At 59.7% G+C, this 113,350-nt stretch carries 108 protein-coding genes and 2 tRNA genes (2 of these 110 running past the window's edge); 67 read left to right on the top strand and 43 right to left on the bottom strand.

The genetic code is table 11. The features are described from left to right. A protein-coding gene (locus GKN89_RS05885; protein ID WP_019453602.1) for an APC family permease crosses the window boundary here: on the top strand, positions 1–554 show its 3' portion. The gene continues 814 nt to the left of window position 1, outside the view; only the last 554 of its 1,368 coding nucleotides appear in the window; the start codon falls outside the window, past its left edge; the stop codon is at positions 552–554. Positions 555–623: 69 nt separating this feature from the next. On the opposite strand, the gene sbcB is transcribed toward GKN89_RS05885, so the two are convergent. The 3 genes from sbcB to GKN89_RS05870 all read right to left on the bottom strand — a co-directional run bounded on the left by sbcB (position 624) and on the right by GKN89_RS05870 (position 2,591). Next, complete coding sequence (gene sbcB / locus GKN89_RS05880; RefSeq protein WP_063919726.1) at positions 624–2,051, bottom strand: exodeoxyribonuclease I; 1,428 nt, start codon at positions 2,049–2,051, stop codon at positions 624–626. A gap of 90 nt (positions 2,052–2,141) precedes the next feature. Then, positions 2,142–2,330 carry a DNA polymerase III subunit theta gene (locus tag GKN89_RS05875; protein WP_019453600.1) on the bottom strand — a complete coding sequence of 63 codons (189 nt, stop codon included), beginning with the start codon at positions 2,328–2,330 and terminating at the stop codon, positions 2,142–2,144. Positions 2,331–2,384: 54 nt separating this feature from the next. After that, complete coding sequence (locus GKN89_RS05870) at positions 2,385–2,591, bottom strand: hypothetical protein (RefSeq protein ID WP_019453599.1); 207 nt, start codon at positions 2,589–2,591, stop codon at positions 2,385–2,387. A 258-nt stretch (positions 2,592–2,849) separates the two neighbouring features. Between GKN89_RS05870 and GKN89_RS05865 the strand changes: the two genes are divergently transcribed. After that, complete coding sequence (locus GKN89_RS05865) at positions 2,850–3,959, top strand: SDR family oxidoreductase (RefSeq protein WP_025160190.1); 1,110 nt, start codon at positions 2,850–2,852, stop codon at positions 3,957–3,959. A gap of 36 nt (positions 3,960–3,995) precedes the next feature. On the opposite strand, the gene GKN89_RS05860 is transcribed toward GKN89_RS05865, so the two are convergent. Beyond that, complete coding sequence (locus GKN89_RS05860) at positions 3,996–4,742, bottom strand: helix-turn-helix transcriptional regulator (RefSeq protein ID WP_019453597.1); 747 nt, start codon at positions 4,740–4,742, stop codon at positions 3,996–3,998. A gap of 176 nt (positions 4,743–4,918) precedes the next feature. Between GKN89_RS05860 and GKN89_RS05855 the strand changes: the two genes are divergently transcribed. The 3 genes from GKN89_RS05855 to tmaR all read left to right on the top strand — a co-directional run bounded on the left by GKN89_RS05855 (position 4,919) and on the right by tmaR (position 7,326). After that, positions 4,919–5,686, top strand: a complete 768-nt coding sequence (locus tag GKN89_RS05855; RefSeq protein ID WP_019453596.1) for an N-acetylmuramoyl-L-alanine amidase — start codon at positions 4,919–4,921, stop codon at positions 5,684–5,686. A 94-nt stretch (positions 5,687–5,780) separates the two neighbouring features. Then, a complete protein-coding gene (locus GKN89_RS05850) occupies positions 5,781–6,848 on the top strand; it encodes an FUSC family protein (protein ID WP_019453595.1) in 1,068 nt (355 codons plus the stop codon). A gap of 160 nt (positions 6,849–7,008) precedes the next feature. Then, the gene (gene tmaR / locus GKN89_RS05845; RefSeq protein WP_004935612.1) at positions 7,009–7,326 is read left to right on the top strand and encodes a PTS system regulator TmaR; all 318 of its coding nucleotides are present in this window, start codon (positions 7,009–7,011) and stop codon (positions 7,324–7,326) included. A gap of 144 nt (positions 7,327–7,470) precedes the next feature. On the opposite strand, the gene GKN89_RS05840 is transcribed toward tmaR, so the two are convergent. Both GKN89_RS05840 and GKN89_RS05835 read right to left on the bottom strand, forming a co-directional pair. Continuing rightward, positions 7,471–8,259, bottom strand: a complete 789-nt coding sequence (locus GKN89_RS05840) for an ABC transporter substrate-binding protein (RefSeq protein WP_154746527.1) — start codon at positions 8,257–8,259, stop codon at positions 7,471–7,473. 22 nt (positions 8,260–8,281) lie between these two features. Beyond that, a complete protein-coding gene (locus tag GKN89_RS05835) occupies positions 8,282–9,463 on the bottom strand; it encodes a M20 aminoacylase family protein (RefSeq protein WP_154746526.1) in 1,182 nt (393 codons plus the stop codon). A gap of 138 nt (positions 9,464–9,601) precedes the next feature. Between GKN89_RS05835 and GKN89_RS05830 the strand changes: the two genes are divergently transcribed. The 8 genes from GKN89_RS05830 (at position 9,602) to araD (ending at position 18,530) form a co-directional block, all read left to right on the top strand. Further along, positions 9,602–10,555, top strand: coding sequence for a LysR family transcriptional regulator (locus GKN89_RS05830; RefSeq protein ID WP_154746525.1), 954 nt, complete (start codon positions 9,602–9,604; stop codon positions 10,553–10,555). A 285-nt stretch (positions 10,556–10,840) separates the two neighbouring features. Continuing rightward, positions 10,841–11,908 carry an erythritol/L-threitol dehydrogenase gene (locus GKN89_RS05825; RefSeq protein ID WP_016927009.1) on the top strand — a complete coding sequence of 356 codons (1,068 nt, stop codon included), beginning with the start codon at positions 10,841–10,843 and terminating at the stop codon, positions 11,906–11,908. A 135-nt stretch (positions 11,909–12,043) separates the two neighbouring features. Next, complete coding sequence (locus GKN89_RS05820) at positions 12,044–12,961, top strand: ABC transporter substrate-binding protein (protein ID WP_019453590.1); 918 nt, start codon at positions 12,044–12,046, stop codon at positions 12,959–12,961. 54 nt (positions 12,962–13,015) lie between these two features. Next, entirely contained in the window at positions 13,016–14,506 is a 1,491-nt protein-coding gene (locus GKN89_RS05815) for a sugar ABC transporter ATP-binding protein (protein WP_370520166.1), read from the top strand. Beyond that, positions 14,503–15,492: an ABC transporter permease gene (locus GKN89_RS05810; RefSeq protein ID WP_015378500.1), complete on the top strand. Its 990-nt coding sequence runs from the start codon at positions 14,503–14,505 to the stop codon at positions 15,490–15,492. Before GKN89_RS05815 ends, GKN89_RS05810 begins: the two co-directional genes overlap by 4 nt. Positions 15,493–15,500: 8 nt before the next feature. Beyond that, positions 15,501–16,988, top strand: a complete 1,488-nt coding sequence (locus GKN89_RS05805) for an FGGY-family carbohydrate kinase (RefSeq protein ID WP_154746524.1) — start codon at positions 15,501–15,503, stop codon at positions 16,986–16,988. After that, positions 16,975–17,844 (top strand): L-ribulose-5-phosphate 3-epimerase, encoded by an 870-nt coding sequence (locus GKN89_RS05800; RefSeq protein ID WP_094142121.1) that lies wholly within the window; start codon positions 16,975–16,977, stop codon positions 17,842–17,844. Before GKN89_RS05805 ends, GKN89_RS05800 begins: the two co-directional genes overlap by 14 nt. Beyond that, positions 17,838–18,530: an L-ribulose-5-phosphate 4-epimerase gene (gene araD, locus GKN89_RS05795; protein WP_033632583.1), complete on the top strand. Its 693-nt coding sequence runs from the start codon at positions 17,838–17,840 to the stop codon at positions 18,528–18,530. Before GKN89_RS05800 ends, araD begins: the two co-directional genes overlap by 7 nt. A gap of 6 nt (positions 18,531–18,536) precedes the next feature. Here araD and GKN89_RS05790 read toward each other — a convergent pair whose 3' ends face one another. Further along, the gene (locus tag GKN89_RS05790) at positions 18,537–19,541 is read right to left on the bottom strand and encodes a LacI family DNA-binding transcriptional regulator (RefSeq protein ID WP_370520165.1); all 1,005 of its coding nucleotides are present in this window, start codon (positions 19,539–19,541) and stop codon (positions 18,537–18,539) included. Between the two features lie 311 nt (positions 19,542–19,852). On the opposite strand from GKN89_RS05790, the gene GKN89_RS05785 reads away from it, so the two are divergent. From GKN89_RS05785 to GKN89_RS05775, 3 genes are read left to right on the top strand one after another with little or no spacing between them, the layout of a single operon-like run. Then, positions 19,853–21,229, top strand: coding sequence for a hypothetical protein (locus GKN89_RS05785; RefSeq protein WP_154746523.1), 1,377 nt, complete (start codon positions 19,853–19,855; stop codon positions 21,227–21,229). Positions 21,230–21,239: 10 nt separating this feature from the next. Beyond that, positions 21,240–21,644 carry a hypothetical protein gene (locus GKN89_RS05780; RefSeq protein WP_154746522.1) on the top strand — a complete coding sequence of 135 codons (405 nt, stop codon included), beginning with the start codon at positions 21,240–21,242 and terminating at the stop codon, positions 21,642–21,644. 2 nt (positions 21,645–21,646) lie between these two features. After that, positions 21,647–21,994, top strand: a complete 348-nt coding sequence (locus GKN89_RS05775; protein WP_154746521.1) for a hypothetical protein — start codon at positions 21,647–21,649, stop codon at positions 21,992–21,994. 157 nt (positions 21,995–22,151) lie between these two features. Here the strand turns inward: GKN89_RS05775 and GKN89_RS05770 are convergent, their stop codons facing one another. Then, entirely contained in the window at positions 22,152–23,063 is a 912-nt protein-coding gene (locus tag GKN89_RS05770) for a LysR family transcriptional regulator (RefSeq protein ID WP_370520164.1), read from the bottom strand. A gap of 107 nt (positions 23,064–23,170) precedes the next feature. Between GKN89_RS05770 and GKN89_RS05765 the strand changes: the two genes are divergently transcribed. From GKN89_RS05765 to GKN89_RS05755, 3 genes are all read left to right on the top strand, one after another. Next, positions 23,171–24,478: a serine hydrolase gene (locus GKN89_RS05765; RefSeq protein WP_154746519.1), complete on the top strand. Its 1,308-nt coding sequence runs from the start codon at positions 23,171–23,173 to the stop codon at positions 24,476–24,478. A gap of 210 nt (positions 24,479–24,688) precedes the next feature. Continuing rightward, a complete protein-coding gene (locus tag GKN89_RS24515; protein ID WP_154746672.1) occupies positions 24,689–24,895 on the top strand; it encodes a DUF6434 domain-containing protein in 207 nt (68 codons plus the stop codon). Positions 24,896–25,302: 407 nt separating this feature from the next. Continuing rightward, the gene (locus GKN89_RS05755) at positions 25,303–26,295 is read left to right on the top strand and encodes a hypothetical protein (protein ID WP_141967758.1); all 993 of its coding nucleotides are present in this window, start codon (positions 25,303–25,305) and stop codon (positions 26,293–26,295) included. Positions 26,296–26,429: 134 nt separating this feature from the next. Here GKN89_RS05755 and lptG read toward each other — a convergent pair whose 3' ends face one another. The 7 genes from lptG to GKN89_RS05720 all read right to left on the bottom strand — a co-directional run bounded on the left by lptG (position 26,430) and on the right by GKN89_RS05720 (position 33,018). Beyond that, complete coding sequence (gene lptG, locus GKN89_RS05750; RefSeq protein WP_154746518.1) at positions 26,430–27,509, bottom strand: LPS export ABC transporter permease LptG; 1,080 nt, start codon at positions 27,507–27,509, stop codon at positions 26,430–26,432. Further along, a complete protein-coding gene (gene lptF, locus GKN89_RS05745) occupies positions 27,506–28,576 on the bottom strand; it encodes an LPS export ABC transporter permease LptF (RefSeq protein ID WP_063919714.1) in 1,071 nt (356 codons plus the stop codon). Before lptF ends, lptG begins: the two co-directional genes overlap by 4 nt. 28 nt (positions 28,577–28,604) lie before the next feature. After that, positions 28,605–29,171, bottom strand: a complete 567-nt coding sequence (locus GKN89_RS05740) for a YtfJ family protein (protein WP_154746517.1) — start codon at positions 29,169–29,171, stop codon at positions 28,605–28,607. Between the two features lie 20 nt (positions 29,172–29,191). Then, the gene (locus GKN89_RS05735; RefSeq protein WP_154746516.1) at positions 29,192–30,061 is read right to left on the bottom strand and encodes a hypothetical protein; all 870 of its coding nucleotides are present in this window, start codon (positions 30,059–30,061) and stop codon (positions 29,192–29,194) included. After that, positions 30,058–31,395 (bottom strand): lipopolysaccharide biosynthesis protein, encoded by a 1,338-nt coding sequence (locus tag GKN89_RS05730; RefSeq protein ID WP_019453576.1) that lies wholly within the window; start codon positions 31,393–31,395, stop codon positions 30,058–30,060. Before GKN89_RS05730 ends, GKN89_RS05735 begins: the two co-directional genes overlap by 4 nt. 72 nt (positions 31,396–31,467) lie before the next feature. Continuing rightward, positions 31,468–32,262: a hypothetical protein gene (locus GKN89_RS05725; protein ID WP_074053684.1), complete on the bottom strand. Its 795-nt coding sequence runs from the start codon at positions 32,260–32,262 to the stop codon at positions 31,468–31,470. A gap of 30 nt (positions 32,263–32,292) precedes the next feature. Further along, positions 32,293–33,018, bottom strand: a complete 726-nt coding sequence (locus GKN89_RS05720; RefSeq protein WP_074053685.1) for a hypothetical protein — start codon at positions 33,016–33,018, stop codon at positions 32,293–32,295. A 368-nt stretch (positions 33,019–33,386) separates the two neighbouring features. Between GKN89_RS05720 and GKN89_RS05715 the strand changes: the two genes are divergently transcribed. Next, on the top strand, positions 33,387–34,118 hold the full coding sequence (locus tag GKN89_RS05715) for a hypothetical protein (protein ID WP_063919709.1): 732 nt from the start codon (positions 33,387–33,389) through the stop codon (positions 34,116–34,118). 70 nt (positions 34,119–34,188) lie between these two features. Here GKN89_RS05715 and GKN89_RS05710 read toward each other — a convergent pair whose 3' ends face one another. The 4 genes from GKN89_RS05710 to GKN89_RS05695 are packed head-to-tail and all read right to left on the bottom strand — an operon-like array spanning position 34,189 to position 38,290. Then, entirely contained in the window at positions 34,189–35,361 is a 1,173-nt protein-coding gene (locus tag GKN89_RS05710; protein ID WP_063919708.1) for an aminotransferase class I/II-fold pyridoxal phosphate-dependent enzyme, read from the bottom strand. Further along, positions 35,348–35,608: an acyl carrier protein gene (locus tag GKN89_RS05705; RefSeq protein ID WP_019453571.1), complete on the bottom strand. Its 261-nt coding sequence runs from the start codon at positions 35,606–35,608 to the stop codon at positions 35,348–35,350. The genes GKN89_RS05710 and GKN89_RS05705 overlap by 14 nt, the downstream gene beginning before the upstream one ends. Before the next feature lie 31 nt (positions 35,609–35,639). Further along, entirely contained in the window at positions 35,640–36,554 is a 915-nt protein-coding gene (locus GKN89_RS05700; RefSeq protein WP_154746514.1) for an NAD(P)-dependent oxidoreductase, read from the bottom strand. Next, on the bottom strand, positions 36,551–38,290 hold the full coding sequence (locus tag GKN89_RS05695; RefSeq protein WP_071892015.1) for a fatty acyl-AMP ligase: 1,740 nt from the start codon (positions 38,288–38,290) through the stop codon (positions 36,551–36,553). Before GKN89_RS05695 ends, GKN89_RS05700 begins: the two co-directional genes overlap by 4 nt. Positions 38,291–39,031: 741 nt before the next feature. Between GKN89_RS05695 and GKN89_RS05690 the strand changes: the two genes are divergently transcribed. From GKN89_RS05690 to GKN89_RS05675, 4 genes are all read left to right on the top strand, one after another. Continuing rightward, positions 39,032–40,156, top strand: coding sequence for a GNAT family N-acetyltransferase (locus tag GKN89_RS05690; RefSeq protein WP_063919705.1), 1,125 nt, complete (start codon positions 39,032–39,034; stop codon positions 40,154–40,156). 218 nt (positions 40,157–40,374) lie between these two features. Next, entirely contained in the window at positions 40,375–40,740 is a 366-nt protein-coding gene (locus GKN89_RS05685; protein WP_063919704.1) for a diacylglycerol kinase, read from the top strand. Positions 40,741–41,050: 310 nt separating this feature from the next. Further along, on the top strand, positions 41,051–41,404 hold the full coding sequence (locus tag GKN89_RS05680; protein WP_197667756.1) for a type II toxin-antitoxin system RelE/ParE family toxin: 354 nt from the start codon (positions 41,051–41,053) through the stop codon (positions 41,402–41,404). Between the two features lie 4 nt (positions 41,405–41,408). Continuing rightward, a complete protein-coding gene (locus tag GKN89_RS05675) occupies positions 41,409–41,711 on the top strand; it encodes an XRE family transcriptional regulator (RefSeq protein ID WP_063919702.1) in 303 nt (100 codons plus the stop codon). Between the two features lie 27 nt (positions 41,712–41,738). Here the strand turns inward: GKN89_RS05675 and GKN89_RS05670 are convergent, their stop codons facing one another. Further along, entirely contained in the window at positions 41,739–42,647 is a 909-nt protein-coding gene (locus GKN89_RS05670; protein ID WP_154746512.1) for a LysR family transcriptional regulator, read from the bottom strand. A 138-nt stretch (positions 42,648–42,785) separates the two neighbouring features. Between GKN89_RS05670 and GKN89_RS05665 the strand changes: the two genes are divergently transcribed. From GKN89_RS05665 to GKN89_RS05635, 7 genes are all read left to right on the top strand, one after another. Further along, the gene (locus GKN89_RS05665; RefSeq protein ID WP_025160200.1) at positions 42,786–43,706 is read left to right on the top strand and encodes an alpha/beta hydrolase; all 921 of its coding nucleotides are present in this window, start codon (positions 42,786–42,788) and stop codon (positions 43,704–43,706) included. Then, entirely contained in the window at positions 43,706–44,641 is a 936-nt protein-coding gene (locus tag GKN89_RS05660) for an alpha/beta hydrolase (RefSeq protein ID WP_154746511.1), read from the top strand. The genes GKN89_RS05665 and GKN89_RS05660 overlap by 1 nt, the downstream gene beginning before the upstream one ends. A 15-nt stretch (positions 44,642–44,656) precedes the next feature. Beyond that, positions 44,657–45,292: an SDR family oxidoreductase gene (locus GKN89_RS05655; protein ID WP_063919699.1), complete on the top strand. Its 636-nt coding sequence runs from the start codon at positions 44,657–44,659 to the stop codon at positions 45,290–45,292. A 42-nt stretch (positions 45,293–45,334) separates the two neighbouring features. Then, complete coding sequence (locus tag GKN89_RS05650) at positions 45,335–46,063, top strand: SDR family oxidoreductase (protein WP_230328922.1); 729 nt, start codon at positions 45,335–45,337, stop codon at positions 46,061–46,063. A 64-nt stretch (positions 46,064–46,127) separates the two neighbouring features. Continuing rightward, positions 46,128–46,961 carry an SDR family NAD(P)-dependent oxidoreductase gene (locus tag GKN89_RS05645; RefSeq protein WP_154746509.1) on the top strand — a complete coding sequence of 278 codons (834 nt, stop codon included), beginning with the start codon at positions 46,128–46,130 and terminating at the stop codon, positions 46,959–46,961. Between the two features lie 20 nt (positions 46,962–46,981). After that, complete coding sequence (locus GKN89_RS05640; protein WP_154746508.1) at positions 46,982–47,632, top strand: flavodoxin; 651 nt, start codon at positions 46,982–46,984, stop codon at positions 47,630–47,632. A gap of 50 nt (positions 47,633–47,682) precedes the next feature. After that, positions 47,683–48,810, top strand: a complete 1,128-nt coding sequence (locus GKN89_RS05635) for an NADH-dependent flavin oxidoreductase (protein WP_063919696.1) — start codon at positions 47,683–47,685, stop codon at positions 48,808–48,810. 193 nt (positions 48,811–49,003) lie between these two features. Here GKN89_RS05635 and GKN89_RS05630 read toward each other — a convergent pair. Next, positions 49,004–49,079: transfer RNA gene (locus tag GKN89_RS05630), tRNA-Asn, on the bottom strand. A 433-nt stretch (positions 49,080–49,512) separates the two neighbouring features. Here GKN89_RS05630 and GKN89_RS05625 point away from each other — a divergent pair. From GKN89_RS05625 to GKN89_RS05605, 5 genes are all read left to right on the top strand, one after another. Further along, entirely contained in the window at positions 49,513–50,631 is a 1,119-nt protein-coding gene (locus GKN89_RS05625) for a branched-chain amino acid ABC transporter substrate-binding protein (RefSeq protein ID WP_019452435.1), read from the top strand. Positions 50,632–50,756: 125 nt separating this feature from the next. Next, positions 50,757–51,671, top strand: a complete 915-nt coding sequence (locus tag GKN89_RS05620; RefSeq protein ID WP_019452436.1) for a branched-chain amino acid ABC transporter permease — start codon at positions 50,757–50,759, stop codon at positions 51,669–51,671. Positions 51,672–51,681: 10 nt separating this feature from the next. Then, positions 51,682–52,968, top strand: coding sequence for a high-affinity branched-chain amino acid ABC transporter permease LivM (livM, locus tag GKN89_RS05615; RefSeq protein ID WP_063919653.1), 1,287 nt, complete (start codon positions 51,682–51,684; stop codon positions 52,966–52,968). Further along, on the top strand, positions 52,965–53,840 hold the full coding sequence (locus tag GKN89_RS05610; protein ID WP_019452438.1) for an ABC transporter ATP-binding protein: 876 nt from the start codon (positions 52,965–52,967) through the stop codon (positions 53,838–53,840). The genes livM and GKN89_RS05610 overlap by 4 nt, the downstream gene beginning before the upstream one ends. Beyond that, positions 53,837–54,553, top strand: coding sequence for an ABC transporter ATP-binding protein (locus GKN89_RS05605; RefSeq protein ID WP_019452439.1), 717 nt, complete (start codon positions 53,837–53,839; stop codon positions 54,551–54,553). Before GKN89_RS05610 ends, GKN89_RS05605 begins: the two co-directional genes overlap by 4 nt. Before the next feature lie 29 nt (positions 54,554–54,582). On the opposite strand, the gene GKN89_RS05600 is transcribed toward GKN89_RS05605, so the two are convergent. Beyond that, on the bottom strand, positions 54,583–55,005 hold the full coding sequence (locus GKN89_RS05600; protein ID WP_019452440.1) for a helix-turn-helix domain-containing protein: 423 nt from the start codon (positions 55,003–55,005) through the stop codon (positions 54,583–54,585). Between the two features lie 86 nt (positions 55,006–55,091). On the opposite strand from GKN89_RS05600, the gene GKN89_RS05595 reads away from it, so the two are divergent. Next, positions 55,092–56,039: an aromatic alcohol reductase gene (locus GKN89_RS05595; RefSeq protein ID WP_154746507.1), complete on the top strand. Its 948-nt coding sequence runs from the start codon at positions 55,092–55,094 to the stop codon at positions 56,037–56,039. 13 nt (positions 56,040–56,052) lie between these two features. Here the strand turns inward: GKN89_RS05595 and GKN89_RS05590 are convergent, their stop codons facing one another. Next, positions 56,053–56,739, bottom strand: coding sequence for an aspartyl/asparaginyl beta-hydroxylase domain-containing protein (locus tag GKN89_RS05590; protein WP_154746506.1), 687 nt, complete (start codon positions 56,737–56,739; stop codon positions 56,053–56,055). Between the two features lie 266 nt (positions 56,740–57,005). Here GKN89_RS05590 and GKN89_RS05585 point away from each other — a divergent pair, with 266 nt between their 5' ends. The 6 genes from GKN89_RS05585 to GKN89_RS05560 all read left to right on the top strand — a co-directional run bounded on the left by GKN89_RS05585 (position 57,006) and on the right by GKN89_RS05560 (position 63,924). Continuing rightward, positions 57,006–58,196: a sugar transporter gene (locus GKN89_RS05585; protein ID WP_019452444.1), complete on the top strand. Its 1,191-nt coding sequence runs from the start codon at positions 57,006–57,008 to the stop codon at positions 58,194–58,196. Between the two features lie 173 nt (positions 58,197–58,369). Beyond that, the gene (locus tag GKN89_RS05580) at positions 58,370–59,764 is read left to right on the top strand and encodes an MFS transporter (protein WP_370520163.1); all 1,395 of its coding nucleotides are present in this window, start codon (positions 58,370–58,372) and stop codon (positions 59,762–59,764) included. 142 nt (positions 59,765–59,906) lie between these two features. Further along, positions 59,907–60,737, top strand: a complete 831-nt coding sequence (locus GKN89_RS05575; RefSeq protein ID WP_154746505.1) for an alpha/beta fold hydrolase — start codon at positions 59,907–59,909, stop codon at positions 60,735–60,737. 9 nt (positions 60,738–60,746) lie between these two features. Beyond that, entirely contained in the window at positions 60,747–61,172 is a 426-nt protein-coding gene (locus GKN89_RS05570; protein WP_019452447.1) for a DoxX family protein, read from the top strand. Then, a complete protein-coding gene (locus tag GKN89_RS05565) occupies positions 61,165–62,775 on the top strand; it encodes an MFS transporter (RefSeq protein WP_019452448.1) in 1,611 nt (536 codons plus the stop codon). The genes GKN89_RS05570 and GKN89_RS05565 overlap by 8 nt, the downstream gene beginning before the upstream one ends. A gap of 96 nt (positions 62,776–62,871) precedes the next feature. After that, positions 62,872–63,924, top strand: a complete 1,053-nt coding sequence (locus GKN89_RS05560; protein WP_154746504.1) for a nitronate monooxygenase family protein — start codon at positions 62,872–62,874, stop codon at positions 63,922–63,924. Between the two features lie 40 nt (positions 63,925–63,964). Here GKN89_RS05560 and GKN89_RS05555 read toward each other — a convergent pair whose 3' ends face one another. From GKN89_RS05555 to GKN89_RS05540, 4 genes are all read right to left on the bottom strand, one after another. Then, positions 63,965–65,254, bottom strand: coding sequence for an alginate export family protein (locus GKN89_RS05555; protein WP_154746503.1), 1,290 nt, complete (start codon positions 65,252–65,254; stop codon positions 63,965–63,967). A 41-nt stretch (positions 65,255–65,295) separates the two neighbouring features. Beyond that, positions 65,296–66,195 carry a VOC family protein gene (locus tag GKN89_RS05550; protein WP_195933987.1) on the bottom strand — a complete coding sequence of 300 codons (900 nt, stop codon included), beginning with the start codon at positions 66,193–66,195 and terminating at the stop codon, positions 65,296–65,298. 524 nt (positions 66,196–66,719) lie between these two features. Beyond that, positions 66,720–68,915: a catalase/peroxidase HPI gene (gene katG / locus GKN89_RS05545; protein WP_154746502.1), complete on the bottom strand. Its 2,196-nt coding sequence runs from the start codon at positions 68,913–68,915 to the stop codon at positions 66,720–66,722. Between the two features lie 251 nt (positions 68,916–69,166). Continuing rightward, positions 69,167–70,591 (bottom strand): coniferyl aldehyde dehydrogenase, encoded by a 1,425-nt coding sequence (locus GKN89_RS05540; RefSeq protein WP_370520162.1) that lies wholly within the window; start codon positions 70,589–70,591, stop codon positions 69,167–69,169. A gap of 203 nt (positions 70,592–70,794) precedes the next feature. Here GKN89_RS05540 and GKN89_RS05535 point away from each other — a divergent pair, with 203 nt between their 5' ends. The 3 genes from GKN89_RS05535 (at position 70,795) to GKN89_RS05525 (ending at position 73,347) form a co-directional block, all read left to right on the top strand. Continuing rightward, a complete protein-coding gene (locus GKN89_RS05535) occupies positions 70,795–71,625 on the top strand; it encodes an alpha/beta fold hydrolase (protein WP_019452454.1) in 831 nt (276 codons plus the stop codon). Positions 71,626–71,746: 121 nt separating this feature from the next. After that, positions 71,747–72,622, top strand: coding sequence for a glyoxalase III HchA (gene hchA / locus GKN89_RS05530; RefSeq protein ID WP_154746501.1), 876 nt, complete (start codon positions 71,747–71,749; stop codon positions 72,620–72,622). Next, positions 72,619–73,347, top strand: coding sequence for a PA1136 family autoinducer-binding transcriptional regulator (locus GKN89_RS05525; protein WP_019452456.1), 729 nt, complete (start codon positions 72,619–72,621; stop codon positions 73,345–73,347). The genes hchA and GKN89_RS05525 overlap by 4 nt, the downstream gene beginning before the upstream one ends. Here the strand turns inward: GKN89_RS05525 and GKN89_RS05520 are convergent. Beyond that, positions 73,344–74,234 carry a LysR substrate-binding domain-containing protein gene (locus tag GKN89_RS05520; protein WP_154746500.1) on the bottom strand — a complete coding sequence of 297 codons (891 nt, stop codon included), beginning with the start codon at positions 74,232–74,234 and terminating at the stop codon, positions 73,344–73,346. The genes GKN89_RS05525 and GKN89_RS05520 overlap by 4 nt on opposite strands. Before the next feature lie 129 nt (positions 74,235–74,363). Between GKN89_RS05520 and GKN89_RS05515 the strand changes: the two genes are divergently transcribed. Continuing rightward, positions 74,364–74,936 (top strand): hypothetical protein, encoded by a 573-nt coding sequence (locus GKN89_RS05515; protein WP_154746499.1) that lies wholly within the window; start codon positions 74,364–74,366, stop codon positions 74,934–74,936. Between the two features lie 51 nt (positions 74,937–74,987). On the opposite strand, the gene GKN89_RS05510 is transcribed toward GKN89_RS05515, so the two are convergent. From GKN89_RS05510 to GKN89_RS05500, 3 genes are all read right to left on the bottom strand, one after another. Continuing rightward, positions 74,988–76,694, bottom strand: coding sequence for a hemolysin (locus GKN89_RS05510; RefSeq protein ID WP_154746498.1), 1,707 nt, complete (start codon positions 76,692–76,694; stop codon positions 74,988–74,990). A gap of 566 nt (positions 76,695–77,260) precedes the next feature. After that, positions 77,261–77,749: an N-acetyltransferase gene (locus GKN89_RS05505; protein WP_063919635.1), complete on the bottom strand. Its 489-nt coding sequence runs from the start codon at positions 77,747–77,749 to the stop codon at positions 77,261–77,263. Positions 77,750–77,928: 179 nt separating this feature from the next. Beyond that, positions 77,929–78,849: an AraC family transcriptional regulator gene (locus tag GKN89_RS05500; protein WP_154746497.1), complete on the bottom strand. Its 921-nt coding sequence runs from the start codon at positions 78,847–78,849 to the stop codon at positions 77,929–77,931. 105 nt (positions 78,850–78,954) lie between these two features. Between GKN89_RS05500 and GKN89_RS05495 the strand changes: the two genes are divergently transcribed. After that, complete coding sequence (locus GKN89_RS05495) at positions 78,955–79,788, top strand: oxidoreductase (protein WP_154746668.1); 834 nt, start codon at positions 78,955–78,957, stop codon at positions 79,786–79,788. A 96-nt stretch (positions 79,789–79,884) separates the two neighbouring features. On the opposite strand, the gene GKN89_RS05490 is transcribed toward GKN89_RS05495, so the two are convergent. The 3 genes from GKN89_RS05490 to dpiA form a co-directional block, all read right to left on the bottom strand. Next, a tRNA-Asn gene (locus GKN89_RS05490) sits at positions 79,885–79,960 on the bottom strand. Between the two features lie 114 nt (positions 79,961–80,074). Continuing rightward, positions 80,075–83,164, bottom strand: coding sequence for a beta-galactosidase (locus tag GKN89_RS05485; protein WP_154746496.1), 3,090 nt, complete (start codon positions 83,162–83,164; stop codon positions 80,075–80,077). A gap of 102 nt (positions 83,165–83,266) precedes the next feature. Then, positions 83,267–83,953, bottom strand: a complete 687-nt coding sequence (gene dpiA / locus GKN89_RS05480; protein ID WP_004940807.1) for a two-component response regulator DpiA — start codon at positions 83,951–83,953, stop codon at positions 83,267–83,269. Positions 83,954–84,266: 313 nt separating this feature from the next. Between dpiA and citC the strand changes: the two genes are divergently transcribed. The 11 genes from citC to dhbA all read left to right on the top strand — a co-directional run bounded on the left by citC (position 84,267) and on the right by dhbA (position 95,431). Then, positions 84,267–85,337: a [citrate (pro-3S)-lyase] ligase gene (gene citC / locus GKN89_RS05475; protein ID WP_154746495.1), complete on the top strand. Its 1,071-nt coding sequence runs from the start codon at positions 84,267–84,269 to the stop codon at positions 85,335–85,337. Next, positions 85,337–85,645, top strand: coding sequence for a citrate lyase acyl carrier protein (gene citD, locus GKN89_RS05470; protein ID WP_019452464.1), 309 nt, complete (start codon positions 85,337–85,339; stop codon positions 85,643–85,645). Before citC ends, citD begins: the two co-directional genes overlap by 1 nt. Further along, positions 85,629–86,549, top strand: a complete 921-nt coding sequence (citE, locus tag GKN89_RS05465; protein ID WP_154746494.1) for a citrate (pro-3S)-lyase subunit beta — start codon at positions 85,629–85,631, stop codon at positions 86,547–86,549. Before citD ends, citE begins: the two co-directional genes overlap by 17 nt. Beyond that, positions 86,549–88,054, top strand: a complete 1,506-nt coding sequence (citF, locus tag GKN89_RS05460; RefSeq protein WP_004940815.1) for a citrate lyase subunit alpha — start codon at positions 86,549–86,551, stop codon at positions 88,052–88,054. The genes citE and citF overlap by 1 nt, the downstream gene beginning before the upstream one ends. 3 nt (positions 88,055–88,057) lie before the next feature. Then, positions 88,058–88,606, top strand: coding sequence for a citrate lyase holo-[acyl-carrier protein] synthase (gene citX / locus GKN89_RS05455; RefSeq protein ID WP_033654921.1), 549 nt, complete (start codon positions 88,058–88,060; stop codon positions 88,604–88,606). After that, positions 88,587–89,471 (top strand): triphosphoribosyl-dephospho-CoA synthase CitG, encoded by an 885-nt coding sequence (gene citG, locus GKN89_RS05450; RefSeq protein WP_154746493.1) that lies wholly within the window; start codon positions 88,587–88,589, stop codon positions 89,469–89,471. The genes citX and citG overlap by 20 nt, the downstream gene beginning before the upstream one ends. 25 nt (positions 89,472–89,496) lie before the next feature. After that, positions 89,497–90,960, top strand: a complete 1,464-nt coding sequence (locus GKN89_RS05445) for an anion permease (RefSeq protein WP_004940821.1) — start codon at positions 89,497–89,499, stop codon at positions 90,958–90,960. A 146-nt stretch (positions 90,961–91,106) separates the two neighbouring features. After that, complete coding sequence (gene agp / locus GKN89_RS05440) at positions 91,107–92,336, top strand: bifunctional glucose-1-phosphatase/inositol phosphatase (protein WP_154746492.1); 1,230 nt, start codon at positions 91,107–91,109, stop codon at positions 92,334–92,336. A gap of 161 nt (positions 92,337–92,497) precedes the next feature. Then, positions 92,498–93,190 (top strand): 4'-phosphopantetheinyl transferase, encoded by a 693-nt coding sequence (locus GKN89_RS05435; RefSeq protein ID WP_019452470.1) that lies wholly within the window; start codon positions 92,498–92,500, stop codon positions 93,188–93,190. Between the two features lie 190 nt (positions 93,191–93,380). Then, on the top strand, positions 93,381–94,571 hold the full coding sequence (locus GKN89_RS05430; protein ID WP_063917888.1) for an isochorismate synthase MenF: 1,191 nt from the start codon (positions 93,381–93,383) through the stop codon (positions 94,569–94,571). A gap of 101 nt (positions 94,572–94,672) precedes the next feature. Further along, positions 94,673–95,431: a 2,3-dihydro-2,3-dihydroxybenzoate dehydrogenase gene (gene dhbA, locus GKN89_RS05425; RefSeq protein ID WP_019452472.1), complete on the top strand. Its 759-nt coding sequence runs from the start codon at positions 94,673–94,675 to the stop codon at positions 95,429–95,431. 1 nt (position 95,432) lies between these two features. Here dhbA and rarD read toward each other — a convergent pair whose 3' ends face one another. Then, complete coding sequence (gene rarD, locus GKN89_RS05420) at positions 95,433–96,311, bottom strand: EamA family transporter RarD (protein WP_211130268.1); 879 nt, start codon at positions 96,309–96,311, stop codon at positions 95,433–95,435. A gap of 139 nt (positions 96,312–96,450) precedes the next feature. On the opposite strand from rarD, the gene alkB reads away from it, so the two are divergent. Further along, positions 96,451–97,098: a DNA oxidative demethylase AlkB gene (alkB, locus tag GKN89_RS05415; RefSeq protein ID WP_019452474.1), complete on the top strand. Its 648-nt coding sequence runs from the start codon at positions 96,451–96,453 to the stop codon at positions 97,096–97,098. Here alkB and GKN89_RS05410 read toward each other — a convergent pair. Further along, the gene (locus tag GKN89_RS05410) at positions 97,081–98,016 is read right to left on the bottom strand and encodes a LysR family transcriptional regulator (RefSeq protein ID WP_154746489.1); all 936 of its coding nucleotides are present in this window, start codon (positions 98,014–98,016) and stop codon (positions 97,081–97,083) included. The genes alkB and GKN89_RS05410 overlap by 18 nt on opposite strands. A gap of 85 nt (positions 98,017–98,101) precedes the next feature. Here GKN89_RS05410 and GKN89_RS05405 point away from each other — a divergent pair, with 85 nt between their 5' ends. The 3 genes from GKN89_RS05405 (at position 98,102) to nadS (ending at position 99,453) form a co-directional block, all read left to right on the top strand. After that, a complete protein-coding gene (locus tag GKN89_RS05405; RefSeq protein ID WP_063917890.1) occupies positions 98,102–98,731 on the top strand; it encodes a hypothetical protein in 630 nt (209 codons plus the stop codon). Positions 98,732–98,795: 64 nt separating this feature from the next. Then, positions 98,796–99,119 (top strand): type II toxin-antitoxin system RelE/ParE family toxin, encoded by a 324-nt coding sequence (locus GKN89_RS05400; RefSeq protein ID WP_074053737.1) that lies wholly within the window; start codon positions 98,796–98,798, stop codon positions 99,117–99,119. Between the two features lie 37 nt (positions 99,120–99,156). Further along, entirely contained in the window at positions 99,157–99,453 is a 297-nt protein-coding gene (gene nadS, locus GKN89_RS05395; RefSeq protein WP_154746488.1) for a NadS family protein, read from the top strand. Between the two features lie 7 nt (positions 99,454–99,460). On the opposite strand, the gene GKN89_RS05390 is transcribed toward nadS, so the two are convergent. The 5 genes from GKN89_RS05390 to GKN89_RS05370 all read right to left on the bottom strand — a co-directional run bounded on the left by GKN89_RS05390 (position 99,461) and on the right by GKN89_RS05370 (position 106,123). Next, complete coding sequence (locus tag GKN89_RS05390; protein WP_154746487.1) at positions 99,461–99,703, bottom strand: hypothetical protein; 243 nt, start codon at positions 99,701–99,703, stop codon at positions 99,461–99,463. Positions 99,704–99,955: 252 nt separating this feature from the next. Continuing rightward, positions 99,956–101,596 (bottom strand): Na+/H+ antiporter, encoded by a 1,641-nt coding sequence (locus GKN89_RS05385; protein WP_154746486.1) that lies wholly within the window; start codon positions 101,594–101,596, stop codon positions 99,956–99,958. A gap of 188 nt (positions 101,597–101,784) precedes the next feature. Further along, positions 101,785–104,130, bottom strand: a complete 2,346-nt coding sequence (locus tag GKN89_RS05380; protein ID WP_154746485.1) for a membrane-bound PQQ-dependent dehydrogenase, glucose/quinate/shikimate family — start codon at positions 104,128–104,130, stop codon at positions 101,785–101,787. Between the two features lie 447 nt (positions 104,131–104,577). Continuing rightward, positions 104,578–104,751, bottom strand: coding sequence for a hypothetical protein (locus GKN89_RS05375; protein WP_154746484.1), 174 nt, complete (start codon positions 104,749–104,751; stop codon positions 104,578–104,580). Positions 104,752–105,238: 487 nt separating this feature from the next. Beyond that, the gene (locus tag GKN89_RS05370; RefSeq protein ID WP_154746483.1) at positions 105,239–106,123 is read right to left on the bottom strand and encodes a helix-turn-helix domain-containing protein; all 885 of its coding nucleotides are present in this window, start codon (positions 106,121–106,123) and stop codon (positions 105,239–105,241) included. 619 nt (positions 106,124–106,742) lie between these two features. Between GKN89_RS05370 and GKN89_RS05365 the strand changes: the two genes are divergently transcribed. The 3 genes from GKN89_RS05365 to GKN89_RS05355 all read left to right on the top strand — a co-directional run bounded on the left by GKN89_RS05365 (position 106,743) and on the right by GKN89_RS05355 (position 110,692). Continuing rightward, complete coding sequence (locus GKN89_RS05365; RefSeq protein WP_230328921.1) at positions 106,743–107,591, top strand: helix-turn-helix domain-containing protein; 849 nt, start codon at positions 106,743–106,745, stop codon at positions 107,589–107,591. Between the two features lie 991 nt (positions 107,592–108,582). Continuing rightward, complete coding sequence (locus GKN89_RS05360; RefSeq protein WP_154746482.1) at positions 108,583–109,491, top strand: sugar glycosyltransferase; 909 nt, start codon at positions 108,583–108,585, stop codon at positions 109,489–109,491. Next, the gene (locus GKN89_RS05355) at positions 109,469–110,692 is read left to right on the top strand and encodes an O-antigen ligase (RefSeq protein ID WP_019452486.1); all 1,224 of its coding nucleotides are present in this window, start codon (positions 109,469–109,471) and stop codon (positions 110,690–110,692) included. The genes GKN89_RS05360 and GKN89_RS05355 overlap by 23 nt, the downstream gene beginning before the upstream one ends. Here the strand turns inward: GKN89_RS05355 and GKN89_RS05350 are convergent. Both GKN89_RS05350 and GKN89_RS05345 read right to left on the bottom strand, forming a co-directional pair. Further along, on the bottom strand, positions 110,631–111,731 hold the full coding sequence (locus tag GKN89_RS05350) for a glycosyltransferase family 9 protein (RefSeq protein ID WP_154746481.1): 1,101 nt from the start codon (positions 111,729–111,731) through the stop codon (positions 110,631–110,633). The two genes, GKN89_RS05355 and GKN89_RS05350, sit on opposite strands and share 62 nt — an antisense overlap. Before the next feature lie 138 nt (positions 111,732–111,869). Further along, positions 111,870–112,505 carry a flavodoxin family protein gene (locus GKN89_RS05345; protein WP_019452488.1) on the bottom strand — a complete coding sequence of 212 codons (636 nt, stop codon included), beginning with the start codon at positions 112,503–112,505 and terminating at the stop codon, positions 111,870–111,872. 115 nt (positions 112,506–112,620) lie between these two features. Here GKN89_RS05345 and GKN89_RS05340 point away from each other — a divergent pair, with 115 nt between their 5' ends. Beyond that, positions 112,621–113,350, top strand: partial view of a LysR substrate-binding domain-containing protein gene (locus tag GKN89_RS05340; RefSeq protein WP_154746480.1) — the 5' portion only. 167 nt of this gene lie beyond the right edge of the window; only the first 730 of its 897 coding nucleotides appear in the window; its start codon is at positions 112,621–112,623; its stop codon lies off the right edge, out of view.

Here is a 113,350-nt window from a genome sequence, read left to right as displayed (position 1 = left end):
ACGCGTCGCAGCCTGAAATCATGCTGTACGTGGCGGGCAAGTTCTTCCAGTCGGTGATCCTGGTGTTCTCCTGCGTGACGGTATTGGCGTCAGGCATGGCGGCGCACGCGGGCGTTTCGCGTCTGATGTACGTGATGGGCCGCGACGGCGTGTTCCCGACCCGCTTCTTCGGCTATGTGCATCCGAAGTGGCGTACCCCGGCGCTGAACGTGCTGCTGGTTGGCGCCATCGCGCTGTCCGCGGTGTCGTTTGACCTGGTGACCGCGACCGCGCTGATCAACTTCGGTGCGCTGGTGGCCTTCACCTTCGTCAACCTGTCGGTGATCTCGCAGTTCTATATTCGCGACAAGATGAACCGCACCGTGAAGGACACGTTCAACTACCTGATCCTGCCGGTGATGGGCGCACTGACCGTCGGCGCGCTGTGGATCAACCTGGAAGCCAGCTCGATGACGCTGGGCCTGGTTTGGGCGACCATCGGTCTGATCTACCTGGCCGTCGTTACCCGCAGCTTCCGTCTGCCGGTACCGCAAGCGAGCGAAGACGCCGCCTAAGCGCGAGCCGTTTCCTCAGCCACAAAAAAGGCCGCATTCGCGGCCTTTTTCTTTTCTGCTGCTGCGGGGTTACCCCACCAATTCTTTGCCGTAATCGAACAGCGCTTTCAGCAGGGCGGTTTTCTCTTTGTCGCCTTCGTGCAGGTTATACAGCGATTCCAACTGCAGCAGGTAACTTTGCACGCGCTCCGCGCTCAAGGCTTCCTGACGGTGCTGTAGCCAGCGGCGCTGCTCGGTGTCGTCCAGCGTATTCGGGTAGTTGCGCGCGCGGAAACGGAACAGCAGCTCTTTCATGCGGCCGTCGTTGAAGGCCAGATCCAGAGCCGGCAGGTTTTGCGGTTTGGTCTGCTGGATAATCTTCATCGCCGCCTTGTCGGCGTCGCTGAAGAAGCCGTCATACAACCGGGCGTCGACGTCGTCGGAGCCCTTGAACGGCTCGGCTTCGGCGAACAGCGCCACCACTTTCTCGCGCACTTCCGGGTGCTGTTTCAGCAGCTGCAGGTTTTGCAGGCAGGCCTGGCGATCGATACCCAGCCGCTCGGCGTTCTCCGGCAGCAGGGTTTTGGCCGGCGCCAGCACCGGGCATTTGTTGATGTGCACCAGCTTGATCGGCACCGGCGCCTGATCCGGCGCCAGGTCGTCGCGGCGGGTGTACAGCCTTTCCCGCAGTTGCTCGGCGCTCAGCGTCAGCAGCGGCGTCATATCGCCGGCGAGATCGCACATGATCACCGCGTTCTTGTTGTCCGGGTGCCAGGCCAGCGGCGACACCCAGCTGGTGTTGCCGCGCGCCGCGCCGAACATACCGGAGACATGCACCAGCGGCGTCATGTCGGCAACGTCGATCAGAGCGTTCAGCTTGTGCTTGTTGCGGTGCTGCAACAGGAAATCGAACAGCCGCGGCTGCGCCTGCTTGACCAGCTTGGCCATGGCGATGGTGGCGTAAACGTCCGACATCGCGTCGTGAGCCTGCGTGTGCTCGACGCCGTTGGCGCGCGTCAGGTGTTCTAGGCGGAAGCTGGGGAAGCCGTCTTCATTTTCTGGCCAGACGATGCCGTCCGGGCGCAGGGCATAGCAGGCGCGCATCACATCCAGCAGATCCCAGCGCGAGTTGCCGTTTTGCCAGCTGTAGGCATAGGGATCGTAGAAGTTGCGGTAGAAGATATTGCGGCTGACTTCGTCATCGAAGCGGATGTTGTTGTAACCGAGAATACAGGTGCCGGCCACGCTGAAGGCCTGATGAATTTGACGGGTGAACTCGGCCTCGTTAACGCCTTTGGCGCGCGCCACCTGCGGGGTGATGCCGGTGATCATCACCGCCTCGGGTTCCGGCAGGTAGTCGTCGGCCGGGGCGCAGTAGATGACCAGCGGCTCTTCGATAATGTTGAAATCCATATCGGTGCGCACGCCGGCGAACTGCGCCGGGCGGTCCAGCGACGGGCTCTTGCCGAAGGTTTCGTAATCGTGAATGTAAAATGTGGCCGTTGCCTTGCTGCTCAAAATCGCGTCTCTTCAGTGGCGGATACAATATGCTCCTATTGTAACGGCGTGGGGAGCGATGCCAAGCGGCGGTTAGCGAAATGCGCGCAATTACGCACGACGATAGTAATCCAGCCGTTGATGAAAGTAGGGGAGCAGGTGGTCGGGGATTTGTTGTTCGGTTTCCGCCTGGGTCGAAGCGATGCCGTAGCGTTCGTTGTAGATCACGCTGATGGCCAGCAAATCGGTTTCTATCTGTTCACGTTGCGCTTGCGGTAAGCTATCCAGCTTTCGAGCCATCGTTATCTCCCTGTTAACCTTAGGGCATAATAGGATCGTTAGCGCATATTGTCCCTACCCATTCCGGGGGGCGGTCAGCGCCTGGGCGTTGGGTTGCTGGCAAGGGGCCACGCTGTGGCGAGCGGCGAACTCGCTCTCCGGGTGGTGCGCGCCGAGCCGCTCAGTCCGGTTATACAGCGAACAGGCGCCGCCGATCACCGCCACCCAAAACAGGGTGCACAGCAGTAAAACCCCCAACCAGGCTTTTTGGTTATAGGTCATAAGTCCTCCACGGACGAGAAGAGAAATAACATTGACCGTTAAATTAAATCAGGGGCTGCATCAATGGTATTTAAACAGTAGGGATTAATCGCAATGGTTGCCCGACTCTTTTGTTACTAAATCCATGACGGATGTTTCAAAAGATTCCTTAAGATAATATTAAGAAGAGTGAGTCAGGGTGCCGTAATTCTATTTAATATTTGTTTAATTATCCGCAGATACAATCTTCCACATTCAATACCAATGTGGGTGACAATTATGAAAACGCTACTGTTGACCGGCGCTACCGGCTTTCTCGGTGGTGCAGTTCTCGAAAAATTATTGATTGAAAATCAGTCTATTAATTATCTTTTACTGGTGCGCGCCGAGGATGCGCAGCAAGGGCTGGCCCGTATTCGCGCGAATATGGAAAAGTTTAATATCGACGCGAACCTGCTTTCTAAAATCACGATAGAAAATATATTGTTGGGCGATCTTTCCGAGCCGGCCGAGTTTTTAACTGACGCACGCATTAACAATGTCACGCACGTTATTAACTGTGCTGCCGTTGCATCATTTGGTAATAACCCGCTCATTTGGAAGGTAAACGTGGAAGGCACCCTGGCCTTTGCCGAAAGAATGGCGCAGGTGCCGGGGTTAAAACGTTTCCTGCATGTCGGCACCGCCATGTCCTGTTCGCCGGAACCGGGTTCGCTGGTGGCGGAGAGCGGCGAGTTTGAGGAAGACGCCGAGCACCTGGTGGAATATACGCGTTCCAAATCCACCATCGAACAGCTGATGCGCCAACGCTGCCCGCAAATGCCGCTGACCATCGCGCGTCCGTCGATCGTGGTGGGGCACACTCGCCTGGGCTGTCAGCCTTCCAGCAGCATTTTCTGGGTATTCGGCATGGCGCTGATGCTGCGCAAGTTCATGTGCTCGCTGCAGGACAATATCGACGTGATCCCGGCGGACTACTGTGCGGATGCGCTGGTGATGCTGATGAACAGCGAAACGCTGGAGAACGATGTTTATCACATCTCCGCCGGCGTAGAGAGCAGCGTCAGCTTTGCCGAAATTGACAACGCCATGGCGGCGGCGCTGGAAAAAGCGCCGGTGGGCGATGAGTATGCGCAAGTAACCTACGACGCGCTGGTGAAAATGCGCCGGCAGTTGAAAGACATTTTCGGCCCGTGCAACGAGCGGCTGATGCTGAAGGCGATGCGCCTGTACGGATCGTTCGCCATGCTCAACGTGCGTTTCAGCAACGAGAAGATCCTCAAGCTGGGCATGCCGAAACCGCCGCGTTTCACCGACTACATCGCCGGTTGCGTGCAGTCGACCCGCGGGTTGTCTATCCAGCAGCAGATGGTGGTGGACTTCAAGTAACCGCCGGGCGCAACGGGCGCCCGACGTTGTCGTCCGTTACCAGGACGAAGACGACCAGAAGACGCGGCCGAGCACCACCAGTTGCTCTTTGCGCTGCTGATAGCTGAGATGCTCGTCCTGGTACTCTTCCCGGTTGAGGGAGCGGATGATGACGCCGCCGTCCGGCTGTTCGATCAGCACCTTCACCCGCAGCAAATTGCCGTGGCGGATGGCGTAGGTCTTGCCTTCGCGAATGCGCGTGTCGTCGGTGTTGATGCCGACCACGTCGCCATCCTGCAGGCGCGGCTCCATGCTGGAGCCGGAGATGCGGATGATGCGCGCGGCGTTGACCGCCACCCCCATCTTGTGCAGATAGTAACGGCGAAAGATCAGCGAAAACTCCTCGCGATCGACGATTTCGTAGCAGCCGTCGCCGGCGGAAAAATCGATATCCAGCAGCGGGATCTCCACAAACTCTTCCTTGTCTTGTTCGGTATCTTCCCATACCACCGGTTTCAAACGGGCGGGTTGGAAGTCCGACTCCGCCGCCACGTTGTCAAACGGGCGCACCAGCTGCTTTTCATGAAATACGTCGAACCAGCCTTTAGGCAAATTCAGCCTGGCCTCGATCCGCCTGGCCAGATTGTCGCCAAGATTGCGGGAGGATTTTTCCCCGATGATTTGGCTCAGCGTTGGCGCGGAAGATTCAACCAGCGTGGCGAACTCATTCTGGTTGACACCTTGCCGGGCGTAGCGGGCCATCAATTCGCGCAGATTGTTGCGCCTGATTTCTTTAGTTTCCATCGTTTGATGATCGCACTCTTTAGCAAAAAGGTAAATAACGGTTTTGCTAAAAAACACTTGCGCATGATTTAGCAATTAGCTAAAACAGAAAAGGTGAGCCGAAGGTTCACCTGTGCGGGGCGGCCTGTCATGATGAGGGGCCGCTCAGTGAAATCAAACGAGAGAGGGACTTTACGATGTACAAGATTGATTACAATAGCTACCGATCGGTCGCCAGCTTCGGCCACCGCGTGCGCTTTCTGGTGCTGCACTACACGGCGCAAAACTTCGCCGACTCGGTGAAGTCATTGACCGGAAAATCGGTCAGCGCGCACTATCTGGTGCCGGATCCGACCGAGGCCACCTATCAGGCCGCCGGCTTCAACGGCGTGCGCATTTTCAACCTGGTGGACGAGAACGAACGCGCCTGGCATGCCGGTACCAGCCAGTGGGGCACCCGCAGCAACATCAACGACACCTCGATCGGCATCGAGATCGTTAACCTGGCGAGCGGCGACGGTGAGAACATCACCTTCCCGCCGTTCAACCCGCAGCAGATCGAGGCGGTCACCCAGCTGGCGCAGAACATCCTGCAGCGTTATCCGGACATCTCGCCGGTGAACGTGGTGGCGCACTCCGACATCGCGCCGGGCCGCAAGAGCGATCCGGGCCCGCAGTTCCCGTGGCAGCAGCTGTATCAGGCCGGCGTCGGCGCCTGGTATGACGAAGCGACCAAGCAGCAGCGCCAGCAGGAATATTGCAGCCAGGGGCTGCCGGCGCAGGCCGAGCTGTTGAAACTGTTCGCCCAATACGGCTACGACACCTCGGCGGCGAACACCGCAGAAGGCTATCGCCAGCTGGTGCGCGCGTTCCAGCTGCACTTCCGTCAGCAGAAGTATGACGGCGTGATGGATGTTGAGACCGCCGCCGTTCTGCGCGCGCTGGTCGACAAATACGTCGCCTGAGCCTGAGTGCGAATGAGGGACGCCTCATTCGCCTTTTCCTTGTCGCGCTTCCTCCGTTAAAATAGCGGCCTGGCTGGTACTTATCGGAGGCATCGTGCGCCTCGATCGAAAAATCTCTTCCCTTGAGCTGCTGACCTATCGCCATTATCGCGTCGTCCACGGCGTGCGCATCGGGCTGGCGTTTATCCTGACTTTTCTGCTGATCCGCCTGCTGGCGGTGCCTGAAGGCACCTGGCCGTTGATCACCCTGGTGGTGGTGATGGGGCCGATCTCGTTTTGGGGCAACGTGCTGCAGCGGGCGCTGCAACGCATCGCCGGCACGGTGTTCGGCGCTGTTTCCGGCCTGATCGCCCTGTACCTCGAGCTCTATTCGCTGCCGCTGATGCTGGCATGGTGCGGCGTGGTGATGTTCGTCTGCGGTTACCTGACGCTCGGCAAACGGCCCTATATGGCGCTGCTGGTGGGGATCACTCTGGCGGTGGTGTGCGGCGCGGGCGCCGGCGACATGCACACCGCGCTGTGGCGCAGCGGCGATGTTATTTTCGGTTCGCTGCTGGCGCTGCTGTTTACCAGCATCTACCCGCAACGCGCCTACATTCTGTGGCGCATGCAAATGGCGGACTGCCTGCAAACCGCCGCCCGCATCTACGGCGCCTATTTTTCACCGAACGTCATTGAGCGGCCGCGGCTGGAGCCGCAGCTCAAGGATTTGTTGAATCAGGTGGTGAAGCTGCGCAGCCTGATCGTGCCCGCCAGTAAGGAAACCCGCATTCCCAAAACGGTGTTCGAAGCGGTGCAAACCCTCAGCCGCAATCTGGTGTGCACGCTGGAGCTGATGGCCGACGCCTACTGGGCCTCGCGCGAAACGCACTTCATCATGCTGAACGCTCGCACGCTGCGCAGCACCCAATTGCTGACGTTGAGCTCGCTGGAATCGCTGGCGCTGCTGATGCGCGAAGGGCCTCAGGCGCAGCGGCAGGCGGCGGCGGGGCAGTTGGCGGAGATCGCCGGCGAGCTGAAAACGCTGATGCAGGAGGTTAGCCTCGGCCAGCACGGCGAAGCGCCGATTTACGGCTATGTCTGGCTCAGCATGGAGCTGGCGCAACAGCTGGAAGAGTTAGGGGATCTGCTCCAGGTTTGCACCGCCGCCGGGCGTGAATAAGGGGTCAGATCATGAAGGTGGCGCTTTGGGTTTTGGCCGCCGGGGCAAAGTGGGTAAGATAAGGCAATCACTGTTGTGCCGGACCGCCACAAACCTGTATCTTGGTGCCATGTGGCCGTAAGCAAATGAATCTGTGTATTACTAAAGCAAGGGTATAAAGATGGATAATGCAAATAAGCCGAGTTTCCAGGACGTGCTGGAGTTTGTGCGTATGTTCCGCCGCAAAAACAAACTGCAACGCGAGATCGTCGACAACGAAAAGAAAATTCGTGATAACCAGAAGCGCGTGCTGCTGCTCGACAACCTGAGTGAGTACATCAAGCCCGGCATGAGCATTGAAGACATTCAGGGCATCATCGCCAACATGCGCAGCGACTACGAAGATCGCGTTGATGACTACATCATCAAAAATGCCGATCTGTCCAAAGAACGCCGCGAGCTGTCCAAAAAGCTGAAGGCAATGGGTGAAGTGAAGTAAATCGCCTTATCGGGCCGGGCGTCCTGCCTGGCCCGTATTGCTATCCCACCTGCTAACACTGCCGTTTTCGTTGGGGCGTTCCCCGGCGGCCGAAGGCGCCTCCCCATCCTGCCCGATCGGCAGGTGACCGCGGGGGAACGCTTGTTACTGCTCCGCGCCGTACATGTCGAAGTCGAAATACTTGTCGTTGATTTTCTTGTAAGTGCCGTTGGCGCGGATCGCTTGCAGCGCGTCGTTGAAGGCGTTAAGCAGCGCGGTATCCTCTTTGCGCACCCCGATGCCGTCGCCGACGCCGAAGTATTTGCTGTCGGTCAGCTCGGCGCCGATGAAGGCGAAGTCTTTGCCGCCGGGCGTTTTGAAGAATTCGCTGGCGCTGACGCTGGCCAGCAGCGACGCATCCAGGCGGCCGTTGGCCAGATCTTCGTTCACCTCCTGCTGGCTTTGGTAGGCGACCACGTTAACGCCGGCCGGGCGCCACAGCGCGTTGGCGTAGGCCTCCTGGCTGGAGCCTTGCTGCACGCCGACGGATTTGCCCTTCAGCGAGGCGGCGGTAGGCTGCAGGTCGCTGCCCTTATGCGCCACCAGCCGCGCCGGGGCGTTCGAGACTTTGCTGGAGAATGCGATCTGCTGCCGGCGCTGCGGCGTGATGGTCATCGACGAGGCGATAGCGTCGAACTTCTTTGCCTGCAGGCCGGGGATCATGCCGTCCCAGCTGCTTTCCACCCACACGCACCTGGCTTGCATCTGGTCGCACAGCGCCTGGGCGATATCGACGCCGAAGCCGGTCAGCTTGCCCTGCGGGTTTTTATATTCCAGCGGCGGAAAGGTGGGATCGATGCCCAACTTGATCACTTTGCCGCTGAATTCACCGCTCAGCGCGGGAAAACTCGCGGCCAGCGGCAGCAACAACAACAGCCCTTTGATGGTTTTCATGTCATTTCCTCAGCGTTGGCGATTAAACCGCAGGGCGAGCCAAAAAGCGCTCGACCAATTTGACCCAGTAGGTGGCGCCCAGCGACAGACTGTCGTCGTTGAAGTCATAGCCGGGGTTGTGCAGGGCATTGCCCGGCGTGGCGGGGCCGTTGCCGATTGAGATGTAACTGCCCGGGCACTTCTCCAGCATAAAGGCGAAATCTTCGCTGGCGGTGAACGGCCGCAGCGTGGGGATCACCCGGCCCTCTCCGGCCCACTCCAGCGCCACGGCGCGCGCCAGCTCGGTTTCTGCCGGGTGGTTCACCAGCACCGGATAGCCGTGTTGGTAGTCGATCTCCGCGCGGGCGCCGAAGCTGGCGGCCTGCGCCGTGACCAGCTCGGTGATGCGCTGCTCCAGCCGCGCGCGCACCGCCGCCGTCAGCGCGCGCACGCTGAGCGTCAGGGTGGCGGTCGCCGGGATCACGTTGGCGGCCTGACCGGCCTGCATCGCCCCCACGGTGACGATCGCCGTTTCCTGCGGATCGATATTGCGCGCCACGATGGTTTGCAGGCTCATGACGATGGCCGCGCAGGCCACCACTGGATCGACGGTGCTCTGCGGCACCGCGCCGTGGCCGCCGTGGCCGTGCAGGCTGATGTGCACCGTGTCGGCCGAGCACATCAAGGGGCCGCTGGCGAAGCCCAGGTGACCGGTGGGGAAGCCGGGCACGTTGTGCATGGCGAACACCGCGTCGCAGGGGAAGCGCTCAAACAGGCCGTCTTCGATCATCACTCTGGCGCCGCCGCCGCCTTCTTCCGCCGGCTGGAAAATCAGGTGCAGGGTGCCGCAAAAGTTCGGCTGCTGCGCCAGATAGCGCGCCGCCGCCAGCAGCATGGCGGTGTGCCCGTCGTGGCCGCAGGCGTGCATCACCCCGGAATGGGTGCTGGCGTAAGGCAGCTCGGTGGTTTCGGCGATCGGCAGGGCGTCCATGTCGGCGCGAATGCCGAGCGATTTTCCCGGCCCGCGCTGCAGTGTGGCGACAACGCCGGTTTGTCCTACACCTCGCGTGACGCGGTAACCCCATTCCGCCAGCCGCCGTGCCACCAGATCCGAAGTGGCGAACTCCTGGAATCCCAATTCCGGGTGGGCGTGAAGGTGGTGGCGAAGGGCGACCATCTCATCATGAACGGCGGCGATATCAGGCAGTACCAGTGAATGCATCATCACGATCTCCGGCAAAGGGCCCCGGCTAACGGGCGGTGAACGGGGCAGAGAGGTTGGTATCGAGACTAGCAAACTCCGTTTTTGTCGGGTAGCCGCCGTTCGGTTATGCTGACAACCTGTGATTGTCAGGAGGTGAACATGAAACTGCATCAACTGCAGGCGCTGGTGGCCAGCGCCGACAGCGGCAGCATTCGCGCGGCGGCGCGGCATCTGGGGCTGTCGCAGGCGGCGGTGACCCGCGCGCTGCGCGAACTGGAACAGGAGCAGGCGCTGCCGCTGCTGATCCGCACGCCGACCGGGCTGGGCTTCACCCCTTACGGCAAAACCTTGCTGGCGCACGCGCGGCTGGTGCTCAACCAACTGGAGCAGGCGCAGGGCGAAATGGCGGCGCTGCGCGGGAGTGCGGCGGATCTGGTCAAGGCGGCGATCACTCCCTGGCTGATGCTGACGGTGCTGCCGCCGGCGGTGATGGCGTTTCGCGGCAAGGTGCCGGCGGTGCGGCTGGAACTGTCGGAAAGCCTGATGGCCAACGCTCAGTCGCAGCTGCGCGAGGGCACGATGGATTTCGCCATCACGCCGCTGCCGGCGTCGTCGGCGCCGCAGGAGTTTCATTGCGAGCCGCTGCTGGAGTATGAAACGGCGTACATGGTGCGGCGCGGCCACCCGCTGGCGCACAGCACCTCGCTGCTTCAGCTGCTGGAGCAGGATTGGGTGATGAGCTATACCCAGGAAAGTTTCGATGCGCTGCTCGACGAAGTGTTCCACCGCCACGGCGTGCGCCTGCCGCGCCAGCGCATTATCCAGGCGCATTCGTTCGGCATGCTGCAGGCGCTGGTGGAGTCCGCCGAGATGTGTACCTGGTGCCCGCGGCCGATCGCCGCGCTGCCGCAGTTTGCCTCACGCGTGCAGCCGCTGGCGCTGCGGGAGAGCTGCCAACCGGCGCAGCTGAATATCGTCACCCGGCGCAACAGCATTCTGAGCGCCGCCGCCCACGCGTTTATCGACACGCTGGTACGCACCCTGCGCCAGCAGGTGCGATCGTCGCGGCCGGAGGATCGCCAGATCTACGATCGCGTGCGCCTGCTGATTTAGCGGATCTGCCTGGATCGCCGATCCTGTAAATGGGATCGCGATCCGCATTTGTAGCATTTTTAGCCGCAATGTTAACGATATGTGATTTTGCTCAAATAATTATTTTTGCAGCTTTGGTTATATGTCGCTCTATGTTCACGTTGTCATTTTGAGTTTTCCTGGGTATTTGATGATTAATCAATTGAAATTTATCACTTTATAGCGTTTTTTGTTTTTTGTTAGATAAAAATGACAACGTCAACATTTATATTTTTCAAGCATTTAATGAGTGTATTGGAGGAGTGGATGAGTCAGTTGCCGGAAAAAATGCGCGCGGTCGTTTGCCACGGCCCGCAGGATTATCGTTTCGAACAGGTGCCCACGCCGCTTCCGAAGGCGCGTGAGCTGGTGATCAAGGTGGAAGGCTGCGGCATCTGCGCCGGCGACTGCAAGTGCAAGAACGGCGCGCAGATGTTTTGGGGAGAGAACCCGTGGGTCAAACCGCCGGTGGTGCCGGGGCACGAGTTCTACGGCCGCATCGCCGCGCTGGGCGAGGGCGCGGAAGGCAAATACCGGATCGGCGAGCGGGTGATCGCTGAGCAGATCGTACCGTGCTGGGAGTGCCGTTACTGCAAATCCGGCAGCTACTGGATGTGTGAGACGCACAACATTTACGGCTTCCAGAAAGACGTGGCGGAAGGCGGTATGGCGGAATACATGCGCTTTTCCGAGAACGCCATCGTGCACAAGATCCCGGAAAGCCTGAGCCATGAAGACGCGGTATTGATCGAACCGATGGCCTGCGCCATCCACACCGTGGCGCGCGGCGACATTCAGCTGGACGACGTGGTGGTGCTGGCCGGCGCCGGGCCGCTTGGGCTGTGCATGGTGCAGGTGGCACGCCTGAAGACGCCGAAGAAACTGATCGTGATCGACGCCATCGACGAGCGGCTGGCGCTGGCGAAGGAGTTTGGCGCCGACGTGGTGATCAACCCGTTGAAAGAAGACGCCGACCAGATCGTCAAATCGCTGACCGGTGGCTACGGCTGCGACGTCTACATCGAGGCCACCGGCGCGCCGATCGGCGTCACCCAGGGGCTGCAGATGATCCGCAAGCTGGGCCGCTTCGTGGAGTTCAGCGTGTTCGGCAAGGAAACCACCGTCGACTGGTCCATCATCGGCGATCGCAAGGAGCTGGACATTCGCGGTGCGCACCTGGCGCCCTACAGCTATGAAATCGCCATCGATCTGTTCGAGCGCGGGCTGGTGACCTCCAACGGCGTGGTCACCCACAGCTATTCATTGAACGACTGGGACGAAGCCTTCGCCCTGGCGGACTCGACCGACTCCATCAAGGTGATCCTGGTTCCCTGACCCTCCCGCCGTACCGCTGTTGCAGTCACGATCGCCGGCCCGCTCGCAATGGGGGGCCGGCCGGTCGGCCAAACGTAAAGACATGCTGTTGCTCTGATAACCACAACAAGAAGCTTCCCTACAGGAGAATTGGCTATGTTTTCATTTTTCAAAAAGACCCTGCCTTTTATCGTCGCCGGTGGAATGTTGGCGGCCAGCCATGGGGCGCTGGCCAAGCAAATCACTATCGGTATGTCGTTCCAGGAAATGAACAACGACTACTTCGTCACCATGAAACAGGCGCTGGATCAGGCGGCGGCCGATATCGGCGCCAAGGTTTACGTGGCCGATGCGCGCCATGACGTCGCCAAACAGATCGGCGACGTGGAAGACATGCTGCAGAAGAAGGTGGATATCCTGCTGATCAACCCGACCGATTCGGTGGGGGTGCAGTCGGCGGTGATCTCCGCCCATAAGGCCGGCGCGGTGGTGGTGGCGATCGACGCCCAGGCGGAAGGGCCGCTCGACTCGTTCGTCGGCTCGGAAAACTACGACGCCGGCTTCCAGGCGGGTGAATACCTGGCGAAAGCGCTGGGCGGCAAAGGCAAGGTGGCGATCCTCGACGGCATCCCGGTGGTGCCGATCCTGGAGCGCGTGCGCGGCTTTGAGGCGGCGATGAAGAAATACCCCGACATCAAGATCGTCACCAAGCAAAACGGCAAGCAGGAGCGCGACACCGCGTTGACCGTCACCGAAAACATGCTGCAGTCGGCGCCGGATCTGGCGGGCATCTTCAGCGTCAACGACGTCGGCGCGCTCGGCGCCCTGGCGGCGATCGAAAGCAACGGCGCCAAGGTCAAGCTGGTGAGCGTCGACGGCCAGCCGGAAGCCATCAAAGAGATCCTCAAGCCGAATTCGCCGTTTATCGCCACCTCGGCGCAGTTCCCGCGTGACCAGCTGCGCATTGCGCTCGGCATTGCGCTGGCCCGCTACTGGGGCGCCACGGTGCCGAAAACCGTGCCGGTCAAAGTGAAGCTGATCGACCGCAGCAATGCGGCCGGCTTTAGCTGGTAACAGCGGCCGGGTTCGCCCCGCTGCTGCGGGGCGTTCGGCGCGGAGGGCAATGCGGTGACACCTTTACTGGAACTGAAGCGAATAAAAAAGAGCTTTCCCGGCGTGAAGGCGCTGGACGGCATCGACCTGGCCATTCAACGCGGCGAGGTGCACGCCCTGCTGGGCGAAAACGGCGCCGGCAAATCGACGCTGGTGAAAATCATGTGCGGCATCCATCAGCCGGACGAGGGCGATATTTTTATCGACGGCGAGCAGCGCCGCTTTAACAACTATCGCCAGGCGATCGAGGCCGGGGTCGGCATTATTTTTCAGGAATTCTCGTTGATTCCCTACATGAGCGCCATCGACAACATCTTCCTCAACCGGGAGATCAGGAACCGCTGGGGCCTGCTGGATCGGCGGGCGATGCGGCGCAAGGCCGAGGCCATTTTCAAGCGGCTGACGGTGGCTATCGATCTCGATTGCCCGGTGGAGCAGCTGAGCGTGGCGCAGCAGCAGTTCGTTGAGATCGCCAAGGCGCTGTCGCTGGAGGCGCGGGTGCTGGTGCTGGACGAACCGACCGCCACGCTGACGCCGGGCGAGGCCGAGCACCTGTTCAGCGTGATGAACGATCTGCGGCTGCTGGGCGTCGGCATGGTGTTTATCTCGCACCACCTGGACGAGATCTTCACCATCTGCGATCGCATCACCGTGCTGCGCGATGGCACCTACATCGAAACGCTGGCCACCGGCGACACCAACGTGGAGGAGCTGGTGCGACTGATGGTCGGGCGCAAAATCGAAAACGCCTTCCCGGTGAAACAGCACCCGGTCGATACCGTGACGGTGTTGCTGGAGGCGGAGATCCAGCGCGAGAAGCACGGCGCGACCGACCGCTTCCACCTGCACAAGGGCGAGATCCTCGGCTTCGCCGGGCTGGTGGGCTCCGGGCGCACCGAGACCGTCTCGGCGCTGATCGGCGCCAGCCGCTGTCACCGCAAACGCGTCAGCCTCGGCGGCCAACCGGCGGCGCTGCGTTCCCCGGCGCAGGCGCTGGCGCAGGGCATCGGCCTGCTGCCGGAGAGCCGCAAAACCGAGGGCCTGGTGCTGCCGTTCTCGGTGGCGCAGAACATCACCCTCAACCGGCACCACCGGCGCGGCAAGATCTTCGTCAGCGCCCGCAAGGATCGCGACGTGGTGCAGCGGCTGATCCGCGCCGTAGGCGTGAAAACCCCGGACGCCGAGACCGCCGTCAGCACCCTGAGCGGCGGCAACCAGCAGAAGGTGGTGATCGCCCGCTGGCTCAACAACGACTGCAACATCCTGATCTTCGACGAGCCGACACGCGGCATCGACGTGGGCGCCAAGGCCGAGATTTACCAGCTGATGCAGCAACTGACCCAGCAGGGCATCTCCATCATCATGATTTCCTCCGAACTGCCGGAGATCATCGGCGTGTGCGATCGCGTGCTGGTGTTTCGCGGCGGCCACATCGTTGCCGAGCTGACCGGCGACGACATCGAATCCAACCACATCATGCTTCACGCGACCGGGAGTGCCTTATGATCGGAATTGAACAACCCGCCGTGGCGCGCCGCGCCGCCGGCCCCAGCCTCGGCAAGCGCTGGGAAAAACTGCTGCATCACCCGGCGGTCTTGCCGTTTATCGGCTTCGCTGTCCTGTTCGTGCTGATGAGCCTGTTGAACGACAGCTTCCTCAGCGTCAACAACCTGACCAACGTGGCGCGCCAGGTGTCGATCAATGCCATCATCGCGGTGGGCATGACCTGCGCCATCCTGACCGGCGGCATCGATCTCTCGGTGGGGCCGGTGATGGCGCTGGCCGGCTCGGTCGCCGCCGGGCTGATGCTGGCGGCGGTGCCCATCCCGCTGGCGATGGTGGCCGCGCTGGCGCTCGGCGCGCTGTTCGGCCTGGCCAACGGCGCCTGCATCGCCTACCTGCGCATGCCGCCGATCATCGTCACTCTGGCGTCGATGGGCATCGCCCGCGGCCTGGCGCTGCTCTATACCGGCGGCTACCCGATCTCCGGCCTGCCCGACGTCTTCTCCTTCTTCGGCCGCGGCACGGTGCTGGGCATTCAGGTGCCGATCCTGATCATGCTCGGCGTGTACCTGCTGGCCTGGCTGATGCTCAACCAGCTGCCGTTCGGCCGCTACGTCTACGCGATGGGCGGCAACGAAGAGGCGGCGCGCCTGAGCGGCATCCGCGTGCCGCGCTACAAGATGCTGGTCTACGTGATCAGCGGCCTGACCGCCGCGCTGGCCGGGCTGGTGCTGACCTCGCGCCTGATGAGCGGGCAGCCCAACGCCGGCGAAGGCTTCGAGCTGGACGCCATCGCTGCCGTAGTGCTGGGCGGGGCGGCGATCTCCGGCGGGCGCGGCGCCATCGTCGGCACGCTGGTGGGGGCGATGATGCTCGGGGTGCTCAACAACGGCCTCAATCTGATGAACGTATCGCCGTATATCCAGAACGTGGTGAAGGGCGGCATCATCCTGGCCGCCATCTACCTCAGCTCCGTGCGGCGCAAATAGGAGGCGCGATGGCAGTCTTTCTTGGCATAGACGTCGGCGGCACGGTGATCAAGGCCGGGCTGTACCGGGCAAGCGGCGAAGAGCTGGCGATCGCCGAACTCGACGGCGCGGCGATTGCCGCCCAGCCGGGCTTCAGCGAACGCAATATGGATGCGCTGTGGGATGACGTGTGCGCGGCGATCCACCAGACGCTGCATGCGGCGGGGTTGGAAGCCGGGCAGGTGCGCGGCGTCAGCTTTTCGGCGCACGGCAAAGGGCTGTACGCCATCGACCGCCACGGTAAACCGGTCGGCAACGGCATCCTCTCTTCGGACAACCGCGCGGTGGCCACGGCGGCTGAGCTGCGCCGCGCCGGCGTGGACGCGCAGAGCTACCCGCGCAGCCTGCAGCCGCTGTGGCCCAGCCACCCGGCGCTGCTGTTGCGCTGGCTGAAGCAGCGGCAACCGGCGCAGTACGCCGCCGTCGATCGCATCCTGATGGCGCACGACTACCTGCGCTTTCGCCTCACCGGCGAGGCGGCGGCCGAAGTGACCAACATCTCCGGCAGTAACCTGTTCAATCAGCACAGCGGCGCTTACGATCCGGCGCTGATGGCGGCCTTCGGCATTGAAGAGGCGCAGGAGAAGACCGCGCCGGTGATCGGCTCGGCGCAGCTGGCCGGGCGGGTGACGGCCGCTGCGGCGGCGCAGTGCGGCCTGCGAGCGGGCACTGCGGTGTACGGCGGCCTGTTCGACGTGGTGGGCGCGGCGCTCAGCTCCGGCGTGGCCGACGATCGCACGCTCAGCGCGGTGGCGGGTACCTGGTCGATCGCCACCTGCGTGACCGAGCGCATCATTCCTGCCGATTACCCCTACGCCTGGGGGCGTTACTGCATCGACGGCCGCTATTTCGTGCACGAAGGCAGCCCGACCTCGGCCGGCAACCTGGCCTGGTTCCTGCGCCAGTTCTGCGCCGACGACCGGCAGCGCTACGCCCAGTTCAACGCCTGGGTGGCCGAGCGCCGCGAGCAGCCGAGCGGGCTGCTGTTCCTGCCTTATCTGTACGGTTCCAACCTCGGCGGCAACACGCCGGGCGGGCTGATTGGCCTGAGCGCCCACCACGAGATGGCGGACGTGGTGCAGGCGATCTACCAGGGCATCGTGTTCTCGCACCTGATCCATCAGGAACGCATGGTGCAGCTGAACCCGCGCATCGAGCGGGTGCGTATGACCGGCGGGCCGACGCAGTCCGAGGTGTGGATGCAGATGTACGCCGACGCCGGCAACCTGCCGCTCGAGGTGGTGGAAACGCGCCAGAGCGGCTGCCGCGCCGCCGCCCTGTGCGCCGCCGTCGGCGCCGGGGAGTACGCCGGGTTTGCCGAAGCGATCGCCGCCGCGCCGCCCAAGCTGCGCTGTTATTATCCCGCGACCGCCGCCCACCGGCGCCTGCGCGCCCAGCAGGCGCGCTATCTGGCGGTCGCTCAGGCTTTGAGTGAGGTGACTGATGCAAACGACTAACGCCGCCTGTCTGGGGCTGTATGAAAAGGCACTGCCCGCCGATCTGAGCTGGCCGCAGCGGCTGGCCACCGCCGCCGAGCTGGGCTTTGAGTTCGTGGAGATGTCGATCGACGAACAGCCGGCGCGCCAGCAGCGGCTGGACTGGGATCGCCGCCAGCGGCTGGCGTTTATCCAGGCGCGGCTCGACAGCGGGGTGACGGTGCCGAGCCTGTGCCTGTCGGCGCACCGGCGCGATCCGTTCGGCAGCGCCGAGGCCGCCACCCGCGAACGGGCGCGGGTGCTGATGAGCAAGGCGCTGGAACTGGCGACGGATCTCGGCATCCGCAACATCCAGCTGGCGGGTTACGACGTCTATTACGAACCCGCCGATCGCCACAGCCGCGAACGCTTTATCGAGGGCATGCAGTGGGCGGCGGCGCAGGCCGCCAGGGCGCAGGTGATGCTGTCGGTGGAGGTGATGGACACGCCGTTCATCAACAGCATCAGCAAATGGCGCGACATCGCCCGCCACGTCAACAGCCCGTGGTTCACGGTGTATCCCGATCTCGGCAACCTCAGCGCCTGGGGCAACGACGTCGCCGCCGAGCTGGCGCTGGGCATCGGCAGCATCACTGCCGTGCACCTCAAAGATACCGTGGCGGTGGGGCCGGGCAGCGCCGGGCAGTTCCGCGACGTGCCGTTCGGCGAAGGCTGCGTGGATTTCGCCCACGCCTTTTCCGTGCTCAACGCGCTCGGCTATCGCGGCCCCTACCTGCTGGAGATGTGGGCGCGCGAAGACGGGCAGGACAAGCAACGCATCGCCCAGGCCAAGGCCTGGATCGAACAACAGATGAATGAGGGAGGCATCGCATGCTGAACGAACTCAAGCGGCAGGTGCTGGCGGCCAACCTCAGCCTGCCGGCATACGGGCTGGTGACCTTTACCTGGGGCAACGTCTCGGCGATCGATCGCCAGAGCGGGCTGGTGGTGATCAAGCCTTCGGGCATCGCCTACGAGGCGATGACGCTGGAGGATTTGGTGGTGGTGGATCTGGAGGGCAAGGTGCGCGAAGGGCACCGTAAACCCTCATCCGACACCGCCACCCACCTGGCGCTGTACCGCGCCTTCGCCGATATCGGCGGCGTGGTGCACACCCACAGCCGCAACGCCACCATCTGGGCGCAGGCCGGGCAGCCGATCCCGGCGCTGGGCACCACCCACGCCGACTACTTTTACGGCGATATTCCCTGCACCCGGCCGATGAGCGAGGCGGAGATCGCCGGGGATTACGAGGGGGAAACCGGCAAGGTGATTATCGAGACTTTCAATCAGGCGGGGCGCGATCCGCAGCAGGTGCCGGGAGTGCTGGTCTATTCCCACGGCCCGTTCGCCTGGGGCAAGGACGCGGCAGATGCGGTACACAACGCGGTGGTGCTGGAGGAGGTGGCGATCATGGCGATGGCGACGCGCCAGCTGGCGCCGGCCATCGCCCCGATGCAGCCGGAGCTATTGGACAAACATTTCCTGCGCAAGCACGGTAAACACGCCTACTACGGGCAATAGCGCCCGTCAGCGATTCAACAGCGAGCCGGTGAAGAATTCCCTGCGCACCGGCAGCTCGCCGCGCGGGCTGTTAATGGCGCTGAACAGCAGCTCCGCGGCGATCTCCCCCAGTTTCTGCGTATCGTGATACACCCCCGGAATATGCAGGCCGTAAGCGCCGGCGCGCGGCGGTTCGTCTATCGAAAAGAACTTCACCTGCTCATAAAGCCCCATCTCGTGGCAGATGGCGATGGCGCCCAGCGTGATGATGCCATTCAGGCCGATGATGCAATCCGGGCGGTTCTCCGGCTGCGCCAGATAGGCGCGCACCTCGCTTTCCTGCGAGGTGAAATCATAGTCGCCGTTGATGATATGAATCTCACGGCCGCTGCCCTGTAGCGCCGCGACGATGCCTGCGGTGCGCGTTAAGGTTATTTCCGAATCCGCCGGGCCGCCGATAATCAGCAGCTTCTGCTCCGGCTGCTTCGCCAGATAACGCCCGGCCAGCACGCCGATCTCGCGGTTATCGAGGAACACGCCGCTCAGCTGCTGATTGTAAAGATCGCGGTCGATCAGGATCAGCGGCACGCCGTACACCTCGGCTAGCTCGAGATAGGCGGGGCGGTAGCGCTTGTCGTCGCGCACCGCCGAGAGCAGGATGCCGCGCGCCTTGTAGCCGAACAGCGCCTGAATGGCGCGCATTTCCGCCTCTTCGCTGCCGTCGGTGTCGAACAGCATGATCTGGTAGCCCTGCTGACGCGCAATGCGCGACACGGTCTTGATCAGGCCGGAATAGAACGGGTTGTACATGCTGCTGGTAACGATGCCGATAATCTGGCTGCTGCTGCTTTTCAGCCCCTGCGCGAAGGCGTTGGGCACATAGTTCAGCTCTTTGGCGATGGCGTGAATGCGCTCGCGGGTTTCCGGCTTGACCAGCTCGGGCTTATTGAAGGCGCGGGAAACGGTGATATTGGTCACCCTGGCGCGGCGGGCGATATCCACGATAGTGGCATTGGGATTGGCTTTCGACACCGTCTTTCCTTGCGTTATGCCTCAACAGATCCCTTATTGTAGGGAAAGGGCGGGGGCGGTGCTAGGGGGGAGTGGAAGGGAGCAGGCTATTTTGTTATTAGAAAAAATTTTAATGCGTGAAGTTAGTAAATAGTATATTTGCATTAATTTAAATTTAAATAATTTCACTTAATTTTTTGCTACGAAAGGTTAATGCATATGTGTGTGGGGGGGATAGGGTAGGTAAAGACGTTTGTTTGTTTTATAGACGAAGGGGGGGTGTTATAGTATAAGAATTTCGAATAGAACAGTAGACAGAGTAGCGAGGGTGTATGGATCTTTTCCGGCCTAGATTAACCGACTATTATGGGATTCATAAATCTCAAGCAGATCTAGACTTTGCAATTCAATTTTTTGATGAAGATATTCCACTTTATGTTGATCCATTTTTACTTTGGAAGTCACCATCTTTGCAAGACCAGTCATTACACACAGTTATTACAAATTCGTTCAATCATTTGAACTACCTGATTAGCAAGGGACGTGATAATGAAGCCACCTCGATACTTGTTAACTTATCTGAGTGTTCTGAAGTTGGACTCGGTGTTTCCAAGTCGCGAAATGGAGTTAGAATTGGCGTTCAACAAGCCAATGAAATACTTAGATTGTTTCGGGATATTCCTGAATATAGTAAGTTCGGATTTACGCACTTTGAAATAATTCAGCTGTATGTTTCAGGAATATCAAAGGATAGAGTGAGTGATATTGCTTGTAACTATATTAAATCATTTTTAATTGATTATACTATAGAGCAGTGTGAAAAATATAGTATTCCTATGGAGGTCGTTATAATGGACTCTATATATAATTATCAAAAGCATACTTTTGATTATAATAAGAAAATGCAACTTCCAGTCAACCCTAAGACTAAGGAACCATTGATTTTTACTCCTAAGCGCTGGCTCAGATTTAATCCTTGGATTAACTTCGATGATTACTTTAAGTCACACTGCCCGAGGGATGAAATATTCAATCCGGATGAACCTGAAGAACGAGTAAAGGTGTTGAATTTTAATAGAGATAACTACGGAGTTGTAGATGAATATGTAAAATATAAAAATCTAACTTCACATGATTGTCAAAATGACCCTTTGTTTAGTCAAATTCCTGTCTTGTCAGCAAAGAGAAAATTAACGGAGATTTTAAAGCTTAATACAGGGAAAGAAGATGGTGCTGATATGAGATATGAGGATTTATCATCTGATTTATTGGCTACCCTATTTTACCCTCATTTAGATTTTGCCAATACACAAAGTCGTACGGATTCTGGAAGGCATATTAGGGATTTAATATTCTATAATAATCGTGATGTTGATTTTTTAGATGAAATATTTCATGAGTATGATAATCGTCAACTGGTTATTGAAATGAAAAATGTAAAATTGATAAGCAGAGATCATATAAATCAACTCAACCGATATCTTCAGTCTAATATTGGAAGGTTTGGAGTGTTTCTAACCAGAAACCCATTGCCGAAAGCAATGTATAAAAACACTATTGATTTATGGTCATCTCAAAGGAAGTGTATAATCGCGATCACAGATGATGATTTAAAATTAATGGTTGATGTGTATGAAAGCAAGCAAAGAGCACCAATTGAAGTTCTGAAGAAGAAATATATTGAGTTTAGACGTTCGTGTCCATCATAAGGTTAAATAGATGAATAGAGCTAGTGTAGATACTTTCGAGAAATTGTCTGGTCAGTTATTGAGTATATATGAGGAAATTTCACTTCTATCGAAAAAAAATCCCAATGATGCGGTAAATAAATTTAAGCTTAAATTCGTAAACGTGCTTTTGTTACAGAGTAACGACTATCTTGGTGAAATGTATAAACCGTTCGACGATTTTATTAGCTTTGATGAGGATGATATACCACAGAATAGCGATGTGGTTTTCATACTTTCACAGTACTTACAATGTTTTGAGAAGTTAAGATCTGATAATGTTTCAATCAGAAATGGAATTTGGTACTGGAAAGTCAAGGGAGATGCAACTGATAAAGTAGATGAAAATGGTATGGTATTGATTCGAACTGTTAAACCTAAAAATCTTAAGGGGTAAAAATGAGTGGGGAAAAATTCTATACAACGCAGGAGAAGGCTCAGACACATGATGCTATGACTCCTTTATTAAAGGCTATGTATGGTGAGTTCAAAGATCTCTCTAAGAAAAAACCTGATTCAGCAGTTAGTAAAGGAAAAATAAAAATAGTTAATCGCTTGTTGGAAAAAGTAAAAGTAGTTCTGTCTAATGAGGAGTCTGTTGTCTTTTTGGATCTTTTAGATGAAGATGACATCCCTCAAGCAAGTGATGTCACATTGATAATTTCGCAATATGTTGCTGCGATGGATGCGTTCCGTGAAAAGCACTATGGTTGGGATGGTTCAACATTTGATTGGTTTGTTAGGTGAGTAGTAATAATAAAATTGTAGATTTTGGATTAGTTTTACCGTCGTATCTACGACGGTAAAACCCAGTACTAGCTCATGTGTTTTTTACGGTGGCAACTTGGCACTAGTAGTGGCTCTTTGTTAGAGCAAATATTAATTATTATATCCAAATTATCCCCTAGTTTTTGGCAGAATAGCCTCTACTCCCCACCCGCCACAACCCCGGCAACAACCCCAGCGTCTCATCAATCAACGCCCGTCGGTCATTGCCCGGCTTCCAGATGGTCACCATGGTTTGGCTGATCCCCTGGCTGCCCACTTCGGTGCGCAGCGTGTTGACGTTTTTCCACTGTTCCGCATGCATATGCGTCGGCAAGAATCCCCAGCCGCAGCCCTGTTCAAGCAGGGCGCGCAGCATCTCCAGCTCGTTGGTGAAAATGGTATGCCCGGAAATCTGCAGGCGGCGCGCCACCGGTTCGTCAGAGTCTGGGTGCATGATTACCTGCGGCGTGAGCGAGAGTTCCAGCAGCGAAAGCGGCTGTTCCGCGCCGGGGAAAAGCGCTTTGGCGGCGTAAAAATCCATCTCTATCGCCCCTAGGGCGCGCCACTCCATGGTGTCGCCCACGCTGCGGTTGCGCGCCTGGCAGATGCCCAGATCGGCCTGGCCGCTTGCCAGCAGGCTTTCCGCTTCGTCGCGTGAGGCGTTAATCAGGCTCAGGCGCGTGTTGCGCTGGGCCATGGCGGCAATCAGCGCCTGCAGCAACGCGCGGGGCGTAAAGGGATCGTAGACCAGCGAGATTTCCTGCGCCGCGCTCTTCGGCACGTCTTTGGCAAACGCCTCAAACGCTTTCACCTGGCGCATCAGCAGGTGCGCCTGGCGTTGCAGCTGTTCGCCCTCCGGCGTCAGGTGCAGGCTGCGCCCCTCGCGCAGGAACAGCGCATAGCCCAAGCCATCCTCGAGAAAATCAATCAAATCGCGCAGCGTCGTGCGGTCTTTGCCCAGCTTGAGCGCGGCTTTCGCCAGGCTGCCGTGCTCGGCCACGGCGGTGAAGGCTTCCAGTTGGGCAAAGGAATAAATCAGGCTCGGCACGCAGTTCTCCCGTCGATTTTGCGGGGGATTTTCCCCCATCAGGCGTTTTTTATTATAGGCCGCGTTTTTTTAAGCTGAACGCCTTCCTGAGCTAAGCGAGAAAAAATATGAAAAGCAAAGTGTTTAACCGCAGCCTGTTGGCGGGCGTTGTCATCAGTCTCTGCAGCGGCCTGCTGGCGCCTGCCGCGCTGGCCGCCTGCGCGGGCACTGAACTCAGCGCCTGTCCCGCGCCTTTCGATGCGCAATTGCCGGACACGCACAAGATGCTCACCTGGAGCCAGAGCGACCGGGTGATCGGTTTTCGTAACGACTACCGCAACTATGCCGGGGATGTGTTTCACCACGGTAATGCCAAGCCGCTGCCGGCTGCCGATAAACCGTTAACGGACGCCAGCTATCGGGTGACTGGCAAAACCTACCACCTGCAGGATTATTTGCAGCGCCAGAACGTCAGCGGCATGCTGGTATTGAAAGACGGCAAAATCGCCTGGAAATATCTGGGGCAGGGCAATACCGACGCCACGCTGTGGACGTCGCGCTCGGTGGGCAAATCCGTGGTCGCCACGCTGGTGGGCGTGGCGATTAAACAGGGCAAGATCCGCTCGCTCGACGATCTCATCACGCAATACGAACCCGATCTGAAAGGCACCGCGTGGGACGGCGTAACCCTCAGGCAGCTGATTACCCACACCTCCGGCGTGGCGTGGAATGAGGATTACACCAACCCGAAATCGGACTTCGCGCAGCTGACCGAGTGTGAAGCCAAGCCCGGCACCTACGCCTGCGTGCGCAAGCTGGTGGCCGGTCTGCAGCGTGCGCATCCGGCCGGGCAGAACTGGTCTTACTCCTCCGGCGGCGCTTGGCTGCTGGGCGATGTGCTGGAGCGCGCCACCGGCATGCCGCTGGCGGCCTATCTGGAGCAAAGTATCTGGCAGCCGTACGGCATGGCGAGCGACGGCGTGTGGCATGCCTACGCCAAAGGCCAGCACGACGTGGGCGCGCACGGGTTCAACGCCACGCTGGAAGACTGGGGGCGCTTCGGCGAATTCATTCTGCATAACGGGAGGTTGCCGAACGGCAAACAGATCTTGCCGGAAGATTGGGTAGCCCAGTCGTCCGACTGGACGCGGGCGGCGGGCTCGGTATCGGCGGCGCATCCTGACGGTATTTACGGCTTCCAATGGTGGAACAACGAAGTGCCGGTGAATGCGACTAATGTAGAACCCGCTCCGCAGGCGTCCCTCAAGCATTCCCTGTGGGCGCTGGGTATCTTCGGCCAGATGATTATGGTCAATCAGGCGGAGAATCTGGTGATCGTCCAGTGGTCTACCTGGCCGCAGGCGGAGCCGTCCTTCAGCGCGCAACCGCTGGAGGCATCGCTGATGTTTAGTGCGATAGCCAAGGAACTGCGTTAATCCCACGGCGCGAACAGGGGCGGTTGCCACTCCGCCCCTGTTTGAAGGCGATGGCAAAAATGCGCTCACACATATAACAGCGCGGAAATGGCGATCTGGGCTATGCTTTTCACCACATCCACTTTGTGCCGAAACGGGCGTGACAAAAGTGCGATAGGTCAGGCCAGGCTGAAGCTCTTTATCGAACGGCTCTTCACAGGAGTGGGTAAATTGAAAATCGATTGGCATAGCGCATTGCTAACACGCGCCACGATCGTGGACAAAAGCTACAAAAATACGCAAAACGTTCGTCGTTTCATGATTGAGGCGTGCGGAGAAGATTTTCGCTTCGATCGTGAGTTTATGGCATGGATACGCAATGACATGCCAAAGACGTTAGGTGATGTCGCCGATGAGTGGCGGCGCAGGCACTCATAGTCGTTCATAAACCCTAGCCGGTTAGGGGGCGGTACGGGCAGCGCCTTATTGTTGGGTACCAGAACGGCCATTCATTTTGCTCAAGTCTTCAAATGGTTCTCTGTCATAAAGTCCGGCAAGGTGTGAAATTTCAGGGCGCCTTATTGGAATGAGGCATAGCGATAAAATCCAGAGGGCGGAAGAAGTAAGTACTTGGCCATTAATTCAGAACCAGATATTGACCAGCGGCGGTCGCATGAGCTGATGTTGATTATTTAAACAATAATCAACTTTCTCATGTTTGCATTAATATCAGAAGGCCTACCAACTGTTTTTCCAAGAGAAAAATCCCTTCCGTCGTGATAGATTAAATTCATGAAATATTGTTTTCAAACTTAAACTATTTAAGATTTAATAATGAGGGAGTCATGGGTTTATTCACTTTGGAAGATCAAGAATTCAAAAAGGTTGCTAAAACCACATTTATGCGCGAATCGATCCTTGAACGCAGGGATATTCAGTCAGCAATAGCCAAGAATATGAGCGATTTTTTGCCCGATTGCCTGGTAATCCAGGAAGAGTTTAACAATTGGGAAAATAGTCAACGTAGAATTGATTTACTCTGTATCGACAAGGCATTTAATCTGGTTGTCGTTGAGCTGAAGCGGGATGAACAAGGTGCGCATATGGAGCTTCAGGCGGTAAGGTATGCCGCCATGGTTTCACAAATGACGTTTAATGATGCTGCGGAGTGCTACCAAAAACATCTTGATAAAGAAGGTGTTGCTAAGAACGCAGAGCAGGAGATACTCAAGTTTTGTGAGCGAGACGAAAGTGAGATTGCTGACTTCAATACTCAGGTAAGGATCGTTCTGATCTCGGCTGATTTCTCTACGGAAGTGACTAATACGGTACTTTGGCTGAACAACAACGGGTTAAATGTCAGCTGTTTCAAGTTAAGCCCTTATCTACACCTTGATAAGATATTGGTCAATTTTGAACAGATAATACCACTGCCCGAAGCAAAAGATTTCTTGGTTAGACAGAAACGAAAAGAAACGGAGGCCAGGGATGCCAAAGAAAAAGGAGAGAGAGATTACTCGAAATTTATCTATAAGGGTGTGGTTTATAATAAAAGAAATCTGGCCTATGAGCTGATGAACGAATGGATTATGGATACTAATCCGTATGGTATGCAGGCGATAGCGTCCGTGTTTGGCGATGATATCCATCGCAGCCTTATTAAAGCTGAACAGGATGTGATTGCGTCACGGCGTAAGCGATTTCATGATGAAACCATTGAGCTTGCCTCCGGTGAGATAGTACTAGTGACTAATCAATGGAGTATTGGCTCTATTCAAAAGCTGATAAATAAGTTTGCCAGCCTTGGCTATAACATTGAGATGCACCAGCAAGATTGATGCCAGGCGGCCAATCAGATGAGTCTCAGCACGCAAAGCGGAACCTTGCCCCTGTATGTGATGGCATTGTTCCGCTTGATACTCTCTCCGTTGTCCGCAAGCATGCCAGGCACGCCTCTGCATCAGCGCTTTCCCTAACCCCGCCGATCAAACCGATAAACCAGCGCCAACGCCAACGCCAGGATCAAAAGCGGCGGGGCGAGGGCGGTGAACGGCGCATTGAGGGCGAACAGCAACCCCAGGTTGAGGACAATCTGGTAAGCGATGTAGGTCAACAGCCCGACGATCACGCCGAGCGCTAACCGGCTGCCCATGCCGGGGGCGCGCGGGGCGGTAAAGGTAAACGGGATGGCCAGCAGAATCATCGCCAGCACCAGCAGGGGCTGGCCGAGTTTTTTCCACAGCGCCAGGCGGTATTCGGTGCTGGGCTGCCCCGAGCCCTGCAGGTAATCGATATAGCGATCCAACTGCTGCAGCGAGAAACTGCCCGCCGGCAGGGTCAGCTCTTTCAGGCTCGGCACGGCGAACAGCGATCGCCACGGCAAGCTGCTTTGCCGCTCAATCGTCTCCTTTCTGTCTTGCCAGCTTTTCTGCATCACATTGTGCAGCAGCCAGCTGCCGTCGGCAGAGGTGCTGGCGCTTTCGGCGTATATGTAAGATTCCAGAGCGCGGTTGGCCTTATAACGGAAGATCTCAATGCCGTGGGGCTGGTCGTTCTCATCGACGGTTTTTACCGTCACAAATTCGTTGCCGCGCCGCGCCCATAGCGGGTTCACGGTCACGTCGTTAGCGTTCGACTGCGCCAGCGCGTTGTTCTTCATCTGCAGCGCGCGCTGCTGCAGCGGCGAGGCCGCCCACTCATCGAGGGCACCGAGCGAGAGGTTCATCAGCAGCCCGGCGGCGAGCATCACCAGCGCAATGCGGAATATCGACATCCCGGCGGAGCGGATCGCCGTCAGCTCCAGGGTTTTAGACAGTTGGCCCAGCCCAACGATGCCGCCGAGCAGCGCGATAAACGGCCCCAGATCGACCAGGCTGCGCGGCAGGGTCATCACGGTCACCAGCAGCGCCTGCTGCCAGCGGTAGCCGCCCGGGGTCACGTCCTCCAGCTCGTTGATCAGCGTGAAGGTGGTGAACAGCGGGATCAGCAGCCCGGCCGCGGCGGCGAAGCCGATGAACACGTTGCGGATCAGGTAGCGGCTAAAAATGGTCATCGGGCAGTTTTCCGCAGCAGGGATAGGTCGCGCGCCAGCAGCAGGGCAATGCCGACAGCCATCGCTATCGGCACCAGCCAGACGCCGGGGATCGTCGGCAGAGAACCGTTGGCCACCAGCGTGCGGCAAATGTTGCCGCCATAGAAAATCACGGTAAACAGAATCGTCAGGGGCAGCAGCGCGGCGTAGCGCCCCTGCCGCGGCTTGATGCGGCTAAAGGGGATCGCCAGCAGCACCATCAGCACGGTGGTCAGCCCGCGGCTTTCGCGCCATTGCAGTTCGGCGGCGTCACCCGGATCGGCGGAGCGTGCCAGTTCCGCCGGCGAGGCCGATTTATGCCGAGACTCGGCGCTGGGCACGAACGGTTTGAGCGCGATGTCGAAGTTGTCGTAGTTCTGCCCGTTGTCGTCGGTGCCCTGGCGATCCAGCGCGTAGGCGGTGCCGGTTTTCAGCCGCACGGCGGGGCTGGCGGGGGAGGCGTCGAGCACCTCCACCGACTGTGCGCGGTACAGGTTGGTGTGATGGGCGCCGCGCACGTAAATCAGGGCGTCGGTCAGATGGTTGGCCGTTTTATCGACGTGATTGGCGAGGATCATGCGGCCGTTGCCGCTGACGTTGAATTTGTCGGCCTGCAGGTGGCTCACGTCCAGCACCGATTGCGACTGTTGCTGCAACTGATAAATATTGGCGTACGCCCAGGGTCTGCCATACAGCGAAAGCAGCGTGACCGCTATCGCCAGCGGCACGGCCAGTATCAGCACCGCCTTGTACAGCCGCAGCGGGCTGGCGCCGGCGGCCAGCATGGCGGTGATCTCCGCATCGCTGTACATCTGGCTCAGCGCCACCGCCACCGAGACATACAGCGCGACGGGCAATATCATCTCCAGCGCGATCAGCGATTTATAGAAAACCACGTCGGCCACCACCCGCAGCGCCAGCGTGCCGTTGGCGGCGTCGGTCAGGTAGCGCTGGGCGGAGTAGCTGGCGAACATGAAGATCAGAAACCCGGCGATCATCATTACCAGGCGGCGGATCTCAACCGTGATATAGCGTTCAATCAAAGACATGCGTTATCGGCTCCCGGCGGCGTGCGCGTCATGGCGTCTCTCGGTCGATCAGGGCGCGCAGCAGGGCGATCACCTGATCAACTTCCTGCGGCGTGAGTGCGCCGTCCTTCGCCCACTGCACGCGCCCGGCCTTGTCCAGCACCACGATGGTGGAGCTCTCCTCCGGCAGCCGCCAGGCCATGCGCCCCAGCCCGTCGCTGTCGACGATGAACTGCGCCCAGGGGTAATGCCGCTTGTTTTTCTCTATCTTGCCGCGCACGAAGAAGCCGGAGCCCGGTATCGCGTCGTCGGTGTTGACGATGGTGGTGGGTTGGAAGCGATCGCCCGGCAGGTTCGCCTCCTTGACGGCGTTGATCAGCAGCGAGTTCTTCTTTTTGGCCGAGGTGCGCCCGGCGATGTACTGGATCACCCGCACCTTGCCCGCCAGTTTGGCGCTGTTCCACGGCCGGTAGTGGAAATCGCCGTCGCGCAGCAGCAGCTCGCCGCGATCGGCAATGGCGATCGGCGCCACCGGCTTGCCATGCACGAAGTTATGCGCAGGCGCCGCCAGCGGCGTCAGCAGCAGGGCGAGGGGCAGCAAGCGGCGTAGCGTCATCATGGCTCTGAGCAACGCGCTTATCTGCCCGCCGCGATGGCCGGCTGGGAAAACGACAGCGGAAAGCGCGCCAGCAGTAGCTCCAGGCGCTGGCGGATGTCGATGTCCAGCGTCGCCGGCCGGTCATAGATATCGCCGCCGGCCAGCTTGTCCGCCACCATCACGTCGTGCCGGTCGCCCATCAGGCCGTTAATCGCCGCCAGGAAGCGCGAGATCTGCCGGGCTTCGCGGTTGTCGGGATCGATCGATCTCAGCGTGTCGTAAAACGACACCTGCCGGCTGACGATTTTGCGCACGTCGTGGAACTGATGCCCGGTCAGCGCCGGGCTGGCGATCAGCGTTTGCAGGGAGCGCATCTGTTCCTGGCGGTAGGTGATAAAGCCTTGCGGGCTTTCCAGCCGGGTGTGGCGCAGCGCATAGCGCACGTAAGACCACACCGGCTTGCTGAGCAGCAGCCGCAGCAGGTTGCCGTACAGCGTCAGGTTCTTCTGGTTGCCGTTGCGAAATGCGTCCTGAAAATGGCCGAGCACCACGGTGGTGGTGTGGAACAGGCGGTTGGCGCGGTGGGAGGCGCCGTACAGCTGCTGGGCGAAGCGCAGGTGCTTATAGCGGGCGCGAATATATTTGTAGCGCATGCGGGTGGCCGCCGCCAATTGCGGGTTTTGCAGGAAACCGTTCACCAGCTGCAGCAGCTCGCGGCGGGAAAAACCGTCTTCCCAAAACTGCAGGCACAGCGCGTAGTTGTCCCGGATGCTCTCGGGGGAACAGTGCAAATCAATCTGCTGCGGCAGGCTGATATTCGCCTCGACCAGATCGTCCTCTTCCACCGCGACAAACAGCGCCTGGGTCGTTTCGGCGGAGAACTTCTTCCAATTCGTGTTAGCGGTCATTGATTACTCTCTTTGGGCACATTCAGCCCCAACATAAAGCGATTGCGGTAGGCGCCGATCGTCGGTATCAGGGATAACAGAACGTCTAAACATTGCCCAAGTAAATAAGCGAAGGCGGCGCCCTGCACGCCGAAGGCGTACGCCATCGACACCAGCAGCGCAATGTAGGCCGCCGAGGCCGTCGCCTGCGCGATCAGGAAGGCGCGCTGCTTGCCCGCCATAAACAGTAAGGATTCCTGCGGGAAGCCCATCATAGAGACGATGATCGCGCCCAGCATGATTTGAATCAGGTCATAGGCTTCCAGGTATTGTTGCCCGAACACCGTGGAGATAAGCGGCTTGCCCACCAGCAGCATCAACACCGCCACGGCCAGGCCGATGCCGCCGGCCAGCAGCGAGGACCGCAGGCCCAGCAGCCACGGGGTCTTGGTGCGCGGATCCAGGCGCATGATCTCCGGATAGAAGCTTTTCTCCAGCAGCTTGGCCGGGGTACCCGTCGCATCGAAGAAGGTCATGGCGATCTTGAACAGCCCGGCGGCGGCCGGCCCGAGCACCACGCCCACCAGCACCGTGGTACAGGAGTTGCGCGCAGCCCAGATGGTATGGGCGATGTTGGTGGTCCAGACGAAGTTCCAGGCGCCCTCGATGCGGCGCGCGACGTCGAACAGCCGCGGCCGCAGCGCGCCGTGGATATCGCGGCGGCGCAGTTCGCGCGCGGTGAACCACCAAAACAGCGTGCCGCCGATCAGGTTAGAGGCGTACCAGGTGACGATAAAGCCCGGGAACCCCAGATCGAAATAGTAGGAGATGACGCTGCCCACCGCCTGCAGGAACGGCTTGATCGCCTGCTGGATGGCGATGAGGTCGAAGCGGTTGAAGGCGCGCAGCACGCCGGTCGGCGTGGATGAGGTCATCGACGGGATCAGCGTGCAATACAGCATGGCGAGCCAGAAGCTCTCGCTGTCCAGCCCCAGGGCGTGAGACAGGAACGGCAGCATGACCATGCCGCCCAGCACGGCGATGACGCCGCTGGCGATATCCAGCCCGAAGGAGAAGGCGACGACGTCGCGAAAGCGGCCGGTATTTTGATGCTCCAGCGCCGGGGTGCCGAATTGCACCACAAACTGCCAGGTCTGGAATTTGATGAAATCGCTGACCGCTTTGGTATAGGCCTGAATCACCACCAGCACGCCGAACATTTCAGGCGACATGCCTTTACCGGCGCAGGAGAGCGCCAGCAGGCCGAGCAGCGCGCTGGCCACGCTGCCGGAACCTAAATAGGCGGCGTTACGTAAAATGGAGCGAAACGCGCCATCGGAAAACCACCGTTTCATGACTCAAACCAACCGTTATCGTTATTTTTCTGCATCTTGTGTCCCGCAGTCATGCGCTTGCCCTGTATGCGTTTAATAAACCTGAGTTTCTTTGCCGGCGCTCTCGCCGGATTGCCCTATGTCGCTCTGTGGGCGCTGCGCGGCGTTCACCACGGCGGAAATGGCGTTGAGCGCGTTGCTCAATACCTCGTCGTAAGGGGCTCGGGCGTCCAGCTCGATGATGCGCGCGCCGTTATATTGCAGGCGCACCATGGCGGAAATCTTGTCTTTCAGCTCGTCATAGCTGTGATCGGGCTTGCGGGAAAATGCCGTATCGACATCGATATCCAGGCGAATGATCAGCTCCGGCCGATAGACGGCCATCTGCTGATACAAACGGCGTTCGCGCGCCGCCAGGCGGCTCAATAAACCGCCTTTTGCGCGTTCCACGCCGATACCGGGACCATCGTAGTAAAAACCCGATATTTCCGCCTGCGGATAGCGATCGCTGATCACCAGCACGCCGCTCTGCGCCAGCCGCCGCACCTTGCGCAGGTTGGCGGCGCGCCACAGCGAAAAGCCGTACATGATCAGCGCCGCCCACAGCGCCGGCGGCTTGTTGCTCATGCGCTGAGTTTTATCGGATTTGGCCGCCAGGCGCCGTTCCAGCCATACGCCGATGAACGGCAATTTCTTGATTTTGTCGCCGTCTTCGCCGGAGATCAGCCCCAAGTAGCGCCGTTCCGTGGGGCGATGCCGCTGCAGGTTTTTCACCAGATCGGCGGTCAGCGTGGACTTGCCGGTACCGTCGCTGCCCACTACGGCAATCAGCCCGGTAATGCAGGTGGCGGAGGCGTGCGGCTCGGCGGTAAGTTTATTTTTATTCATCTGTTTCGGTACGAAAAGGTTATTTGGCGGCTAGGCATTGGCGGCCCTCAGCGATATTTGAGCGGCGCGCAGCGACTCATCGAAAATACGGTTGGCCGGCTCGCGGCCGTCTAAATCCAGTATGTTGGCGCCGTTAAACGTCAGGTGCGGGATAACGGCGATCTTTTCACGCAACGCCGCCAGCGAGTGATCGGGTTTGCGTGAATAGGCCGTTTGCTCGTCAATATCCAGCCGAATTAATAATAACGGCCGATAAGACGCCATCCATTGGTACAGGTTTTGCTCGCGTGTTCTCAGCCAGCGGATCCAGCGGTTGCCGCCGGCGGTTTTCGCCAGTTGCGGGCCATCGAAACGAAAACCCGCCACTTCCGCCTGCGGATAACGATCGGTAATCAGCAATGCGCCCCGGCGACTTTTCGCCAACATGCGGCGAAATTTATAAACGCGCCAATAGGAAAGTAAAAAAATAACCAGTGCCGTGGCATTATCCGGCGGCGTAGAAGGGCGATCGTGCACGCGCTGCGATTTCTTCAGCAAATAACGGCCGAAGGGCGCGCCAATAATCGGCAGCGAACTTATCCATTCGCCGATGCGCCCGGAAGACTGGCCGAGATACAGCAGTTCTGCCGGCTCCTGAGCCGATAAGGCGCCGACCAAACGGGCGGCTAACGTGGATTTTCCCGAGCCGTCACAGCCGGTTATCGCTATTACGCGCACGGGCGAGCGATCAGATGAAGGTCTTATCTGCTGACTCACAATAATTGATCCAATGCGAAAAAAACTATTGTATTCCAATACGCCTTGGGTTCAAGATATTTATTGTGCTTTGCTGCGATAAAATAATGATATCTGTATTTTGGTTCGTTATTTGAATTGATATTTGTGGCGTTCGTTCTTGTTATTTTGTGCTAATTATCCGTGCGTGGGTCGGTTTCGCTTTTTATGTTAACTTCCGGCCTGACCCATGGCGGAAAACGAGCAGAGGTTTTTTATTTTCGCTTAATCTTTTGTGCTGTTTGGCGCCGCGTGAAGAAGGTTTCTTGCGCGCTGCCGCCACGGCCTTGAGTGATATTTCGCTTCAAATAAGGCGCGCCGTTTCCGGCGTATTGAAAGAGAGTTTGATTATGAGTGTAAAATTTCCGCCGTTGATTGCGGTTATTGGCAGCGACGGTTCGGGTAAGTCCACCGTTTGCGAACATTTGATCGAGTATGTGAAACATTATGGTCCGGCGGTGCAGGTGCATCTGGGCAAACAGGCGGGCAACGTCGGGCGCGCGGCGGCGAAATTGCCGCTGCTGGGGCGCTCGGTGGGCAAGGCTATCGAGAGCAATACCAAAAAAGTCAAAACGAAGAAATCCCGCATCGGTCTGTTGCCGTCTGCGGTGATCATCGCTTTCGTGGGGCGGCGGCTGCTGCGGTTTCGCCGCATGCTGGCGTTTCGCCGGCAGGGATTCATCGTGTTGACCGACCGTTTTCCACAGGCGCAGATCCCCGGCGCGTATGACGGCACGGTATTTCCCGTCGATGTGGAAGGCAGCCGTTTTGTCCGTTGGCTGGCGGCGCGCGAGCGGGCGGCGTTCCAATGGATGGCGGGGCAAAAACCGGATCTGGTCCTCAAGCTGAATGTCAGTCTGGACGTGGCCTGCGCGCGCAAGCCCGATCATCGCAAAGCGGCGCTGGAGAAGAAGATCGCCGTCACGCCGTTATTGACGTTCGAAGGCGCCGATATCGTGGATCTCGACGCCGATCGGCCGATCGAAGAGGTGCTTTCGGCGGCGGAACAGGCCATCGCGGAATTTATGGTGGCGCAGGGATATCGCTATTCGGCTGATGGAGTGTCAACGGCTGCGCACTGAGGTGCGCATCGGTTCGGCAGGGCGGCGATGACGTTTCCGGCACCGCCGCCGCGGCCGACAGGGAAAGGCTTTATTTTTTCAGCGCGGCAAAGGCGCGCACGATGGCGTCGATCTCTTCATCGCTGTGCGCGGCATTGACGCTGCAGCGCAGCAGGGTGACGCCCGCCGGCGCGGCCGGCGGCAGCACCAGATTCACATACACGCCGTGGGCGATCAGCTCGCGCCAGAAACGCAGCCCGTCTTCCTTCGACCCGATCATCACCGGCACCACCGGGCTGATGCGCGGCCCCAGGGTATACCCCAGTTCGGCGAGGCCGTGGTACAGGCGGTGCGCGTTGCTCCACAGTTTTTCCCGCAGCTCGGGATGGCGCGCGATTTTTTGCAGCGCCGTGCGCACCGAGGCGATGCTGGAAGGCGACGGCGACGCGGTAAAGATATACGGCCGGCTGCTGTAGCGCAGCACGTCCATCCCCTTGCCGCCGACGGCGAAACCGCCGATCGAAGCCAGGCTTTTGCTGAAGGTGCCCAGGATGATATCCACGTCTTGCTCGACGCCCAGCGCCTCGGCCAGGCCGCGGCCATGCTCGCCCATCACGCCGAAGGAGTGCGCTTCGTCCACCAGCAGATAGCCGCCCAGCCGCCGCTTGATATCGACGATTTCCACCAGCGGGGCGACGTCGCCCAGCATGCTGTAAATGCCTTCGACGATGATGATCGCCTCGCGGGCGCGCTCGCCCAGGCGCAGCATGCGGCGCTCCAGATCGGCGGCGTCATTGTGGCGGAAGCGAATGATCTCCGCGCCGCCAAGGGCGCAGGCGTCGTAAATGCTCGCGTGGCTGTCCGCATCGATCAACACCACGGATCCCGGCCCCGCCAGCGTGCTGATGACGCCGAGGTTGGCGGTATAGCCGGTGGAGAACACGATGGCGCTGGGGCGATCGAAGAATTCCGCCAATTCCCGCTCCAGCGTCAGGTGCGATCCGTAGCTGCCGTTCGCCATGCGCGAGCCGGTAGTGCCGGTGCCGAGCGCGGCCAGGGCCGCCTGGCCGGCGGCGATCGCCTGCGCGTCGAACGTCAGGCCGAGGTAGTTATTGGTGCCGGCGAGGACAATCTTTTGATCGCCGATGCGCCCCTGGGTGGCGGAATAGACTTCGTCGATGCAGGTGCCGAACGGGTTCAGGCCGGACGTTTGAAATTGTTCACGCTCGCCCGCGAGCCGCGAAAATTTATCATACAGTCCCATGGCTTTTCTCCAGATAAGGGCGCAGCGCGTCAAGCAGTTGCTCTGGCGTTCTGACATCAAGCAATATATTGATCGGGATGGAGATATCTAATTCATCTTCCAGCATCATCAGCAGATCCAATACCCTGATGGATTCCAGGCCAAGATCATTGACGAGATCGCTATCAGGCTTTATTTCGACTCCGCCTTCGACGATACCTTGCAAACACGTCAGGATATAATCCATTACAGCATCGCGATTTAGCATAAGAACGTTGACACACCTCTAATTGGAATAATTAAAACAGCCCTTCACGCAGCGCGCGCTCCAAACTCACCTGTGGAAACCAATTAATCTGCTGCGACAGCGCATGATTGCTGGCGGACCAGTCGCGATGGGTTAATTCGCGTATTTTGCTGCGCGTCAGCATCGGCTCCCGTTTAATCAGGCGGTTCCACAATCCGCCGATATCCGCCATGGTTTTCAGCAGCGGCAGCGGAATGCCCACCAGGCGCACCGGGCCCTGGCGCACCGCAGCGCCGATGTCCCGCAGGCGCAGCCAGTTATAGCCTTCGGCCACGCCGTCGCACAGTTCGTAAATATTCGGCTGCGCGGGCTGCGCCAATAACCATTGGGCGACCGCCTGCGCCAAATCGCTCACGTGCAGAAAAGAGAGTTTGGCGTCAGGCGCGCCCAGCCGGGGCAGCACGCCGCGCAGCAGGCCGTTGAACAGCGGTTTCAGCTCTTTATCGCCCGGGCCGTAAACCGCCGTCGGGCGGAAAATTCCCAGCGCGATATCGCCGCTGGCGGCGATGAGTTGCTGTTCGGCGGCCTGTTTTGAATGGGCGTACCAGGACAGCGCCGGATGGCGGGCCGCCAGCGACGACATGAACAGGAAGCGATTGCAGCGGCCGTTCTGCCTGGCCGCCTGCATCAGGTTCAGGCTGCCGGTCACGTTGCAGCGGGTGAACACCGCTTCCGCATGCCCACGCACCTGGCCGGCGCAGTGCACCACGCACTCCGCACCGCGCACCAGTTCGGTGAGCGAGGGCCGATCTTCCAGCGCGCCGGGGATCCACTGCAGGTTGTCGGTGGTGGCTTTTCCGGCTTGCCGCGTCAGGGCGCGCACGCTAAACCCTTGCGCCAGCAGTTCCTGGACGATATGCCGGCCGATAAAGCCGGTCGCGCCCGTCACCGCGACGGTGCCGCTCATTGCGCGAAACCGGCCAACTGCGGCAGTTGCGGATAGAGCGAGGCGCTCAGCCAGCGTTTTTTGGCTTCGGCGCGGGCGGGTTTGCCCGACGACGTGCGGGGAATGCTGTGCGGCGGCAGCAGCTCAATGTCCACCGCGATGCCGAATTCGCTTTGAATGCGCGCGCTCAGCGAATGGACGATTTGTTCCCGACGTTCTTCCGAGCTGACCCGGCACTGGATCTGCAAAATAATTCTGGCCGCTTCGTCGTGTTCTTCGGTCACGAAGGCAATCGCATCGCCGGAGCGGATTTCCGGTTCGGATTCCGCGACGTACTCGATATCCTGCGGCCAGATATTGCGGCCGCGAATGATGATCAAATCCTTCTTGCGGCCGGTGACGTACAGATAGCCGTCCAGCAGGTAGCCCAGATCGCCGGTATCCATCCAACCGGTCACCTGAATTTGCTGCTGGGACTCATCGTCGCAGAAGTAACCGTTCATCAGGCTGGGACCGGAAATCGTGATATGGCCGACCTGGCGTTCCGGCAGCGGTTGCCCGGTTTCGCTGCGGATCTCGATGCGATGCCCGGGCAGCGCCCGGCCGCAGTTGACGAAGGTCGAAACGGCGCGGGTCTTCTTGCCGGGCGCGACCGCTTTACCCTGGTACTCCAAAATATCGCGGTCGACCGCGTTGGTTTGCGGGCCGGAGCAAGGATCGGAAAAGCTGACCGCCAGCGTGTTCTCCGCCAGGCCGTAACAAGGCATGAAGGCTTTGCTGTCGAAGTTGATGCTGCTGAAGTGTTCGCCAAATTGGCTGAGCAGCTCGGCCGGAATAGGTTCGGCGCCGACGCCGGCGACCCGCCAGCTGGAGAGATCCAGATCGGCCAGCTCTTTGGCGTTGCTGCGGCGCAGGCACAGATCGTAGCCGAACGGCGGGGCGACGGACACCGTGCCGCGGTTCTTGGCGATCAGTTTCAGCCACTGCATCGGGCGCATGGCGAAATCTTGCGTGCGCAGGTAGTCGACGGACAGCTGGGTCGCTACCGGGGTCAGCAGGAAACCGACCAGGCCCATATCGTGATAGAAGGGCAGCCAGGAGACGCAGCGGTCGCCGGCGCGCAGCTTGATGCCGTCGCGGCTGATCGCGTTCAGGTTCGCCATCGCCGCCCGCTGGGTGATGATCACGCCGCGCGGAAAACGCGTGCTGCCCGAGGTGTATTGGAGATAGGCGATATCGTCGGGCGAGGGTGCCGGCAGCGCGATCGCCGGCTCTGGCAGCGCGTTGAAGTCCGCGTCGCTGAGAATGTGCAGCGACGGCGCGCGTTCCGTGGCGGAGGCGATCAGCGGCGTCCACTCTTCGCTGCTGATGATCGCCGCAGGATTACAGCTGGCGATCAGCCCTTTCAGTTTGGCGGTGTAGGAATCACGCTGGCCGACACCCATGGGGATCGCCAGCGGCACCGCCACCAGGCCGGCATATTGGCAGGCGAAAAAGGCTTCGACGAATCCCGCGCTGGTTTCGGCGATAAGCGCCACGCGATCGCCTTTCTTGAGTTTCAGCGACAATAAACGCCGCGCGCCCGAGATCGCTTTTTGCTGCAGCGTGCGATATTCGAGAACGGTCACGAGTTGATTGCGACGGTCGTAAAAATTCATTCCCGTATTACCGAGCGCCGCGTAATCCAACGCGTCCACTAAAGTGGGGAAGTCCGCATAGCGCATAGGAAGAGAATGAACAGAACTTGTTTCAGACATAGACAAACTTAGCCATAGATTAAAAATCACCAAAAGAAATACATCACTCTTGGCGAGGTAATTGATATTTTACTATGAATAGGATTTGAATAAGTTTGTTATTCAACCATCTTCATTCCGCGAACAGCGTATATTGCCGAGCTTGAGTAGCGCGTCAGTTATTAACCCGGTAACCCGTGAGCAACTTGCGTCATCAGCCTTGAGCGGCGCGTTGGGGATATACGGGGAGATATTGTGATATCCTGGCTTTGCCGTTCTTTAGTTTGTGTCTGTCGGGCAGGGAATAACTGTCGCCTCATAGGTTATGACCTCATGCATGGCTATCTTAGAACTTAAACACTTCCTAAACAGTATGCCGCAAGAAATCAAAAAGTGAATGCCTGATTTAACCTGAATCTTAAAAACAGCATTAAGTGGTAAAAATGACGGTGCCCCTCATGATTAAAGTCGGCACACTAAAAACGGGCAGGATTCTTTTGCCGAGACAGCACTAAATAATAAAAGAGCACCAATAGCGTAGCATGCCTACGCCGCTTTGGGCTTTCCTTTTTTTGCACCATCAACAGTGTTTACGGGTGAGTAACGGGCAATTAATGCGCTGATTCACCGGGGGTAATATTCGGTTTTTCTTATCGTTTAGCCGGAGGCAAGACACAATTCAATAAAAGAGAACAGCATAAAAAATGCTAAAGGCGTTGTCGCGCTCATATTTGATTATTTTATTAAAACCTAAGGCTATTTATGATCCGTATTGAGAAAGTTCTGGATAAACCCGAACTTAAAGAGTTTATTGCTTTCCCCTCGTTACTGTTTCGCGATGATCCGAACTGGATTGAGCCGCTGTATTTAGAGCGTGAAGAACACCTGTCAAAGAAAAATCCCGGCACCGACCATATCGAATGGCAGGCGTGGGTGGCCAAAAAACAGGGGAAGGTCGTCGGGCGCATTACCGCACAAATTGACTCCCTGCATCGCGAGCTGCATGGGGAAGATACCGGTCACTTCGGCATGATTGACGCCGTTGACGATCCCGCCGTTTTCAGCGCGCTATTTTCGGCGGCGGAAGAGTGGCTGAGATCGAAGGGCGCGCGCAAGATCACCGGGCCGTTCAGCCTCAACATCAATCAGGAGAGCGGCCTGTTGGTCGAGGGATTTGACACCCCGCCGTCGGCCATGATGACGCATGCCAAACCCTACTATGCGACCCAGATAGCGCAGCAGGGTTACAGCGAAGGGATTGATCTGCTTGCCTATTGGATGAAAAGAACCGACCTGCATTTCTCGCCGTCGCTCAGCCGGATGATGGACCAGGTGCGCAAAAAGGTGACCGTTCGTCGCCTCAACCGTAAGCGCTTTCGGGAAGAGATGCAGGTGTTGCGGGAGGTGTTCAATTCCGGATGGCAGCATAACTGGGGATTTGTCCCGTTCACCGAACACGAGTTCGCCACCATGGGGGATCAGCTGAAGTTCCTGGTGCCCGACGATATGATCCATATCGCCGAGGTGGACGGCGCGCCCTGCGCCTTTATCGTCGGGCTGCCGAACATTAACGAGGCCATTGCCGATCTGCAGGGGCGGTTATTGCCTTTCGGCTGGGCCAAACTGCTGTGGCGCCTGAAAGTCAGCGGCGTGCGCACGGCACGGGTGCCATTGATGGGCGTGCGTCAGGAATATCAATTCAGCCGCATCGGGCCGATTATTGCGCTGCTGCTGATTGAGGCGCTGCGCGAGCCCTTCGCCAAGCGCAATATCGACGCGCTGGAAATGTCGTGGATCCTGGAAACCAATACCGGCATGCGGACGATTTTAGAACGCATCGGCGCGGTGCCTTATAAGCGCTACCGATTGTACGAAAAAACACTTTAACCGATTGATCGCGAATCGTCTTTTAACGTCCCCAGGATAATTGCCGCGTCAGGGTGCTTTTCGTGCGGTGCGGTTCCAGTCGTGGACGGTAAAACCTGAGTGAGTGGATGATCCCCAGAGGGGATAGATTAAAGTCTTTAACTAATAAACCACGGACAAATTCACGGCGTGTGACTTATTTTCGCCTGGTCGCCGTGATGTGGATGAGAGCAGAATAGATGCCTGTGAAAAAGAAAAAAGGAATAAACCGATTAACCTACAGCATAAGGAATTCATGGGCCGGCTTTATTGATGCCATGTTGACCGAGGATGCATTCCGTCAATTATTGGTTATTAACGCCATTTTACTGGTTGTTACATTTACTTTAGATATTACAAAAATGGAACGGCTGTTATTAATCGCCTGCAGTTTCCTGCTGTTGGTGGTTGAGCTGCTTAATACGGCGATTGAGACCGTGGTCGACCGTATTTCACTGGCGCTGCATCCGTTATCCAAACGTGCCAAAGATCTGGGCGGCGCGGCGCAATTGGTGGCGGTGCTGATGACCATCGTTGTTTGGGCAACGGTGCTGCTGGGGCGCTAAGAGCGAGGCTCACCCAGGCGTTAAACCGGTGTCACGCGGCGTGCAGCCGCATGCCGTGCGCCACCGTGGTACCGGGCGCCGAGAACGTTATGCGCTTTTGTGACAGGGTTAATGGCGGGGCGGGGAACTGCCCCGTGCCGATTGTTCGGCACAGCGCGTAAAAAGGTGAATACCTACACGGCATTTGCATCAATGCCCGAACGTACGTTCCACATTACAGCAAAGGTTTATGTTGCTTCATGTCATCCCCGCACCTCTCTTTTATAGCTTTACATCTATATAGCAATTGACCTATATTGCAGGGGGCCCCGTGTGGGAAATTAAAACAACGGATGTGTTTGATAACTGGTTTAGCTCTCTCAACGATGCCGAGCGAGCCGCAGTACTTGCCGCATTGATGGTTCTGCGGGAAAAAGGGCCCGGCTTGTCCAGGCCCTATGCCGATACGGTTAAAGGCTCGTGTTACTGCAACATGAAAGAGCTGCGTATTCAGCGCCGTGGCGAACCGTTGCGGGCATTCTTCGCCTTCGATCCGTACCGTGTCGGCATGGTGCTTTGCGCGGGCAATAAAGCGGGCAATGAAAAACGTTTTTACGATCGAATGCTGCAGATTGCCGATCGGGAATTCACGAATTGGCTGAACACACTAAAAGAGAAGGAGTGACGCGATGGGCAGAACGTTGGAACAGCTTATTGCGGATGAAAAGCCCGAGGTCGTGGCCGAAGCGCAGGCAATGGCGACGGAGATTATGCTGAACATCCATCTTGCCGAGCTGCGCGAGAAGGTGCAGAAAACCCAGGTTGAAATGGCGCAGGCGCTGGGCATCAGGCAACCGACCGTCGCCGTGATGGAAAAACCGGGCCGCGATCTGAAGCTTTCCTCGCTCAAACGCTATGTTGAGGCGGCGGGCGGCAAACTGCGCCTGGATGTCGAACTGCCGGACGGTTCGCACTACGAATTTGTGCTGTAAGCGCCGTTGTCAGCTGGCGGCAGTACGCTATTTGGGCTTCTGCGCGTTGTTAAACCTAAGCACATCGATAAGCAAAGAAAAGGCCGATCCTGGGTGCTTGCGGTGCGGGTAGTAAAGATGATACCCCGGCAGGTCCGGGGTGAACTTGTCCAGCACGCGAACGAGTTTTTTCTCGTCAAGGGCGCTCTGCACCTGATCGCAAGGTAGGTAGGCCAGGCCGTGCCCGTCGAGAGCGGCGTCCAGGATCAGGTCGATGGTGTTTAACAACAGTTGGCCTTCCATGCGAACCCGAACTTCACGTCCGCCGCGCATGAGTCGCCAGCGGTTGGCGGTACCCGAGGTGGGAAGATAGAGGTTAATCGCCTGATGATCGACCAGCTGCGCCACCGAAGTCGGGGTGCCTCGCCGGGCAAGATAATCCGGCGCGCCAACGATCGCCATCGGAATGTCAGGCCCAATCCGCACGGCAATCATATCCTTATCCATCTCTCCCCCCAGACGGACGCCGGCATCGAAACGCTCGGCGACCACATCGCTAAGACCATAATCGATCAGGAGCTGCACGTTTATTTCTGGGTGAGATTTCAGCAGCGTGCGCATGGCGGGCAGCAACAGGGTTTTTGCCGCATGCTCCACCGTGGTGATGCGTATGGTGCCGGAAGGGCGGTTGCGCAGCTCGCCCAGTGACGTCATGACGGAATCCAGGTCTTGCAGCATGGGGCCAAGGGTCGACAAGAGCTGCTCCCCGGCCTCGGTGGGTACTACGCTGCGCGTGGTGCGCGTCAGCAGACGAAACCCCAGCCGTTCTTCGATGCGGCGGACGATCTGGCTTAACGCCGACTGCGCCATGCCCAGGCGGGCCGCGGCCCGGGTGAAGCTGCGCTCCTCGGCGACCACCACAAATGCCACCAAATCGGCTATCTCATCACGTTTCATCTCTGTTTTCCGCTCGGCTGATTAATCATTTAAGTGATAGGTCCAATCATTATTTTGGGTCTAATCATCTTAATGTTCAATGTCTATAGTGAGAATCAGAAACGATGTAGTTAACCGACCACCCTGATGAGGAACCGGATGATGAACCAGAAAATCAGCTTCACTAATAGCAATAACCCAACCATCGATCTTTCCGCAGTGCTCTACTTGCCACCGGCGTTCGACGCGGGCCGTCAGTATCCGGCCATCGTCGTTTCTCACCCGGGGGGCGGCGTGAAAGAGCAAACCGCCGGCACCTATGCCGCAAAACTGGCGGAGCAGGGATTTGTGACCGTGGCTTACGATGCCTCTTATCAGGGGGAAAGCGGCGGCGAACCCCGTCAGTTGGAAAACCCTTATATCCGCACCGAAGACGTCAGCGCGGTGATTGATTACCTGACCACGCTGCCTTATGTCGACAACGAGCGCATAGGCGCGATGGGAATTTGCGCCGGCGCGGGCTATACCGCCAACGCTGCGATCCAGGATCGCCGCATCAAGGCGATCGGCACCGTCAGCGCCGTCAATATCGGCTCGATGTTCCGCAACGGGTGGGAAAACAATGTGAAGTCCATTGATGCGCTGCCGTATGTTGAGGCGGGTTCCAACGCCCGTACCGGCGATATCAGCAGCGGTGAACATGCCACCATGCCGCTGGCACCGATGAAAGAATCCGATGCGCCGAACGAAGAGCTGCGCCAGGCCTGGGAGTATTACCATACCCCGCGCGCGCAATATCCGACGGCGCCCGGCTATGCGACGCTGCGCAGCCTCAACCAGATCATTACCTACGACGCCTACCATATGGCTGAAGTGTATCTGACCCAGCCGATGCAGATCGTGGCGGGCAGCGTGGCGGGCAGTAAATGGATGAGTGACGATTTATACGATCGCGCCGCGAGCAGCGACAAGCGTTACCACATCGTCGAAGGTGCGAATCATATGGAATTGTATGACGGCAAAGCCTATGTCGCCGAAGCCGTTTCCGTCCTGGCGCCGTTCTTTGAAGAGACACTGTAATGAAAAATGTTCGCATCCAAAACGCCGATATGGCCTGGCACATCGCCGCCAACATTCAGCTGCCGCCAAGGTTCGATGAATCCAAGCGCTACCCGACGGTGGTCAGCGTCCATCCTTTCGGCAGCTGCAAGGAACAAACCTCCGGCAATGTTTACGGTAAGGCGTTGGCGGAACAGGGGTACGTCGTTATCGCCTATGACGCCAGTTTTCAGGGGGAGTCGGGCGGGGCGCCGCGCTGGATAGAAGATCCGACCCAGCGGGTGGAAGACATCAGCCGCGTCATCGACTATGCCGTCACCTTGCCGTATGTCGATGCGGAGCGTATCGGCGTGCTGGGCATTTGCGGCGGCGGCGGTTATGCCGTCAATGCCACGCTGACAGAGAAACGCATCAAAGCCGTGGTGAGCATCACCGGCGTAAATATTGGGCGACTCTTCCGCGAAGGCTTCAGCGGCTACGATCCGCTGGGCGCGCTGAACGCGATGGCTGCGCAGCGCACCCGGGAAGCGCGGGGCGGAGAGCTTCAGGTCAATGAACTGCTGCCCGCCAGTCCTCAAGAGGCAACGGCCCATGGGCTCACCGAACGCGACGTTTTCGAAGCGACAGACTATTACAAGAGCGCGCGCGGCCAACAGCCGGGTGGCGCGACACGCATGTTGTTCTCGCATGCGCAAATAACGCTGGCCTGGGATGCCTTCGCCTTTGCCGAGGTGCTGCTGACTCAGCCGGTGATGGTGGTGGTGGGCGAGAAAGTCGGTGCCTTTGGCGCCTATCGTGATGGCATGGAAGTCTATGGGCGCGCAACGGCTTCGGCGCATCGCGAGCTGGTCTCGTTAGCGGACTTTTCACATTACGAGCTGTATGACAAGCCGGAAGCCGTTCGTGCAGCGATGGACAAGGTGCTGCCGTTTTTAGCCGCGCACCTGGGTGAATAACCGATGGAGAACACCATGAAAAATGTATTGATCCTTGGCGCCGGCGGCCAAATCGCCCGTCATGTTATCGACCGATTGGCGGATGAACAGTCGCTTGTGCAAACGTTGTTCGCTCGCCGGCCGGAAAAAATCCGGTCGCGCCCGGCCAACGGCCGGATCCTTATCGGCGATGTGTTGAACCCGTCCGCATTGAAACAAGCGATGCAGAGCCAGGATCTGGTGTATGCCAACCTGACGGGGGAGGATCTGGATGTGCAGGCTGAGGCGGTGATTGCCGCCATGCAGGCCAGCGACGTCAAGCGCCTGATCTTCGTTCTTTCGCTGGGGATTTATGATGAGGTCCCGGGAAAATTCGGTGAATGGAACAACGCGATCATCGGTGAGCCCCTCAAGCCATTTCGTCGGGCGGCTGACGCGATTGAAGCCTCCGGGCTGGACTACACCATTCTGCGCCCGGCCTGGTTAACGGACGAAGATCTGGTTGACTATGAGCTTACCGCCCGCGATGCGCCGTTCAAAGGAACGATCGTATCGCGCAAGAGCGTCGCCGCTTTAATTGCCGACATCATCGAGCAACCGAAAAAACATCTGGGTGAGAACATCGGCGTCAACCAGCCGGGCACTGACGGTGACAAGCCGTATTTTATGTAAACACCCGCCATAAAATTTATCTATAGAGGCAGGACGATGGAGATGAACAGTCTCAGCGGCAAAGTCGCTGTTATCACCGGGGCTTCAAGCGGTATTGGTGAAACTGCCGCCCGCCGATTGGTTGCGGAAGGCGTTTCGGTCGTGCTGGTAGCAAGACGCAAAGAGCGAATCGAAAGTCTGGCTGCCGAACTGGGCGGAGCCGCCGTCGCCTTTGACGCTGACGTTGCTGATTTAGCTCAGGTCCGGTCACTTTTTAATAGGGTGAAGAGCCGCTTCGGCGGTGTGGATCTGCTTTTTAACAACGCGGGCATGGGGATTTTCGGTCGGTTCGAGGAGAGCTCACCCGAGGGCTGGCAGGAGCAGATCAACGCGAATATGTACGGCGTGTTGAACTGTTCCTACGAAGCTATCCCTCTGATGAAAAATCGCCCCGGCGCAATGATCTCCACGGTATCCAGCGTCGGGGGGAAAAGCAGTGCGCCTAACTGGGCCGTGTATTGCGCCACCAAATTTGCCGTCAGGGGGTTCTGTGACGGCTTGCGGCAGGAGCTGGCTGAAGCAGGCATACGCGTGTCATTGATTCATCCGGGGGCGGTACATACGGAATGGGGACACAATGTTTCTGCGGACATGATGCGCGAACGCCGTGATGCCATTCAGGCTCTCATGCCGGATGACGTGGCTCGTGCATTGGTCTATTCATTTGCTCAACCGCCCGGCGTATTACTCGATGACATCGTGATACGTCCTAGTTTGCAATTGACGCTTTAGTGCCTCGACACCTCGTACTGCGATGAGGCAGTACGAGTTTTTAAACCGATTAAGGTGAACAGATATGAATCGCATTTGGTTTGTCACCGGCGCCGCGCGCGGCATGGGCGCCCATATTGTCAGGGCTGCGTTGCAACAGGGGGACTGTGTGGTTGCAACGGGGCGGGATAGGGAAAAATTGCGCCGGACATTCAGCGATGTTGCAGCGGAAAAGATTGAGCTGCTGGAGCTTGATGTTCGTGATGAACATCAGGCGCTGGCTGCTGCAGATGCGGCCGTGAGCCGTTTTGGCCGCATTGATGTATTAGTGAATAATGCCGGGTTCTGTCTGTTGGGGCGTTTTGAAGAAGCGACAGCCGAACAGATAGAGCAGCAATTTTCAACCAATGTTTTCGGCATGGCCAATGTATTGCGCGCGGTGCTGCCGGTGATGCGGCGCCAGCGGGGCGGGCGCATTATCAACACCTCTTCCATCGCCGGCGTGAAAGCCGTCGCGAACGCCACATTTTATTCCGCGTCGAAGTTTGCCGTGGAAGGTATGACCCTGGCGTTGGCCGATGAGGTCGCGCCTCTTGGAATTACCGTCACCGCCGTTGAGCCCGGCTTTTTCCGCACCGAATTTCTCAATGACAGTTCTGCCCGGTACGGGGAAAGAAGCATTGCCGATTATGCCGCTTTTGGCAGCGCGCGCGAGCTACTGGCATCCGCCGATGGTCAGCAACAGGGCGATCCTGCCAAACTTGCGCAGGTGATTTGCCGGTTGGTGGAAATGGACACGCCTCCGCGCCAGCTATTAATCGGTAATGATGCTCTCGATTTCGTCATGCCGACCTTGCAGTCCCGCATCGCAGAAACGTGGGAGTTTGAGGCGCTCAGCAAGACGACCGATTTTGATTAATGGCATCAAGGCGCTTACCTATGTATGGAACCCTCATCGGTTTGACGGTCGTTTTGCTGGCTATTTTGGGCGTATTGGCCTCTGTCACGCTGATTGAAAATCGACAAGCCGCCCAGTTGGCCAAGATAGAGCCTCATGCGCATTCAGGAGAAAACGCATCGCGTACCGCCGTCGTTTATTTTTCTCGTTCAGGGAGTACGGCGCTGGCCGCTCGCCATATCGCTCACCGCCTGGATGCACAGCTCTTCAGGCTTGATGCGCCGAACTATGCCCCTGGCTTGCCAGGGCTGGCGTATGCGCTGAAAGACGCCACTTTGCTGAAAGAGCGGCAGGATGCGTTGCCCGAGATAACGCCGGCCAAGATTGACTTGACGCCGTTTGACACCCTCTGGTTGGGCTCGCCGATCTGGCTATACAGCCCGGCGCCGCCGATTTGGGCTTTTATTGAGAACAGCGATTTCAGCGGTAAACGGGTCATCCTGTTTAATACCCACAACAGCCACTTCTCGGACGAGCATATCGCGCGTTTTAAAGCCCAGGTGCTTGCACGGGGAGCATTAACTTTCGAGCATCGCACGGTGCTGCGAGGGCGAATGACGCAGCAAATCACACCGGAACAGATGCTGCAATTTATCGATGAACGCTGGCTGGGAACCCCGCTGGCGAAGTGATTGTTTATGATTTTTGATTTTAGATCAAAATGTTAAATGCTGAGAGAATTATGAAAGATCCATTAATGCAGCCATTTTTATTTAAAAACGGCCTTGAGATGCGCAATCGCATCGTGATGGCCCCAATGACCACCTGGTCAGCCAATGATGATGAAACTATTTCAGATGCAGAGTTAGCCTATTATCGGGCACGCGCGACCGGTGTTGGGTTGGTGCTGACAGGCTGTTCCCATGTACAGCGAAATGGCATCGGGTTTACTCATGAGTTCGCGGCCTATGACGATCGCTTTATCCCGAGCCTGAAACGGCTGGCGGATGCCGCTAAAAGCGGCGGCGCGCCGGCGATCTTGCAACTCTTTCACGCGGGAAATAAAGCCGTTCCGGCCTTGATCTCCGATGGCGACCTCGTTGGCGCCAGTGCGCTAGCCGCACCGGCAGGCCCGTTTAACGATGGCAAAAAAGCCGGCCGCGCGTTAAGCCATGACGAAATTCTGACTGTGATCCGCGATTTTGGCGAAGCCACTCGCCGCGCGATTGAGGCGGGGTTCGATGGCGTAGAATTGCATGGCGCCCATGGTTTCCTGCTCCAAAACTTTTTCTCCCCGTATTTCAATCAGCGCACGGATGAATGGGGCGGTTCTCTGGAGAATCGCATGCGTTTCCCCTTGGAAGTGGCGCGCGAAGTTCGGCGAGTTATCGAACGCCATGCTACACAGCCTTTCTTATTGGGGTATCGGTTGTCTCCGGAAGAATCCGGCGAAAAGGGACTGCGTATAGATGATTCTCTGGCGTTGGCGAACCAATTGACGGAAGAGGCGCTTATCGATTATTTGCACATCTCGTTGCACCATGTACTGACGGACACCCCTCGGGATGACGAGGATGAAAAGAGTACGCTGGCAAGGTTCATTGAGCTGAATAACGGCCGTTTGCCGATACTGGCCGCCGGAAAAATCACGTCGTCGGACGTGGCACGGCAAGCGCTGGATGCCGGATTGTCCATGGTCGCTTTGGGACGCGCGATGGTTATGAATCCCCAATGGGTGGAGAGAGTACAATCAGGTCATGAAGGAAGCATGAACGTCAAACTCAACGCGTCGCAAGATCCGGATGAATTACAGATCCCACATAAACTGTGGCAAGCGATTCAAAATACCCCAGGCTGGTTCCCGAGCTGAAGACCGCCATTGTCATGTTGTCCCTGGGTCGGTGATGATGTGCTGACATGCACCGTAAACCCTATTGAAACACCGGTTAGCGATCCAGATAGCCGGTGGTCATTCCTGGATGAATGAACCCTCTCTTGCAGCGAGTTATAACCCGAAAAGCAAAAAGCCCGCTTAAGTTTCCTTAAGCGGGCTTCTCTAAATATGGCTCCTCTGACTGGACTCGAACCAGTGACATACGGATTAACAGTCCGCCGTTCTACCGACTGAACTACAGAGGAATCGTGTGAACGGGGCGAATAATAGCGGGGCACCTGGGGTTTGTCAAAGCGCTAAACTGCAAAAAAAGCGCGTTTGCTGGCGGAATGAACATCTTGCGCTGTTTTTCGGCATTTTCCATCGCTGTGCGGTGATTTTGTGGCCCACAACGATTGCACAAGCCTTTGCACGGCGATGGTGCAAGGCCGTTCTCCCTCTCACGCTAGCCGCACTGCCCAGACTCTCGGTTATCCCCGCCACACGCTGCGCTGCAACTGATATGTAGGATGAATAAGCAAACAATATGTATTCGTCGTCACAATGGCTGGATTTTTGCTTACCCATTTTTGGGGAATGCGACTGCGCTCTCAAGAAAATTATTTTCCCCGTCTACACATAAAGTGACTGATCCGCGCCCCCGGGCGTTTCGCTACAACAGTGCTGAGGAAGATAACAATGTCATCGAAATTGATAAAAAGTCCGCTCGCTGCTTTGCTCATCGGTTGTTTAGGCACGGCCTTTTCTGCGCAGGCCGATATCGTCATCGGCGTCGCCGGGCCGTTCTCCGGGCCGAACGCCACCTATGGCGATCAGTATTGGCGCGGCGCTTCGCAGGCGGCGGCGGACATCAACGCCGCCGGCGGCATCAAAGGGGAAAAAATCAAGCTGGTGCAGGGGGATGACGCCTGCGAACCGAAACAGGCGGTCGCGGTCGCCAACCGGCTGGTGGATCAGGACAAGGTCTCGGCGGTGGTCGGCCATTTCTGCTCCTCTTCCACCATGCCCGCCTCCGAGGTGTATGACGAAGCCGGCATCATCGCCATCACCCCCGGCTCCACCAACCCGCAGATCACCGAGCGCGGCATGAAGACCATGTTCCGCATGTGCGGGCGCGACGATCAGCAGGGCGCGATCGCTACCAACTACATGCTGGATACGCTGAAGGCCAAACGCATCGCGGTGATCCACGATAAAGATACCTACGGCCAGGGGCTGGCGGACGCCGCCAAGGCGGCGATGAACAAGCGCGGCGTCACAGAGGTGCTGTATGAGGGGCTGTCGCGCGGTGAAAAAGACTTCAACGCGCTGGTGACCAAGATCGCCTCGGTCAAGCCGGACGTGGTTTACTTCGGCGGCTGTCATCCGGAAGCCGGGCCGCTGGTGCGCCAGATGCGCGAGCAGGGCGTGACCGCCAAGTTCTTCTCCGGCGACTGCGTGGTGACCGAAGAGCTGGTGACCGCCGCCGGCGGGCCGCAGTACACCAACGGCGTGCTGATGACCTTCGGCAACGATCCGCGCCTGATCCCGGAAGGCAAGGCGGTGATCGCCAAGTTCCGAGCCAGCGGCTTTGAGCCGGAAGGCTACACCCTCTATTCCTATGCCTCGATCCAGGCGATCGCCGCCGCCTTCAACGCCACCGGCGGCAAAGACAGCGCCAAGGCCGCCGAATGGCTGAAATCGCACGACGTGGACACCGTGATGGGCAAGAAAGCCTGGGACCAGAAGGGCGACCTGAAGGTTTCGGACTACGTGGTCTATCAGTGGGATGACAAGGGCAAATATCACCAGCTTTGAACAACCCAATACTGAAGTTGTGACCCCATGACAGACGGGCCCGCCGCTGTGGCGCGCCCGTTCCGCGATGACCTTTGGGCCGCATCGGACTGCGTTGGCGGCCTTACCAGGCGAGACTGCTCATTATGGATGTATTCTTTCTGCAACAGCTGATCAACGGCCTGACCCTCGGTGCGGTGTATGGCCTGATCGCCATCGGCTACACCATGGTTTACGGCATCATCGGCATGATCAACTTCGCCCACGGCGAGGTGTACATGATCTCCGCCTATCTCTGCGCCATCGGTTTGGCGCTGCTGTCGTTCTTCGGGCTGCACTCGTTCCCGCTGCTGATCCTCGGCACGCTGGTGTTCACCATCGTCATCACCGGGGTGTACGGCTGGGTGATCGAGCGCATCGCCTACAAGCCGCTGCGCAACTCCACCCGCCTGGCGCCGCTGATCTCCGCCATCGGCATGTCGTTAATCCTGCAAAACTACGCGCAGATTAGCCAGGGGCCGCGCCAACAGGGCATCCCGACGCTGCTGAGCGGCGTGTTCCGCCTGGAGTTCGACGGCGGCGTGCTGCAGATTACCTACACCAAGGTGTTTATTCTGGTGGCGTCGCTGCTCGGCATGGCGATCCTCACCTACATCATTCAGCGCACCCGGCTGGGGCGCATCTGCCGCGCCACCCAGCAGGATCGCAAAATGGCCTCGATCCTCGGCATCAATACCGATCGGGTGATCTCGCTGGTGTTCGTGATCGGCGCCGCCATGGCCGGGCTGGCCGGCGTGCTGATCACCATGAACTACGGCACCTTCGATTTTTACGTCGGTTTTATCATCGGCATCAAGGCCTTTACCGCCGCAGTGCTGGGCGGCATCGGTTCGCTGCCGGGCGCGATGCTGGGCGGGCTGCTGCTTGGGGTGGCGGAGGCGCAGTTTGCCGGCATGGTGAACTCGGATTATAAGGACGTGTTCTCCTTCGGGTTGCTGGTGGCGATCCTGATCTTCCGGCCGCAGGGCCTGCTCGGCCGGCCGCTGGTCGCCAAGGTTTAAGGAGAACGCCATGTCGCAATCCGTGATCAACGGCGGGCTGGACGTTAAACGCAGCCTGCTGGACGCCGTCTTGGCCGGGCTGATCGCCCTGATCGTGTTCGGGCCGATCGTCGGCATCGTGCTGAACGGCTACAGCTTCAACTTCGAGCCGCACCGGCTGGTGTGGATCATCGTCGCGGTGATGGCCGGGCGGCTGCTGCTGAGCCTGTTCCTGCAAACTGCGCCGGGGCGTAAGGTGTTGGCGCGCTTCGACGGCGGCAACGACGGCGTCTACGTGCGGCCGCTCGGCTATAAATCCAACCTGCGCTGGATCCTGCCGCTGATGGCGGCGATCGCGTTGCTGTTCCCGTTCGTCGCCACCAAATACCTGCTGACGGTGGCGATCCTCGGCCTGATCTACGTGCTGCTCGGCCTGGGGCTGAACATCGTGGTCGGGTTGGCGGGGCTGCTCGATCTGGGGTACGTGGCGTTTTACGCCATCGGCGCCTACGGGCTGGCGCTGGGCTACCAGTATCTCGGGCTGGGGTTCTGGACGATGCTGCCGCTGGGCGCGCTGATGGCGGCGCTGGCCGGCGCATTGTTGGGCTTCCCGGTGCTGCGCATGCACGGTGACTACCTGGCGATCGTTACGCTGGGGTTCGGCGAGATCATCCGGCTGGTGCTGAACAACTGGATGTCGCTCACCGGCGGGCCGAACGGCGTCTCGGTGCCGGCGCCGACGGTGTTCGGCCTCGAGTTCGGCCGGCGGGCCAAAGAGGGCGGGGTGCCGATCCACGAGTTTCTCGGCATCGATTACAACCCCAATCTCAAGTTCATTTTCATCTACGCGGTGCTGTTTTTGGTGGTGCTGCTGGTGCTGTATATCAAGCATCGGCTGACGCGCATGCCGATCGGCCGCGCCTGGGAGGCGCTGCGCGAGGATGAGATCGCCTGCCGCTCCCTCGGGCTGAACCACGTGCTGGTGAAGCTGTCGGCCTTTATGCTGGGCGCCTCCACCGCCGGGCTGGCGGGGGTGTTTTTCGCCACTTATCAGGGCTTCGTCAACCCGACTTCGTTCACCTTCTTCGAGTCGGCGCTGATCCTGGCGATCGTGGTGCTGGGCGGCATGGGTTCCACCCTCGGCGTGGTGCTAGCGGCCTTCGTGCTGACGGTGGCGCCGGAGTTGCTGCGCAGCTTCGCCGAATACCGGGTGCTGCTGTTCGGCGTGCTGATGGTGGCGATGATGATCTGGCGGCCGCGTGGGCTGGTGCGCATCAGCCGATCCAGCTTCGCTGAGCGCAAGGGGGTGGCGCCATGAGCGATGCCATTTTGCGGGTGGAGCACCTGATGATGCGCTTTGGCGGCATCAAGGCGCTGAACGACGTCAATCTGGAGGTGGAGCGCGGCTCGATCACCGCGCTGATCGGCCCCAACGGCGCCGGCAAGACCACGGTGTTCAACTGCCTGACCGGCTTCTACCGCGCCACCGGCGGCGCGATCCTGCTCAATACCCACAAGCGGCCGACCGACGTGATCCAGGTGCTGGGGCAGAAGTTCCGCGCCGGCGACTGGATACGCCCGAAGCGGCTCGGTTCGCGTCTCTACTACAAGATGTTCGGCGGCACGCACCTGGTGAACCGCGCCGGGCTGGCGCGCACCTTCCAGAACATCCGCCTGTTTCGTGAAATGTCGGTGGTGGAGAACCTGCTGGTGGCGCAGCACATGCAGAGCAACCGCAACCTGATCGCCGGCGTACTGAATACGCCGGGCTATCGTCGGGCGGAGAACGCCGCGCTGGATCGCGCCTTCTACTGGCTGGAGGTGGTGGATCTGGTGGACTGCGCCAACCGTCTGGCGGGGGAGATGTCCTACGGCCAGCAGCGGCGGCTGGAGATCGCGCGCGCCATGTGCACCGCGCCGGAGATGATCTGCCTCGACGAGCCGGCCGCCGGGCTGAACCCGGTGGAGACGGCCACGCTGAGCCGCATCATCCGTTTTCTGCGCCAGCATCACGGCATCACGGTGCTGTTGATCGAGCATGACATGGGCATGGTGATGGAGATCTCCGATCGGGTGATCGTGCTCGATCACGGCGACGTGATCGCCCGCGGCACGCCGCAGGAGATCCAACACAACGACGCGGTGATCGCCGCCTACCTGGGCGCGGACGAAGAGGAGCTGGCGGGATGAGCGAAGCGATGCTGGAATTTCGCGAAGTGGACGTGTTTTACGGGCCGATCCAGGCGCTGCGTAAGGTGTCGCTGCAGGTCAACGCCGGCGAGACGGTGGCGCTGATCGGCGCCAACGGTGCGGGCAAATCCACGCTGTTGATGTCGATCTTTGGCCAGCCGCGCATCGCCGGCGGGCAGATCCTGTTCGGCGGTGAGGACATCAGCCGCCGCTCCACGCACTACGTGGCGGCCGGCGGCATCGCGCAGGCGCCGGAAGGGCGGCGCATCTTCCCGGACATGAGCGTGGAGGAGAACCTGCTGATGGGCACCATCACCGTCGGCAATCGCTATCTGGCGGAGGATTTACAGCGCATGTTCGAGCTGTTTCCGCGCCTCAGGGAGCGGCGCAATCAGCGGGCGATGACCCTGTCGGGCGGCGAACAGCAGATGCTGGCTATCGCCCGCGCGCTGATGAGCCGGCCGAAGCTGCTGCTGTTGGACGAGCCGAGCCTGGGGCTGGCGCCGATCGTGGTGCGGCAGATCTTCGGCGTGCTGCGCGAGCTGACCCGCAGCGGCATGACGCTGTTTCTGGTGGAACAGAACGCCAACCACGCGCTGAAGCTGTCCGATCGCGGTTATGTGATGGTCAACGGCCAGATCCGCCTCACCGGCAGCGGCCAGGAACTGTTGAACGATCCTGAGGTGAGAAAGGCTTATCTGGGCGGCGGCTGAGTGCCGCCCAAGGGCAGGGAAGCCCGCGTTCATTCCTCGGCGGCGTTGCGCTGTTGGTCATCGTAGTGCGAGCGGGCCGTCCTGAAAGCGTCGGCGGAGGAGATAATCCACGACCAGAGCGGCAGCATGTTGAGCAGCATCGTTTCCCCCGCTTCGGTGATGGCGTACACCACGCGGGGCAGCTTTTCCTGATAATCGCAGCGCGATATCAGCCCGTCCCGCTCGAGATGGCGCAGCGTCCGCGTCAGCATTCTCTGCGTCACGCCCGCCAGCTGGCGGCTTATCTCGCCGTGGCGCAGCGGCCCGTGAGTGCCCAGGATATGCAATACCCCCAGCGACCAACGGTTGCCCGCATGCGCGAGGATCTCACGCTTCAACCCTTCATCGTCGTTGCTCAGTTCTTCACAGAACGCCTGCGAAAATTGCAGCAGCGCTGCGCGATCGCTCGTCATATTCCTCTCCGGTATCACGCGTGTACCTAATTGAACCCGTTTTTGTCAGCTGTCAGGATGACGCAGTGTTAAGACAGGAGGCAAGAATGAAATCCACAAATCCATCTATCAATACCGTGCTCATACTCGGCGCCGGTGAACTGGGGCTGCCGGTATTGCGTGCGATGAGCCGGCAGGCTCAGCGGCATGCGAATGTCACCATCAGCGTGCTGCTCCGGCCGGAGGCCGCCCGCGCCGTCAGCGGCCCGCATCGGGCGCGGCGGGATGAGCTGATGCGGCTCGGCATCGCCGTGGTGGAAGGCGATCTGCAGCAAAACGGCGTGGAGGCGCTGAGTGCGCTATTCCGTTCCTTCGACGCGGTGATCAACTGCAGCGGCTTTGTCGGCGGAGCGGGCACGCAGATAAAGATCACCCAGGCCGTCTTGCAGGCGGGCGTGGCGCGCTATTTCCCGTGGCAGTTTGGCGTAGATTACGATGTCGTGGGTAAAGGCAGCGGGCAGCAGGTGTGGGATGAACAGCTCGAGGTGCGCCACCTGCTGCGTGCGCAGCGTGCGACGGAGTGGGTGATTGTTTCCACGGGCATTTTCACCAGCTACCTGTTTGACCCCGGCTTTGGCGTGGTGGACGCGGCAAGCAAAACGGTGCGCGCGCTGGGCGACTGGCGCTATGCGGTGACGCTGACCACCCCTGAGGACATTGGCCGGCTGACGGCCGAGATTTTTTTCCATCGGCCCGCGTTTCGCAACCAGGCGGTTTATATCGCCGGCGACACGCTGACCTACCGCGAGCTTGCCGATCTCCTGCAGGCGCACTGGGGCGTCGAGGTCAACAGAACCTTGCTCGACTCCGCACGGCTGCAGGAGGCGGTGCGGAACCATCCGCATGACGTCGGCGCCAAATACCGGCTGGCTTTCGCCCGGCCCGACGGCGTAGCCTGGGACAAGGCGGCAACCTTCAATGCGCGTCAGGGCCTGCTCACCACCACCGCCGGCCAGTGGCTGGCGCGGTATTGGCCGGTCGCTCACGACGGTTGATCGTCTGAGCGCTTCAGAACTGGCGCTGCATCCAGCGCACGTTCAGCCGCACCAGCGCGATGATAGCGCTGGAGAGCAGCCGCAGCCCGCCGGGCATGTCGCGACGGCGGATATCCAGCAGCAGCACGGTGCGCACCTGCGCGCTGTCGTTCCACACCTCGTGTTCGAAAGTGTCGTCCCACAGCATGAATTCCCCCTCGTGCAGGCGGTATTCGCGGCCGTCCACTTTCAGCACCGCCGCCGGTACGCCGTCGGCGCGCTTGGGCATGTCCAGCACCAGATAGCCGCGCAGAATGCCGCGGAACGGGCCGCGGTGGGGCGGCACCTGCTTGCCGGGCGCCAGGAAGGAGAGCGAGGCGGACAGCACGTCCGGCGAGGAGGCGATCAATGCCGCCAGCGCAGGGCAGCGCGCCAGGTTGCGGGCGATCGGCTGGCCGTAGGCCTTCATGATGAACATGCGCCAGTCGCGCGCGTCGTTGGCGGAGATAGACTCCTGTTGGATCATGATCTCGTGAAAGCGTGGGATATTGTGCAGATCGTGGGCGACGGCCAGCGCCTCTTCGCGGATCTGCCGCCATTGGGCGGTGAAACGTTCCGCATCGGGGAACAGCGCGGCGCTGTCGAGCACCGGTTGGCCCTGAATTCGGCGATCGTAAACATTGCGCAATGCGAGCACGGACCAATCATAAATCGCGGACATAATGACCTCGCCTCAGGAAACGCCAAATGGACACTGCGCGCGGTTCTTCGGCGCGGCGCGTCGTCTGCGGCGGCCGAAGGAAGAGCGGCAGGAAAAATTGGTACGCTTCAAGAGATTAGCACAGCATTTGTGCAACCGTGTGTCTGCGAGTGTGTCGAAATGCGGCGAAAAAAACCACACAATTAAAGTGTGACGCGTATCGCATTTAGCGCGGCGGTTGGTTAAAATATCGCTACTTGCCCGCACCTGTCCGGATTTTGTTTACCATGGAACACGCACCCGTTTCGCGCTCAACCGCCTGGTTACGCGTGGTTATCCTCGCCGTCTCGGCCTTTATCTTCAACACCACCGAATTTATTCCGGTCGGGCTGTTGAGCGATATCGCCGCCAGCTTCTCGATGCAAACCGAACAGGTCGGCCTGATCATCACCATTTACGCCTGGATCGTCGCCGCCGCCTCGCTGGCGTGCATGCTGCTGACCAGCAAGATCGAGCGCCGCAAGCTGCTGATCGGCGTGTTCATCCTGTTTATCGCCAGCCATGTGCTGACCGCCGTGGCCTGGAACTTCACCACGCTGGTGATTTCACGCGCCGGCGTGGCGCTGGCGCACTCGGTGTTCTGGTCGATCACCGCCTCGCTGGCGATCCGCGTGGCGCCGCCGGGCAAGAAAGCGCAGGCGTTGAGCCTGCTGGCGGGCGGCACCGCGCTGGCGATGGTGCTCGGGCTGCCGCTCGGGCGGGTGGTCGGGCAGCTGCTCGGCTGGCGCATGACCTTTATCGGCATCGCGGTGTGCGCCACTCTGGCGCTGGTGCTGCTGTGGCGCCTGCTGCCGGTGCTGAAAAGCGAGCACTCCGGTTCGCTGGCCAGCGTGCCGCTGTTGTTCAAACGCCCGGCGCTGGTGGCGCTGTACATGCTGACCATCATCGTGGTGACGGCGCACTTCACCGCCTACAGCTACATCGAGCCGTTTATCCAGACCGTGGCCGGGCTGTCGGAAAACTTCACCACGCTGATGCTGCTGCTGTTCGGCGCCGCCGGCATCGTCGGCAGCCTGCTGTTCAGCCGCTACAGCGAGCGGTTTCCTTCCGGCTTCTTTATCGGCGCCATCGCGCTGCTGGCCCTGAGCCTGCTGCTGCTGTTGCCGGCCGCCGGCAGCGAAAGCCACCTGACGGTGCTGTGCATTTTCTGGGGCATGGCGATCATGGCCATCGGCCTGTCGATGCAGGCCAAGGTGCTGAGCCTGGCGCCGGACGCCACCGATGTGGCGATGGCGATCTTCTCCGGCCTGTACAACTTCGGCATCGGCAGCGGCGCGCTGCTGGGCAATCAGGTGAGCCTGCATCTGGGGATGGGCAACATCGGTTTCGTCGCCGCGCCGCTGGCGCTGATCGCCCTTGGCTGGTGCCTGCTGAGCTTTTACCGCAGCGAACGGTTGCAGCAGCACCACAGCCGTTAATCCACCGATTCGGGATGCCGGCCGGCATCCCGCGCTACATTTTCTCGCTATAAAACAGGCCGCTGCAGCGTTTTATGCTTAACTTTTTTTCATAGTCTGCTAATTAAAAATTTAACTCCGGCGTCGCTTCGCTAGCATAGAAAGTCATCAAAAATGTTAATGCGAGGTTAACGGTGAGTGACTCTGTAGCGGCGTCGCCGATCCATGCGCGGGATTTGGCGGCCAGAATCGACGCCTTGCCCGCGTCGGCCGGCCTGTGGCGCTTTATCATTCTGCTGTCGCTGGGCGGCTTTTTCGAACTCTACGATCTGTTCCAGACCGGCTATATCAGCACCGGCCTTATCGCCGACGGCATTTTCCACACCGGGGCGCTGGGCGTCTTCGGCGTGTCGGATCAGGCAGCCTTCGCCGCCGCCACCTTTCTCGGTCTGTTCGTCGGCGCCAGCCTGCTGAGCCCGTACGCTGACCGCTTCGGCCGCCGTGCCACCTTTATGTTTGCCCTGGTCTGGTATGGTGCCTTCTCGCTGTTGCTGGCGTTTCAACAGCAGGCGGAATGGGTGATCTTTCTGCGCTTTCTGGTAGGCGTCGGGCTCGGCATCGAGCTGGTGACCATCGACACCTACCTGACGGAGTGGGTGCCCGCGCACTTGCGCACCCGGGCTTTCGCCTTCGCGTTCTTCGTGCAGTTCCTGTCGGTGCCGGCGGTGGCGCTGATGTCCTGGTGGCTGGTGCCGCAGACGATTTGGGGGCTGAGCGGCTGGCGTTACGTGGTGATCGCCGGCGCGCTGGCCTCGCTGGTGATCTGGCTGGTGCGCAAGGGGCTGCCGGAGTCGCCGCGCTGGCTGGTGCAGCAACGGCGCTATGCGCAGGCGCGGCAGGTGATGCGGGACATGGAACGGCGCTGCGGCGTGGCGCCCGCGGAGTTTCCGTTGCGCCAGGCTGAAGAGGCCGACGGCGCGCCGCAGCGCGGCCGCTTTCGCGACATCTGGGCGCCGCAGTATCGCGATCGCACGCTGATGCTGGTGGTGATGAACTTCTTTCAGGCCATCGGCTTCTTCGGCTTCGGCAACTGGCTGCCGGCGCTGCTGTCGGGCAAGGGCGCGTCGGTCACGCACAGCCTGCTGTACGCTTTCTTCATCACGCTGGCCTATCCGCTGGGCTCGCTGCTGTGCAGTTTTTACGCTGACAAGATGGAGAACAAGTGGCAGATCGTGTTGTCTTGCCTGGTGACGGTGATCTTCGGCTCGCTGTTCGCGCTGCAGAACAATCCGCTGTGGCTGATCCTGTGCGGCTTCTTCATCACCTGGTCCAACGCCTGGCTGACCTACAGCTACCACTCGTATCAATCCGAGATCTTCCCGACCCACATCCGCGCCCGCGCCGTCGGTTTTTGCTACTCCTTCAGCCGCCTGTCGACGGTGTTCAGCAGCATCATCATCGGCATTATCTTGCAGTACGGCGGCTCGCTGGGGGTGATCGCGTTTATCGTCGCCAGCATGCTGATCGTGATGCTGGTGATCGGGCTGTTTGGCCCGAAAACGCGCGGCATCGATCTGGAAAACATCTGACGTTATGCGCCGGCGGCTACGCCGGCCTCTTCAGCAAAAAAACTCGCGATCATGCGAAAATTATTCCGTTATCACTGCCTTTACGCCTGCCGTACTGTTAACCCGTACAAAATCCAATTCGATACCGAACGGGGAGCACGTCATGAGCACTCTTACCGCGCCCGATGGCGCACGCATTTTCTATAAGGATTGGGGACGCGGCCAGCCGATCCTGTTCTCCCACGGTTGGCCGCTGTCCGCCGACGCCTGGGACAACCAGATGCTGTTTTTCGGCCAGAGCGGATTCCGCGTGATCGCTCACGATCGCCGCAGCCATGGCCGTTCGGATCAAACCTGGCACGGCAACGACATCAATCAATACGCCGACGATCTGGCTGTGCTGATAGAAACGCTGGATCTGCGCGATCTGATCCTGGTCGGCCATTCCACCGGCGGCGGCGAAGTGGCGCGCTATATCGGCCGTCACGGCAGCAGTCGGGTGGCGAAGGTGGTGCTGGTGGGGGCGCCGGCGCCGCTGATGCTGCAGACGCCGGCCAACCCCGAGGGCACGCCGATGGCGGCGTTCGACGGCATTCGCAGCGGCGTGGCGGGCAACCGCCCGCAGTTCTTCAAAGATTTGGCGGTACCGTTCTACGGCCTCCACTGCGATGAGGTCGAGAGCAACGCGGGGCTTATCGACAGCTTTTGGCTGATGGGCATGCAGGGCGGCGTGAAAGGCCAGTACGACGGCGTGCGCGAGTTCTCCGAAGTGGATTACACCGCCGATCTGCTGGCGATCGACAAGCCGACGCTGCTGGTGCACGGCGACGCCGATCAGATCGTGCCGTTCGAAGCCTCGGCGCAGAAAGCCGCTAAGCTTATGCAACAGGCGGAGCTGAATGTTTACGCTGGCGGCTCACACGGTTTGGCGCAGACCGATCCCGATCGCTTCAACGCCGATCTGCTGGCCTTTATCCAGAATTCGCCATTCTAAGGGGGCGCGATGAATATTACCGATATCGCCGCCCGCTGCGCTCAGCGGCTGCATGCGCCCGCGGTGCGCTGGCTGCTGCTGCTCGCGATTTGCGCCGCCTACATTCAGGGCGGGCTGGTCAAGGCGTTGAACGTCGAGGGCGCGGTCGCCGAGATGACCCACTTCGGCCTGCAGCCGGCGGCGCTGTTCGCCGTGCTGGTGACGCTGTTTGAACTGGCGGCGTCGGCGCTGATCCTGAGCGGTTTTTACCGCTGGCTCGGCGCGTTGGCGCTGGCCGGTTTTACCCTGATGGCGACGCTGATGGCCAATCCGTTCTGGCAGTTCGACGGCGCGGAACGCGGCCAGATGATGAACGGATTTTTTGAACACCTCGGGCTGGCCGGCGCGCTGTTGCTGGTGGCATTTAACGATTTGAAGGAGCGAACGGATGGCTGAACAGACGGAAAACAAGGCGGCGGCGGGCGGCTTCGCGCCGCTGAAAATCCCATTATTTGCGGTGCTGTGGGGCGCGACGGTGCTCGGCAACGTCGGCAGCTTTATGCGCGACGTCGCCAGCTCGTGGCTGATCACCGACCTGTCGAGCAACCCCTCGGCGGTGGCGCTGATGCAAACCGCCGCCACGCTGCCGGTGTTCCTGCTGGCGATCCCGGCCGGGGTATTGTCGGACATTCTCGATCGGCGGCGCTTTCTGATCTTCGTGCAAATCCTGCTGGCCTGCGTCAGCGGCAGCCTGCTGGTGCTGTCGCAGACCGGTGCGCTGACGGTGGAATACCTGCTGGCGCTGACCTTTGTCGGCGGCATCGGCGCGGCGCTGATGGGGCCGACCTGGCAGGCGATCGTGCCGGAACTGGTGCCGCGCGCCGAGCTGAAAAACGCCGTGGCGCTGAACTCGCTGGGCATCAACATCGCCCGCTCCATCGGCCCGGCGGCCGGCGGCCTGCTGCTGGCCAGCTTCGGCGCCGGCGCGGCCTACGGCGCGGACGTGATGAGCTATGTGCTGGTGATCGCGGCGCTGCTGTGGTGGAAGCGGCCGAAGGCCGAAGACAGCGGCTTGTCGGAGCATTTCTTCGGCGCCTTCCGCGCCGGTCTGCGCTATGCGCGTTCCAGCCGCGAGCTGCACGTGGTGCTGCTGCGGGCGGCGGTGTTTTTCGCCTTCTCCAGCTCGGTCTGGGCGCTGCTGCCGCTGGTGGCGCGCCGCATGCTGGGCGGCAGCGCCGGTTTTTACGGCGTTCTGCTGGGGGCGGTGGGCGCCGGGGCGATCCTCGGGGCTATTGTGCTGCCGCGTCTGCGCCAGCGGCTCAACGCCGACGGGCTGGTGCTGCTGGCGGCGGTGCTCACCGCCGTGGTGATGGCGGCCCTGTCGCTGGCGCCGCCGCAGTGGCTGGCGGTGGTGCTGCTGTTGGTGCTGGGCGCCGGCTGGATCATCGCGCTGACCACGCTCAACGGCGCGGCGCAGGGTGTGCTGCCTAACTGGGTGCGCGGCCGCGGCCTGGCCATCTACCTGATGGTGTTCAACGGCGCGATGGCGGCGGGCAGCCTGCTGTGGGGGCTGGTGGCGCAGGAGCTGGGCGTCGCCGCCACGCTGCTGGTCGGTGGCGTCGGCCTGTTGGCGGCGGGGCTGCTGTTCCACCGTCTGCGTCTGCCGACCGGCGAGGCCGATCTGCAGCCGTCGAACCATTGGCCGGAACCGTTGGTCAACACGCCGGTCGAGAACGATCGCGGGCCGGTGATGATTCAGGTGGAATACCGCATCCGCGAACAGGATCGCCCGCAGTTCTTGCGCACTTTGCTGATGCTGGAGCGGGCGCGCCGTCGCGACGGCGCTTACGCCTGGGGCATCACCGAGCATACCGGCGATCCGGAATGCATCATGGAGTGGTTCCTGGTGGAGTCCTGGGCGGAGCATCTGCGCCAGCATCAGCGGGTGTCGCACGCCGACGCCGATCTGCAGCAGGAGGCGCTGGGCTTCCATATCGGCCCGGACAAGCCGGTGGTGCACCACTTCCTGTCGCTGGACCGGCGTCAGGTGAAGCATTAACTGCACGGCCAGGCGGTGAGAAGGTGCTATGCTTTTGGTCGGTTCGGCGGCGCGGCCGCCGTAAGACGAATGTAGTCCACACAGGGAGACACATTGATGACGGCACCTTCTGCTTTTGCCCGCGAGCTTGGGTTGCGCTATCCGATCGTTCAGGGGCCGATGAACGGCGCGTCGCCGCCGGCGTTAGCGGTGGCGGTGAGCAACGCCGGGGCGCTGGGATCGTGCGCGGCGGCGCTGTTCTCGCCGGAGGTGATCCTCGAGCGCGTGCAGCAGATCCGCGCGCAGACCGCCGCGCCGTTTAACATCAACCTGTTTCTGCTCGATGAACAGCACCCGGATCTCGCCGAGCTGAAACGCGCCCAGCACCTGTTGCGGCCGTTCCGCGAAGCGCTGGGGCTGAGCGAGCCGCCGATCCCCGCCAAATTTGCCGAAAACAACCGCGACCAGATCGCGGCCTTGCTGGAGGCCGCGCCGCCGGTGGCCAGCTTCACCTTCGGCGTGCTGCCGCGCGCGACGGTCACGCAGTTCAAGCAGGCTGGCTCGCGGGTGATAGGCACCGCCACCACGGTGGCGGAAGCCCGCGCCTGGGAAGAGGCGGGCGCCGACTTTGTCTGCGTTTCGGGCGCGGAGGCGGGCGGTCATCGTCCGACCTTCCTCGGCGATATCGAGCAATCCTGCGTCGGCCTGATGGCCCTGTTGCCGCAGGTGGTGGCGGCGGTGAAGATCCCGGTGATCGCCGCAGGCGGCATCATGAACGGTCGCGGCATCGCGGCGGCGCAATTGCTGGGCGCGCAGGCGGCACAGCTCGGCACCGCGTTTCTGTGCAGCCCGGAATCGGGTATCGCCGACGCCTGGCGAGCGGCATTGCGCAACGCCGGTGATGACAGTACGCGCCTGACACGCGCCTTCAGCGGCCGCCCGGCGCGCGGCATCGTCAATGATTTCATGCGCCAGATGCGCGCGGAGGAGGGGCAGATCCTGCCTTATCCGGTGCAGAACGCGCTCACCGGCGATATCCGCCAGGCGGCGGCCAAGGCCGGGCGCGGGGAGTTCATGTCGCTGTGGGCCGGGCAGGGCGTAGGCCTGGCGCGGCCGATGCTGGCGGCGCAGCTGGTCGCCACCCTGGCGGCGGAGTTGGCTGCGCTGTAAGACAGACGGGGCGCCTGGTTCGGCGCCCTTTTTATTGACGTCAGAAGCTGTAGGTGCCCTGCGCCAGGACGAAGTTCATGTCTTTCAGTCCGGCATGTTGCTGCAGGCTGTGGCCGACGTCGAAGTAGACATAGGCCACCTTGAACTGGAGATCGCTGCGCGGCGTCCAGGTGGTTTCGACCTGATACTGATTGCCGATAAAGCGCGAGCCCTGCTCGCTGCCTTTCACCGGGCGCATCGGCCCGAGATAGAAGGCGTCCTCGCGGCGTTGCCGCCATAGCGCGTCCCAGCTGAAGTCGATGGCCAGGGTTTGCCACGGCGTGATGGTGACCGAAGGGTGGATGGCGATCAGGTTAGCCGGCGCCACCAGCCCGTTCTCGGTCAGATAGGGCAGCTTGGGGTACATGGCGTTGAAGGTATTGAGCTGCCCGTCATGGCCGTTTTTATCGCCGCTGGCGATGCCAATCTTGCCGCCGAAGCGCGGCTGCCAGCGCCAGTCGCTCACCGTATAGCCGGCGTGAGCCGACGCCGACCAGGCGCGGATGTCGCGCTGTTCTGCGCTGCCGAACTGCCAGGCGGCCTCATTGTCCCAGTCGAACCCCTGTGCCGTGCCGAAAATGCGCGCGCCGACGGTATAGCGCCGCTCTTGCCCGTTGAGCTGCGCGTAATGGGCGTCGTTATCTTCAAAGCCAAAGGTGTAGAGATCGAGCGAAGAAGCCAGCGGCGTCAGCGGCGTGGTGCCGTAGAGCCCCCAAACTTTTTGGCTGTTGTCGGTATCGTCGTCGAAACTGCCGGTTTTAAGGGTGACGGGATGGCCGATAAAGGCGTCGAGGCGGTTTTTATCCTTGGCCCAGCTGGCGCGGATGGCGTCGAAAGAACGGCGCACGTTGGGGCCGTCGCGGGTGCCCATCAGGTGCAGCGAACCCAGCGCAATCTCCTGGCGGCCGACCCGCAGGGTGCCGAGGCCGTAGGCGGTGGGCAATTTCATATCCACATAGCCCTGGCCGAGATAGGCGCGATCTTCATCGGTTGGCTTGCGCCCATGGTCGCGCATCGTCGCCAGCGAAGATCCCAACTGGACGTAGGCGCCAAAATAGTCGCCGTAGTCGAGGCGTGCACCGATCAGCAGGCGCTGCATCAAAGTGTCGTCGCGCCCGCCGCTCAGATCGCGTTGATCCGTCCATTCATAGCGCTCGCGCAGTGAACCGTCGAAAGACAAGGTGGCCGCATCGCCCAACGGGATGTTTTTCCAGGGCGCCGCGGCGGGCTCCGCCGCCAGAGCGGGCAGCGCGGAGAACAGCAAAAGTGCGGGAAGCGTGCGTTTCATCATGGATATCCGAAGAAAAAAGCGCGCCGCAGCGCGCCTTGGGTTTATTTAGCCGTCTGGTGAATTTCGGCGATATAGCCGCCGGGGAAACGCACCAGCGCCGAGGCGCGGCTTTCCGCCGCCGTTGAACGCCACAGCACCTGCGCGCCGCTGGCCGTCGCTTTGGCCAGCGTGGCCTGCAGATCCTCGACGCCATAGCCGGTGCGCTCATGGCCGAACGGATAAGGCAGGTGCCCGTCGGTGACGAAAATGCGCGTTTTGCCAAAGCGCGAATCCAGTTCGATTTGGCGGATCTTGCCGTTATCGTTGCGGCCGATCGCCGCATCGCTGACCTGCTCGTCGCGCACGACCTTACCGTGCGAGAACGCCTGATAGCTTTTCAGGAAGTCATCGACGCGGTAGGCGGAGAGATACAGGCGGTTTTCCGGCACGCTCAGCAGCGGCCGGTAGTTGGGCGCTTTGGTGTGCCAATAGAGCTGCATATTGACGCCGCCGGGCCATTGGATCACCGCGTCGCGGCCGATCGGATCGTCGAAAGGCTCAACCTGCACATCGGCGCCGGCGGCCTTGGCTTGTTGAATGGCGACATCCATATCCCTGACCAGAAAACCGTTGCGCTCGGTGCCGAACGGGTGCGGGATCGGCGTTTTGAAATCGAACACCGAGAAGCTGCCGGCCGGCGTCAGTATCAGCTGGGAGTAAGTTTCGCTCGGCGTGGGCGTGACGTTGACCAGCACGCGTTCGGTGCTGGTGCCGCCGAAGGTTTTCAGGATGCTGTCGACAAAGGCATCCATTTTGCCGCGTTCCACATAGACATGCGTGGTGTCGTATTGCGGCCCCACGGCGACAGACGCCGTATCGGCCGCCCATGACATTGCAGGGAGCAGCAGCGCAAGGGCTGATATCCTCAGCCGACGAGAAGAAATACCGATAATGTGTTGCATGATGACCTCCAGGTTGCGGTTATTTTCCTGAGTGCAGCGTAATTTCCTATGGGCTTTCCCGTCGGCTGAAAATAAAAAACCAAAAACGCAACGTGCGTGATGAAACGCTAAGTAGGGGCGAGGTTCTGACGCCCCGGCGAATATGGCGCAGGGGCAGAACATTTATTCTTATTGGTGTAAACGGTGAGGCGCCCGGCCAGCAGGCCCGCTGTCGCTAAGGGACGGCGCTGATAATGCGGCCCGCCTCGTCGCGTGTTGAAGTGAATCGAGGATAATCCATAACGGTCTTCTCCTTGCTGGGATATATCGTATTGGCACGCTGAATTTACGTTCTTCATTGCCCTCTAAATATAAATACAGCATTAAAAGAATTGCCGCCCATCAAATTTTTATATGACTTGTTGAGTAAATACGAATAAGCGAGGAGATGAAATATAACGACGGGCGCTACGGCTGGCGCTGAGCGGAAGCAGTGTTGATCTCGGGAAAAAAACGGCCTGCCGAAGCAGGCCGTTGCGGGGAGTTTACGCCAGATCGAAACGATCGAGGTTCATCACTTTGTTCCAGGCGGCGACGAAGTCATGGGCGAACTTCTCTTGCGCGTCGGCGCTGCCGTAGACTTCGGCCAGCGCGCGCAGCTGCGCGTGCGAACCGAACACCAGATCGACGCGGGTGCCGGTCCACTTGACCGCGCCGCTGCGGCGATCGCGGCCTTCGAACAGGCCGTCCTCGCCCACCGGGTGCCAGGTGGTGCCCATATCGAGCAGGTTGACGAAGAAGTCGTTGGTCAGCGCCTGCGGGCGATGGGTGAACACGCCATGCTGCGCGCCGCCGACGTTGGCGCCGAGCACCCGCAGCCCGCCGACCAGCACCGTCATTTCCGGCGCGGTCAGGGTCAGCAGCTGCGCCTTATCGACCAACAACGCTTCGGCCGGCACGCGGTATTTGCCCTTCAGGAAGTTGCGGAAGCCGTCGGCGAGCGGCTCCATCGCCTCGAAAGAGTCCACGTCGGTCTGTTCCTGCGAAGCGTCGGTGCGGCCCGGTGCGAACGGCACCGTCAGGGTCAAGCCGGCGTTCTTCGCCGCCTGTTCCACGCCCGCCGCGCCGGCCAGCACGATCAGATCCGCCAGTGAGACGCGCTTGCCGCCGGTTTGCGCATCGTTGAAGGCGCGCTGGATGCCTTCCAGCGTGGCCAGCGTCGCGGCGAGCTGCGCAGGCTGGTTGACCGCCCAGTCCTTCTGCGGCGCCAGGCGAATGCGCGCGCCGTTGGCGCCGCCGCGCTTGTCGGAACCGCGGAAGCTCGAGGCCGACGCCCAGGCGGTGGAAACCAGTGTTGAGACCGGCAGGCCGGAGGCCAGCACCTTGTTTTTCAACGCGGCGACGTCCTGCTCGTCGATCAGCGGATGATCGACCGCCGGAACCGGATCTTGCCAGATCAGTTCTTCCTGCGGCACTTCCGGGCCGAGGTAGCGCGCGCGCGGCCCCATGTCGCGGTGGGTCAGCTTGAACCAGGCGCGGGCGAAGGCGTCGGCCAGCTCTTCCGGGTGTTCATAGAAGCGGCGCGAAATTTTCTCGTAGGCCGGATCGAAACGCAGCGACAGGTCGGTGGTCAGCATGGTCGGACGGCGTTTCTTGTTCGGGTCGAAGGCGTCGGGGATGGTTTCGCCGATGTCTTTCGCCACCCACTGGTGCGCGCCGGCCGGGCTTTGGCTCAGCTCCCATTCGTATTCGAACAGGTGGCGGAAGAAGTCGTGGTTCCACTGGGTCGGGGTGGTGGTCCAGGTGACTTCCAGCCCGCTGGTGATGGCGTCTTTGCCGACGCCGGTGCCGAAGGTGCTGTGCCAGCCGAGGCCTTGCTGTTCCAGCCCGGCGGCTTCCGGATCGGCGCCGACGTTAGACGCCGGGCCGGCGCCGTGGGTTTTGCCGAAGGTGTGGCCGCCGGCGATCAGCGCCACGGTCTCTTCGTCATTCATCGCCATGCGGGCGAAGGTTTCACGGATGTCGCGCGCGGCGGCCACCGGATCGGGGTTGCCGTCCGGCCCTTCCGGGTTGACGTAGATCAGGCCCATCTGCACCGCCGCCAGCGGGTCTTCCAGGTCGCGGTCGCCCGAGTAGCGGCTGTTCGGCCCGCCGCTTAACTCCAGCCAGATCTTCTCAGATCCCCAGTAGACGTCGTCCGGCTCCCAGGTGTCGGCGCGGCCGCCGGCGTAGCCGAAGGTTTTGAAGCCCATCGATTCGAGCGCCACGTTGCCGGTCAGGATCAGCAGGTCGGCCCAGGAGATGTTGCGGCCGTATTTTTGTTTGATCGGCCACAGCAGGCGGCGCGCCTTGTCGAGGCTGACGTTGTCCGGCCAGCTGTTGAGCGGAGCGAAGCGCTGCTGGCCTTCGCCCGCGCCGCCGCGGCCGTCGCCGATACGGTAGGTGCCGGCGCTGTGCCAGGCCATGCGGATGAACAGGCCGCCGTAGTGGCCGAAGTCCGCCGGCCACCATTCCTGTGAGTCGGTCATCAGGGCGTGCAGATCCTGTTTGACCGCCGCCAGATCGAGGCTGTTGAAGGCGTCGGCGTAGTTGAAGTCTTTATCCATCGGATCGGACAGGGGGGAGTGTTGATGCAGCGGTTTCAGGCTGAGCTGATTAGGCCACCAATCCTGATTGGTGGTGCCGTCCTGCGGTGCGGGCTGTTTGCCGCCCGAAAACGGGCATTTGCTTTCAGTTGTCATAATGCGCTCTCTGCTTCCGTATTGGGCTCCAGGCGTGGAGCGGTTAACAAGACATGCGGGTAAGGCTTGCGTCGGGTGTTGCGCTAAATAACTGAACTCAATCGATCCACATCGCCCCGGCCGCTAACGGGCAAAGGGCGACTCATGGCTAAGCTTAGTCAGCGGCGGCGGAGAGATAAAATAGGAATGATTGAATACTGTGATAGCTTTCAGCGATTCAAGGCCTTGCCGTTGATAGGCAACGCGGCGCCTTATCGACGCCGCAGCATGATCTTGAGCACCGCGTCCGCCAGTTTGCCGAACGGGGCGCGCAGCAGATCGGTAAAGTGCCAGCGGCTCTGGATGAAGACGCCTTTGGCGTGGCTCAGCGCCCGGAACCCTTCGATGCCGTGACAGGCTCCCATGCCGCTGGGGCCGATGCCGCCGAACGGCAGATCGTCCTGGGCGAAGTGCAGCAGGGTGGTGTTGACGCTGACGTTGCCGGAGGTGGTGCGCGTCAGCAGCCGTTCCCGCTCCGCGCCGGCCGGCCCGAAGTAGTACAGCGCCAGCGGGCGCGGCCCGGCGTTGATAAGCTCGATCGCCTCATCAATAGCAGCGTAGGTGCGCACCGGCAGCAGCGGCCCGAAGATCTCCTCTTGCATGATCCGGCTGTCGTCGGGCGCGCCGACGATCAGCGTGGGGGCCAGGGTTTTTGCCCGTTCAGACGCAGATTCAGGGCGATGGCCCACCGGAACGATCCGCGCGCCCCGCGCTTGCGCGTCGGCCAGCAGGTCTTGCAAACGCTGATAGTGCCTGTCGCTGATGATGGCGCCGTAGTCGCTGCCCGTCGGCCCTGTGGGGTAAAACGCTTTGACCGCCGCGTCGTAGAGCGCAATGAAGTTCTCCACATCGTTCTGATGGATCAGCAGGTAATCGGGCGCGATGCAGGTTTGGCCCGCGTTCGACAGCTTGCCGAATGCCAGGCTGTTGACGTCTCTGGCGGTGAGCGCACCGCGCGCCATGACCGCAGGGCTCTTGCCGCCCAACTCGAGCGTCAGCGGCACCAGATTTTTAGCGGCCGCCTGCATGACCTGGCGGCCGACCGCCGTGCTGCCGGTGAACACCAGGTGATCGAACGCCAGTTCGCTGAACCTGGCCCCGATCTCCGGCCCGCCGGTCACCACGGCGACCTCGTCGGCGGGAAACTGCGCCGCCAGCATCGTCTCGATGAGTTGGCTGGTGTGCGGCGTGAGTTCCGAAGGTTTCAGCATCGCGCGATTGCCGGCGGCCAGGGCGGTGGCCAGCGGGATGAGCGTCAAGGATAACGGGTAGTTCCACGGTGCCATGACGCCGACCACGCCCTTGGGTTGGTATTGCACATAGGCGCGCCCGGCCTGGTACGGCAGGGCGACGTGGCGGCGCTCCGGTTGCATAAAGCGCTTCAGGTTGCGCAGCAGATAATCGATCGCCTGCACGGTGACCAGAATTTCCAGAATGTCGGTTTCGTAAGGCGAGCGGTGGCCGAAATCCGCGCTGACGGCCGCCGTCAATGCGCTGCGCTGGGCCAAAATGGCGCTGCGCAGGCGGCGCAGGGCGGCCTTGCGTTGAGCGAACGTCGGCGCGCCGTCGCGCAGGAAGGCGCGGCGTTGGGCGGCAAGCCGTTGCTCCATCGTCATGGCGGCGTCATCTCCTGGCACTTGAATACTCCTGATATCGAGCTTGTTGGGTGGGGGCACACCGTCTGCAGAACTGCATTTGACCTTAAAGTAAGGTTTAAACCTATACTCGTTAAGCGATCAACGCAAGATCGCCGGCCAACCGGGATGAGGGAGCTTGCCATACCGGCGTCGTGAGCACTATCCGTCTTATTTTCTGACAATGTGTAAATGGGAGAAACGACATGGGTTACGTAACGACCAGCGATGGCGTCGAGATTTTCTACAAGGATTGGGGCCCCAAAAACGGCAAGGTCATCTACTTCCACCACGGCTGGCCGCTGTCCAGCGATGACTGGGATGCCCAGATGCTGTTCTTCGTGAACCAAGGGTTCCGCGTGGTTGCGCACGATCGCCGCGGCCACGGCCGCTCCAGCCAGGTGTGGGAAGGGCACGACATGGATCACTACGCCGATGACGTCGCTGCGGTGGTGAAACATCTCGGCGTACAGGGCGCCATGCACGTGGGCCACTCGACGGGCGGCGGCGAAGTGGTGCGCTATATCGTGCGTCACGGCGAGGATAAGGTGTCCAAGGCCGTGCTGATCAGCGCGGTGCCGCCGCTGATGGTGAAAACCGACGCCAATCCGCAGGGCACGCCCAAAGCGGTGTTCGATGATTTCCAGGCGCAGCTGGCCGCCAATCGGGCGCAGTTCTACTATGACGTGCCCGCCGGCCCGTTCTACGGCTATAACCGCCCGGGCGCCAAGCCTTCCGAGGCGATTATCTGGAACTGGTGGCGGCAGGGCATGATGGGCGGCGCCAAGGCGCATTATGACGGCATCGTCGCCTTCTCGCAGACCGATTTCACAGAGGATCTCAAGAAGATTGCCATTCCGGTGCTGGTGATCCACGGCGACGACGATCAGGTGGTGCCTTATCAGGATTCCGGCGTGCTGTCGGCCAAGTTGGTCAAAAATGGCAAGCTGCATACCTACAAGGGCGCGCCGCACGGCATCCCGACCACCCACGCCGATCAGGTCAATGCCGATCTGCTGGCGTTCGTGAACAGCTAAGAACAGCGCCCAGGGGGACGCTCCGCCGCCTGGGCGCTGCTTGAGGGATATCCCTCATTGCGGCCCCGCCGGCGGTTATTTAAGCTGAATGGGCAATGCAACGGTGAATATGGAGATAATCATGACTGATTCAGTGTCCAACGATCGTAATCCCACCCCGGATGTGGCGGAAGACAACGCGTTCTTCCCATCACCTTACTCCCTCAGCCAGTACACCTCGTCCAAGACCGACTTCGCGGGCGCCAGCTACCCGAACGCCTATCGCGGCGGCAAGTGGAAGGTGCTGATGATCGCCTCGCAGGAGCGCTATTTGCTGATGCAAAACGGCAAATTCTTCTCTACCGGCAACCACCCGGTCGAGATGCTGCTGCCGATGTATCATCTGGATCTGGCCGGTTTCGAGATCGACATCGCCACGCCGTCCGGCGATCCGGTGAAGCTGGAGATGTGGGCGTTCCCGCATGAGGATGAAGCGGTCAAGGCCACCTACGAGAAGTACCGCAGCCAACTCAAGCAGCCGAAAAAGCTGACGGAGGTGGTGAAGGATCTGGATGGCGGCAATTACCTCGGCGTTTTCATTCCCGGCGGCCACGGTGTGCTGAATGATATCCCGTTCAGCGAAGAGGTGAAAAAGACGCTGCACTGGGCGCATGACCACGATCGCTACGTGATCTCGCTGTGCCACGGGCCGGCGGGTCTGCTGGCGGCGGGCATCGGCGAGCGCAAAGAGGATTTCCTTTATCGCGGCTATGAGATGTGCGTGTTCCCGGACTCGCTCGATACCGGCGCCAACATCGACATCGGCTATATTCCCGGCCCGATGCCCTGGCTGGTGGGCGAACGCCTGCGCGAGCTGGGCGTTAAGATCGTCAACGCCGATATCACCGGCAAGGTGCATAAAGATCGGCGCCTGCTGACCGGCGACAGCCCGCTGGCTTCCAACAACCTCGGCAAACTGGCGGCGGAGACGCTGCTGGCCGACGTCGCCGCGCGATGAGCGACGAGCTCGCGCAGCGCGCTTTCCAGACGGCGTTGGCGATGGAGTATGAGCGAACCCTGTCCGCCATTCAGGGGCGGGTTCGCACCTTCGCCGCACCGTTCGGCTTCGACCGCTTTGTGCTGTTCTCCGCCTCCGCTGCGGCGGAAGCGGGGATAGAGCATATCTATTGGGTCGAGGGCGACTGGTTCGGCGACGGTGAGGCGGTCGATGCGCTGACCTACGTGCGGCACTGCCCGGTGACCCGGCACATGCTGCGGGCCAGCGAACCGTTCTTCTGGACCAAAACCCGGGCGGAGCAGGGAGAGCGCTACCGGATTGTGCGCACGCCGCGCGGCGCGGGGCTGCACGGCGTGCAGATCCCGGTGTTCGGCCCCGCCGGCCTGGAGGGGGCTGTCAGCCTGGGGGGCGAGCGCATCGACACCTCGCCGCCGGTGCGGTTGGCGCTGTCGCTCGTGGGCACGGCGGCCTTTCTGGCGGCGCGGCGGCTGTTCGAGCCGGCGGCCGTGCAGGAGAGGGGGCGTCTGTCGGCGCGCGAGCGCGAGGTGCTGAGCTGGACCGCCATCGGCCGGCGCCAGGCGGATATCGCCGCGATGCTCGGCCTGTCTGAACGCACGGTAGAAAACCATCTGCGGCGCATTCGCCAACGGCTCGGCGCCGCCACCACCGCGCAGGCGATCGGCGTGGCGATCCGCCTGGGGGAAATCGCCCCCGAGCGCCGTTAGCTCGCCGCCATTTGCCGCAACAACCACTCGCGCAGCGCAATGATATCGGAGCGCTGCGCGGTCTCTTCGGTGGCCACCAAATAGTAGTTGGCGCCGGGCAATGACATCTCGAACGGCGCGTCCAACACGCCGCGCTGCAACAAATCGCGCGCCAGCAGCCGGCTGGCGATCACCACCCCCTGACCTGCCACCGCCGCCTGCAGCGCATGGGTTTCGTCGCTGAAGGTCAGCCCGGCTGCCACGTTCAACCCCTCCGGCCCGTAGCGCCGCCGCCAGTTTTCCCAGGTCGGCGCGTCGGCGGGCACCTGCCGATGTTCCACGTGAAACAGCGTCACCCGCTGCAAATCCTCGCTGCGCTCCAGCGCCAGCGCCGGGCTGGCCACCACGATAAAGCGATCCTCATGCAGCAGGGTGCAGTGAAGATCGGTTTCCGGCGTTTCGCGGTAGCGGATAGCGACGTCCACGGTGCGCTGGTTGAGATCGACGCGCTCGACGCTGGTGTGCAGGCGCAGATCGATGGTGGGAAACTCCGCCTTGAAATCCGCCAGACGCGGCACCAGCCAGTGGGTGAGAAAATTGGAGGTGGTGGTGACGGTCAGCGCCGGCGGCAGCTGAACGCGGGTGATTTGGGCGACGGACTGCTCCAGCGCGGCGAAGGCGCGCTGGGTGCCGGCATACAAGATCTCGCCGGTCTCGGTCAGGCTGACGCCCTGCGCGCTGCGCTCGCACACCCGGCATGCCAGCACCGACTCCAGCAGCTTGATCTGATGGCTGACCGCCGTCGCGCTGACGCCCAGCTCCTCGGCGGCCAGCTTGAAGCTGAGACAGCCGGCCACGGCGTGGAAGGCGCGCAGCGCGCCCAGCGGCGGCAAACGGGTTTTTCTCATGGCTGAGTTATTCTCATCTAAGGCTGAAAACTATGAGTTTGTCTGACCGAGTATACAAGAGATAGGCTACCGACATGTGAACAGGGAAATGAATTTATTTCATCATTTTCATCTTGTCGGGAGTGAGCGATGAGCCTCTATATCAACAACGGCGCCCTGGGCGCTATGGAACATACGGGAACGGCGGCGAGCGCCCTGGCGCTCAGCGTGCCGGTGGCAGCGGGCGCCTTGCTGCTGGAGACGGAAAGCCTGTTGGGCATCGGCGCCACCCTGACGCTGCTAACGGCCTTGGCGCTGGCGTTTCTTGGCGGCGGCGCGCTGGCCCGCTGGCGGACGCTGCGCAATGGCCCGGCGTTGATCGTTCTCCGCTACGGCTTTTTGCTGGCGGCGGCGGGGTGGTTATTCACGCTGCTGATGCTGTTCGGTGGCCATGACTGGCTGGCCCTGCTGCCGGGCATCGCCCTCGGCGGCCTGGGCCAGGGCGTAGCCTACCGCACGGCGGTGGGGGAGAAAGCGGCGTTCGCCGTGGCGTGCAGGCTGACGACGGTGATGACCACCGCGGCGGTGGTGGTTGCCGTTTTGCTGGTGCAGACCTATGCCGCGCCGGAGATAAAGGGAGCCTGTTTCGCGCTGGCGTTGCTGGTCGATTTGGCGTTGCTGGGGGCGCTGATGGCGCGGATTGAGGAGCGAGACAGGGAGTGAGTCGCCGCGCTGAAGGTAAATAGCCCGCCCGGGGAAACGGGCGGGCTTTATTTAGGCGGCCGCCAGCTCTTGCGGCGTAACGTTTTGCAAACCGACAAGCTGTATGGCCGGCTGCTCCAGCGTGATGCCGAAGTCGCCTTGGTCCCAATTGTAGATATTGACGACGTGCTGATTGAGCGCGCTTGTGCCCTGCATGAATATCGACAGATCCTGCGTATGCGTTTGCGCGTTGTAGTTCAGCGAGAAGCTGCTGTTTGATCCTTCGGCGCCGAAGGCCAGCAGGTGGTTATCGATAGACAGGGAAGAGGCCTGTAAAAAGCCCAGCTCAAAGCTGTCGTCGATATAGATATTGTGAGTCTGCTTCACCGGAATATTCAGCAGGCTGTTGGGAAAAGGCACATCGTTGGACAGCATGCTCAGGTTTACGCCGAGATAATCCTGCGGCGCACTCCCACCCGGCGCAGTGGTATAGCCGTGCTCGAAGCGAATTTCGCTGGAGCCTTTGCCCAGGTTAACCTCCAGGCCGTTGGCCGGCGTCAGCACCCGATCGTTAAAGGTGACGTTATCCTTAAAGTCCGTCAGCTTCACCGCCTCGATGTTGTACAGCCCGTCCTTGAAGCCATACAGCCCGATGCCGTTTTTCTCGATCACCCCGCGCCCGCCGTAGCTGCCCTGAGCGTCAAACTTCAGGTTTACCCCGTGCGACAGGCTGGAATAATCGACCGTATCATGGCCGCTGCCGCCGTCGATGACCGTCCAGCCGTAGTTGCCGGCGTTGTTTTGCCAGCCGCGCGGCACGCTGATGGTGTCGTCGCCGCTGCCGGTGTTAACGGCGATATTGCCGAACGCCAACGTGAAATCATCGTCATGCAGCGTACCGACGCGGTACAGATTCGGCGTGGACAGCACGTCGGCAATGTCGTTGAAAATCGCCGAGCCGATATCCAGCTTGCCGGGAATAATGCTGCCACCGCCGGTCACGCTGCTGCCGTAGGATTCGGTGTAGAAATCACGCGCCGCCTCGGCGGCCAGGCGGATGGTTTCGTGGCCAATGCCCAGGGTGGTCAAATAGGTGGGCACTTCGCCCGCCAGCAGCGTTTCAACCACGTAACTGAGGTTTTTCATCTGCATGGAGACCTGCGCCGCCGCAATCAGATCGTAGGTGCCGCCTTCCACCTTAAAGGCCGAGGTGTCGTTGGTCGCCACCCATTCGGTAAAGAACGAAGTGTCGCCTAAATAGGAGAACAGCGTGGTGCCGGCCCAGGGGGAATAGTTGGGGGCACCGGTCGAGGAGGCGTCGGTGAACACTTCGGATGCCGCCGCACCGGCGTCGATCAGACCAACCTCGTGAATATCCGGCACTTTGGCGCTGGTGGGCGGGGCATCCGGCAGCGGCGCGTTAGGATCGCTGCTCAGATCGACGCCAAACAGCGTTTTGGCGAAGTTTTTGGCGATGTTGTCGGAGGCGTTCTGAATGCGCGTCTCCCAGTCATCGGGGACATGCCCGGTGCGCAGCTCATACTGCAGCTTGGTTTGGTCGCGAATGTAATGGGCAAACGCCCCCTGATTCGAGTTCACGCCATAGGCGCCTTTAATCCAGGTATAGACCGCGATATCCACGCCCTGAATAGGCTGGTTGGCATGGTTGGGATCGGTGAGCGCATCGACGGATGCGGCATACACGGCCGGCCAGTCGCCGGCTTTGGCAGCCTCCCAAATCGCTTGCAGTTTTTCTCGGTCGGTAATGACGTAAGCCATATAAACACTCCTTGTTGCTGAGAGATTGCTTAGAAATTCAACATGATGAATGGAGGTGCGCGATGGAATAAACCGAAACCCGTACAGCCAGAAACGCGCATGCCGCGAGCCGCAGCGAACGATGGGCAGCAGGCACCCATAGCGAAAGGATAGACGCAACTTGCCGAGCGCGAGAAATTCGCTTATCGATTGTTTTTACAGAATTATTGCTGTAAATCGGCGGGTTAACCCGCGTATTGGCATCAGGAAGGAATATCCGTCAGCTGAGTTAGGAATCTTCTTAGATAAAAGAGTGGGTTTCGCTGGTGGGGGGGTGGCCAAACGTTGGCGTTATGGCGGTAATTGTGGTTACCGCTTTGCGGATTTACACCGACGGCAACGCAGGAGGGCTCTGGCGCTGCTGGGGCGTGGAATGGGGTGGGGAAATGCTGGAGTGGGTAATCTGACGGTCGGCTGTGTGCCAGAAGCGGACATTGATGATGTGAAGATATATAGTGGTAGATTGCCTATCGATAGTTGATATTACCCGAGATTGTCTCCGAAAATTATGATTAACGGATTGCTGATCAGTCGGATCCTAGCAAAAGACTCATATCAAAACCAGTTATCCGAAAACCAAACTCTTTATATAATTTTAAAGCCCTTTGATTATCCGGTGACACTCTGAGTTCCACCTCATATGCGCCCTGTTGAGTCAGCTCATTCAGGAATGCACGGATAAAATCCCGACCCATTCCCTTACCCTGAAATTCTGGGAGAAGCATTATATCTGACAAAAAGGCTGAGTTATCTTCCAGGCTAAACCACAGATATCCCGCAGCCTGACTGTCATGTTCATAAGTTCTAAAATGGTTATTTTGAGTATTGATTCCCGCTGGCAAGGCTGTTTTAAATGATTTCGACGCCTCTATCTGGGCTTTTTTACGACTGTACCGATGATTTGCCATCAGGTCTTCAACATAGTCATTTAAAGAGAGGCCCCCCCAGAGGTCAAACTCGTTGTCATGCATGGGCCTATAAATTGATTTGGGGATTTTTGACTGTTTTGTTTTCAATTTACTGTCTCATTCTTAATAGCAACGTAACGCATACTTAGTACTACTCTACCGAATTATCCGCCGATTCAGCATGATAAAATTATATCATATAGCTTTGTCAACTGAACGTAATTTTGCTGACGCCGAAGTCAGCATTTCGCTCATAGCGGACTATCGTTCGCCTGACCAAATAAGCCTCAGTGCGATGAAACAAATACCGACGCAGGCTGCGCGGGCGGAATGGAGAAGTGACGCTGCATGCGTTTTATCTCCTCTGCCGGTGGCAGGCCAAACAGACGCTTGAATTCGCGGTTAAATTGCGATGGGCTTTCATAGCCAACGGCGTAACTCGCGGCGGCGGCGGTGATTTGTTGGCGTACCATCAGCATCCGTGCCTGGTGCAGGCGTACCGATTTCACATACTGCATTGGCGGCATCTGCGTTATCGCTTTGAAATGGCTATGAAAGGTCGGCACGCTCATGCCGGCCATCATCGCCAGCTGCGTCAGCGTTAACGGCTCCGCGTAAGCGGCATGGATGTGCTGCAACGCTTTACCGATTTTGCCAAACTGGCCCTGCAAGGCCAATGCGGCACGCATTGCGTTGCCCTGTGCGCCTGTCAGTACGCGGAAATAAAGCTCACGCACCCGCGCCGGGCCGAGGATCGCTGCCTCAAGCGGGTTAGCCAGGACTTCAAGTAAGCGAAGTACGGCCATTTTTACCGCGCCGTCCATGGGGCTCGACATCATGCTTTGCGGCGCGACGGGAGGATGCGGGGCGCCATGCTGTTCAATCTGCAACATCAGTTCCGCGGCAAGCTGAAAATCCAGATGCATATAAATCGCCAGCAGCGGATGTGCTGCCGACGCGTCGGTTTCCATCACAAACGGTACCGGCACCGAAACCGCCAGGTAGTGCTGCTCATCATATAAATAGGTCTGTTGACCGAAATAGCCGCGTTTGCTGCCCTGGCAGACGATCACGATCCCCGGATCGTAAAGCACCGGCGTCCTGGCAAGAGGGCGATCGGAACGCAAAATTCGCACATCAGGTAGGGCAGTGAGGTTGTATCCCTCTTGCACCGCAAGTCTATTCATCAGGGAAATCATGTCGGACATTCCACCACCTCATAAAATCAGGCAAGAAAAAGAGAAAATACGGCCTAAAAATGCGGCAGAGCAGAGAATACCATGCAACCTTCATGGTTCATGGGAGTTCTTTTTATGGCATCTGCAAAAACGATTTTAATTACCGGCGTCAGCAGTGGCTTTGGTCAGGCGCTGGCGCGAGAAGCCCTCGCCGTGGGGCATCGGGTTATAGGGACGGTGCGCAACAGCGAAGCGCTGCAGGCTTTCGGTGCGCTCGATACGCAGCGGGCTTTTGGCTATCTGCTTGATGTCACGGACGTTGAACGTATTGATGAGGTGGTTGGAGAGATAGAGTCTGCCATTGGTCCGATAGATGTGCTGGTGAACAATGCCGGTTACGGCCACGAAGGCATTCTGGAAGAATCCCCGCTTGTAGAGCTGCGCCGCCAGTTTGACGTCAATGTGTTTGGCGCAGTGGCGATGATCAAAGCCGTGCTACCGGGTATGCGCCAGCGCCGTCGCGGTCACATTATCAATATCACCTCAATGGGCAGTTTCATTACCTTGCCCGGTATCAGCTATTACTGCGGCAGCAAATTTGCACTGGAAGGGATATCAGAAACCTTAAGTAAAGAGCTTGCCCCGTTCAACCTACACGTAACCGCAGTGGCGCCCGGCTCGTTTCGAACGGACTGGGCCGGGCGTTCAATGGTACGCAGCCCTCGTCGTCTCCCTGACTATGACGCGTTATTTGAACCTGTTCGTCAGGCGCGTCAGGAAAAAAGCGGCAAGCAACTCGGCGATCCGGTTAAGGCGGCTCACGCCATGCTGGCATTGATCGAGAGCCAGACCCCACCTACGCATCTGTTGTTAGGCAGTGACGCATTAAGTTTGGTGCGGCAAAAGCTCGAGGCGTTAGGTCAGGAAATTGAACAATGGGAGAAACTCACCCGTTCAACGGATGGCTGACCGGTTTCGGGTAGAGAGAGTGCAGTGGATAATTGAGTATAACCGCCCAACAGCAAAAAGCCCGCTCAGGTTTCCCTGAGCGGGCTTCTCTAAATATGGCTCCTCTGACTGGACTCGAACCAGTGACATACGGATTAACAGTCCGCCGTTCTACCGACTGAACTACAGAGGAATCGTGTGAACGGGGCGAATAATAGCGAGGCGCCGCAGGCATGTCAAAGGCGGATTACACATTCTGTGACTGTTTGCTTACAGAATGCGCAACCCGTTGAGTTTTTTGGCAGATTTAGCCCTCGATCGCCCGCTGCAGGCGCAGCTGATAGCGGTAAATGCCGGCGGTGAGCAGGTAATCCCGGTGCACGCTCGGGCTCCAGGAGTCGTCGCCGCCCACCCCCATGTGGAAGCCGTCCAGATGCAGCCAGGTGCCTGCTTCCGGCTGCAGCAGATGCTGGTGGCTGCAGGCCATCAGCTGTTGCAGGCCGTAGCGGCTGAGCGAGAAATGGAAGCGGCCGTCGATGCGCCAGCCGCCGTAGCGCAGGCTGCGGGTGTCGCAGCGCAGGCCGTTCTCGCCGGGGAAAATATACGGCGTGTGCAGATCCGCCAGCGGCAGGCGCCAGCGCCCATGCTGCGCGGCCAGGCGGCGATCCGGGTAGTTCTCGTGCGGGCCCAGGCCCAGCCACTCGGCGTGCGGCTGCACCGTCGCCAGTTGGCAGTGCAGGCCGATGCGCGCCGGGGGCGGCAGAGTATCGGCCACCTCGACCTCCACGTTCACGCTCACTGCGCCCAGCGCATCGAACAGCCATTGTTTGCGGCTGATCAGCAGAATCTGCCCGTCCACGCCGAACTGGTGTTCGCTCACCACCTGCACGCCGTTTTGCAGCGCATCGGCCTGCAGCCGCGAGCAGCGCTCCTCCAGCCGGTACAGGCCCGCCAGCTTCCAGCGTTCGACCCAGGCGTTGGGATCGATATGGTCCGCCTCGCTGACGCCGATGTCGTTATCGATCGGCGCGCGCGCAAAGCCGTCGCGCAGCGGCGTCAGCAACTGCGGCTGTTCGTTTTGCCACCACTGCGTCAGGTGGCCGCTGCTGCGATCGAAGCGCCAGCGCTGGTCGCCGTGGGTGAGGGTCAGCCCCTGATCGTCTTCAATCAGCGTTGGCGGCATGCCCTGTGCGGGCGGCGGCGCGGGATGCAGCGCACGCGGTACCCGCCACTGATCCCAGGCACAGCGGTGGTGAGCTTCAGACCAGTCGGTGGCCTGCGGCTGCACCACCTCCACGTTCAGCCACAGTTCGCCGGGCTGATGCAACATCGGCAGGCGATCGAGCAGGGTGAAGCTAGCGCTGCCCTGCGGCGCCAGCGCCAGATCGAAGCTGCCGCTGGCGCGCTCCACGCCGTCCAGCTCCAGCCGCCAGTTGAGCTGTTCGTTGTCGGTGTGGCGGAACAGGTAATCGCTGGTAACGGTCAGCGTCAGCGAGGCGGCGTTGAAGGCGAAGCGGAACAGCTGCTGCGCCCGCTGCGCTTCGAACAGCGCCGGGTGCGGGGTGCGATCCGCGAACACCAGCCCGTTCAGGCAGAACTGGCGATCGTTGGGGGTATCGCCGAAGTCGCCGCCGTAGGCCCAGTACTCTTCGCCTTGGGCGTCGCGCCTGATCAGCGCCTGATCGACCCAGTCCCAGACAAAGCCGCCCTGCAGGCGCGGATAGTGGTGGAACGCGCGCCAGTAGCGCTCAAAGCCGCCGAAGCTGTTGCCCATCGCATGGGCGTATTCGCACAGGATCAGCGGCCGCTGTTCCTCCGGCAGACCGATCCACTTGCCGATTGCCCATTTGGGCACCGCCGGGAACGGCTGATCCTGATCCACCCGCGCATACATCGGGCAGATGATGTCGGTGGCGGCGGTGTCGGCGCCGCCGCCTTCATATTGCACCGGGCGGGTCGGATCCTGGCTTTTCACCCAGCGGTACAGCGCGTCGTGGTTCACGCCGTGGCCGGACTCGTTGCCCAGCGACCAGATAATGATGCAAGGGTGGTTGCGATCGCGCTGCACCATGCGGGTGACGCGCTCGCTCATCGCCGGCAGCCACAGCGGATCGTCAGCCAGCCGGTTCATCGGCTGCATGCCGTGGGTCTCGATATTGGCTTCGTCCACCACGTACAGCCCGTAGCGGTCGCAAAGCCGATACCACAGCGGGTGGTTGGGATAATGCGAGCAGCGCACCGCGTTGAAGTTGTGCTGCTTCATCAGCAGGATGTCGTGGCGCATCGTCGCTTCGTCCATCACCTGGCCGTGGCGCGGATGATGCTCGTGGCGGTTAACGCCGCGGATCAGCAGCGGCTGCCCGTTAAGCTTCAACAGCCCGCCGCTGATCTCCACCTGGCGGAAGCCGATGTCATAGGCTTCCACTTCGATAATCTCCCCCTCGGGGGAGAGCAGGGCGACGGTGGCGCGATACAGCGCGGGCGTTTCGGCGCTCCACAGCGCGGGGTGCTCCACCGGCAGGCGCAGCGTGACGCGGTCGTCATAGGCGCCGCGTTCGTCCACGATCTCGCCGCCGAGTGGCTGGGTGCGTTCGGCCACCTGGGCGCCGTCGCGCCACAGCTGCACCTGCACCTGCAGTGGGCCGGGCCGGTTGGCACGCGCCGTTACCACCAGTTCGCCGCGGGTAAAGCTGTCATGCAGCGGGGTGGTGAGGTGGATATCGCTCAGGTACGCGGCGGGTTTGTGCAGCAGGCTGACGTCGCGGAAGATGCCGCTCATGCGCCACATATCCTGATCTTCCAGGTAGCTGCCGTCGCACCAGCGCAGCACCATCACCGCCAGCCGGTTTTCACCCGGCTGCAGCCACGGGCTGAGATCGAACTCCGCCGGCAGGCGGCTGTCCTGCGAATAGCCGACCCAGTGGCCGTTGCACCATAAATAGAACGCCGAGTTGACGCCGTCGAAGATGATGCGCGTCTGGCCGGCGACCAGCCAGGCCGGATCGACGCTGAAGGTGCGTGAGTAGCAGCCGGTGGGGTTGTCTTCCGGCACGCGTGGCGGATCGACCGGGAATGGATAGCGCACGTTGGTGTAGATCGGCGCGTCGTAGCCGGCGAGCTGCCAGTTGCCCGGCACCGCCAGCGGGGCGGCGTCCGGCAGATCCTGCTGCAGCCAGCCTTCCGGCGCCGCCTGCGGGCGCGGGAAATAGCTGAAGCGCCATTCGCCGTTCAGCGACTTGCGGCTGGCGCTGGGGGCATCGTCGCGCGCGTCCTCCACCGTGCGCCAGCTGGCGAACGGCGGGTGGGCGTCCAGCCGGCGGTAGTGGGTGCAGGCCGGGTTTTGCCAGTCACGGCGGGCGAGGATCTCGGTCAGGGAAGCAAGGGGCGCAGCAGGCATCGGCGATCGTCCAGTTGGCTAGGTGATGCTCACCAAGATGCTGACCGGCGCATAAAAAGTAAAGCGGTTACACGCAACCTTGCAAGGGCGATCAAATAACCGTTAATGCGGCTCGCCGGCGCGATAGATCCGCTGTGGGCGGCCCACCTTGCCGTAAATGATCTCGGCGCGCAGCTGCTGCGCGGCGGTGCAAAATTCCAGGTAACGGCGCGCGGTGGTGCGGCTGAGCCCCATTTTTTGCGCAACGCTTTCAGCGGTGTGGCGCGCGGCGGGTTCGGCGAACAGCGCGCGGATCTTGCCCAGCGTCAGTTCGTCGATGCCGGCGGGCAGCGCCGCCTGCTGTTCGCCGCGGGCATAGGTGTTGAACATCTCGTCAATGCGGCGTTGGTTGAGGCGCGCCTTGTCCTTCAGCGCTTCGCGGCGTTGGCTGAAGCGCTGAAGGGTCTGGCTCAGCCGGTCATAGGCCAGCGGTTTGATCAGGTAGTCGAACACGCCGTAACGCAAAGCCTCGGCTACGGTGGCCATGTCGCTGGCGGCGGTGATGAACACGATGCCGCCGCGATAGCCGCTCAGCGTAAGTTCGCGCAGCAGGGTGATGCCCTGGCCGTCGGGCAGAAAGTTGTCCAGCAGGATCAGGTCCGGCTTGAAGCGTTCGGTCATGGCGCGGGCCTGCGCCAGCGTACCGGCCAGCCAAATCTGGCGGCAGCCGCCGTTCTGGCGGATAAACTCCGCATGCATCTCCGCCAGCGGCGTTTCGTCTTCAACGATCAGGATGTTCAGCCATTCCATAATGAAACCTACTATTGCAATCAAGATGCTAAATGAATGTAAGTAAATTGCGGCGTCAAATAAAGATTATCTCAATAATAAACACCATAAGATTAATTAAGCAAATAAAGAACATTAAATAACTTATTAACCGGGGACGGTTTGTGAAATAGGTCAATAATCCGCGTTTTTTTTCTGTTTACCATTGGTTTATCGAGTGCGATGTCGTGTTTATCTTCATGGTTTTTAAGGTTTTAATTAACCTTGTTAATGTTAATTAAAAAGCCTTTTTGTATTTAACTTGTTGTTTGTCAGTTAACCCAGAGAGCGTGTTATGTTAGGCGATGCCGTATTTAATCGGGTAAAGCGATCGGATCATAAAGCGATTTCGGAAATAAGCGCCTTCTTGCGCAGTAACGATCTGAATATCGACACTACGGTTGAAATATTTATTACCGTTACCCAGCACGAAAAATTGGTCGCCTGCGGCGGCATCGCCGACAATATTATCAAATGCGTCGCCATCAGTCCGCTGATGCGCGGCGAAGGGTTGGCGCTGGCGCTGGCGACCGAGCTGGTGAACCTGGCCTACGAGCGGCACCATACCCAGCTGTTTATCTACACCAAGGTGCAGAACGAGCCGCTGTTCCGCCAGTGCGGTTTCTACCCGATCGCCACGGTGCCAGGCATCGTGGTGCTGATGGAAAACAGCCCGTGCCGCCTGAAGCGCTATGCCGCCCAACTGGCGAGCCAGCGCCGGCCGGGCGACACCATCGGCAGCATCGTGATGAACGCCAACCCCTTCACCCGCGGGCATCAGTATCTGGTGCGTCAGGCGGCCAAGCGCTGCGACTGGCTGCACCTGTTTCTGGTGAAGGAAAACACCTCGCGCTTCAGCTATGAAGACCGCCGCCGACTGGTGTTGGCCGGCACCGCCGATATCCCCAACCTCACGGTACACGAAGGCTCGCAGTACGTGATCTCGCGCGCCACCTTCCCCTGTTACTTCATCAAGGACCAGGGCGTGGCCGACGACTGTTACACCGAAATCGATCTGAAGATCTTCCGCCAGTATCTGGCGCCCGCGCTGGGCATTACGCACCGCTTCGTCGGCAACGAGCCGTTCTGCGCGGTGACCGCGAAATACAACCGCGACATGCGCTACTGGCTGGAAACGCCGGCGCTGCCCAGCCCGCCGATCGCGCTGGTGGAAATCGAGCGTTTGCAATATCAGGGCACGGCGATCTCCGCCTCCTGGGTGCGCAAGCTGCTGGCGGCGGGGGACTTCCACGCCGCCGCGCCGCTGGTGCCGCCGGACACCCTGTACTACCTGCAGGATCTGCAAACGCAGCGCCGGGCCAAGGCGGCCCCGCATCCTTTTGAGTCCGCACAATCAGGTGAATGATGAAAATTATCCGAGAAGCAATGGCCGGCACGCTGGAATCCAGCGATGTCATGGTGCGCATCGCGCCCGCCGAGGGACCGCAGCACGATCTGCTGATCGCCAGCAGCGTGGAAAAACAGTTCGGCGCGGCTATCCGCCACACCTTGCTGGAAGTGCTGCAGCGTTATGAGGTGGAGCCGGTGCAGGTGATCGTTGACGACAAAGGCGCGCTGGACTGCGTGCTGCGCGCCCGGCTGGAAACCGCGCTGATGCGCGCCTGCGAGGGCGGCCAACTGCCGTGGGAGGCGAAAGATGAAAACGCTGAATAAAACCCGGCTGCGCCGCAGCATGCTGTTCGTTCCCGGCGCCAACGCGGCGATGGTCAGCAACGCCTTTATCTACCAGGCCGACGCGCTGATGTTCGATCTGGAAGACTCGGTAATCCTGCGTGAAAAAGACGCGGCGCGCCGGCTGGTGTACCACGCGCTGCAGCACCCGCTGTACCAGGAGGTGGAAACCATCGTGCGCGTCAATGCGCTCGACTCCGCCTACGGCCTGGCGGACCTGCAGGCGGTGGTGCGCGGCGGCGCAGACATCGTGCGCCTGCCTAAGACCGACAGCGCGCAGGACGTTATCGACATGGAGCGCGAGATTGCCGCCATCGAAGCGGCCTGCGGCCGGCCGGTCGGCAGCACCGGGCTGTTGGCGGCGATCGAATCGGCGCAGGGCATCACCAACGCGGTGGCGATCGCGCACGCTTCGCCGCGTCTTATCGGCATCGCGCTGGGGGCGGAAGACTATGTACGCAACCTGCGCACCGAACGCTCGCCGGAAGGCATCGAGCTGCTGTTCGCCCGTTGCTCGCTGCTGCAGGCGGCGCGCGCCGCCGGCATTCAGGCGTTCGACACCGTCTACTCCGACGCCAACAACGAGGCCGGTTTCCTGCATGAGGCGGCGCTGATCAAACAGCTCGGCTTCGACGGCAAATCGCTGATCAACCCGCGCCAGATTGAGCTGCTGCACAACTTGTACGCGCCGACCGCCAAAGAGGTGGCGCACGCGCAGCGGGTGGTGGACGCCGCCGAAGCGGCGGAGCGGGAAGGACGCGGCGTGGTGTCGCTCAACGGAAAAATGGTCGACAGCCCGGTGATTGAACGCGCCCGGCTGGTGCTGGAGCGCGCCGCGCTGTCCGGCTTACGGGAAGAACCGGCGCAGCACGGGGAGGAAGCATGATGAACCGCCAACAACGATTGATGACCTTCGCCAACCCGGCGGATCTGCCGGGCTATCAGGACGTCTCCAAGGCCAATCTGCAGGCGCGCAAACCGCGCGATCTCAAGCTGTGCGATTCCTTGCAAGAGGCGGTGCGCCGCAGCGGATTGCAGGACGGCATGACCATCTCTTTCCACCATGCGTTTCGCGGCGGCGATTTGACCCTCAACCAGGTGATGGAGACGCTGGCGGCGATGGGGTTCCGCAACCTGACGCTGGCCTCCAGTTCGCTGACCGATTGCCACGCGCCGTTGGTTGAACACATTCGCCACGGCGTGGTGAGCCGCATTTACACTTCCGGGTTGCGCGGCCCGCTGGCGGACGCCGTTTCACGCGGGCTGCTGGCGGAGCCGGTGCAAATTCATTCGCACGGCGGCCGGGTCAACCTGATCGAATCCGGCGAGCTGAAGATAGACGTGGCCTTCCTCGGCGTGCCGGCCTGCGATGAGTTCGGCAACGCCAACGGCTACAGCGGTGAAGCCTGCTGCGGCTCGCTCGGCTATGCGCGGGTGGACGCCGAGGCGGCGGGCACCGTGGTGCTGTTGACCGAGCAACTGGTGCCGTATCCGCATCATCCCGCCAGCCTGGCGCAGGATCGGGTGGACCTGATCGTGCAGCTGGAGCGGGTGGGGGACGCCGACAAGATCGGCGCCGACGCCACGCGCATGACCTCGAACCCGCGTGAGCTATTGATCGCCCGCCGCGCCGCCGAGGTGATCGCCGGCTCCGGCTACTTCACCGAAGGCTTCTCGCTGCAAACCGGCACCGGCGGCGCCTCGCTGGCGGTGACCCGGTTCCTGGAGGACAAGATGCGCGCCCGCGGCATTCGCGCCGCGTTCGCCCTCGGCGGCATCACCTCGACCATGGTGGATCTGCACGAGAAAGGGCTGATCGGCAAGCTGCTGGACGTGCAGAGCTTCGATCGGGCGGCGGCGACCTCGCTGGCGCGCAACCCGCGCCATATCGAAATCAGCGCCAACCAGTACGCCAACTTCAGCTCCAAGGGGGCGTCGGTCGATCGGCTCGACGTGGTGGTGCTGAGCGCGCTCGAGATCGATACCGGTTTCAACGTTAACGTGCTGACCGGCTCCGATGGCGTGCTGCGCGGCGCGTCCGGCGGCCACTGCGACACCGCCGCCGCCGCGCGGCTGGCGATCATCGTCGCGCCGCTGGTGCGCGGGCGCATTCCGACGCTGGTGGAGCAGGTGACCACCTGCGTCACGCCGGGCTCCAGCATCGACATTCTGGTGACCGACCACGGCATCGCCGTCAACCCGGCGCGGCCGGAGCTGGCGCAGCGCCTGCGGGAGGCTGGGCTCGAGGTGGTGAGCATCGACTGGCTGCGCGCCCGCGCGCTGCAGCTGACCGGCGAACCGCAGCCGATCGCCTTTACCGACAAGGTGGTGGCGGTGGTGCGTTACCGCGACGGCTCGGTGATCGACGTGGTGCATCAGGTGGCGGAGTAACCGATGGCCGCCGTCGATCCCCAACTGGCCGCCGAACGCGCGGTCAGCCTGCCGGAGCTGCTCACCAGCCGCGAATGCCGCCAGGCGCGCCAGCAAGCGTGGCTGGCGCAGCACGAGTGCACGCTGCTGGTGCTGACGCTGGTGGTGCCCGGCCCGGTGAAGGACAGCGCGCTGACGCGCGGCATCTTCAACCTGGGGTGGGCGGCGCTGCTGCGGCTGTGCGCCGAACAGGGCTGGCCCAGCCCGCAGGCCGAAGCGCTGGCGCTCTCCACCGGCTGCGAAGGGTTTGTCGCGCTGCGCGCCGATGCCCAGCGGGTGAAGGACTGCGCCATGCAGCTGGAGGTGAGCCGCCCGATCGGCCGGCTGTGGGACATCGACGTGCTGGATACGCAGGGGCGCATTTTGTCGCGCCGCGATATCGGCCTGCCGGAACGGCGCTGTTTGCTGTGCGGCCAACCGGCCAAGATCTGCGCCCGCCAGCGGCGGCACAGCAGCGAGCAACTGCTGCATGAAATGGAAAGGATGTTCAACGATGCGATCTCTGCCGATTAATCTGCCCGCCCGCCGTGCCGAACCGGCCTGCGACTTCGCCCGCGCCGCCTTTCGCGCGCTGCTGGTGGAAGTCAATCTCACGCCCAAGCCGGGGCTGGTGGATCGCCATAACACCGGCGCCCACCGCGACATGGATCTCGGGCATTTTTACCGCAGCGCCCGCGCCATCGGCGTGTGGCTGCCGCGCTTTATCCAACGCGGGTGCGAAGACGCGGCTCTGCCGGCAGCGCCGCAGCTGGCGCGGCTGCGGCCGCTGGGCCTGGCCTGCGAAAACCAGATGTTTCGCGCCACCGGCGGCATTAACACCCACAAAGGCAGCGTGTTCTCGCTCGGGTTGCTGTGCGCCGCCTTCGGCCGCCTGCAGCAGCAGGGGCGCGCCATCGGCGCAGCGGCGCTGTGCGCCGAAACGGCGGCGATGTGTCGGGGGCTGGTGGACCGCGAGCTGCGACGCAACAACGCCGGGCAGACCGCCGGTCAGCGGCTGTTCGCTGCCTACGGCCTCAGCGGCGCGCGCGGCGAGGCGGAAGCCGGTTTTCGGCTGGTGCTGGACGGCGCGCTGCCGCTGTATCGGCAACGGTTGGCCGCTGACGGCGACGAACAGCGGGCGCTGCTGGACAGTCTGCTGTGGCTGATGGCCCACAACGGTGACACCAACGTCGCCTCGCGCGGCGGCATGCTCGGACTGCGCTGGCTACGGCGCCGGGCGGCGTTGCTGCTGGCGCAGGGTGGCTCGGCCGGGGAGGCTGGCCTGGCGCGCCTGCGGCGCTTCGATGCCGACTGCATTGCCCGCAACCTCAGTCCCGGCGGCAGCGCCGACTTGTTGATAGTGACCTGGCTGCTGGCGCAGCTGGGTGCCCAAGAATAATAACCAAGCCTTCAGGAGAGTCCCCATGTCCCAAACCCAGGAAAAGATCTGGAAAGCGATAGCGCCGCTGGCGGTGCTCGCGATCCTGTTATTGATACCGGTGCCCGACGGCATGCCGCCGCAGGCGTGGCACTACTTCGCCATCTTCGTGGCGATGATCGTCGGCATGATTCTGGAGCCGATCCCGGCCACCGCCATCAGCTTTATCGCCGTGACTGTCAGCGTGCTCAGCGCCAACTGGGTGCTGTTCGGCGCGCAGGAACTGGCGGAGCCGGGCTTCAAGGCCGGCAAAGAGGCGCTGAAATGGGGGCTGGCGGGTTTCTCCAGCACCACCGTCTGGCTGGTGTTCGGCGCCTTTATCTTCGCGCTGGGCTACGAGGCCACCGGGCTGGGGCGGCGCATCGCACTGTTCCTGGTGAAGTTCATGGGCAAGCGCACGCTGACGCTGGGCTATGCGGTGGTGATCATCGATATCCTGCTGGCGCCGTTCACGCCGTCCAACACTGCGCGCACCGGCGGCACCGTGTTCCCGGTGGTGAAAAACCTGCCGCCGCTGTTCGACTCTTTCCCTAACGATCCCTCCTCGCGCCGCATCGGTGGTTACCTGATGTGGATGATGGTGGTCGGTACCAGCATCAGCTCCTCGATGTTCGTCACCGGCGCTGCGCCGAACGTGCTGGGCATCGAGTTCGTCGGCAAGATCGCCGGGGTGCACATCAGCTGGATGCAGTGGTTCCTGGCGTTCCTGCCGGTCGGTCTGCTGTTGCTGATCATCGCGCCGCTGATCTCCTACTACCTGTACAAACCGGGCGTGACCCACAGCAGCGAAGTGGCCGCCTGGGCGGATACCGCGCTGGGGGAAATGGGCAAGCTGACGCGCAAGGAATACACCCTGATCGGCCTGGTGCTGCTCAGCCTGTGCCTGTGGGTGTTTGGCGGCAAAATGCTGGACGCCACCGCGGTGTGTCTGCTGGCGGTGTCGCTGATGCTGGCGCTGCACGTGGTGTCGTGGAAAGAGATCACCAAATATTCCAGCGCCTGGAACACGCTGGTTAACCTGGCGACGCTGGTGGTGATGGCCAACGGCCTGACGCGCTCCGGCTTTATCGACTGGTTCGCCCAGACCATGAGCACCCATCTGGACGGCTTCTCGCCGAACATGACGGTGGTGGCGCTGGTGCTGGTGTTCTACTTTGCCCACTATCTGTTCGCCAGCCTGTCGGCGCACACCGCCACCATGCTGCCGGTGATCCTGGCGGTCGGGAAAGGGCTGCCGGGCGTGCCGATGGAGCAGCTGTCGATGCTGCTGGTGCTGTCGATCGGCATCATGGGCGTGCTGACGCCGTACGCCACCGGGCCGGGGGTCATCATCTACGGCTGCGGCTACGTGAAATCGAAAGACTACTGGCGCCTGGGCGGCATTCTCGGCGTGGTGTACATCGCCGCGCTGCTGCTGATCGGCTGGCCGATCATGAGCCTGTGGTACTGAGTTGAACTACAGCGGCCGCCGCCCGGTGGCCGCTGGTACGATCTTTTCCCGTGAACCCTGTCACACACTTGTCACACTAACCCCGCCATCATACTCAGGCAAACGCTAACACCTTAAAAATAATCATTTTCCGGGAGCCTCTGCGGATGAGAAAAAAAACGTTATTGCTGTGCCTGCCTTTGTTATTCACCGGGAACGCGCTGGCGGAAGCCGGCGGTTATCAACTGGAACAGGTGCTGGTGATGAGCCGCCATAACCTGCGTGCGCCGCTGGCCAATAACGGCAGCGTGCTGGCGCAGTCTACGCCGAAGGCCTGGCCGGCCTGGGAAACGCCGGGCGGCCAGCTGACCACCAAGGGCGGGGTGCTGGAAGTGTACATGGGGCACTACTTCAATGCCTGGCTGAAGCAGACCGGCCTGTTGCCGCAAGAGGGCTGCCCGACCGCCGGCAGCGTGTATGTCTACGCCAACAGCCTGCAGCGCACGGTGGCCACCGCGCAGTTCTTCAGCAACGGCGCGTTCCCGGGCTGCGACGTCAGCGTGCACCATCAGGACAAGATGGGTGAGATGGATCCGACCTTCAACCCGATCATCACCGACACTAGCGAAGCCTTCAACCAGCAGGCGCTGGCGGCGATGAACGCCGCGCTGGGATCGCTGAAGCTGGACGCCTCTTACCAACAGCTGGCGAAGATCATCGATTACAAGGATTCCGCCGCCTGCAAGACCGACAAACACTGCGATCTGACCAAAGAAGCCAGCGTGATGAGCGCGGTGCCGGGCAAAGAGCCGGGCGTCTCCGGCCCGCTGCGGGTGGGCAACTCGCTGGTAGACGCCTTTATGCTGCAGTACTACGAAGGTTTCCCGATGAAAGAGGTGGCCTGGGGCAAAATCGCCACCCCGCATCAGTGGAAACAGCTGGCGCAGCTGAAAGACGGCTATCAGGATTCGCTGTTCACCTCGCCGGTGGTGGCGCAAAACGTCGCCAAACCGCTGCTGACCTATATCAACAACGCGCTGCTCGGCGAGCGCAAACCGGACGCGCCGAAGCTGACGGTGCTGGTCGGCCACGACTCCAATATCGCTTCGCTGCTGTCGGCCATGCAGTTCCAGCCGTATCAGCTGCCGCAGCAGTATGAGAAAACGCCGATCGGCGGCAAGCTGGTGTTCCAACGCTGGCGCGACGCGCAGAACGACCGTGAATTGCTGAAGATCGAGTACGTCTATCAGTCCACCGAACAGCTGCGCAAGGCGACGCCGCTGACGCTGCAAACCCCGCCGCAGCGCGTAACGCTGGCGCTGAAAGGTTGCCCGATCGACAATGACGGTTTCTGCGCCTGGAGCGATTTCGAAAAGACCATGAAGGGTATCCTGTAATGCCCAGCCTCTCTCCCGACCGCGGGGGAGAGGCCTCTTCCCATCCCGGCTAACGCGCCGCCGTGCCGGCCTTAACGCCATTTATTTTGCCCAGAGTCATTGTTGCAGGCCGTTTCGGGGGCTAACATCATCAGCCTGCCTGCTTATCATGGATACTGCCGTTGCCCACTTTTATCCGCAATATCGACTTTTTCACGCCGGACGGTTATCCGGGCCAGGTGGCGCGCTGCCAGTTTGCGTTGGCGGAGTATCACGACGACAGTTTTTCTGCATTGGGCTTTACGCTGCCGGATCATCTGGCGCGCGCGGTGCCGAAGCGCCGTGCGGAGTATCTGGCCGGACGCGTTCTGGCGCGGCAGCTGTTGGCGCCGCTCGGTTTCGTCGATTTCACTCTGGCGCGCGGCGAAGATCGCGCGCCGCAGTGGCCGGCTGGCATCGCCGGTGCGCTGAGCCATAATTCGAATACCGCGCTGTGCGCAGTGCACCGCGAGAGCGGGCTGGGCGGCGTTGGGCTGGATGTGGAGACGCTGCTGTCTGACGAGCGGGCGGAGGAGCTGTGGGGGGCGATCGTTTCGCCGACGGAGCGCGAGGCGTTGCTGCGCGAGGCGCTGCCGTTCAACGCGCTGCTGACGCTGACGTTTTCCGCCAAAGAGAGCCTGTTCAAGACGCTTTATCCGCAGGTGCGCTGTTACTTTGACTTTCTTGATGCGCGCATGACGGCCGTGGACGTGCAGCGGCAGACGTTCGTATTAGAGCTGCTTAAGACATTGACGCCGCATTGCCCCGCCGGGCGCCGGTTCAGCGGGCGTTTTTGGCGTGAAGGTGACGATGTCACGACCTTTATTTTTTGCTAAAACACAATAATAACAGTGTGTTATTTATTTCTGTGCCGTAACGCGGATTTGCCGCGGCGCGCCGAAAGATTCATTCACCGGTGATTGACCCACGGTGGGGATCCGGTGTAATTTACCATCCTTTTTATGGCTAATGATAATTATTCGCATAAACATTATCATTGGTGAGGCGCAACAAAGGAGTGGTCTTGTGGCGACACTGACGACAGATAACCAAACCTTCCCCGGGTTTGTGTACGCCGAGCAATCGACCTTTTTGTACCGGTCCGAATTCCGTTCACTTTCCGCCGACGGCGTGTTCGAGCGCATTGAGGCGCCGGCGTTCGGCGGCGAACAGGAAGGCGGCGCGCTGACTCAGCACATCCGCCAGGCGCTGGCGCGCGCCAAAGCCGCCGGCCAGGCGGCGCCGGTGGTGGTGGGCGCCATTCCGTTCGATACGCGCCGGCCTTCCAGCCTGTACGTGCCTGAAAACTGCCAGTTTGTCGCCAACGACAGCTTTACCCGCGCCGCGCGCCCGATGCTGCAACAGCCGCATCGTCTTGCCGCCTGCACCAGCATTCCGGACGAGCCGCGCTTCAAGCATGCGGTGGCGGAAGCGGTCAGCCGCTTTAAACAAGGCAAGCTGGACAAGGCGGTGCTGTCGCGCATCCTCGACATCGAGCTGGAACAGCCGGTGGCGGGCCACCAGATCTTCAATAACCTGATGGTGCAGAACCCGACCGGTTACCACTTTTCCCTGCCGTTGGCCGATGGCGGCGTGCTGATCGGCGCCAGCCCGGAACTGCTGATCCGCAAGCAGGGCGGCGAGATCCACACCAATCCGCTGGCGGGCTCGGCGCGCCGTCAGGACGATGCGCAGCAGGATCGCCTCGGTAGCGAGCGCCTGATGCGCTCGACCAAAGACAAATACGAACACAAGCTGGTGATAGAGGATATTCGCCGGCATCTGGCGCCGCTGTGCGCCAGCCTGAGCGTGCCCAGCGGCCCGTCGCTGCTCAGCACCGGCACCATGTGGCACCTGTCCACCCGCATTCGCGGGGAGTTGCTGAACCCGACGCTCAACGTGATGCAGCTGGCTTGCCTGCTGCATCCAACACCGGCGCTGTGCGGCTTCCCGACCGAGAGCGCCCGCCAGCTGATCGCCGATTTGGAGCCGCACGATCGTGGCCTGTTCAGCGGCATCGTCGGCTGGTGCGACGCCAACGGCGACGGCGAGTGGGCGATCGTCATCCGCAGCGGTCTGCTGCACGGTAACCGGGTGCGGCTGTTCGCCGGCGCGGGCATCGTCGCCGCTTCGACGCCGCAGTCCGAGTGGATGGAAACCGCCGCCAAACTGGGCACCATGCTCAACGCTTTCGGCCTGAACAGCGGCGCGCTGTAGGGCCTCTTTGCGGCGCAGTGTGCGCCGCGCCATACGCTTTCGCAGGAGACAACGATGAACAACAACATGACCCGGCTGTGCGCCCGGATGGCGGTGTGCGCATGAGCATTCAGATGGATTTCACCGGCAAACGGGTGTGGGTGACCGGCGCGGCGCGCGGCATCGGTGAGCAGATCGCCCGGCACTTTTTGGCTCAGGGTGCTGAGGTGGTGGGATTTGATCGCGAATTCGCCAACCCGGATCTGCCTTACCCTTGCGTGACGCTGGACATCAGCCGGCCGGAACAGGTGGAGGCGGTGTGCCGCCAACAGCTGGGGGAGAACCCGCGACTGGACGTGTTGGTCAACGCCGCCGGCATTTTGCGCATGGGCAATACCGAAGATCTGAGCGTGGATGACTGGCATCAGTGCATCAACGTCAACGCCTCGGGGGCGTTTTACCTGTTCCGCGCGCTGCTGCCGCACTTCAAGGTGCAGCGCAGCGGGGCGATCGTCAGCGTCGGCTCCAACGCCGCGCACGTGCCGCGCGCGCAGATGGCGGCCTACTGCGCCTCCAAGGCGGCGCTGACCAGCCTGAACCACTGCGTGGGGCTGGAGATGGCGCCGTTCGGCGTGCGCTGCAATCTGGTGTCGCCGGGCTCGACCGACACGCCGATGCAGCGCGGCATGTGGCAGACCGACGATGCGCAGCAGCGCACCATTGCCGGCTTCCCCGAGATGTTCAAACTGGGGATCCCGCTGGGTAAAATCGCCCGCCCGGACGAGATCGCCAACGCGGTGTTGTTCCTGGCCTCCGACTTGGCCAGCCACATCACCATGCAGGATATCGTGATCGACGGCGGCGCCACGCTGGCCGCCTGAGTCAGACCCGCTGGCGGCGCAGCAGGTGCTGCGCGCCTTCCGCCGCCAGCAGCAGCACCGCCAGCCAGATCGCCAGATAGGTCGGCCATTCGCTTTGGCTGATGCTCTCGCCGAGCAGCAGCGCGACGATCACCAGCAGCACCGGTTCCACATAGCTCAGCAGGCCGAACAGACTGAACGGCAGCAGGCGGCTGGCGAGGATGTAACACACCAGCGCCACGGCGCTGATGACGCCGAGCAACGGAATGCGCCAATACAGCTCGGCATTGACCTGCAGTGCCGCCGCGCCGTGGTCGCCGAAAGCGAACCAGGCCGCCGCCGGCAGCATCAGCGCCAGCTCGCACCACAGTCCGCCGAGGTTGTCGGTGGCGAAGCGGCGCCGCAAAATAAAGTAGAGCGGATAGCCCAGCGCCACCACCAGCGTCGGCCATGAGACGCCGCCCGCCTGATACAGCTCATTGCCTACCCCCACCATAGCGCACGCCACCGCCAGTTTTTGCAGCAGCGACAGCCGGTCGCGATAGATCAGGCGCCCCGCCAGCACCATGGTCAGCGGCAGCAGAAAATAGCCGAGCGACACGTCTAGCGCCTTGCCGTGCAGCGGCGCCCACAGGAACAGCCACAGCTGCACCCCCAGCAGCGCCGAGGTGAGCAGCAGGCCCAGCAGCCGCAGCGGCCGTTGGCCGATCCAGCCCAGCGTGTCGGCCACCTTGCGCCAATCGCCGGACAACGCCATGAACAGCGTCAGGAACGGCAGCGTCAGCAGCGTGCGCCAGCCGTAAACCTGTTCGCCGTTCAGCGGGGTGAGGGTAGAGGTGAAGTAATACATCGCGCCGAACAAGATGGAGGCGACGACCGAAAGAGTGATGCCCTTAATCACACGCATTCCTGGTGAGTGATTGATTTTATGGCGGCTACTGTAGAGAAATTTGCCGCCAACGACAATGGCGTTGCCGGGCGCTGGACAATCGACAGCAGCGGGTTACAATTAATACTGTGTATTCATACAGGATTTGACGATGACAATCGATCTTTTTGAAGACGCACTGCCGCCGCCGTGGCGGGAAGAGATCGCTCCCGGCGCGGTGGTGATGCACGGCTTCGTGCGCGATCACGGGCCGGAACTGCTGGCGGCGGTGCAGGGCGTGGTGGCTCAGGTGCCATGGCGGCATTTGACCACCCCCGGCGGGCATGTGATGTCGGTGGCGATGAGCTGGTGCGGCAACGGCTGGACCAGCGACAGCCGCGGCTATCGCTATTCGGAACGCGACGCACGCAGCGGCAAACGCTGGCCGGCCATTCCCCCAATATTGATGGCGTTGGCGGATGAGGCCGCACAGCAGGCGGGCTTTGGCCCCTTCGTGCCGGACTCTTGCCTGATGAACCGTTACGATCCGGGCAGCAAGCTGTCGCTGCATCAGGATAAGGACGAACACGACTTCGGTGCGCCGATCGTCTCGGTTTCGCTCGGGCTGCCGGCGGTGTTTCAGTTCGGCGGGCTGCAACGCAGCGACCGGGCGCGGCGCATCCCGCTGGCGCACGGCGACGTGGTGGTATGGGGCGGCCCGGCGCGGCTCTGTTTTCACGGCATCCTGCCGGTCAAGGAAGGCTATCACTCGCTGGTGGGGCCGCACCGCATCAACATCACGCTACGCAAGGCGCTTTAGCTGCGGCTCCTGCGCCAGGCAGGCGACGAGATAGTCGATAAACACCCGCAGTTTGGGCGGCAGATACTGGTTAGGCGCGTAAAGTAACCACAGGCCGCCGTGATAGCTGCTGAGAAAATCCCATTCCGGCAACACCTGCACGATCTCGCCGTCTTCGAGCGCCTGGCGGGCGGTAAAGTACGGCAGGCTGCCGATGCCGATATGCTGTTTCACCGCGTCCAGCCGCACGCCGGTGTGGTTGGCGGCGTAGCGGCCGCGCACGTTGACCGTCACCGTTTTGCCGCTGCGGCGGAATTTCCATTGCGCATCGCTCGGCGTCTCTCCCAGATAGATGCAGCTGTGCGCCGTCAGATCGTGCGGGTGCTGCGGCGTGCCGTGCTGCGCCAGATAATCCGGCGTGGCGCATATCAGATGGTCTATTCTCATCAACTGGCGGCCGATCAAACCGGGCGACGGGCGATCGGTAATGCGCAGCGCCAGATCGACCCGATCGTCGATCAGATCCATATAGCGATCTTCCAGCCGCAGCCTGACGTCTACCTTCGGGTAGCGCCGCAGAAACGCCGGCATGTGCGGATGTAGCACGAAACGGCCCACCGCCTTGGGGACGCTGATGCTGACTAACCCTTCGGGCTCCGCGGCGCCGCGCCCGCCGATCGCCATCGCCGCCTCGGCCGCCGCCAGCATGGCGCGGCAGTGTTGAAACACCTCTTCGCCGCTTTCGCTAAGCCGCAGCTTGCGGGTGGTGCGGTGCAACAGCTGCAGCGCCAGCGCCTGCTCGAGTTTCGCCACGCTGCGGCTGACGGCGGAAGGCGAAGCACCCAGCTTACGGGCGGCGGCGGAAAAGCTGCCGCTCTCCACCACCTGGACGAAAACGGCCATTTCGGCCAACAGGGCGTAAGAAAGATTTGTGCTCATGACGCAAAGGTCCATTGTGATGACGACGGATTATCCTCTGATTATGACATGAATATAATGGCTCCCTGAATCGAGGAGAAAAATGATGACCGAACGACGTTATTACTACAGCGACGAGTTACAGGGCCAGGCACAGGTGTTGAGCTGCGCGCCGGCCGAGGCGGGCGCTTACGCCGTAGAGCTCGACGCCACGCTATTTCACCCGCAGGGCGGCGGCCAGCCCTCCGACGTGGGAACGTTGGACAACGTCGCCGTCGTGCGGGTGCAGCAGCAGGGGGATAAGGTGGTGCACTTTACCGCCGCGCCGCTGCCGATCGGGCCGGTTACGATGCGCATCGATGAAGCGCAACGCCGGCTGCATGCCCGCTGGCACTCCGGCGGACATCTGATCGGCTGGCTGGGCGAAGGCCGGGGGTGGCGGCCAGTCAAGGCGCATCATTGGCCGGGGGAAGGCCGCATCACGTTTACTCCGGGGGCAGACGCGCAGACGATCGAGGCGGATGTTTTACAAGCGGAGCTGGCGCATCTGATCGCCGCCGATCTGCCGCGTCGCCAACAGGCGGTGGACGGCATGCGCCAGGTGGGTTTCGGCGAGCTGCCCGCTTACGGCTGCGGTGGCACCCATGTCGCCACGCTGGCCGAGATAGGGGCGGTGATCGTCACCGGCGTCAAAATGAAGAAAGGGCAGCTGATCGTGCAGTATGAGCTGGGTTGAATAAACTTGATTGTCGTACCCTGTACGAGTATTCTGGAGGGAAAGATCGCAGGAGGCGACGATAATGGACTATCTGGAGTTTATCGAAACGACCGTTTTCAGCAGAAAGCGGGCCGAATTGATGAAGGATGATGACTTTCAGGCTTTCCAAAGCTATTTGTTATTGAATCACCATGACGGGGATACGATCAGCCACACGGGCGGATGCAAAAAGATACGTTGGGGGTTGGAAGGAAAGGGAAAACGCGGTGGCGTTAGAGTGATTTATTATCTGACGGCCGCCAGCGGCCGAGTGTACTTGTTATTGATATATCGTAAAAATGAAAAGGACGATTTATCCGAACAGGAAAAGGCGATATTGAGATCCATCGTTCAACAACTTGATTAGCGATGGCGAAACTGCGTGATGAAGGAATCAGGGCATTATGAAAAAAGAACTTTTCGACGATTTGGTCAGCAGCATGAGCGAAATGGTGGCGATCGAAAAGGGGAAGATGACGCCAAAGTCCGAGCATGTCCATCGTCATGCCATTCCGGACGTTAAGTTGCTGCGTAAATCCAGTGGAATGAAACAGGCCGAGTTTGCCAAAGCGGTGGGGGCCAGCGTGGGATTGGTGCAAAGCTGGGAGCAGGAACGCCGTATTCCCTCGGGCTCGGCCTTGAAGCTTCTGCTGTTGATTGAGCGGAACCCTGCTTTGCTTGATGAATTGCTGGTGATTTAAATCATGTTCAGCGCCCGGCCTGCCGTAGCTGGGTGCAGAACGCGCATTGGCATCCCGCCACCGGCACTGCCGCGCAGCTGCCGATGTTCACCGCCTGGGCGTCCATGGCGTGAAAGCCGTAAAACAGATTTTCGATGTTTTGCTCCGCCGCGCGCACCTGCTCGGGACGCGGCTCGGGCACCTTCGACTGAAACGCCGCGGCCTTGCCGGCCAACAGGCTGAGAAACAGTAGCGACAGCTGGATTTTCATCGTCGTCTTCCCTTCGTTAATTTCTGATACATTATAACAGAATAAATGCCCTGCCAAGCGGCACCCGGAAACAAGGTAACGAAGAGAGGACAGGGCGCCGTCGCCTGCGCCGGGAGAGGAGAACGGCGTCATATCGCCGGCTTTTTTGTTGCACGACGGCGGTTTTTCGGCGGCAATCGTACCCCGCAGGGCCGTGATTGCCGCCAGACCGAGGCTCATCGGTTTGAGAGAATGCGTCTTTTGCGCATCGGTTCAGACACTGTCTTCAGAGATCAGCACTTCGGTAATATCAATTCGATGCAGCAGCTTTCTCAGCTTTTCATGGCTGATTTTTTTCATGCGGCGCAATCGATACAGTTCTTCCCTTTCTGCGTGCAAAGAAGCCAGGTACAGCTGCCTTTCGAGCCGTTTCAGCGCCACGATGTTTTTAATATCGTCCTTGGTCAGGATTTTTCGCTGCAGCACGTCCAACATCCGGCGCGTCGTTTCTTCAATCAACTCTGGCGTTGCGTCGTCCGGTGGAGTATCGATCAGCTTTTCCTTCGTTTCATTAACCGCTTTGATGGCGGCACTCGCCAGCGCCTCTGAGACTGAAAACGCTTCTTCCTGATCCTCTTCAGGCGGCGGGTTGCCGCGCAATAGCAAAGGCAAGGTGAGTATGCCGACGACGATCGACAGCAAGATGACGCCAGAAGCGATAAATACCAGCTGATAGCGCCCCGGGAATGGCGAACCGTCGAGCAAGAACAACGGGATCGACAACACGCCCGCCAACGTGACGGCGCCACGAACCCCGGCGAAGGACGCCACGAACAGATCGCGCGTGCTGAATTTCGAAAATAACAGCGGATCTTTGCGCATCAGCTTCGCGCTGCCGAATTTCATCAACCACAGCCAGATAAAACGTACCGCGATCAAACTGAAATAGATGATGGCCACGTAACCCAGCAGTTTCTCCAGACTGACGGAATGATCCATATCGGTTTGCGCCAGGGTGAAGTTCAGGATGCCCGGCAGCTGCAGCCCGAGCAAAATGAACACCATGCCGTTAAAGATAAACTCGAGCATTTCCCATATGTTATTGGTGCGCAAACGCACCAGCGGCATATTGTGATTCACTTTGGATTGGCCAATCATCATGCCGGCGCTGACGGCAGCCAGAATGCCGGAGACGCCGATCTTTTCCGCTATCAGGTAACAAGAAAAGGGGAGCAGCAAAGAGAAGACAATCTGCGTGGCCGAGTCGTTGTACATCCATCTGTGGATGAATTTAACCATTTGATTATATAAAACGACGATAATAATGCCGCAGAGCACCCCGCCAATAGAGACCTGCAGAAAGGTCAGAAAGGCGCTTTCCCAGGTGAAGGCCAATGCGCCGAGCGCAACGGCGATGGAAAAGTTAAGGGAAACCAAACCGGAAGCGTCGTTCATGAGCGCCTCGCCTTCGATCACGCGCATGACCGGCTTGGGCATGCGCCCTTTGCCGACGATGCCGGAAAGCGCGACGGCATCGGTAGGCGACAGGACGGCGGCCAGGGCAAACGCGGCCGCGAGAGGGATAGACGGAAGCAGCAAGTGAATCAGATAGCCCACCCCCACCACCGTGATGATCACCAGCACCAAAGCCAGGCTCAGTATTTCTCTGCCGTAATGAATAAACTCTTGCGCTGGCGTTTTCCATCCGTCGGCAAACAGCAGAGGAGGGATAAACAGCATCAAGAAAAGTTCGGGGTTGAAGTCGATGTGCAGGCCAAATTGCGGCCAGGCCAAAACGGCGCCGACGATGATTTGCACCAGCGGCAAGGGGATTTGGAATGGAAATATTCTCGTCACGACGCCGGACAACGAGACGGTGAGTAATAAGATTAATATGGTGAAGAATGTTTCCATCGGGAACCTTTGGTTGGTTAATTTTTCTCGCCGTTTTCAGGCGCTGCCTGCTTGATGTCTGCCGCCCCGGCAGGCTCGTCCTTCTGCAGGCGGATAAGCTATGTATGGCTCTAGGGCGGCGACCGGTAGCGGCTGCCAGAGTATCGTGTAGTGTCCCCCGGCAGATTCGATCGGCCGGGGGAACGGGGTCAGGATTCAGGAAGCGCAAACGCCATGACGTAATCGCCGGTTTCTTGCGAGTGCGCCGCGCCGCCGACCACAATCACGATGTATTGCCGGCCGGTTTTCGGCGAAACATAGCTCATCGGCGTGGCGCTCGCGCCGACCGGCAGCGCGTACTTCCAGACCTCCTTACCGGTGCTGCTGTTGTAGGCCCGCAGATAGTAGTCCTGGAAGCCGGCGAAGAAGACCAGGCCGCCGGCTGTCGTCATGGTGCCCGCATAGGTGGGCATGCCGACGGGCATTGGCAGGTGTGACCTGATGCCCAACGGCCCCATTTTTTCGGCGGTGCCGGCAGGGATCTGCCAGGCAATCTTCTTGTTTTTGTAATCGACGGCGGTGATGGTGCCGTAAGGGGGCTGGTTACAAGGCACCTCGAGCGGCGACATCCACATCAGCGTGATCATGCCGTATGGCGTGCCGATCATGGGCGATGGCCCATGGCCGTCGATCACTTTTTGCGGATACTGTTTCGCGACGCGCTCATAGTTATCGCGCGCCACTAACCAGAACACATTCGGGATCCGCACATCGTTCATGTAAGCCATGTGGTTCACCGGATCAATCGACATGCTGCCCCAGTTGAGACCGCCTATATTGCCGGGCTGCTCGAGCGTGGGCCGCGTGCTGATTGGGGTCATGGCCCCCTGATAATTCATCCGTTTGAACAAGATGCGGCATGCCATTTGATCAAACAGGGTGGTGCCCCACATTTTCTCTTCGGTAAGGTGTTCCGCGCCGATGGTCGGCATGCCGACAGAAAACGGCTGGGTTGGTGAGAGTTTTTCTTCCGGAGCGGCGCCCCGGGTCGGTACGGCTTGCTCTTCAACCCGTGCCAGCGGCTGGCCTGTCTCACGGTTCAGGTAGAAAATCTGCCCGCGTTTAGTGCCCAACAGGAGGGCGGGCACCGGATTATGCCGATCGTCGAAGCCGTCCACCAGGGCGGGCTGGGAGGCGAGATCGTAATCCCAGATATCGTGGTGGGTCGTTTGGAATTTCCAGCGCTCGCGGCCCGTTTCAATATCGATGGCGACAATGGATGAGTTGTAGTCGTCCGAGTTTTTAGGGCGGTTCATGCCGTAATAGTCGGGTGTCGCGTTGCCGAGCGGTGCGTACAACAAACCCAATTTGTCATCATAGGCGGCGGTGGTCCACATATTCGGGGTGCCGCGGGTATAGGTGCTTCCGGGCGGCGGCGTTTTGGCGATCGCCGGATTGCCTAAGTCCCACGCCCAGTCCAACTCGCCGGTTTTGGCGTCAAACGCTCTGATGACGCCGGAAGGCTCCCCTTTCATCACATTATCGATGACCCAACCGCCGACGATAATTTTCCCCCGGGCGATAGTTGGCGCTGACGTCTGGAAGTAAAATCCAGGTTCGATTTTCCCCATATGCTGGCCGAGGTTAACCTCGCCGTTTTGACCGAATGAGGGGCATTTCTGGCCCGTTTTGGCATCCAGCGCAATGATGCGGGCGTCGATTGTGGTATGAATGATCGTTTTTTCGCACACAGAGCCTGGCGCCGCATCCTCATTCTGGTAGTAACCCAGCCCGCGACAGCGCTGCCAGACCGGGGATGTTGAATGCGAGTCAAACTTCCAACGCGCTTTGCCCGTATCGGCATCTATGGCGGTAATCAGCCCGTTGGGCGTGCAGTTATAGACCAAATCATCAATGGCCAGCGGGGTGTTCTGATCGACGCCCGGCCTGAAATCGCCGGTCCGGTAAACCCAGGCGAGCTTGAGATCTTTGACTGTGGAACGGTTAACTTGATTAAACGGCGCATAGCGCGTTCCTTCCGTCGTGCGGCCATAGGCGCTCCAATCCGCAGGGGCATTATCGCTTTTGCTCTCGATAAAGGTTGCGTTATCAGCAGGCGTTATCGCTCCATGGGGAAAAAAGGCGCCGCTAAAGAAAGCAACGAATGCAACGGACAAAACCGTACCGGCAATGTAAGCCTGTTTTTTCCCCTTAGCGCTGTACAGATGCGAGGGAAGTAAAAACGCGGCGATGATAGAAAGGCCCGCGGGAACCAGCAGACGAGGGAACAGTGCCCAGTAGTTGAGCCCGGATTCCCAAAGCGCCCACAGCGTCGTGATGAAGAACAGCGCAATGGTTAAGTGATAACCCTGTTTGTTGCGTTTAAACACCAGTATCGCGGCTGCGGCATAACCTATCCCTGCGATGGCATAGTAAAACGAGCCGCCGAGGGCAATGAGCCAAACGCCGCCCACGGTTAACGCAACGCCCGAAAAAACCAGCAAGCAAAAGAACGTGATTATTAAAGCTCTCTTTACAACCGATGTTCTAATCATATGTTTTCCTTTGACCTGTCAATCCCATTGGGATCATCATTCCATCGCTCTCAATACGCGAAAACGCCGGCATGAAAGGCACTTTCATCGCCTTGAGACGGTTCACTAACGCTTTATGGCTGCTAAGGTCTTGTTTCGCTTTCCATTTCATGGCGCAGAATGGCGGCCTGGAACCGCCGCCCGAGCGAGATAAAGGTTTTATTGAGCAATGAGGGCGCGTACGTGATTAACGTATGGCTTATCGCATCATTTAATACCGGGTTGAAAACCGTTGCTGAACGGCGCGGCTTTCAGTATTACGGCGAATTTAATACTCTGTTAGACGATATGTGCGCCTGATGAAAGGGCCTCTTTGGGCTAATTATTTAGAGTGATGCGTAATACAGTGCTATTTTAAATAACAGGCTTTTACCGATTTTCACAACCCGTTAAATTCAGTGTAAAGCTTCATTCTTTATCAAGCCGGTGTCGATAAAAACGGCGAAAAAAATGATTCAACGCCATTCTCTCGCCATCGACATAGACAATATAACCTTTCCCGCGGTCGCCGATAGTCACTTTTTCCACATTAACATCGGGGTAGTGTTTTTTTAAATTTTTGGACCATGCGTGAGTGCTCATAATTCTATTTTCCTGACGGGGTTTACTCTTGTTTAAGGCATGTTAATAGCACCGGTGAATACAGGCATCGTGGAAATAAAATATCTTCCCTGTTTAGGGATGTCTACAAGAGGGGGGAGTGGGGTAAAGCGAACGTCAGGCGGTATGACGCGATCGGGGTTTTTCAATAAATCCAATTAAAACAATAAGTTATAACTCAGCCCGCACGAAAGGTAAATTAACATAACTCATTGATATATAAGGTATTGGTATGTTAGTCACATTGCAGTGATTTATCCGCAGATAAACGTTCAACCATTACCATGGCCACAAGATAGAGACCGGACTCGCTTTGCGAAATGATGTTGATGGACTTTCCAATTGGATAAGTCTTAAAATTTGCTCTATTTTAACGTGCGCGCGTGATGCCGCTCGCAAGCTCAATATGATTTTTACTGATTGATATAGATTGCATTAGTAAAGCCTGAGGTCGACGTTGACGTGCCGGCTATTCTGGCATTTTCGTTCCATTTATTTCTCTTTTCCTGGCAGGGAATAAAATAGGGATATAGGTCTTCATCGCTATTTCGCCATTGCCTATTGGGCTAAGGATTTCGATGAGGAAACGATCGACCATGCCCACTTTATTTATCGGGAATGATTTAGTGTAAATACTTTGCGTGAATTGTTGCGCTTCATCGCTCGCGCCTTTAAAAGCGAATTCGGCAAACAGTTGCATATCCTTTTTTCCCTGAACCTCGGCCAGCGAGGCAAGAACGCTGCTGATATCAGCGCCTTCAGGAACATAGGTCGTCTTCAAATAGATGCTAACGTGGTTCTCTTTGTTGGTGCTTGCGCCGAAGTTAAAAAAATTAATCATGCCGCCGTCTGTTGCTTGCATTTTATCAATTGCCGCCAATCGCAGCGCCGAAACCGCGGGGTGGAAGTGATAGATCTCAGCATCGATACAATCCCCTGATTCATCGAAAAATTTTGGCAGGTGGACATAGCGATGTTCGGGTATGCCATCGAGAAACAGCAAGGGGATGGCGGAGGAGACGTCCCAGGATTTACTCTTGCGGTACTGCATCGGCGACGTTCTGAACTGCTTGCGAAACGCTCGGCCAAATGATTGATATGACTGAAATTTTAACTCATTAACGATATGGGAAATGGAGAGGTTCGTCGCTTTCAGCATAAATGCGGCGCGAATGAGTTTTCTGCCCCTCACATAGTTGCCGAAAGTCATTCCCGTTTCATCTTTAAAGGCTTTCTGGATATGCCCGCGTGAATATCCGCTTTTTTCTGAAAGCATCTCAATAGTGAGCTTCTCATTGAACCCACTTTCCTCGACCCAGGCGAGCAGCTCCTCAATGACTTTGGTTATAAACATGCGGGAGCTTCCTTTTAGTTATCTGCCTAATGGTTGCGTCAGGTAAAATAACGCTTTATCGGTAATCAGCGACAGCGGCCTGATTCATTCTCTTTTTTAGGCAATATCCTGAGTATAGAGCGCACGCAATATTAACGCGGCAAATTGAGAAAAATGTACTCAAAAGTGTCATTTGGCAACTAACTGGGTAGGACGAGAGACGGCAAGATGGCGTGACTCAGACAGTGTGGTTTTTCAATTCATTGATTTTTATTTGTTTTTTTTCGTTCAATCCGATCCTGGCAGGATAGGGAACGGGGAGCGGAAGCGCACTTTTTATTCATTGATAGATAAAAACTCTATATGTCTGCCAATTTATTGACAGTAACATCTTTTAGAATCGAAATAATTAACTATGCTATGTTTAAGGGTGAGTGGTTAAGTGATAAATAGGACTAAGGCTGCGCTGCAGAATAATGTCTAATCCAAATTGGGTATCACGGGGGTAATTCCATAACGTGTTTTTGTCTTGATGCCATTATTGGCGTTATTAGATGCGACTTGCCTGAGAATTTCAACTTGCGCGAAAGGTGAATGGCCATCCTATGGTCATGGACAGGTTGTTCGCGCCGTCTGACGCATGGATATATTTGAACAAGTATGGGGATGCCATTTTTCAATAGGAAGCAAACTTAACGGTTTTCTGATGCTAAAAAAGAGAAATGCATTCAATAATAAATATAGCAAGATGACAGGCTTTACTATGGATTGTTCTAACGAGTTCAGACGCAATATTTTAGACGAAATAATCTGCATCATTGAAAAGGCGATAGATACTCAGAGCCATGTTTCAATTAGAGCATTATCCATCAAGTCAGGATATTCCATTGGCCATTTGCAGCGGATGTTCTATTTGTATCAAGGGATGAAGATAGGGACTTACATCAGAAAACGCAGGCTGAGCCGCTCGACGTTGCTGTTGAAACGTACGGATATGAAGATCTATGAAATTGCCTTACTGTCTGGATTTAGTTCTCAACAATCATTTAGCCGCGCCTTTTCAAATCAATTCGGTTGTCCGCCGCGAACATTTAGAACCATGAGCCACTGGCCTTTTGTCAATTATCAACCGATTATTGCTTTCGACAAAGAGCCCTTTCCCAGCAGTATCGTGCACTTGAATTTGCATGAGTATTACGAGAAAAAAAGGCAAGTGCAACTGCTGTCTCCGGTCATGATCCGGGGACAGATGAAGATAAGCTACAAAGACCCAATAACCTGTGGTCTGTACAACTCATCGGCAAGGTACCTTGCAATCCGGCGTAATGAGCACAAGATGAGTGAAAGCGAGTTCATCCTGTCGGCCTATGAAGGTGTTCTGGCTTCATTGGATATCTCCATTACCGAGAGCGTCATGTTTAAAATCCACGATCATTGCCCGGGTGAAAAGGATGACATCAGCATGTGGTATTTCATACCGATTAAATGATCCGGGCTTGTTGCTCGGGCCGAAGCGCGCTGTCTGATTTTTGCCTTGATATCATTGACAATTTTTTTCAGGCCTCCCAATGCCCTATTGGGATGGCATGCGCGTAGCCTGGTGCTCAGGCTGCGGTGGGGAGAGCGAAAAAAAACCGACCGCGAGGGTCGGTAAGCATGGGGTATTCAATAGGTATGACAAACTACGGGTGAAATAGTAGCGCGCGTTGCCATTTTCTCTTTACCGAAAAGTGTTCTCTGTTATCAATAAATAGGTAAAACGTGCTAATTCGGCTCCGCTGGAGATAGTGCTGAGGTCTGGCAAGGTGGTGATGAAATAAAAAAAGCCGGCGATAACGCCGGCGAATGAAACATCGATAATCTCTCTGGGATGCATGACCTACACACGGAAAATAAGGGCATGCACTGCGTATCTAACCTTATCGCTTCGGCATTTTCTTACCAAAAAACGGTATTTATGGTGACGATCAAGGCGGAAGAAATAAAAAAGCCGATCTTTACGATCGGCGAATGCGAAATAACAGGGTAACGTTGGTTGAAAGTGCACATAAAATGATAGCGAGTTAATCCTAGCACTGTCGGTGGCTGCCTATTTTACCTAAAAATGTGTTTATCGCGCCTCCTGGTCTGGCGCTCTTGTTCAGATAAGTTATTAATCGATATGCTATCCGTCCTCTGTGAATCTGCCGAAACAGCCGCAGGATAATGGCGTAAACTGCCGCCTAAGCGACAGGATAACGGTGAGTTTTGATTTTATTTTATATTTACGCACTGAAACATTTATTCATCCAGTTAACATCTGGACATATCTCTTGGCGATGCGTTGACGAATAATTCAAATTACAAAAATTGCCTCATTAAACGAATATTTAGATACTCGCTGTACGGCTTGGCCAGCGCTGACACGTTATTAAATTCTGAGCATACAGAAAGATGCCCCTGTAGGTATCGTCACGCACTCTGGATAGGACATCGCCACCATGGGCTCTTTTTTTAAGCAGGTCTATCGCTATTCCCACGCGCGCCCTTATCGGCATAACGAAAATCTTTGGCCCTATGTGAAGATCGCGCGCGGCGAAGGAGGGGAAATCACCGCCTTGTGGTATAAGCACCGGTCGGTGCCGATCGTCCCGTTGAGCGAACTGCGCAACAGCTGCCGGGGAGAGGCGTTGTTGACGGCCACCGGCCCGTCGGTGAAGCAGCTGCGCTTCGAAAATATTCCCGCCATGCCCGCCATCGGGGTCAACGGCGCCTATTTTCTGCAGCGGCAGGTGGATTTTCGCTTCTACGTCATTGTGGACATGGGCTTTATCGATAGCCGCCCGGAGATCGTGCGCGACGTCATTCAACGGCGGGAGCTGACGTTATTCACCACCGTGCACGGCGTAGCCCGCATTCTCGATCGATTTGGCCAGGCGGCGATCGGTTGCCGTTTGGCGATTGTCGAAGATGCGTCCTGCAAGATTTACCATCCCCGGATCGACAGCGGTGCGCTGTGGGATCACTACTGCCGGGAAAGCGGCGTGGTTTTTGCCGCCGCGTGCCGCACGCTCGGCTTCAGTCAGGATATTCGCTGCGGCGTTTTCGATGCCGGCACCGTGGCCTACTGGGCGCTGCAAATCATCGCCTATCTCGGTTTCAAGCAGCTGTTTATCGCCGGGCTGGACATGAACAACTTCCACCAGCCGCGTTTTTACGAGACCGAGCAAGATCGGTTGCCGACATTCCTGGCAGACAAGGTAGAGTCGCTGGTGATCCCCGCTTTCCGGCACGCCGGCGCGATCATGAAAAAGCAGCAGATCGCGATAAAAAATCTTTCCCTGCACAGCGCTATCGACAGCGATATCTTCGAGAAGGTGGACGGCAATGTTTACTTTCAGCAAGCCTGAGCAATTTTATCGCCTCGGCAGCGCGTTGTTTTTAGCCTTTGCGTTTTTCAGCGCGATATTTTGCGGCCAAACCCGCGTCAACAATCTGTTTCACCTGGCGGCGCTGCTGTGGCTGGCCGCGGTGTTTACCTGGCCGCCGCTGCGGCGGCAGTTGCTGAGCAACCGCAGGGCACTGTGGGGCGGCGGATTGGCGCTGATGTTTCTGCTTTATTATTCCCTCAGCGCCCTGTGGAGCGAGACGCCGGGCGACTTACCGTCGGCCCTGACCCACAGCGCCTATATCCTGCTGTATCTCGCCTGGCTGGTGACACTGCTTGACGGTGAGCGACGCCATCAGTTGCAGTGGGTGATGTTGGCCGGCATTGCGGCGCTGTGCCTGTATTTGACGCTGGTCGACGCCCCGTCGATTTATCATCTGCGAGAAACCACCCCCCGCAATCCGGGGCCGAGCAACGTGATCGATCTGGCCGGTTACGCCGCCATAGCCATTTTGCTGAGCCTGATGATTTTCCGCGACACCGGGCAGAAGGCGGCGCTGTGCTTTATCCCGCCGCTGCTGGCGTTCATGGTGCTGACGCAAAGCCGCGGTCCGTTGATGGCGCTGGTGTTTGCGCTGGTGGCGACGATGCCTTATCGACAGCGGCCGGGAAAGTGGCTGTGGATCCTGCTGCCCGGCGTGCTGGCGGTGGTTTTCGCCGTCGTTTACAGCGCGATCGGCGAGATGCTGCTCACCCGCTTTGGCGAGCTGTACCAACAGAGCTTCGTGCGCATCAGCATTTGGCGCCATAGCCTGAGGCTGATCGAACAGGCGCCGTTCTTCGGCTACGGCTTTGATAAGCAGCTTAACTTTCTCAATTATACCGGCGAGCTGAACCATACCACGCACAGCCTGTACCTCGGCGCCTTGCTGAAGGGCGGCGGCGTGGGTTTTCTACTGCTGTTTGCGTTGCTGGCATACGGTGCGCGGCTTGCCTTTGCGCACTGGCGCGCAGGACGGCGTTGGGAGGTGGCCATGTTTCTGTTTATGCTGGTATTCTACAGTTCGCAGGGGATGTTTGTGATCGCCAATCCGGCGGAGTTTTGGTACCTGTTCTGGCTGCCGTTGGCGATGCTGTTGTCGCAGCCAAAGCGGTCGCCGATCAGACGGGTGCGGGCGGCAGCGCCGCCAGCGTCTTCTCCAGCACCCGTTCCGCCTCGATGATACTGAGTGGTTGGCGGCGCTGGGCGGCATCCAGCGCGGCGCTGTCAACCGGCACATACATCACCTGGTGCCGCTCAGGGTCCTGATAGGGGCCGGTATGCTGCGGATTGGCAGTGACGAACAGGCTGACGGTGGCGGTTTTCAACGCCACGGCGAGGTGCAGCGGGCCGGTATCGCCGGTCACCAGCACCTGCAGATTGGCGATCACCGCCAGCAGTTGCGGCAGCGTGGTCGTGCCGATATGGCTTACCACCCGCTGTTGCTGTTCCTCGCTCAGGCCCGCCATAAATTCCCGCTCGATGTGGCGCTCCGCAGCGCTGCCAATCAGCTCGATCTGATAGTCGGCGGAGTGCGCCAGCAGCCGTTGCGCCAGCTGAACAAAACGTTCGACCGGCCAGCGGCGCAGCGTTTCGGAGGCGCCCATCTGAAAGCCGATCAGGATCTTGCCTGCCGGTTTTGCGCGCGGCGGGAAAGCGACGGGAATGAACATCTCCGGGTTATCGGTGCGGCAGCCCAGTTGCCCCACCATATCCAGCTTGCGTTGGATCAGATGGCCGCCGGTGCTGCGGCTGACGCCGGTCAACCAGCGTTCCATCCCGCTCGGCTTATTGCCGTAAAGGTCTTTAAACAGGTAGCGGCAGCCGGCGGCGATGGCGACCAGCACGTCGTAAGGCGCCTTCGAGTGCAGGATGATCGCCAGCTGCGGCCGGTTTCTTCGCAGCCGGCGGATCACGCTCAGCATGTATTTGGCCTTGTGATCCCAGTAAATCACGTCATGAAAGCAGGGGCTGCCCTCGACCAGTTGCCGGTTTTTATGGCTGGAGACTAAGGTAATTTGCGCGCCGGGATAGCGTTCATGCAGCGCTCGGATGGCGGGCGTATTGAACATCAGATCGCCGAGGGCGCTGGTGGAGAAAATCACGATGCGCTCAAACGGGTGCTGCGGATCGAAACTCGCTGCTGGCCGGAAATTGCCCGCGATGCGGGTATAAAGACGTAAACCGGCGTTGGCCGCCGCTATTTTCCACTGTTTCGACATTGCAGTTCGCTTCCGTTTGAGAAAGGCGGCCACCGTCTGGCGCCGCGTCGTATCATACAAGCGCGGCAATGGCGGGCCAATGGCCCGCAACAGATTGCGACAGATGCTAACGTTATGCTTGCAATTGCTGCGCCGCGCCTACTCCTCCCAGACCTGCGTGCTGCGCGGGCTGTCCATCTGATAATCCGAGTAGGGGCGGGTGAAGATCTCGCGCCCCAGCGCGCGGGCGGCCTGCAGCGGGTTGCGCGGATCGCGGGCGATTTCGCCGCGTTGGTTGCCGGCGCCGTGCACCAGCCCGACGAATTCAGAGTGGGTGTAGCGGCTGAACTCCTGAAGTTGATGCACGATACCCAGCGCCGCGCCGGGGTAGGTCTCTTCCGATGCCACCGCCAGCCCAATGCGCTTGCCGCTCATGCGTTGATGCACCTCCGCCGCCTGAGGGTAGGCGTTGGAATAGAAACTGAACGAGCGATCGAAAAAGGCCTTGGTTTGTGCCGACATGCCGTACCAGTAAATCGGCGTGCAAAACACCGCGCCGTCGGCCGGCAGGAAGTGTTCCAGAAACAGCTCGGCGTAGCGATCGGCCGGCGCCGGCGTATGCCGCTCGTCGCTCAGAAAACCGCTCAGGTAATCATCGAGAAAATGCAGGCTGGCGGACGTGCCGGCTTCGGCGGCGCCCGCCACGATCGCCTGCGCCAGCGTGGCGCTGTTGCCATCGCGGCGCGGGCTGCCGACCAATACCACCAGACGCTTGGGTTGATGAGTTGTATTCATGTCATATTCCTTTTTGTTAAGCGATTTCAGCCTTACTTTAGAAACTAACGTTGGCAGACGACAAATGACGGCTTTTCTGCCAGGATGAATTCAATTCACCTTTAGGGATTTCACCATGTTCGCCACGCTGCCCGTCAACGCACTGCGCACTTTTGAATCCGCCGCTCGTCTGCACAGCTTCAAGCTGGCGGCGGCCGAGCTGGCGGTAACGCCAACGGCGATTTCACACCAGATAAAAGCGCTGGAACAGCAGCTGGGATTTGCGCTGTTTCAGCGGCTACCGCGCGGCGTGCAGCTGACGGCGAAAGGGGAAACGCTGTTTGCCGGAGTGCACGGCGCGCTGCTGGATGTCGCCGCCACGCTCGAGGGCCTGCGGCCGCAGCCCAGCAGCGGATCGCTGTGCGTCTCGGTGACGCACTCTTTCGCGGCGCTGTGGCTGGTGCCGCGCCTGGGCCGTTTCTACCAGGCGCATCCGCACTATCTGGTGCGCCTGGAGGCCTGCGCCGAGGTGATCGATCTGCAGCAGGACGCCAGCGTGGACGTGGCGGTGCGCTACAGCCGCGCGCATTATCCCGCGCTGCATCAGACGGCGCGCCTGGAGGAAAACTTTGGCGTCTATGCCGCGCCGGGGCTGGCCGCCGCTCCGCCGGAAAATCCGGTGCTGATCACCGTCAAGTGGGGGGATTCTGCGCTGTACGACAGCGGCTGGCATGACTGGTGCCGAGCCGCGGGCGTAGACTGGTGGCAGCGCCATGCGGCGATGCGCAGCTATCACGAGGAGCATTACGCCCTGCAGGCGGCGGTGGCCGGACAGGGGCTGGTGCTCGCCAGTTCGGTGATGGTGT

Source organism: Serratia sp. YC16, from assembly GCF_009707615.1.
Lineage (GTDB): Bacteria > Pseudomonadota > Gammaproteobacteria > Enterobacterales > Enterobacteriaceae > Serratia > Serratia surfactantfaciens.
This window is presented reverse-complemented; position numbering and strand designations above follow the sequence as displayed.

What these genes read in the sequence shown, in the direction of transcription:
- GKN89_RS05870 (WP_019453599.1), bottom strand. Translation starts at nt 2,591, where the DNA reads ATGACCTATAACCAAAAAGCCTGGTTGGGGGTTTTACTGCTGTGCACC.
- GKN89_RS05375 (WP_154746484.1), bottom strand. Translation starts at nt 104,751, where the DNA reads ATGAGCACTCACGCATGGTCCAAAAATTTAAAAAAACACTACCCCGAT.
- GKN89_RS05520 (WP_154746500.1), bottom strand. Translation starts at nt 74,234, where the DNA reads ATGAGAAAAACCCGTTTGCCGCCGCTGGGCGCGCTGCGCGCCTTCCAC.
- GKN89_RS05585 (WP_019452444.1), top strand. Translation starts at nt 57,006, where the DNA reads ATGGAACACGCACCCGTTTCGCGCTCAACCGCCTGGTTACGCGTGGTT.
- GKN89_RS05855 (WP_019453596.1), top strand. Translation starts at nt 4,919, where the DNA reads ATGTACAAGATTGATTACAATAGCTACCGATCGGTCGCCAGCTTCGGC.
- GKN89_RS05515 (WP_154746499.1), top strand. Translation starts at nt 74,364, where the DNA reads ATGAGCCTCTATATCAACAACGGCGCCCTGGGCGCTATGGAACATACG.
- GKN89_RS05655 (WP_063919699.1), top strand. Translation starts at nt 44,657, where the DNA reads ATGAAAAATGTATTGATCCTTGGCGCCGGCGGCCAAATCGCCCGTCAT.
- GKN89_RS05785 (WP_154746523.1), top strand. Translation starts at nt 19,853, where the DNA reads ATGGATCTTTTCCGGCCTAGATTAACCGACTATTATGGGATTCATAAA.
- GKN89_RS05550 (WP_195933987.1), bottom strand. Translation starts at nt 66,195, where the DNA reads ATGCAACACATTATCGGTATTTCTTCTCGTCGGCTGAGGATATCAGCC.
- GKN89_RS05355 (WP_019452486.1), top strand. Translation starts at nt 109,469, where the DNA reads ATGTTTACTTTCAGCAAGCCTGAGCAATTTTATCGCCTCGGCAGCGCG.
- GKN89_RS05620 (WP_019452436.1), top strand. Translation starts at nt 50,757, where the DNA reads ATGGATGTATTCTTTCTGCAACAGCTGATCAACGGCCTGACCCTCGGT.
- GKN89_RS05570 (WP_019452447.1), top strand. Translation starts at nt 60,747, where the DNA reads ATGAATATTACCGATATCGCCGCCCGCTGCGCTCAGCGGCTGCATGCG.
- lptF (WP_063919714.1), bottom strand. Translation starts at nt 28,576, where the DNA reads ATGTCTTTGATTGAACGCTATATCACGGTTGAGATCCGCCGCCTGGTA.
- GKN89_RS05805 (WP_154746524.1), top strand. Translation starts at nt 15,501, where the DNA reads ATGGCAGTCTTTCTTGGCATAGACGTCGGCGGCACGGTGATCAAGGCC.
- GKN89_RS05495 (WP_154746668.1), top strand. Translation starts at nt 78,955, where the DNA reads ATGGCATCTGCAAAAACGATTTTAATTACCGGCGTCAGCAGTGGCTTT.
- GKN89_RS05635 (WP_063919696.1), top strand. Translation starts at nt 47,683, where the DNA reads ATGAAAGATCCATTAATGCAGCCATTTTTATTTAAAAACGGCCTTGAG.
- GKN89_RS05535 (WP_019452454.1), top strand. Translation starts at nt 70,795, where the DNA reads ATGGGTTACGTAACGACCAGCGATGGCGTCGAGATTTTCTACAAGGAT.
- GKN89_RS05875 (WP_019453600.1), bottom strand. Translation starts at nt 2,330, where the DNA reads ATGGCTCGAAAGCTGGATAGCTTACCGCAAGCGCAACGTGAACAGATA.
- GKN89_RS05800 (WP_094142121.1), top strand. Translation starts at nt 16,975, where the DNA reads ATGCAAACGACTAACGCCGCCTGTCTGGGGCTGTATGAAAAGGCACTG.
- GKN89_RS05610 (WP_019452438.1), top strand. Translation starts at nt 52,965, where the DNA reads ATGAGCGATGCCATTTTGCGGGTGGAGCACCTGATGATGCGCTTTGGC.
- GKN89_RS05725 (WP_074053684.1), bottom strand. Translation starts at nt 32,262, where the DNA reads ATGAATAAAAATAAACTTACCGCCGAGCCGCACGCCTCCGCCACCTGC.
- GKN89_RS05380 (WP_154746485.1), bottom strand. Translation starts at nt 104,130, where the DNA reads ATGATTAGAACATCGGTTGTAAAGAGAGCTTTAATAATCACGTTCTTT.
- katG (WP_154746502.1), bottom strand. Translation starts at nt 68,915, where the DNA reads ATGACAACTGAAAGCAAATGCCCGTTTTCGGGCGGCAAACAGCCCGCA.
- GKN89_RS05675 (WP_063919702.1), top strand. Translation starts at nt 41,409, where the DNA reads ATGGGCAGAACGTTGGAACAGCTTATTGCGGATGAAAAGCCCGAGGTC.
- GKN89_RS05780 (WP_154746522.1), top strand. Translation starts at nt 21,240, where the DNA reads ATGAATAGAGCTAGTGTAGATACTTTCGAGAAATTGTCTGGTCAGTTA.
- GKN89_RS05390 (WP_154746487.1), bottom strand. Translation starts at nt 99,703, where the DNA reads ATGAAAATCCAGCTGTCGCTACTGTTTCTCAGCCTGTTGGCCGGCAAG.
- citX (WP_033654921.1), top strand. Translation starts at nt 88,058, where the DNA reads ATGGCCGCCGTCGATCCCCAACTGGCCGCCGAACGCGCGGTCAGCCTG.
- hchA (WP_154746501.1), top strand. Translation starts at nt 71,747, where the DNA reads ATGACTGATTCAGTGTCCAACGATCGTAATCCCACCCCGGATGTGGCG.
- GKN89_RS05715 (WP_063919709.1), top strand. Translation starts at nt 33,387, where the DNA reads ATGAGTGTAAAATTTCCGCCGTTGATTGCGGTTATTGGCAGCGACGGT.
- GKN89_RS05705 (WP_019453571.1), bottom strand. Translation starts at nt 35,608, where the DNA reads ATGCTAAATCGCGATGCTGTAATGGATTATATCCTGACGTGTTTGCAA.
- GKN89_RS05410 (WP_154746489.1), bottom strand. Translation starts at nt 98,016, where the DNA reads ATGAGCACAAATCTTTCTTACGCCCTGTTGGCCGAAATGGCCGTTTTC.
- araD (WP_033632583.1), top strand. Translation starts at nt 17,838, where the DNA reads ATGCTGAACGAACTCAAGCGGCAGGTGCTGGCGGCCAACCTCAGCCTG.
- alkB (WP_019452474.1), top strand. Translation starts at nt 96,451, where the DNA reads ATGACAATCGATCTTTTTGAAGACGCACTGCCGCCGCCGTGGCGGGAA.
- GKN89_RS05510 (WP_154746498.1), bottom strand. Translation starts at nt 76,694, where the DNA reads ATGGCTTACGTCATTACCGACCGAGAAAAACTGCAAGCGATTTGGGAG.
- GKN89_RS05360 (WP_154746482.1), top strand. Translation starts at nt 108,583, where the DNA reads ATGGGCTCTTTTTTTAAGCAGGTCTATCGCTATTCCCACGCGCGCCCT.
- GKN89_RS05810 (WP_015378500.1), top strand. Translation starts at nt 14,503, where the DNA reads ATGATCGGAATTGAACAACCCGCCGTGGCGCGCCGCGCCGCCGGCCCC.
- GKN89_RS05405 (WP_063917890.1), top strand. Translation starts at nt 98,102, where the DNA reads ATGACCGAACGACGTTATTACTACAGCGACGAGTTACAGGGCCAGGCA.
- citF (WP_004940815.1), top strand. Translation starts at nt 86,549, where the DNA reads ATGAACCGCCAACAACGATTGATGACCTTCGCCAACCCGGCGGATCTG.
- GKN89_RS05700 (WP_154746514.1), bottom strand. Translation starts at nt 36,554, where the DNA reads ATGAGCGGCACCGTCGCGGTGACGGGCGCGACCGGCTTTATCGGCCGG.
- dpiA (WP_004940807.1), bottom strand. Translation starts at nt 83,953, where the DNA reads ATGGAATGGCTGAACATCCTGATCGTTGAAGACGAAACGCCGCTGGCG.
- citD (WP_019452464.1), top strand. Translation starts at nt 85,337, where the DNA reads ATGAAAATTATCCGAGAAGCAATGGCCGGCACGCTGGAATCCAGCGAT.
- GKN89_RS05575 (WP_154746505.1), top strand. Translation starts at nt 59,907, where the DNA reads ATGAGCACTCTTACCGCGCCCGATGGCGCACGCATTTTCTATAAGGAT.
- GKN89_RS05385 (WP_154746486.1), bottom strand. Translation starts at nt 101,596, where the DNA reads ATGGAAACATTCTTCACCATATTAATCTTATTACTCACCGTCTCGTTG.
- GKN89_RS05445 (WP_004940821.1), top strand. Translation starts at nt 89,497, where the DNA reads ATGTCCCAAACCCAGGAAAAGATCTGGAAAGCGATAGCGCCGCTGGCG.
- GKN89_RS05775 (WP_154746521.1), top strand. Translation starts at nt 21,647, where the DNA reads ATGAGTGGGGAAAAATTCTATACAACGCAGGAGAAGGCTCAGACACAT.
- GKN89_RS05525 (WP_019452456.1), top strand. Translation starts at nt 72,619, where the DNA reads ATGAGCGACGAGCTCGCGCAGCGCGCTTTCCAGACGGCGTTGGCGATG.
- GKN89_RS05730 (WP_019453576.1), bottom strand. Translation starts at nt 31,395, where the DNA reads ATGAAACGGTGGTTTTCCGATGGCGCGTTTCGCTCCATTTTACGTAAC.
- GKN89_RS05565 (WP_019452448.1), top strand. Translation starts at nt 61,165, where the DNA reads ATGGCTGAACAGACGGAAAACAAGGCGGCGGCGGGCGGCTTCGCGCCG.
- GKN89_RS05560 (WP_154746504.1), top strand. Translation starts at nt 62,872, where the DNA reads ATGACGGCACCTTCTGCTTTTGCCCGCGAGCTTGGGTTGCGCTATCCG.
- GKN89_RS05740 (WP_154746517.1), bottom strand. Translation starts at nt 29,171, where the DNA reads ATGACGCTACGCCGCTTGCTGCCCCTCGCCCTGCTGCTGACGCCGCTG.
- GKN89_RS05865 (WP_025160190.1), top strand. Translation starts at nt 2,850, where the DNA reads ATGAAAACGCTACTGTTGACCGGCGCTACCGGCTTTCTCGGTGGTGCA.
- GKN89_RS05625 (WP_019452435.1), top strand. Translation starts at nt 49,513, where the DNA reads ATGTCATCGAAATTGATAAAAAGTCCGCTCGCTGCTTTGCTCATCGGT.
- lptG (WP_154746518.1), bottom strand. Translation starts at nt 27,509, where the DNA reads ATGACCATTTTTAGCCGCTACCTGATCCGCAACGTGTTCATCGGCTTC.
- GKN89_RS05555 (WP_154746503.1), bottom strand. Translation starts at nt 65,254, where the DNA reads ATGATGAAACGCACGCTTCCCGCACTTTTGCTGTTCTCCGCGCTGCCC.
- GKN89_RS05645 (WP_154746509.1), top strand. Translation starts at nt 46,128, where the DNA reads ATGAATCGCATTTGGTTTGTCACCGGCGCCGCGCGCGGCATGGGCGCC.
- GKN89_RS05595 (WP_154746507.1), top strand. Translation starts at nt 55,092, where the DNA reads ATGAAATCCACAAATCCATCTATCAATACCGTGCTCATACTCGGCGCC.
- GKN89_RS05665 (WP_025160200.1), top strand. Translation starts at nt 42,786, where the DNA reads ATGATGAACCAGAAAATCAGCTTCACTAATAGCAATAACCCAACCATC.
- GKN89_RS05365 (WP_230328921.1), top strand. Translation starts at nt 106,743, where the DNA reads ATGGATATATTTGAACAAGTATGGGGATGCCATTTTTCAATAGGAAGC.
- GKN89_RS05765 (WP_154746519.1), top strand. Translation starts at nt 23,171, where the DNA reads ATGAAAAGCAAAGTGTTTAACCGCAGCCTGTTGGCGGGCGTTGTCATC.
- GKN89_RS05835 (WP_154746526.1), bottom strand. Translation starts at nt 9,463, where the DNA reads ATGATGCATTCACTGGTACTGCCTGATATCGCCGCCGTTCATGATGAG.
- GKN89_RS05820 (WP_019453590.1), top strand. Translation starts at nt 12,044, where the DNA reads ATGTTTTCATTTTTCAAAAAGACCCTGCCTTTTATCGTCGCCGGTGGA.
- GKN89_RS05685 (WP_063919704.1), top strand. Translation starts at nt 40,375, where the DNA reads ATGCCTGTGAAAAAGAAAAAAGGAATAAACCGATTAACCTACAGCATA.
- citC (WP_154746495.1), top strand. Translation starts at nt 84,267, where the DNA reads ATGTTAGGCGATGCCGTATTTAATCGGGTAAAGCGATCGGATCATAAA.
- GKN89_RS05590 (WP_154746506.1), bottom strand. Translation starts at nt 56,739, where the DNA reads ATGTCCGCGATTTATGATTGGTCCGTGCTCGCATTGCGCAATGTTTAC.
- tmaR (WP_004935612.1), top strand. Translation starts at nt 7,009, where the DNA reads ATGGATAATGCAAATAAGCCGAGTTTCCAGGACGTGCTGGAGTTTGTG.
- GKN89_RS05640 (WP_154746508.1), top strand. Translation starts at nt 46,982, where the DNA reads ATGTATGGAACCCTCATCGGTTTGACGGTCGTTTTGCTGGCTATTTTG.
- GKN89_RS05695 (WP_071892015.1), bottom strand. Translation starts at nt 38,290, where the DNA reads ATGTCTGAAACAAGTTCTGTTCATTCTCTTCCTATGCGCTATGCGGAC.
- GKN89_RS05350 (WP_154746481.1), bottom strand. Translation starts at nt 111,731, where the DNA reads ATGTCGAAACAGTGGAAAATAGCGGCGGCCAACGCCGGTTTACGTCTT.
- GKN89_RS05600 (WP_019452440.1), bottom strand. Translation starts at nt 55,005, where the DNA reads ATGACGAGCGATCGCGCAGCGCTGCTGCAATTTTCGCAGGCGTTCTGT.
- livM (WP_063919653.1), top strand. Translation starts at nt 51,682, where the DNA reads ATGTCGCAATCCGTGATCAACGGCGGGCTGGACGTTAAACGCAGCCTG.
- GKN89_RS05345 (WP_019452488.1), bottom strand. Translation starts at nt 112,505, where the DNA reads ATGAATACAACTCATCAACCCAAGCGTCTGGTGGTATTGGTCGGCAGC.
- GKN89_RS05370 (WP_154746483.1), bottom strand. Translation starts at nt 106,123, where the DNA reads ATGTTTATAACCAAAGTCATTGAGGAGCTGCTCGCCTGGGTCGAGGAA.
- GKN89_RS05670 (WP_154746512.1), bottom strand. Translation starts at nt 42,647, where the DNA reads ATGAAACGTGATGAGATAGCCGATTTGGTGGCATTTGTGGTGGTCGCC.
- dhbA (WP_019452472.1), top strand. Translation starts at nt 94,673, where the DNA reads ATGAGCATTCAGATGGATTTCACCGGCAAACGGGTGTGGGTGACCGGC.
- nadS (WP_154746488.1), top strand. Translation starts at nt 99,157, where the DNA reads ATGAAAAAAGAACTTTTCGACGATTTGGTCAGCAGCATGAGCGAAATG.
- GKN89_RS05605 (WP_019452439.1), top strand. Translation starts at nt 53,837, where the DNA reads ATGAGCGAAGCGATGCTGGAATTTCGCGAAGTGGACGTGTTTTACGGG.
- GKN89_RS05690 (WP_063919705.1), top strand. Translation starts at nt 39,032, where the DNA reads ATGATCCGTATTGAGAAAGTTCTGGATAAACCCGAACTTAAAGAGTTT.
- GKN89_RS05755 (WP_141967758.1), top strand. Translation starts at nt 25,303, where the DNA reads ATGGGTTTATTCACTTTGGAAGATCAAGAATTCAAAAAGGTTGCTAAA.
- GKN89_RS05830 (WP_154746525.1), top strand. Translation starts at nt 9,602, where the DNA reads ATGAAACTGCATCAACTGCAGGCGCTGGTGGCCAGCGCCGACAGCGGC.
- citG (WP_154746493.1), top strand. Translation starts at nt 88,587, where the DNA reads ATGCGATCTCTGCCGATTAATCTGCCCGCCCGCCGTGCCGAACCGGCC.
- GKN89_RS05710 (WP_063919708.1), bottom strand. Translation starts at nt 35,361, where the DNA reads ATGGGACTGTATGATAAATTTTCGCGGCTCGCGGGCGAGCGTGAACAA.
- GKN89_RS05840 (WP_154746527.1), bottom strand. Translation starts at nt 8,259, where the DNA reads ATGAAAACCATCAAAGGGCTGTTGTTGTTGCTGCCGCTGGCCGCGAGT.
- GKN89_RS05400 (WP_074053737.1), top strand. Translation starts at nt 98,796, where the DNA reads ATGGACTATCTGGAGTTTATCGAAACGACCGTTTTCAGCAGAAAGCGG.
- GKN89_RS05485 (WP_154746496.1), bottom strand. Translation starts at nt 83,164, where the DNA reads ATGCCTGCTGCGCCCCTTGCTTCCCTGACCGAGATCCTCGCCCGCCGT.
- GKN89_RS05825 (WP_016927009.1), top strand. Translation starts at nt 10,841, where the DNA reads ATGAGTCAGTTGCCGGAAAAAATGCGCGCGGTCGTTTGCCACGGCCCG.
- GKN89_RS05735 (WP_154746516.1), bottom strand. Translation starts at nt 30,061, where the DNA reads ATGACCGCTAACACGAATTGGAAGAAGTTCTCCGCCGAAACGACCCAG.
- agp (WP_154746492.1), top strand. Translation starts at nt 91,107, where the DNA reads ATGAGAAAAAAAACGTTATTGCTGTGCCTGCCTTTGTTATTCACCGGG.
- GKN89_RS05860 (WP_019453597.1), bottom strand. Translation starts at nt 4,742, where the DNA reads ATGGAAACTAAAGAAATCAGGCGCAACAATCTGCGCGAATTGATGGCC.
- GKN89_RS05650 (WP_230328922.1), top strand. Translation starts at nt 45,335, where the DNA reads ATGAACAGTCTCAGCGGCAAAGTCGCTGTTATCACCGGGGCTTCAAGC.
- citE (WP_154746494.1), top strand. Translation starts at nt 85,629, where the DNA reads ATGAAAACGCTGAATAAAACCCGGCTGCGCCGCAGCATGCTGTTCGTT.
- GKN89_RS05660 (WP_154746511.1), top strand. Translation starts at nt 43,706, where the DNA reads ATGAAAAATGTTCGCATCCAAAACGCCGATATGGCCTGGCACATCGCC.
- GKN89_RS05500 (WP_154746497.1), bottom strand. Translation starts at nt 78,849, where the DNA reads ATGTCCGACATGATTTCCCTGATGAATAGACTTGCGGTGCAAGAGGGA.